The sequence below is a fragment of the Synechococcus sp. N26 genome, from assembly GCF_900473975.1.
Classification (GTDB): domain Bacteria; phylum Cyanobacteriota; class Cyanobacteriia; order PCC-6307; family Cyanobiaceae; genus Parasynechococcus.
The window spans coordinates 1-109,013 of the sequence record NZ_UCNM01000006.1; the positions used below are offsets into that span (position 1 = coordinate 1).

Genomic DNA, 109,013 nt, shown 5'->3' on the forward strand with positions numbered 1-109,013 from the left:
ATTACCATCACCACCCACGAAGAAGCCACCTCACCTTGAGGTGGCTTTTTTGTTGTAAGGTTTTAGTAGACTTTTGCGCTCATCTGTGCCAAGACGTTCACTAGTTCGACGTTTAAGTGGCCAGATTTGGAAGGCTTGTCAGCGTTGGAATAATGCTGAGTGTGTTGATTTAAGTGCTGCTTTTGCATATTTCGTTCTTCAGTCGTTCTTTCCGCTGCTTCTGATTGCGTTGTCTGTTGCCGCAAGGGTGTTTGGCAAAACGGATAGTGTGGATAATGTGTTGGCCTCGGTGACGCAGGTCTTGCCGCCGTCAGCAACCAGCCTTGTTGATTCGACCTTGCGTGGGTTGGTGGATCAAGGCTTTGGCGCTGGAATCCTCGGTGTTGTCGTTTTGCTTCTAACGGCCAGTAATGCTTATTTAACGCTCCAGCGTGGAGCTGATCGCTTGTGGTCTGAGATTCTGCCCGAGCCATCAATCGGTTTGTCTTGGTGGCAACAGGTTGGACAGTTTTGTAGAACACGTGTTGAAGCCTTCCTGACGGTTTTTGCCATATCTGTTTTAATCGTTTTTCAACAGTTGGTACTCAGTATTGGGCAGCTTCCTGAGGACATTCTTGGCTTATTGGATGGCGTCGTTCCTGGCTTAATGGGGATCGTGCGCTCCAGTCCCATTCTTCCTCTCGGGCGGATTCTTGTTCCCGCGTTGATCTTGTCTTTGATGGCTTGGTTGCTTCAGGTAGTGTTGCCCAGCCGTCGTGTTCCTGCAATTCCACTCATTCCTGGCGCGTTGTTGATTGGATTCGGTCTCGCCTTTCTCAATAAAATTCTGAGTTTGAGTATTGTTTCTCTGGGTAATCGCTATCAGGCCTATGGCGTGATTGGTGGCGTTTTGGTGTTAACGCTTTGGGTTTGGTTGGTGGGTGTGATTCTTTATTTTGGCCAGTGCTTGAGTGTTGAATTGGCTGCAGTTCGTTTTGCGAAACCCCGGCTCGGGGAACCGAACAGCGCGTCGCCTTGAACTTTGATTTAACTCTGCGAAGCTGATTCAACGGACCCTTTCCGTTGAAGCCCATGAATCGATCACCAGCAGTGTTGTGGATCGGAGTTGTGTTGCTCCTGCTGCTGCCAACCGCTGCCGGTCGTCTCTTGCTTGATCTCGCCGGTGGCGTACTGCTGGCTCTTTTGGCGCTTCCTTTTATCCTTTCAGGTCTTGGTTGGATTGGCTGGAAGCTTTTGCAGTCTCGGATGATCAGCTGTACCGCCTGCGGTGCTACGGGTCTGAAGGGGGCTGCAGTTTGTGCCGTATGCGGCACTCCCTACGCCAGTGCGGGAGGAGCCAGCCCGGCCAGTGCGGCGGCCCCGTCTGCACCTGCCAGTGATCTCACCATTGACGTGGTGGCTCAGGATGTGGATTCCGATTCCTGAGCCTGAAGCTGTCGTTCCCGCAGGAACAAGAAAAACGGAGCAGCGCAGGCAAAGGCCAGACCGAAGCTCAGGGGGATGGCCAGCCACCAGCCTTTGATCTTCTGACGTGGTCCTTCCACACAGATCCACAGCGTGACGGCACTGGCCCCCACCAGCAGGTCAGCGCTCAAGGAGCGTGACGCGGCTGTGCTGCTGGCATCGGCGATGAATCGCGCTAGATCAAAGGCTTGTCCACCGCTTTCGGCGATGAATTCCAGGTTGGCCTTCCAGGGCAGGATCGCTCCCAACACAGCAAGAAGCAGATAAATCCAAGGCAGGGCTTTACGCATCGGTTGTGGCTTTGAGAGTTGTGGGATCAAGCTCGACAATCGACTGCTCCACGCTGTCGAGCAGGCTCTGACACCGGTTCAGATACACCTCGCCATGGAGCACTTTTTGCTGCAAGTCCGCCAACGGAACACTGTCGTTCTGTAGTTCAGCAAGCAGCAGATCCAAAGCCTGTATGGCTTCCTCGTAGCTCAGTGTCTCGGCATCCTTCCGCCACGATTCGATGCTATCGCGTTGCTCTTTCTTGACTTGGCGCTTGCTCATCAGGAGGAGGTGGTGGGTGCACTGGGCTGGATCTGATCGACTCGAGCTTCAAGGCTTCCGTTGCTCATTTGAATGTTGAGCTGATCACCGATCTTGACGGATTCCAGGTCTGAAATGGGGTCGCCGGCGGTGTTGCTGATCAGAGCCAAGCCGCGTTTCAGCCAGCGTTCCGGTGAAAGTGCGTTGAGCAATTGCTGCCTTTGAGCCAGTGCCTGGCGTTGGCGTTTGATCTTTTCCAGTGGAGACTGTTGCTGAAGGGCTACGTCTCGATCCTGAAGACGCTGACGTTCGCGAAGGATTCTCCCCAGCAGCGCCTCTTTCAATCGGCTTTGCCGCTGCGCTAGTCCTTGGCGTTCCGCCTCGCTGTCAGGCAGCAAGGCCACGATCGCTGCCGTGGGCGTGGCTGCACGATGGTCTGCCACCAGATCGGCGACGGTGAGATCATCCTCATGTCCCAGGCCTGTCACCACCGGTATGGGGTAGTTCGCCAGGAGGCGGCAAAGCGCCTCGTTGTCGAACACTGCCAGGTCTTCCCGGCTGCCACCGCCGCGGGCGAGCACCAAAGCGTCCAGTCCCAACTCATCTGTGCGCTCGGCCAAGGCTTCCAGGGTGCTGATGATCGTCGGTGCCACGGAACCCTGCACTGGAATTGGCACCACGATCAGCTGCGTCATGGGCCAGCGTTCCGCCGCGGTGCGGAGCATGTCGGCCAGGGCGGAACTGGGCACGCTGGTGAGCACCGCGATCGAGGCGGGTTGTCTCGGAAGCGGCCTCTGATGGCTTGGGTCGATCACCCCCTCCTGTTCCAGCAGTTGCCGCACCCGTTCAAAGTCGCGCAGCACCGTACTGAGGCTTGGCCGGATATCCAGCGCCTGAACGGTGAGGCTGGCTCGTGCTGCCCAGAAATTGAGCTTGCCCACCACGGTGACGCCGTCACCGTCTTTGGGTTGATAGCTCAATTGAGCCAGCTTCGAAGCCCACACCACACCGGAAATGCTGGCGGAGCCGTCGGTGAGGGTGAGCCAGAGGTGGCCCTTTTTGAGTTGTGGCCGGGAGACCGTTGCTTCCAGTAAAAAACGCGGCGCAAAACCGCGTTCCAGCAGGCTGCCGATGGCTGTGTTCAGCTCAGCAACGGAATAGGTCGGAAGACGATCAACGCTCAAGGCGGCTGTAGGCGTAACCCCAGTAGATGCAGACAACGGCTGAGATGCTGGTCAACAGAACGCCCCAGTTTTGGTGGATCTGGGTGGCACCAATCGTGCAGATCACCAAGGCGCTGCTGAGCAGCCTTGATCCATCACGTCTGTTCTGAACGTAAAGCGGTGCCAACGACTGCCTCAGTGGAATCCTCCCCACTGTGCTGCATCAGCGGTGGCTGGTGGAGAGGCAACAAAAAACCCCCCGGCGAGCCGAGGGGTTCTGTGAATCCGCGGAGCGGAAATCAGCCGAGGCCGATCTGGGACAGGATGCCCTGGCCGGTCAGGAGCTCGGTGCCGAGGCCGATCACGATGCCCAGCATGGCCAGACGACCGTTCCAGGTTTCAGCGAAGTTGACGAAGCCGAAGCGTGCGTTGTCAGACATGGGTGGGAACCGGTTGGTTTGGGACAAATGTAACAAAGGTTGGAGTTTTGTTGAGTGTGTTTACGGCTACGCGCCGGGCTTTTCCTGGTCAGGGTTGCTGGCCGCTCAGCCGGCGTTTGGTTCGGGCCGTCGGCAGCGCCTGTCGGGGATCGTCGGGCCAGGGGTGCTTGGGGTAGCGCCCCCGCATCTCCCGGCGCACCTCCCTGTAACTGCCTTGCCAGAAGCCTTTGAGGTCACGGGTGCGCTGCAAGGGGCGTCCGGCTGGTGAGAGCAGTTCTAGCGTGACGGGAATGCGGCCATTCAGGACGTGTGGGCCGTCGTCAGATCCGAACATCTCCTGCAATTTCACGGCGAGGATCACTTCGTCGGCGGTGTAGAGCAGCGCGGCTTGCCGGCCGGAGGGGATCGGGATGCGGCGCGGCAGCAGAGCATCCAGCTGTTGCCTGAAGCTCCAGTCCAGATCGCCCCAGAGTGCTTCTTCCAAGGCTGTCGCGCTGATGTCGCTCCAGCCCAGGCAGCCCTCCAAGCATGGGCCAAGCCAGCTGTCAGTCTGCTCCAGCAGGGTTGTCAGATCGCGATCAGGCCAGGGGGCGCCCACCTGTTGGTGCATCCATGCCAGCCGTTGGCGCAGCTGATCGCTGTTGTCCGTCCAGGGCAGGGCATCAAGGTTGGCATCCTTCTTCAGCTGCTCGATCAGCAGGTTGCGGCACAGCGCTGCGGCTGGTGAAGGCTGTGGCGTTCGGCGCACCACCAAGGCCCCCAGTTTGAGCTGGCGTTCGGCACGGACCCGCTGTCGTTCGGGATCCCAGCTGGCTTCGTCCTGCCAGTGGCCGTCCCGCTCAGCGATGCTCTGCAGGGTGCTCCGGCTCAGGGCGACGGCCATCTGGATCCGCGTGTCCCGGCCGCCCATGTCGACCCTGGCGACGGCCAGGGCTGGACTGCCCTGGAGCGGATCCCAGGGCAGCAGGGTTGCTCCGCGGCCCTGACGCAGCTGATAGCGACCGACCTGACCTGGACGCTGTTGCGCCAGCCATTCCGGAAAGGCCGCCAGGATCAGCTCGCCCGCATTGACGGAAGCGTTTCGCTCCTGGGGTGAGGCACCCAGTCGCTTCAGTTGACGGTGAAGTTGCTGGCTGAGCGTTCGCAGGGATGGATGGCGCTGGATGCTCTTGAGCCTGGCCTCGAGATCGCTGCCGATCTGGCGGCGATCGAACGGATCCCGTTCGCTGAGGATGGCCGCCAGATCACAGCCCAGCTGGGGGGCGCCCCGTTCTTGGGCCTTCAGCAGCAGCATGCCGAGACGAGGGTGAACGCCGAGGCAGCCGATCAGCCGTCCCCGCTCGCTGATGCGGCCGTCGTGCTCCAGCAGGCCGAGTTGTTGAAGGCCGAGCTGTCCCTCCTTCATGGCTGCTGCGGGGGGAGGGTCCAGCCACGGCAGTTCTTCCCCCAGTCCAGCCCCCCATTGGGCCAGTTCCATCAGCACGGGCTGGGGATCTGCCAGCAGCAGTTCAGGGGGGTGAAAGGGGGGGCGCCGCTGTTGCTCTGCCGGTGACCAGAGGCGGATGCAGTGGCCCGGGCATTGCCGGCCTGCCCTGCCCCGGCGCTGTTCCGCACTGGCCAGGCTGGCGACGGTGGTCTCCAGACCCTCCATGCGGGTGTTGGGGTCGTAACGCAGTTGACGGCTGAGGCCGCTGTCAATCACCAGGCGCACCCCATCAATCGTGAGAGAGCTCTCTGCAATGGCGCTGGCCAGGATGATGCTGCCGTCTTGGTTGGGCTCGCAGCGCTGCAGGGCTGAACTCTGCTGCTGCAAGGGCAGCTGACCGTGCAGCGCCTGAATCTTCCAGTTCTGCAGGGACGGGGCGGCCGTCAGGGCCTGTCTGCAGCGTTCAATCTCCGCCAGCCCCGGCAGAAAGACCAGAACCCCGCTGCCCTGCGGTTGGTCAAGGGCGTGTTGCTCGATGGCGCGCAGCACCTGTTTCGGCAGGGGTTCGTCCGGCCGTGGTGGTTGGTGGTGGGTGTCCACCGGGTAACAGCGGCCCGGGCTTTCCAGCACCGTTGCTTCGGGCAGCCGTTCCCTCAGATCGGATAGATCCAGCGTGGCTGACATCAAGATCACGGCGAGATCTGGATTCAGCAGCGGCCTCGCCTCGCGCAGCAAGGCGAGGGATAGGTCCGCCTCCCGCCCCCGCTCATGAAATTCATCGAAGATCACGCACCCCACCCCATCGAGCGAGGGATCGCTCTGCAAGCGCCGCAGAAAGAGGCCGTCGGTGATCACTTCCACCTGGGTGCGATTGGATCGCTTCTGTTCCCCGCGCACGGCATAACCGATGCGCGCGCCGATGTCTTCTCCAAGGCTCTCGGCAAGACGGGCGGCGGCCGCTTTGGTGGCCAGTCGCCGCGGTTCGATCATCCAGATTTTCTGATGCTCTTCAAGAACGCTCTGGCCTTCCGTCAGGGCTCCAATCAGCGCCAGGGGGACCCGTGTGGTCTTGCCTGCCCCCGGCGGTGCCTGGAGCAGAACCGTTTCCCCTGGGCGGACCGCAGAACAGATCTGCTCCAACAGGGCGTCGATCGGGAACTGGCTCAACGCGGTGTTGCCGCTCGATTCACGGGATGAGATTCATCAGGCCGAACAGCACCAGGCTGCTGATGGCGCCGACGGCCGCCAAAAGCCGCACCAGCGGGCCGATGGAAACGACGAGGGAGGCCATGAAGACTTTCTTAAAGGCCGGATTAATTCCGGTCTAGCCCCCTTTTCAGTGGCATTGCTGCATTCATTCGCACGCCTTTACAGAAAACCCGTGCCGGATCAGCGCACGTGGCGGGTCCCATCCACGGGGTGGTACTCCTCGCCGGTGAGTTCTTCAAACACGATGGCCGGGAGACCGGTTTCGAACATGGTCTGCAGGGCTTCCTTGAGATAAGGATTCCAGCCTCCGGTGCTCACCTGGCCGTGGCGGACAGTCCAGTCCCAGGTGCCCTGAAGGTCGCGGGGGATCCGGCCTTCTCGGTCACGACGGGCCACCAGATCAAGAGATTCAACAAGTCCCACGGTGATGGGGTCCTTGCCGTAGGCCGGGGTCAGGCTCAATTCCAGGCGGACGGGGTCTTCCTTCATCAGCCGAAGCCGAAACCGTGGGGGCAGCTTGATGCCTTTGATGACCGCGGCAACGATGCGTGTTCTCTGATCCACTCAGGCGACCCCTGTCGACTTCAAGCGCCCAATTTATTCAGTGCCGGGTCCCGCGGCCGTCGAGGCTTCGTCATCGTCACCGCCGAAGCGCACCGTCAGCAGGGCCTCTTCCGTGATCCTTCCCTCGCTGTCCAGAAGTTCTGGGTGGACGGTGACCTGGCCTGTGCGGTCGTTTGGAGCGTTGCTGGGCGCGCTGTTGATCGGACCGCTGGCAGCGCGGAAACCCTTGCTCATCACGCGGAAGGCCTGCCACAACAGGGCCACGAACAACGCTCCGTAAATGAGGGGAAACAGCGAACCGAGCATGACCCTCCGACCCAGCTGAATATCTGCATTCTCACGCTATCGGGACCCCGGTCGCATGTGGTCACAGCTTTGACACGGAACTTGGCTGTTTTCGGATCTGCTCTGCGTAGCGTCGAGGCAGCCGATCGACCTGAAGCTGTGGTGAACTCCCCGTCCCGCTCGCTGGTCGCCTCTGCTCTGGCGGGGGGATTGCTGGTGGCCGGCGTGTCGTCGCTTCCCTTGATCGTTGGCTCTCAGCAAGCCGAGGCGCGCCCGGAGATCCGTCGCGGCTCGTTTGTGGCTGCCGCTGTGAAGCGCAGTGGGCCGGCAGTGGTCAGCTTGGAGACGGCGCGGACCGTCAATCAGTCCAGTGTTACGGGAGTGCCGCCGGCCCTGATGCAGGACCCTTTGTTTCGCCACTTCTTCGGCATCCCACGCGCCACAGCTCCGCGCTCCAGGGTGCAGCGTGGCCAAGGCAGTGGAGTGATCTTCGATGCCAAGGGCCTGTTGCTCACCAATGCCCATGTGGTGGAGGGGGCGGATCAACTCACCGTGGACCTCTCCGATGGCAGGAGGGTGCCTGCCCGAGTGGTGGGCAAAGACAGCCTCACCGATCTCGCGGTGGTGCGTCTGGAGGGCTCCGGGCCCTGGCCGGTTGCGGATCTGGGGGATTCCGACCGGCTCAGCGTGGGCGACTGGGCGATTGCCGTGGGCAATCCCTTTGGCCTGGAGAGCACGGTGACTCTGGGAATCATCAGCAACCTCAACCGCAACGTTGCTCAGTTGGGAATTTCCGGCAAACGTCTTGACCTGATTCAGACCGACGCGGCGATCAATCCTGGTAATTCGGGTGGGCCACTGCTCAATGCCGACGGTGAGGTGATCGGCATTAATACCTTGGTGCGATCAGGGCCTGGGGCGGGTCTGGGTTTTGCCATTCCGATCAATCGGGCTCGAACCATTGCCCAGCAGCTGGTGGCCAGCGGCAAGGCCCGTCATCCGGTGATCGGCATCCGTCTGTCGCCGGTGCCACGGCCCACTCCCACGTCCCCGGTGCCGCCAGGTGCGGTGATTCGCGCTGTTCAACCTGGGGGGCCGGCGGACCGCGCCGGGCTCAAGGTGGATGATGTGATCCTTCGCTTCGATGGCCAGGTGGTTGATGGCCCAGCTGCGGTGGTCAGTGCCATTGAACGCCGCGGTGTCGGTGCCATGGTTGTGCTCGAGGTGCAGCGAGCTCAGGAGCGGGTCTCGTTCAACGTCAAGCCCGTCGATTTATCGGCCTTGGCCCCTGGCTGAAGCTTTTGGCTCAGGCGTCGTCGGCGTCCCTCAGTTGTTCGACGCATTGGGTGATGCAGTCGCCATCGTCGAGCGAACAGGTGGTGATGCACTGGAAATAGGTTTCCACGGCGTCCCAGGTCTGCTCATGGGGGGCCGGACCGGGGGCTGTTGAACCGCCAACGGGTTCGCTGTTGCCGGGGCCGGGAACCATGCTCATCGGGGCTGGAAGGTCAGTTTTGTCAGCCTATGCAGATGAAAACAGCAGGTAAAGAGAAATAAGTCTTCCTGCCTAAACCTGTGTGAAGTTTTCGTTGCCGTCGTCTGATTCCAGTCAGGCCGCCTTTTTACGGCGGGCGTCGCGTGCCTTCTGCTTCTCCTTGTTGGCCTTCCGCTTGGCTTCCCGTTCTGCAGCCAGTTCTTTCTCCCTGGCGGCTGCCCTTTCCTCCTCTTTCTTCTCGAGGTAGTAGTTGTAATCCCCGCGATACATCACCAGCTCGCCGTCCCGCAGTTCCACGATGCGGTTGGCAACGCGGGAGATGAAATAGCGATCGTGGGAGACCAGCAGCGCGGCTCCCTCGTAGGCCATCAAGGCGTCCTCGAGCATCTGCTTGGCGGGGATGTCGAGGTGATTGGTGGGCTCATCCAGAACCAGCAGATTGCAGGGGGTGAGCAGCATCAGGGCCAGGGCCAGACGGGCTTTCTCTCCGCCGCTGAGCTTCCCGACTTCCTTGAACACCGTGTCGTTGCTGAAACAGAAACTGCCCAGCAGCGAACGAACCTGGGTCTGGGTCCAGTCGGGAACCGCTTCGTACATCGTGTCGATCACGGTCTTGGACAGATCCAGGGCTTCGGCCTGGTTCTGTTCGAAGTACCCCGCAATCACGTTGTGCTCCCCAAGTCGAGAACTGCCTTCATCAGGGGTCTCAACCCCCATCACCAGGCGCAGCAGGGTGGACTTGCCCGCACCATTGGGGCCCACGAAGGCAATGCGGTCACCCCGCTCCACCTCCAGTTCAGCCCCCAGGAACAGGATTTTGTCTCCATAGCTGTGGGTGACGTTGTGAATCAGGGCAACCTGGGCTCCGGAGCGCGGGGCAGGCGGGAACTGAAAACTCGGCCCGGCCACGGATTCGATCGGTGCCTCCACCCGTTCCACTTTGTCCAGCTGCTTCTCACGGCTTTTGGCCTGGGTGCTGCGGGTGGCACTGGCACGGAAGCGATCGATGTAGGCCTGTTGCGTGGCGATCTCCTTCTGCTGCCGTTCGAAGGCCGCCTGTGTGGCCTCCCGCTCCAGTTGTTTCTGCTCCAGGTGGGCGGTGTAGTTGCCGAGGTAGCTGCGGGACACCCCCCGTTCGGTGGAAACGATCTGATTGCAGACCCGGTCGAGGAAGGTGCGGTCATGGCTGATCACCACAAGGGCTGCGCTCTGCTCCAGCAGGTAGTTCTCCAGCCACTGGATGGTTTCGACATCTAGATGGTTGGTGGGTTCGTCGAGTAGCAGAAGATCCGGTTCCTGCAGCAGGATTTTTCCCAGGGCAATCCGCATCTGCCAGCCCCCGGAATAATCCTTCACCTGCAGCTCAGCGCCCTCCGGGGTGAAGCCGATCGTGGGCAGGAGCTTGTCGATGCGGGCATCGAGTTCGTAGCCATGCAGTGCTTCGAAACGGCTTTGCAGCTTTCCCAGTTCTTGGATCAGCTGGTCCAGATGGTCGGGATCCTCCGCAGCCCGTTCGGAGCCCATCGCCTCTTCCACCTGCTTCTGCTGGTTCATGACCTCGGCCGCTTCGCCGAAGGCTTGAAACAGTTCCTGGCGCACGGTGCGCTCCAGGTCCACGTCGAATTCCTGCTGGAGATAGGCGATGCGGGGCTCTCCCTGCCGAACCACCTGGCCGCTGGTGGGCTCTTCGTGTCCGGCGATCAAACGCATCTGGGTGGACTTGCCGGCGCCGTTCACCCCCACCAGGCCGATTCTGTCTCCGGGTTTCACCTCCCAGGTCACGGCCCGGAGCACTTCCCCCGTGGGGTAGATCTTGCTGACGTTTTCGAGTCGCAGCACCGGCGGAAGGCGTGATGCCCTCCATCATCCCTGTCGGCAAACTGGTGAAGGTTCCCGGAGGCTGGTCGCCATGCTGAAACTGGAGCAGCTGGCCGCGCTCGTGGTGGCCGCAGGATTGGCGATTGTGAGTTATCTGCTCTTCTTCAGTTGGGCCGGAGGTGGCGGCTACGAACGCCGTGAGCGCGCTGTGCCCCAGGCGCGTCTGATGCCCGAAGCCCCCGAGCTCAAAGACCGCCTCTCGCCTTGATCAGCCAGCGCTTGCTGTCGTCGTCGTCAAGGCTGGCCAGATGGTCGCGCACTTCTTGGGGCGTGACAGGTAGCCCCAGCTGGTCGCCCAGGCTGCAGATGCTGGCCATGGCGCCGTTGGGATCCTGGAGCGCCTGACGGAACAGGGCCTGGGTCTGTTCCGTATTGCTGCTGATTCGGGCGTACAGCGATGCGGCGTTGGAAGCCATCGCGATCTGAGCAACTGCTCAAACGCTATTCAGCACCGAGAGTCTTGTCAGGCAGCTTGTTCGAGGCCGTCATCGTGCTGTCCCAGGGCCGAGGCGTCCTTCATGCTGCGGGCGTCCATGCAGAGCACCTTGCGCAGTTGGGCGTAGTTGGCGGCCTGGGTGCTGCGCCCTTCCTGGGAAGCGCCGTATTCGGCCCGTTGCAACACGTGGTGCAGGTGGGTCAGCAGATAGGTGCTGATCACGGCTGACACCAGCACGTCGCTGTTTTCAGCGCTGCGACGGGGGCGTCGGGACCGAGCGCGGGTGCCGGCTGGGCTGCGACGGGAGCGAGGTGTGGCTTGGGTCATGGGGTACTCCGAGGAGGACCAATGCCCCCCACCATGGTCATGGATACTACCCTTGACCATCTCTGTACACTTTTTAGTAGCAGAGCCCCTCTCAGGGGATCCGGTCGTGCCCACCCGTCAGACCTCATCCAGCGGGAAGCCCAAGTCCCCGAGAATTCAGGTGGTTCTGCCTGAGGATCTCTGTGCGCGTCTCACGGCGATGGCGGAGCTGGAATCCCGCACGGTGAGCAATATGGCGAGGGTGCTGATCCAGCAGGGGGTTCAGCGCCATGAGCAGGAGTTGGAGGCGTCCGCACCGGCGCCGACCCGCGAGGAGCGCCTGCGGTCTGCCCTGGAATCACAGCAGCCCCGCCGTCTGCGGGGCGCCCCCCGGCGCCTGCGCCTGCACCGGCCCGGTTAGGCCGGCTCCACCCGCGTGCCGAGCACGGCCTCCCGAGAGGCTCCGGTGACAGCGGGCACATTGCCGGGATGCCCCCTGTGGTGCCACCAGGCCAGCAACGCGAAGACCAGCGCTTCTCGGGCTTCCGTCGGCACCCCCAGACTGCTGCTCGTATCGATTTGTGCTCCTCGGCAGCGCCGCCGCAGCTCATCGATCAACACCGGGTTTTGGCTGCCACCTCCGGCTGTGATCAGTTCGATCGGTGCGATCCCAACGCTCTGGCGCAGACGTGCCAGATCTTGGGCAACCACAGCGGCGGAAAAGGCCGTCAGGGTGGCGATGGCATCTGCCGCTGAGGCCCCACCGAGCTGACGTAGCCGCCGGTTGAGGTCGTCCTGCCCGAAACACTCCCGTCCCGTGGATTTCGGTGGTGCCAGCTGGAAGTACTCCTCCTGGAGCCACCGCTGGATCCAGCCCTCATCCGCATGGCCCTGAGCTGCCATCGCTCCACTCTTGTCGAAGCTTTGGGCGCCATTGGTGAACTGGCGCATGCCCAGGTCAATCAGGCTGTTGGCGGGGCCGCAGTCCCATCCCAAGATCGCGGCATGCCGATCTACTCCACCGCAGGGGGGGATAAGGGTGAGGTTGGCAATGCCGCCCAGGTTCAGCAGTGCCCGCCAGCCCTGCGTGTGCCCCAGCAGTGCCGCATCGGCCCGAGGCACGAGCGGTGCTCCCTGTCCCCCTAACGCCAGATCAGCGGCGCGGAAGTCATGCACCACCGGCCTTTGCAGCAGATGGGCCAGCAGCGGGGCCTGAAGAATCTGCCAACTGGCCCCCCGTGCCTCTTGGGCCGGCGGGCGGTGCCAGACGGTCTGGCCATGGCAACCGATCAGCTCAGCTGTTGCATCGGGGTCGCAGGCCTTCACTGCTTGGGCTTGAACCTCCGTGATGGCTTCCGCCAGCTCCAGCCATCGGGATGCCGGCATCGGTGCACCCTGGCCGGCTGCCACCACCTGCTGCTGCAGTTCGAGCGGATAGGGCTGATGGTGGTGGCGAAGCAAGGACCACTTCGGATGTTGAGGTGGGCCCTCGAAGTGCACCAGCACGGCTTCCACACCGTCAGCACTGGTTCCGCTCATCAGCCCGAGGCAGTGCATCGGCTCAGTTTTTGGGGAGCCGTTGCAGGTCGTCCACCAGTCCCATCACCACCAGCAGGTGCCCCTCCTCCAGCACGTGGGATGCCGGTGGGTTGACCATCAGGCTGCTTTGCGGTCCTGCCGCCAGCACGTTCACCCGGAAGTTCTTGCGCAGATTCAGATCCCGTAGCGACCGCCCCACAAAAGGTTCCGGAACCTTGATCTCCTCGATGCAGTGCTGTTCATCCAGGGCCAGCCGCTCCATCAGGTTGGGGCGGACCAGTTCAAGACCCAGGCGCTCACCCTGCATGCGCGAGGGAAAGATCACCCGGTCGGCCCCCACCCGCTTCAGCATTTTTTCGTGGAGGTCGCTCGTTGCCCTTGCGATCACCTGGCGCACGCGGCTGCCCTCGCTGTCTTTGGCGATCAAGGTGGCGGTGATGCTGGCCTCGATCGGTTCACTGATCGCCACCACGACGGTGCCCATTTCAAGCACGCCGGCTTCGCGCAGGGCCTCTTCATCGGTGCAGTCCACGACGCGGGCCTCCACGCTGGGCTCCACCTGACGCAGTTCATCCACCGCCCGCTCAGAGCGGTCCACGGCCAGCACATCCGCTCCGTTCTGAAGCAGTTCCCGGCAAACGGCGATGCCGAAACGGCCCACGCCGATGATCGCGAAGCCGAGTCTTTCGCTGCCCTGGGCCGGGCTCCACTGCCACCACTCCTTCATCGCTGCCTCCCCCGCTGATCGCGCTCAGACATACAGATCCTCGCTGGGGTAACCGACTCGATTCTGGCGATTCATCTGGATTTGTTCCTGCGTCATCGCTTCCCAGATCGCACTCAGCAGCAAGAGGATCCCCAGCCGTCCCACAAACATTCCCACCATCAGCACCGCCTGGCCGAAACGGGGGAGTTCGACGGTGACTCCCAGGTCCAGGCCCACCGTGGCAAAAGCGGAGATGCAGGTGAACAGCATTTCCATAAAGGTGAATGAATCCTTCCCGTTCAAATTGCTGGCGATGCTGATCAGCATCGCCATGGCCATCACGAACAGCAGGGAGCCCACCGTGATGCCGACGGCTCTCAGCACTACCTTGTCGCTGATGCTTCTGTTGCGGATCACTACCACCTCCCGGCCCCGCAGGGTGGAGCGGGTGGCCGCCATCAAGGCGGCCACGGTGGTGGTTTTTATCCCGCCACCGGTGCCGCCAGGGCTGGCCCCGATGAACATCAGCACCATCAGCAACAGCAGGCTTGATTCGGTAACGGTGTCGAGCGAGAGCGGAAGGGTGCTGAAGCCTGCTGTGCGTGCCGTGACGGATTTGAACAGGGCTGTGAGCCACCGCTCAGACCAGGGCATGCCCGCGAAGACCTCCCCCTGGTTCAACCATTCCGTCAGGGCCAGCCCCCCTGCCCCGAAGACGATCAACAGCAGGGTGGTGCGCAGCACCAGGCGGGAGTGCAGGCTCAGCCGCCGCCGGCTTCGCCGTCTGCGCAGCAGCTGTGTGGTCAGATCGCTGGTGACCCGCCACCCCAAGCCGCCGGCCACGATCAGCAGCATTACCACCGCATTCACAACCCCGTTGCTGCGGTAGCGCTCGAGGCTGTCGCTCCAGAGTCCGAATCCCGCATTGTTGTAGGCCGAGATGCTGTGGAACACCGCAGCCCAGAGGCGTTCGCCATGGTTGGGGATGTCATCGAAGCCGAAGTGATACAGGATCACAGCTCCCACCAGGATCACCAGCGTCGCCGTCAGGGCAATGCCACGAAACGTGCGCCCAACGCCCCCAACGCCAAATTCATCCAGGGCCTGCCCCCGATCCAACCGGCGACGCAGGGCTGTTCCCTGCACCACAAAGCCCTGGAGAAATGTGGTGATGGCCATCAAGCCAAGGCCCCCCGCCAGGATCATCAGGGCCAGCACCGCCTGGCCGAAGGTCGTGAGATCGCTGCCGATGTCGATGATCGACAGGCCCGTCACGGTGATGGCTGATGTCGCCGTGAATAGAGCTTCCCAAAGCCCCACGCGGCTAGAGGAGCACAGCGGAGTGGCCAACAGCAACGTGCCGATCAGCACCACCAGCAATCCAGTTACCACGGTGAACTGGGGAACCGTGAGCCGACGATGCCAGCCCTGGGTGCGTTCGATGGCTCTTCCGATCGGCACAGGAGCGGGCGAGATCTGACCAGTGTTGTTCAGGATCCGCCGTAATGCCAGAGAATCAAGGCCGGCACGATGATGGTCATGATCAGCGTCAGGCCAATTCCGTAGCGGGTGACGTCGAGAAACCGATAACGGCCTGGACCGAACACCATCAAATTGGTCTGGTACCCGACGGGCGTGAGAAACGACTGACTCGCACCGAACAGCACTGTGATCAGCAAGGCGGTGGGAGACAGCTGAAGTGATGGGGCCATTTGCACCGCGACAGGCGCCAGCAGGGCCACCGAGGCGGCATTGCTCATCACCTGGGTGAGCAGCGTGGTGCCGATGAAAACAACCATCAAAGCGGTATAGCTCGGCCAGCCCGCCAGCCCCTGCTGGAGCACTAGGGCGAGGGCATCGGCGAGGCCCGTGCTCTGCATGGCCACGCTGAAACTGGTGAGGGATCCCAGCAACAGGATCACGTCCAGCCGGATCGAGCGCTGCAGTTCACCAAGGCGAAGGCAACCGGTGGCGACCACGCTCACCATGGCCAACAGCACAGCCGCCACCAGGGGAATGGGGGTGAGCGTCGGCAGCATCAGCATCGCCAGAGCAATGCTGACGGCCACGGGCTTGCGCCGCACGGTGGGAAGGTCATCCTCCAGTCGATCCAGCACCAAGAGGTCGTTGCTGGCCTGCAGGCCGCGGATGGAGTCGATCGGTGCCTGCAACAGCAACACATCGCCCTCCCGCAGGATCACCTGGCCGAGGCGTTCCTGAACAGTCTCCTGGCCGCGGCGAAGCGCGAGCACTGTGGCGTTGTGGCGTTGCCGGAATCGCAATTCCCGCAGGCTGGCGCCGGCCAGAGTGGAACCAGCCGGCAGCAACACTTCCACGGTCTTCTGACCGCTTGATTCTTCGGAGTAGATGCTGAACCCGGCGTTCTGCCCCTGAGTTGTGAGCTGAACCGTGTGATCCTGCTGGAGACGCAGTAGATCGGGGCGGGTGACCCGCAGCAGGAGACGATCGCCGGCTTCAAGACGACGGTCCGCCAGGGGGGGCAGCAGCCGCTCTCCACCGCGTTGCAGCTCCAGAACGTCCACGTCGAAACGGCGCTGCAGCCGACTGTTCAGCAGTGAGCGCCCCACCAGCTCCGAGTCGGGGGGGATGCGCACTTCTGTGCAGTAGCTGCTCGTTTTGCTGGTGTTTCCCAGGTCATCCGTCGTGGCACCGCGGTCCGGTAACAGCACTCTCGGAGCTATCACCAGGTAGATGGCCCCGGCCAGCCAGACCGGCAGGCTGATCAGCGTAAAGCTGAACAAATCTAGGGAGCCGTAGCCAAGTTGCTCGCTGATGTCGCTCACCAACAGGTTCACCGAGCTGCCCAGTAGCGTCAGGGTGCCTCCCAGAACAGTTGAAAACGACAAGGGCAAGAGCACCCGAGATGGCGAGATGCCGCGCCGTTGGCACCAGCCCTCCACCACGGGCAGAAGCGAGGCCACCACGGGGGTGTTGGGAACAATCCCTGACACCGGGGCGATCACGAAGGCCATTAGTGCGATCAGACGCCGCGAAGACCGGATCCGCTCCGAGGCGATCAGATCTCTGAGTCGATCCAGGGCACCGCTCTTGAACAGTGCCGCGGAGACCGGGAACAGGCCTAACAGGGTGATCAGTGCAGGACTACCGAACCCCGCCAGAGCCTCCTGGGGATTGAGCACCCCGGTAGCGATCAGCAGGCTCAAACTCAGCAAGCCGGTGAGCTCCGGTGCAATCAACCCGGTGATAAACAGCACCACTGCCAGAGCCAACACGCCCAGGGTGATCAAGGCCTGAGGGTTTTGAAGAGCGCTGCTCAGCTCGGCCATGGCGGCGAGTCGCCAGTCATCAATTGTGGCGATTCTGCCCCGGGATCAAAAAATTGCTCCCGCAGCCACTGTTTCAGGCCCTGCAGCCCATCGCCCCGCACCGCCGACAGGAACAGGGCGTCGGGTTCCCGCTGATGAATGATCTCTATCTCAGTTGCTTCACAGCGGTCGATCTGATTGGCGATTACCCGTCGCAGGGCGGTGCTGCCAAGGTCGTCGAGCAGCCGATGCACCGTGTCCAGGTGGCCCTGCCAGTCGGGGTCAGCAAGGTCGACCACCAGCAGGAGCACATCGGCATCCAGCGCCTCCTCCAGCGTGGCGCGGAAGGCCTCTACTAGTGGGGCGGGGAGATCGCGGATGAAGCCAACCGTGTCGGTGAGCAGTAACCGTTCGGGACGTGCCCCAGGGCAGGGAAGGTCGAGTTTGCGGGTGGTGGGGTCAAGGGTCGCGAACAATTTGTTTTCCGCCAGAACGCGATCACTGGCTCGTTTGCCGCACAAGGCATTGAGCAGGCTGGATTTGCCCGCGTTGGTGTAGCCCACAAGCGCCACCCGCGGTAGATCACGCCGCTGATCCCGTAAGCGGCTGCGGTGGGATTGCAGTTGGCGTTGATCCCGAAGTAGCCGTTCGATGCGTCGGCTGATGGCCCGACGGTCTTTTTCCAGTTGTGTTTCCCCTGGGCCGCGGGTGCCGATGCCACCGCCCTGCCGCGACAGGCTGCTGCCCCGTCCCAGTAGGCGCGGCAGCCGGTAGCGCAGCTGAGCCAGTTCCACCTGAAGCCGCCCTGCAGCACTACCGGCCCGCTGGGCAAAGATGTCGAGGATCAGCTCACTGCGGTCGGAGACCGGACAGCTGAGCAGCCGTTCCAGATTGCGGGCCTGCACGGGGGTGAGCTCTCGGTCGGTGATCACCAGGGAGGCCTGGCAGCGGCGGATCTCGAGGGCGGCTTCCTGAAGTTTTCCAGAGCCCCATAGCGTTTGGGGATTGGTTTGGCCCCGGCGCTGGCTGGTCCGGGCCACCGGTTCGGCGCCGGCACTGCGTACCAGGCCTTCCAGCTCAGCCAGATCCCGCTGGTCGCGCTGTTCATCGCCACTGGTGAGCGTGAGCAGAAGCACCCGCTCGTCTCCGGTTGCGGCACTATTGCTTTCGGGATGGGGTTCGTCCGGTGTGAGGACGCAAAGATCCCTCAGGTCGCCCTGTTCAAACAATCTCCAGCCATCCGCTTGAGACGGGTCTGGAATCAACAGTTCGGCCGGGCGAGCTCCATCGCCCCCTGGGCAGGGTGCAAAGCGCAGCCAGTGCCGAGGAGCGATATCAAGGGCGACCACGGCGTCGCGGGGATCTGAATTCAGCCCTTTGCGGGCGAAAGGGCAGCTGATCAGTCGCCAACCCCCGCTGCTCCGCCGCGGCGTCCCCGGCAGATGCTGCTGCAGCGAATCGCTGCCGGTGAGAGGCCCCAGCCAGAGCAGGCGGCAGAGGCCACGGCCATCCAGCACCAGGTGCAATGCCATCTCCAGATCCAGCACCAGCTCGGCCAAGCGTTCGAGGCTCAGGAGATCGGCGCCGCAGTCTTCGGGATGACGGCGATGACTCAACCGCTCCAGCTGCCGTTGCTGGCTCGGGCGCAGACCACGGCAACGCCCGCCGAGGTGAGATTGCTTCACCGGTTCAAAAACCAGGCACCTGCAGAGCGCAGACCCAGAGAGATCCCTGGCAGACGCGTGAGATAGGTGGCCCGTCGCAACTGGAAGGCCAAGGGGCCGGCCAAGGTGAGCCCCATGCCGGTGAGGGTGGCCTCACCGACACCGAGGCTGAGCATTTCGCCTCGGTCCTCGAACTGGAAGGGTTGTGGCTCCTCCTCCATCCGCAGCTGCGCGATGGCTGCGGCCGTGGCATCGCCCTGTTGCATCGCCACCTGGGCGCTGGCGGGCCATGGGCTGCCAGGCCGGGCTGAGAGATCCCCGAGGGCGAACGTGTTGGTGCAGCCCAACAGGCGCAGGTCATCGTCAACGGCCAGGCGCCCCCGTTCCAGCACGGGTGTGGGTGAGATGGCGGGGATGGTGGGACTGCTTCCTGCGGTCCAGATCAGGCCTGAGTGAGGCAGAACAGCACCGTTGGCAAGAACAGCAGTGTTGGATTTCACTTCACTCACGCTGGTGTTGAGCTGGACCACCACCCCTTTGCGTTCCAGTGCTGCCTGGGCCCGCTCGCGATTGAATGCTGTGCTGCCGGGAAGGATTTCATCGCCCATCTCCACCAGGCGAACGCTGGCAGCACCGTCGATCAGATCCGCCAGCTTGCAGGCCAGTTCCACGCCGGTGGGTCCCGCGCCAACAATGATCAGCCCGGCCTCTCCATCCCGTTGCTGGTGCAGGGTGTTGAGCCATTGCTTGAGGCGGCTCACATCGCTGAGGTCACGGAAGCCGGAGCTGTGTTCCTTGACGCCTGGAATGCCGAAATCATTGGCTTTCGATCCCGTCGCCAGCACCAGTTGTGACCATCCCAAGCAGTCTCCGGAGGCCAGTTCGATGCTTTGGCTGGTTTGATCGATGCCAACAACGCTGTCTTTGATCCAGCAGATGCCGTTGTTCAGCAGTTGGTCGTAGCGGGGGGCCACCTCCCAGCTTTGAAGTTCATCGCTGAGCAGTTCGTACAGCAGCGGTTGAAAGAGGAAGCGATCCCGCGGTTCGACCAGAACAATGGGGCAGTTGGGCTGCCGTCGCTGAAGAGCAAGTGCTGTGAACAGGCCTCCGAATCCACCGCCAACGATCACCACGGCATCCGATGGGGACGAGGGTGAACGCATGAAGGAATCTGCCGGTTCTCAAACGATAGGAACCTCACCCGGTCCCGCGACAAGGGAAGATGGCGTGATGACGGAGGCTCCTGAGGCCATGGTGCCCATGGCGGTGCAAAACGAGTTGCTCGAAGGACGCAAGCTGCTGGAGTCGATGGAGCCGCAGGAGCGTCTGGCCTGGGGGTTGGAACAGTTCGGTGAGAATTTTGCTCTCACCACGAGTTTCGGGATCCAATCGGCTGTTCTCCTGCACATGCTGAGCACCCTCCCCGGCGGTGATGCTGTGCCGGTGATCTGGATCGATACCGGTTATCTGCCTCCAGAGACCTACACCTATGCCGATCAACTCACCCAGCAGCTCAGGATTCGTCTGGTGGTGAGTCAGAGCGAGATGTCCCCGGCTCGGATGGAGGCCCTGCACGGGCGGCTTTGGGAGTCCGGTCGTGTGGAAGACCTGGAGACCTATCACCGGATCCGCAAGGTTGAACCCCTGGAGCGATCCCTCAACGACCTGAACACACGCTGCTGGGCCAGCGGCGTGCGGCGTGGCCAGACCGATCACCGCCGCTCAATGACCGCTTTGGATCCGATTCGGGAGCGTTGGTCATTGCGCCCCCTGCTCGAGTGGACCAAGCGCGATGTGTACTACTACATGCAGGACAACGACCTTCCCCAGCATCCATTGTTTGAACAGGGTTATTCCACGGTCGGCGACTGGCATTCCAGTGGTCCTGATGTTGGCGATCTGAGTGGCCGCGACACCCGCTTCGGTGGATTGAAGCAGGAGTGTGGAATTCATCTGCCACAGGAGGTGAATGAAGGGCTGATGGGTGAAGGCATCTGAGTGACGGGGTCTGCACGGGAAGTCGACCGCGCCCTGCTGATCGGCAACAGCCGTTGGCATTGGGCGCAGCGGCAGGGCAACACTGTCCGCATTGAGCACGGTCCTCCTGACCCTGGTCGCATCGGGACTGACCCTCCGGTTTGGGCCGCGGTGGGGCTTGTGCCCGAGCCGCTCATGGCCCACCAGGATCTGCGCATTCGCCTGGAGGATGTGCCCTTGCCTCAGGCTCCTCCTTGGTTAGGGGTTGACCGAGCTCTCGGGGCTTGGATGGCCTGGCGTTGCAGTCAGCAGCAACAGCTCGACTGTTCCAGGGGGTTGCTTCTGGTGGATGCCGGCACCGTGTTGAGCCTCACCCGGGTGACGGCAGACGGCTGTTTTGGAGGCGGGCAGCTGATCCCGGGTTATCGGCTACAGCTCCAGGCCATGGCCGATGGAACCCTCGGTTTGCCATCAACCCCTGAGGATCTCGACAACGACGCTCTGCAAGAGCTCTTCCCACAGCAAACCGTTGCCGCCATGCAGCGCGGTGTTCTGGAGGCGATGTTGGCCTCCATTGCGGCGGCTCAGCAGCATTCCCAAGGCTTGCTGTGGATCTGCGGTGGGGACGCTGCCCTGTTGAAGCGTCATTGGTCCGGTGCAACGGAGTTGTTGCAGCTGGAGGGTGATCTTCAGTTGCAAGCACTGCTGAGCCTGGGGGCTGGGCTCAGCTCAGCCCAAGATCGCTGATCAGGGTGTCGGCCATGGTGGCCGCTTTCACCTTGAGATAAATCCGCTCGAGTTTTCCTTCTTCATTGATCAGGAAGGTGTGGCGCATCATGCCCATGTATTCGCGCCCCATGAACTTCTTCAGCCCATAGCTCTCATAGAGGCTGGCCACGGCACAGGGTTCCTCATCGGTGAGCAGGGTGAAGGGAAGTTCGTGCTTGTTGATGAATTTGTTGTGGGAGGCGGCTCCGTCCTTGCTGACACCCAGAACGGTGATGTTGTTGGCTTTCAGTTGCTCCCAGCGATCGCGGAAGTTGCAGGCTTCTTTGGTGCAGCCCGGGGTGTCGTCCTTGGGATAGAAATACAGAACAACCTTCTTCCCGCGCAGCGAAGCGAGGCTGATGGAATCACCGTTTTGATCGGGAAGGGTGAAGTCGGGGGCGGCGTCGCCGATTTGCAGGCTCACGAAAAGGGTTTGGTCAGTGGCGGCAGCGTACGGCCCTCAGGACAGGACTGTCCGTGCGGCCTACGTTGCAATCAACCTGCAGCTTTGGGCCATGGCGTCGCGGATCAGGCTCGAGCACATTGCAGGTTCCCTGGCATCTCTTGTTTTTTGTACGTACCTCGCGGTCATTCCTGGACCGTTTTCAAAAGCAGGTACTCAGCAACCGGTGCGCTGGAACACGGGTGGCTCAGTTAGCACCACCACTTACAGCGAGCTCGAATCCTTTCTTGTTGACGGCAAGGTCACAGACCGTGCTCTTCAGGACGCCATTCGGATGTCTGGCTGGACCGCTGAGGAGCTCAGTTTTGGTTTGAACAAGAGCTATGCAGTTGACCTCGCCGGTGTATCCCGGTTTCTTTATTCCCAAGCTGGTAAAGCCTTCCTGGATGATCAAACAAGGTCTTATGTCCCTTATTGGCGCCAAAAGGCGACGGCGGTAACGGCTCTACGGGCCGCCATCATCGCGGATGCCAAGGATGGGCTCATTAGCTCAATCGGCATCATTAAACAGCTGCCCGTCGCCTTCCGTTTATCAGATAACGGACCGAATGATGGTAAGCAGAGGGTTTGTGCTCCTGACAAGGTGAGCGGAGCCCAGTCCACTTCGCTGCTGTCCTGGTACGTCTTTCTGCCTGCTTGCATCAAAGCCAATTCAGAGCTCTGATCTCCTTATTTGAGCCCAGGTTTCGGCGTTTTTTTTGATGGCATGCTGCACTTGCCTTGGATCAATTGATGGCGCATCGGCAGTCGCAGGCCGACCTCGCCCAGGTCGTTCAACGATTGGCGCAACTGCGTCATCACCTCCTTGCTGATCTCCCCCATGGCCTGCCGGTAGGGCGACCCATCGATTAGCCATCGCTCAGCCAGTTCGGTGCCCCCTGGAAGCATGAGATGTTCCAGCCACTCCTCACAACGGAGCTGCCAGCCAGCCTTCGCTAACAACTTTTCCGGACGCTGCTGCAGCTCAAGCCACTGCTGTTCTTGAGCCACTAGATCGCTTAACAGCTCTGTTGGCTCGCCGTCTTGCAGCAATGCACCGGCGGGCCCCAGTTCGGCGCGGCTGATCAGCAGCCGTAAGCCTGTTGTCGGCTCGGCATGTTGGTTGATTGTCTTCAGCAGCGCCGTCCAGTTCTGCCCTTGCAGGTCGGCAGCGGCGAGCCGACCCCCGATCCAATCGAAGGCTTGGCTTTCGGGCAGAGCGTCGAGGTTGCCTGTTAACAGCTCTGGTTGATGCTCCGGCTCGAGCAAATCCATCTGCGCTTCCAGCCGGCTGCGGTCGGCATCGTTCTTGCACAGCACGGTCACTCCTCCTTCCGGGGTGGCCCTCAATGGATCGAGGGCCCAGATCAGCGAGCGCACCCCCAGCAGCAGCACTCGATCTCGACGGGTCCAGGGGATCTCCCGCCAGAGCCGCTCTCGCAGGCGCTGCAGTCGCTCCCCCTCCTGTCCTAGTTGGCGCTGGACCCAGCGGTCCACGCCAGGACGGTCGGGCCCGCTGCTCAAAAGCAAAGGCTGGTCGGCTGCCAGTTCCGCGGCCGCGGCGAGTTGGGCTGCCCGGCGTTCCGCCATCCGCTCGCGTCGTTCCCCCTCCCAACCGAGTTGTCCGGGCTGCCAGAACACCTCGCCTTGCAGGGGTGTGGGGAGGTATTGCTGCTCCACCCAGTGTTCTGCGTAGGCATGGGGGTAGCGGTAGCCCACGCCATCGCCGAAGGCGGCTCCATCCCGGTTGGCATCGCGCAAATGCCCGGGCACGTCCTGCTTTTGCGCATCGCGCACGGTTTTCAGGGCATCAAAGAAGCCCAGAACGCTGTTGCTCTTTTCGGTGCCGGCCAGGTACAACGCGGCCTGGGCCAAGGGATACAAGCCCTCTGGTAGCCCTACCCGTTCGAAGGCTGCGGCACAGGCTTCCACCACCACCATGGCCTGAGGGTCGGCCAGGCCGATGTCTTCCCCCGCCGCAATCAGCATCCTCCGGAAGATGAAACGTGGGTTCTCACCGGCCTCCACCATGCGGGCCAGCCAGAACATCGCCGCATCGGCATCCGAGCCCCGTAGCGATTTGATGAAGGCGCTGATGGTGTCGTAGTGGGCATCACCGTGCTTGTCGTAAAGCACCGCCCGCTGCTGGATGGATTCCTCGGCGATGGCCAGAGTGATTTGGATCACGCCGTGGCCATCGGGTTCGGAGCTCTCCACCGCTAGTTCAAGGGCATTGAGCAGGCTGCGGGCGTCTCCGCCCGCTACATCAACGAGGTGGTTGGCGGCATCGCTGCTGATGGCGATGGCGCGGTCGCCGTACCCCCGCTCATTGTCTGCAAGGGCGCGTCGCAGCAGCCGCTGTAAATCCTCTGGTTCTAGAGGCAGTAAACGAAACAGCCGCGAGCGGCTGACCAGTGCCTTGTTGACTTCGAAATAGGGGTTTTCTGTTGTGGCCCCGATCAAGGTGACGGTGCCGTTTTCCACCCATGGCAACAGCGCATCCTGCTGGGCACTGTTGAAGCGGTGCACTTCGTCGATGAACAGGATCGTGCGAAGGCCATGCCGTTCAAGGCGTTGGCGTGCAGCATCAACCTCGATTCGTAAGTCTTTGACGCCGGCCAGCACGGCGTTGAGGCTGCTGAAGTGGGCACGGGTGTGGTTGGCAATGATCCGCGCCAGGGTTGTTTTGCCGACCCCGGGCGGGCCATGCAGGATCAGGTTGCCGACCCGATCGGCCTTGATGGCACGGCGCAGGAGCCGTCCGTCAGCCAGGATTCCGCTCTGACCTTCAAATTCCTCCAGCGTGCGTGGACGCATGCGATCGGCCAGGGGGGCCAGCATCCTTCGTTGCTGCTCACCGTGAAAAGCGAAGAGGTCCTGAGCCAACAAACCATCGGCGATGCCCCAGTGTCCCTGAAGTTTTCAATCAGTGCTTGAGCTGGTCCAAATCGGACGCTTTTTGAGTCTGTCTGTTTCCAGGCTTGCAAATCTTCGCGGCCCGGTTCTTACCTTATGACCACCTCATAATCCATTTCAAAGCCTTTTTGCCGTGCCTCATCTGCAGCGCCTCCTGCTTACCGTCGCGGCTCTGATCACGGTTAGTTCCTGCAGGAGCGAAGCACCGAAGCTGCCGCCGCCGCCGAAGGTTCAGGCTGCTGCTGCTCGGCTGGTGGAATTCACCGAGGGGATCGACACCGTCAGCACGCTCGAGGCCAGCAACCTTGTGGAGTTGGCCGCTCAATCGGGTGGACGAATTGAGCAGCTGAAGATTCGCCAAGGTGATGAGGTGGAGGCCGGTCAGCTTCTGCTGGTCCTTGATCAAGACGAGGAAAAGGCCAACGCCGACAGGGCTAAAGCCAATTACGAGCGTTACGCCTACCTGGCTGAAGTGGGAGCAACGTCGCAGAAGGAGTTGGATCGCTACCGGACTCAGTACATCGAAGCGAAGGCCAAGCTCAGTTACAGCAATCTCACTTCACCCTCCGCCGGCACGGTCGCTGACGTGAAGGTGAAAGTGGGTGATGTGATCCAGCAGGACCAGGTCTTCACCAGCCTGGTCCAGAACAATGAGCTGGAAGCAAGGGTGGAAGTGCCAGCGATCTTCTCGGCCCGGCTGCAGGAGGGCCAGCCAGTTGTTCTGATGGCCCCTGGCAGCGAAGAAATACTGGCCACAGGTGCAGTGGAATCAATTGATCCACGCATCAACCCCAACACCCAAGGACTGTTGGTGACGGCGGTGTTCCCCAATAGCGACGGAACACTGCGGGATGGTTTGCGACTGCATACGCGTGTGCAGATCAAAGCTGAGGAACAGTTGGCTGTTCCTTTTGCCGCTGTTACCCAGACCTCGGGTCAGAGCTTTGTCTTCCGGCTCGGAAGTTTCGATGAGCTAAAGGAGAATCCTGGTAAGGCGGATTTAAAAAGGCTGGAGCTGAGAATTAAGGCCGGCAAGCTTCCCGCGAACTCGCAGTTCGCCTTGCAGACACCAGTCAAGGTGGGCGAACTGGAGAACAACCTGTATCCCATTACCAAGGGCCTGAAACTGAATCAGAGGGTGGCCACCACCAACCTGCTGAACCTCAGACACGGGATGCCTGTGCAGGTGCAACCCGCCAAGGCGAACTGAGGTTGAACGATGTCTGCTTCCAATAACTTCATCACCAAACCGGTTCTCAGCACGGTTTGCAGTCTTTCGATCACGGTCGTGGTCGCTGGGTGTTTATCCGCAGCAATCAAAAAGCCACCCAGAGGGGTGGCTTTGGCATGTCAGGAGTGATGGATCCGGATCAGGTGATCACGGTGGGTTGATCCATGCCTGTGCGTTGCTTGATCTCCGCCAGGTCATTGATAGCGCTGATCATCTCGGCCAGGGCGACCTGGGGATCCTGGTCGAGGTCGCCGCTGCTGGGCACATAGCTCTCCAGGTAGACGCGAATCGTTGCTCCCTTTGTGCCGGTGCCGGAGAGGCGAAGCACAACACGGCTGCCGTCGTCCAACAGGATCCGCAGACCTTGGCCTGACGTCACGGAACCATCGACGGGGTCGGTGTAGCTGAAGTTGTCTGCGGTGCTGATGGTGCGTCCGGCAAAGGCCTGGCCCACCAGGCTGGGCAGCATGGATTCGAGGCGGTCGTAGAGGCCATGGGCGGCGTCGCTGGCGACGGCCTCATAGTCGTGACGCGAGTAGTAATGGCGTCCGAAGCGCTTCCAGTGTTCGGCCATGATCTCGGCGACGCTGCAGCGACGCACGGCCAGGATCTGCAGCCAGAACAGCACGGCCCAGAGGCCATCTTTTTCGCGCACGTGGTTGCTACCGGTGCCGAAGCTCTCTTCACCGCAGAGGGTGATCTTGCCGGCGTCCAGCAGGTTGCCGAAGAACTTCCAGCCTGTGGGCGTTTCGAAGCAGTCAATCCCCAGCTCCTTGGCCACCACATCCACTGCAGCGCTGGTGGGCATTGAACGCGCCACCCCGGCCAGGCCTTCGGCGTAGGCCGGAGCCAGCGTGGCGTTAGCAGTGAGCACGGCGAGGCTGTCGCTGGGATTCACAAAGCAGCGCTGGCCTAGGATCATGTTGCGATCGCCATCGCCGTCGCAGGCAGCGCCGAAGCGATACTCATCTCCCTCGAGCAGCAGTTCAGCCAGATCGTGGGCGTAGGTGAGGTTGGGGTCGGGGTGACCATTGCCGAAGTCTTCCAGCGGTGTGCCGTTCCGCACGCTTCCCGCCGGTGCACCCAGCAGCCCCTCGAACAAGCGAGTGGCGTAGGGTCCGGTGACGGCATGCATTGCGTCAAAGGCCAGGGGGAAATCGCTGTGCATCAGATCGCGGATCTGATCGAAGTTGAACAGCTCCTGCATCAGGGCAACGAAATCATCGACGCCGTCGATAACCTCAACCTGCATCGCGCCGATGCTGTGAAGACCAGTGGCATCTAGGGGGATTTCTGGAGCCTCAACAATCGTGTACTGCTCCAGGGTCTTGGTGCACTCGAATACCGCATCTGTGAAGGAGGCGGGGGTGGGGCCACCATTGGCACCGTTGACCTTGACACCGAAGTCACCGTTCTCACCACCCGGGTTGTGGCTGGCGGAAAGGATGATGCCCCCGATGGCCTGACGTTGCCGGATCAGATTGGAGGCGGCAGGCGTCGAGAGGATCCCGCCGGTGGGGACAATCACCTTGCTGAGGCCGTGGGCGGCGCCCATCCGCAGGATCACGTCGATGGCACGGCGGTTGCCGTAACGGCCGTCGCCCCCCACCACAAGGGTGCCGCCCTGTACGCCTGGCAGCGTGCGAAGCGACGCTTCGATGAAACTTTCGAGGTAGTGGGGCTCCTCAAACTGGCGACTGCTCTTGCGCAGGCCGGAGGTCCCTGGCTTTTGGTCGGTGAAAGGGGTGGCCAGGCGCACCTGGCGTTGGGTCGGTTCCGCAGGGGCCGAGATGGTCATCACAACGGATGAGGGCTATATGCGGAACCTAAACATGGAAATCCATTTGTAATGCGTCGGTCGCGACCAGTTGATGTCGTTACCCCTGTGGCCCGCACCAAACCTGAGGACCATGCAACGCAGAGCTTGAAGCGAGCCATTCGCTTGGCGGTGCCTTTTTGGGAGACATTGACTGCCACAAGTTTTGGATCACTCTCAAGCCTGACGCGATTTGAGTTTCTCGTTTTTGGTCACCGGCTCTGCGCAGAACCTTGGGATACGACGGGCTGTGTTCGTAATGGTGTCTTTGCGCCTGAAGTCGTTGTTGTTGGCGACCTTGGCTTCGTCCATCAACATCCACAACACGTCTTTGCAGCGCTCGGGCAACCTGGAGTGATCCATCAAAGGATCAGCGAGTTGCCTTACTCGCTTGCAGGCCTCTGTTGAGTTGATTCGGGAACATGCGTAGGCGGCCTGTTCGATGCCTCGCAGTTGCTCTTTGCTGGGCCAAGCCACATAGGGCTCAGCAGCCATAGACGGGGCAATCATGGATAACACCATGAAGATGCGAATGAGTGCAGGGAAGTTCATGGCGCTCATTATCTTTCGTTTGATCTGGTTTTTCATTTATTAGATACTCCGACCTCTATGGACTTTTTGACGATCGAATTTCATTGGACATTTGCTGGGACCCCCAGCCCAGTGCTGTACCAGAGCCGCTCCATGTTCAGATGAAGAACTTGGCGTAATCAGAGTTCCCCGGTTTTCAGTGGGGCATCTCCGATGTCTTCAGCATCGCCACAAACCAAAGTCCACTCAGAACAAGGGCGACGCCCACACCGGCTCCGATGCCAACCCGGGCCATCACCAAAGGCACCACCAATGGAAAGACCATCGCCCCCGCGAGGGGGGTGATGGCCACGAACCAGCGCAGGGATGCTGGCGCTTTGGAATCGGAAGGGTTCAGAACCACTCGGCGCGGGCTTCGCTGGCAGGGTTGCTGTTGTCTTCAGGGGTCTCACGCTTGAAGTTGAGCGTGATGTTGCGCTTCTGCTCTCCATCGGAGGCAGTGGCTTCGATCGCATACATCTGCTCGCCATCCCGGAACGGCACTTGAATTCGGAAGGTGCCGTCGGTGGAGAGAGGCACTTCTTCGCCACCGATGGTGAGGCGAGCGGAAGGGTCGGTGGCGCCGTAGACGATCAGTTCGGCGTCAGCCACCAGCCAGAAGGAGCGTTGGCGGGGAGCCACGCCACCAAGGCCAGACTCGTTTCGTCCGCTGGCCCAGAGGCCAGCCCCCGAGTCGTTCAAGCCACTGCTGTCGCCGGAAACGTCAAAGCCCTCCTGGAATTCTTCCGAGCCAACCCGACGGCGGCGGAACTGAACCGTGGCGCTTTGGTAGAGCCGCTCGTGCAGGCCACTGTTGCTCGACTCGATCGGCGCGACGGGAGCTGGAGCGGATTCAGCCGGTGCTGCCTCAAGGCTGAAGGGGACGAACTGATCAAGGATCTGCTCGCTTGGGTGAAGAGCGGGCACGCGTGCCACGGAAGAGAAGGCCAGAGACATCCAGCTGGCGCCGATGCGATAGCCCAACTCCACCCGGTAATCCCTGTCACAGAGGGGTACGGGCAGATACCACTCGGTGCTGTGACTATCGACGGGGACTTCCTGGAGGGTGTGGGGATGGGCATTGCCGTCTTGCATGCCCGTCACGTCAGCCAGGCGCAGGCAAAGACGGCTGGCGCCATCCTTTTGGGCCACCTTGCGATCGGGGTCGGAGATCTCCCAGAACACGTAGGCCCACTGGGGGTCGCGAGGCAGGAACACCACGCGGGTGTCGCTGCTGCCCATGGCCGGCGCGTTGAGTTCCGCCTCGATGGCCTTCAGATCTCCACCACGCTTTTGCTGACGCTGGGCAACCTCGTCGACCAGGGTCTCCTTGCTTTTGCGGCTGTAGAGCGGCACCCCTAGGTCGCTGGCGATCTGACGCAGTTGACGAAGGGTGAGACGTGCCAGGGATGAAAGGGTTTGGGACACGTCCAAAAACTCCAGGTTTCGTTTGGGATCATTGTGATCTGAAAAATTCCTTTTCGAAGCGTGAAGCGGTCAAGGGTCAGTGGATGCTGACCACTGGGTGAACGTCGATCCCGGGGATCACAGTCAGAGACACAAAAAAAGCGGAGCCGAAGCCCCGCTTTTTTGAACATGGTCGAGGCCGGGATCAGCGGCCGATGCTGCGGTAGGGAACCTTCGACATGTAGTCCATGTCGGCGCCACCGCTGGGGGCAACTCCACGGGGGCCGCCCATTTCTGCCACCCAGGCCATGTAGTCCTGAGGTGAGCCACCCTTGCGGATTTTGGCGCGGGCAGGAACTTTCTTGGCGGGCCCGCCGGTGAAGACGATCTGGGGGAAGCCCAGGATTCCCCGGTAGTACTCGTCGTAGCGGGGGGTTGTGATGTTGAACGGCGTATCGCCCAGCTCCCGGCCGGGAAGCACGCGGTTGCGTTGGTAAGGAACCGTGTCGTAGCCGAAGGCGTCGAGGTACTCGGCGCTGTCGAGCAACACATCGACAAGCCCTTCCAGGCCTTTGGTCGCAATCACGATCGACCAGGAGAGCTCTTCGCCTTTGCCGTTCACCTTGCGGCCAAGGATCCGTTCGCAGAGGTGGCGAACAACCTTGTAGTTGCTGTTGAAGCCGTAGAAGGTGCGCTTGAAGGTGTCAGAGAGCACCAGGCCGCGAATGAAGTCGCGAACCGTGATCTGACCATCCTTCAGCTGGGACTCAAGGTTGACGTCCCGGTCTGTTTTGAAGGCGTGGAAGAAGATCTGCCGGTAGGCGGCTTCCACAACGGTGTCGAGGTTGTCCCGGTCGTCTGCAATTTCCAGGGAGTAAGCCCGTGATCCCTCGTCGGAGCCGACACGGAGGTTCGGAACGCCCGCTCTCAAGGAGTTCTGGGTGATCGGTGCGTACTCCAGAAGAGGAATGGCCACGCGAGCTACAGCATCCACTGCTGGCAATCGTAGAAGTGCTGGGTCTTGCCCCCTTCAGCTGCTGTTGCAGCGATTACATGCCGTAATACTTTCTCTAAGTACTTCTGCTTACCAGCCGAAGGGGGCGAGGGCGGCCCCACTTGTAGCTATGGCTGGGCTGGGCTGATCAACATCGTCCAGCTGCCGGGTCTCGATGCAGAAGGAGGCGTTGTTGGAGAGCCCCTGCACTGTGCTGGTGCGCAGCCGCACGTTCTCGCTGGCGAACCAGAAGCGCTCCAGGGAGCTCATCATTTCGTAGTCGGTCGTGAGGATCAGGCCGTTTTCGTCATCCATGCGGAACTGACCCGCCACCGGCGCTTTCTCGGCGTAACCACGATCCCGCAGCAGCAGTCCCCGTCGCCCCGTTTCGTCTTCGGGGATCAGTCCGAACATGGTCTGGTCTTCATGGGATTCACCGGCCCGATCCCAGGCCATCGATCCGCTCCAGCGCACCCAGCAGCCCCCCACGATCTGCTCAACACTGGCGTTGTTGCATTCGGCGATCTCCGCAAGGCGTTCGTCGCCCTTCAGCAGTTCCTCCACAACGATGAAGGAGGCGCCGGCTTCGGCGCGGCGATGCAGCAGGTGGTGCTGGCTGCGCTGTGAGGTCCAGCGGCCACAGCTCAGACGAAAGAAGCTGAGGGCGTCCGAGATCTCAAGCATCGCCGGCGTTGAGGAAGTGAGTCGATGATGGCAGCCCGACCAGGTCAGTCACGGCAGCCAGGCCACCCCCGACGGCCATTTCAGCAACGGCAGCGGGCTTCGGCGGCGCTGATCAGATCGTCGAGGGTCAGCGCCAGTGGAGGCTTGCCCAGTTCAAGCGCCAGTTGATCCAGTTGATCGGCGGCAGCATTGAGCTGCAGCAGCAAGGTGTCGAGGAATGCTGGATCGTCAGCGACCACGGGTTGCTGCTGGCACCAGCGGCGCCGTTGGTTTTCGTCGGGGATTGCACCAGTGCTCCCTGGAGCGGCCATGGATTGAAAACTATCCAGGCAGTGGCTCAGCAGCCGCAGGTGATGGCGATCGAGCTGGGGCAGCAGGGTGGAGTCGATGCGTTCAATCGCGGCTCGGTCGATGGCCATCAGCCCTGCGCCAACGGAGTGATGCGGAAGCCGCAGGCGTGGCCGCCCTCGAGCCGCCAATGCACCCGTTCCACCCGGCAGTCCGGCACGGTGCGCCGAATCAGCAGCAATTCCTGGTCGCAGACCGCGGGAAATTCCTCAGCAATGAGCTGCACCGAACAGTGGGCCTCCTCGAGCCGCCAACTCACGCCGTCGTCGTCCCGGCTGCAGACGGTCACATAGCCCTCGTCGCGTCGCAGCCGTGCCAGGTGTTCGAGGCGAGCTTCCAAGGAGGCTTCGCCAAGGCTTTGCCGGTACTGGCTGGCCTTCGACTCCGCCTGCTGATTGAGCAGCTGGCGCACCGTCGCTTCGGGGAGATGGCTGCGCATCGAATCCAGCAGGCCAAGGGCGAAGCGGCCGCTGCCATCGGGGAACTGGGCCCGTCCTTCGTCGGTGAGGCACCAGCGGTTGCTTGGTCGACCTGGGCCGCTGGCATTGCTGCTGGCGCAGACCAAGCCGCTGTCGGCGAGGGAGCGCAGGTGTCGCCGCATGGCCTGAACCGAAATGCCCACGGCATCGGCAAGGGCGCCAGCGTCTTCCTCCCCGCGCTCCAGCAGCAGGGAGAGCACGGCGTCGCGGGTGCTGGCGGGGGCCGAGGCGCTCATGAGGAGGGGAAACCTCCCCACACGATGCCATCGAATTGCCACGTCATGTCGGCCGTGTTGAGGGTCACAATGGGGAGCCCGCTGACCGGAGGCCTGTTGGCCTAGGCTTCCAGTAAGGAAACCGCGGGGTTTCGTAATTCGCCGCTCCCTCCACCTCCATGTCCGACGCCCCTCAAGAGCCGACAGCAGAAAGCCTGGAGGTCATCCGCAAGTTCGCTGAAACCTACGCCCAGCGCACCGGCACGTATTTCTGTGCTGACCCCAGCGTCACCGCCGTTGTTCTGAAGGGTCTGGCGCGTCACAAGGACGACCTTGGGGGAGCGCTGTGCCCTTGCCGCCATTACGAAGACAAAGAGGCCGAGGTCTCCCAGGCCTTCTGGAACTGCCCCTGCGTTCCGATGCGCGAGCGCAAGGAATGCCACTGCATGCTCTTCCTCACCGAGGACAACCCCTTCGCTTGCCCTGAGAAGACGCAGACCATCACCACCGAAACGATCAACGCCACCGCCGGCTGAGCTGAATGACCAGTACCTCCACACGGGATCTCGTCAGCCAGCCGTACAAGTACGGCTTCGTCACCGAGATCGAGACCGACAAGATCGCCAAGGGTCTCAGTGAAGAGGTCGTTCGCCTGATCTCGGCCAAGAAGGAAGAGCCGGATTTCCTGCTGCAGTTCCGGCTCAAGGCGTTTCGCCACTGGCTCACCCTCGAAGAGCCCGATTGGGCTGCCTTGGGTTATCCCGAGATCGATTACCAAGACATTGTTTATTACGCGGCTCCCAAGCAGCAGGAGAAGAAGGCCAGCCTCGATGAGGTGGATCCGAAGCTGCTGGAAACCTTCGACAAGCTCGGTATCCCGCTGAGCGAGCAGAAGCGCCTCAGCAACGTGGCGGTGGACGCTGTTTTCGACAGCGTTTCGATTGCCACCACCTATAAGGAGAAGCTGGCCGAACACGGGGTGGTGTTCTGCTCCTTCAGTGAGGCGGTCAAGGAGCATCCCGAGCTGATCGAGCGCTACCTCGGCACGGTTGTCTCCAGCAACGACAACTATTTCGCCGCCCTGAACTCAGCCGTATTCAGCGACGGATCCTTCGTCTTCATCCCGAAGGGCGTTGAGTGCCCGATGGAGCTCTCCACCTATTTCCGGATCAATTCCGGCGACACCGGACAGTTCGAGCGCACCTTGATCGTGGCCGAAGAGGGTGCCTCGGTGAGTTATCTCGAAGGCTGCACGGCACCGATGTTCGACACCAACCAGCTGCATGCGGCTGTGGTGGAACTGGTGGCTCTCGACGACGCCTCAATCAAATATTCCACGGTTCAGAACTGGTATGCCGGTGATGAAAATGGCGTCGGCGGGATCTACAACTTCGTGACCAAACGAGGCCAGTGCCGTGGTGATCGCAGCCGCATCAGCTGGACCCAGGTGGAGACCGGTTCTGCCATCACCTGGAAGTACCCCAGTTGCGTGCTCCAGGGTGCTGATTCGGTGGGTGAGTTCTATTCCGTTGCCCTCACCAACAACTGCCAGCAGGCCGACACCGGGACCAAGATGGTCCATGTCGGACCGCGCACCCGCTCCACGATTGTGAGCAAGGGCATCAGTGCAGGCCGCTCCAGCAACAGCTACCGCGGTCTTGTGCAGATGGGGCCCAATGCCAAGGCCGCCCGCAACTACAGCCAGTGCGATTCGATGCTGATCGGCGATCAAGCCGCCGCGAACACCTATCCCTACATCCGTTCTCAGCAGCCGCAGGCGGCCATCGAGCACGAGGCCAGCACCTGTCGCATCTCCGAAGATCAGCTCTTCTACCTGCAGAGCCGTGGCATCGGGTTTGAAGAGGCCGTCTCGATGATGGTCAGCGGCTTCTGCCGCGACGTCTTCAATCAGCTGCCGATGGAGTTTGCCGCTGAGGCCGACAAATTGCTGGCCCTCAAACTTGAGGGGTCCGTGGGCTGATCCCCTCCCCCACCTTGTCTTTGTTTTTTAACGACGCCTTCCGTGATTCGCCCTGACGCTGAGCTGCTGCTCGACATTCAAGACCTGCATGCCTCCGTAGAGGACAAGCCCATCCTCAAGGGCGTCAATCTGCAGGTGAAGGCTGGTGAAGTCCATGCCGTGATGGGTCGCAACGGCAGTGGCAAGAGCACGCTCTCCAAGGTGTTGGCCGGGCATCCGGCCTACCGGGTCACGGGCGGCAGCGTTCGTTATCGCGGCCAGGATCTGTTTGAGCTGGAGCCTGAAGAGCGTGCCCGTCTGGGGGTGTTCCTCGGATTTCAGTACCCCGTAGAAATCCCTGGTGTCAGCAACCTGGAATTCCTGCGGGTATCCACCAATGCCCGGCGGGAAAAACAGGGGGAAGAGGAGCTCGACACCTTTGCCTTCGAGGATCACGTGCACGACAAGCTCAAGGTGGTGCAGATGGACCCTGCCTTCCTTGAGCGCAGCGTGAATGAAGGCTTCTCCGGGGGCGAGAAAAAGCGCAACGAGATTCTCCAGATGGCGCTGCTGGAGCCCGTGGTGGCGATCCTGGACGAAACCGATTCCGGCCTTGATATCGATGCCCTGCGCATCGTGGCCGGTGGTGTGAACCAGCTGGCGACGGAAGACAACGCCACGCTGCTGATCACCCACTACCAACGTCTTCTCGACGAGATCACCCCGGACTATGTGCATGTGATGGCGGCAGGCCGGATCCTGCGCACCGGTGGACGGGAGCTGGCCCTTGAGCTGGAGCAGACGGGATACGACTGGGTGGATCAGGAGCTGGCCGCTCAAGGAGCCGCTTGACCATGGCGAGCAGTGTGCTGGCGCCAGTGCAGGAGCGCGGTCGAGCCGCGCTTGAACAGCTTGGTCTGCCCAATCGCCGCCAGGAGCCCTGGCGCCTCACCGACCTCAAACGGCTTGCGGCGGTCTCGGAATTGCCGGCCAGTGCCTCGCCACTGTCCACATCTTTGCCGGCCAGCCTGGACGGGGTGACCCGTCTGGTGCTCAATGGTTTTGATGATCCCCTGGCCGGCCAGGTGCTTCCGGAAGGAATCACGGCGCTGAATGCCGAAGAGCTGGAGCAAGCCCTTGGCCACACCCTGGATCGCTGCGGTTGTGCCCAGGTCTGGCCCGTGGAGTTCAACCATGCCAAAGCCCAACAGATCCTGGCCCTCAGGGTGCGGGGACGGATTGGCCCGTTGGAGCTGGTGCTGGCGGCGGGTGCGGGGTTGAACGCCACGCGGGTGCTGCTGCTGTTGGAGGAAAGAGCTGAGCTTGAGTTGATGCAGGTGCTGCTGGCTGAGGGGGCGTCGGCCCACAGCCATGTGCTGGAAGTGCATCTGGGGCAGGAGGCCCAACTGCGCCATGGCGTGCTGGCGACGGCGGATGGCGCGTCATCGCTGATGGCCCATTTGGCTGTGGAGCAGGAGCCCCGCAGCTCCTATGCCCTCACTTCGGTGGTTCAGGGCTGGAATCTGGGACGGGTGGAGCCCCGGGTGGTGCAGGTAGATGGCCAGGCAGAGACCGTGCTTAAAGGTCTGGCCGTCACCGGCGCCGAGCAGCAGCTGGCCACCCACACCGCGGTGCGCTTCGACGGGCCGGAGGGGGAGCTGGATCAGTTGCAGAAATGCCTGGCCGGCGGCCAGTCCCATGCAATTTTTAACGGCGCCATCAGTGTTCCCCGCGATGCTCAGCGCACCAACGCCGCCCAATTGAGCCGCAACCTGCTGCTGTCTGATCGGGCCCGGGTGGACACTAAGCCTGAGCTGGAGATCGTGGCGGACGATGTGCGCTGCGCCCACGGCGCCACCGTGTCGCAGCTTCAGGACGATGAGCTGTTCTATCTCCAGAGCCGGGGCATCGCTGCGGCGGATGCAACGGCGCTGCTGCTGCGCGGGGCCTGCCAGGAGGTGATCGCCCAGCTGCCTGCTGCCGCGCAGGCGTGGCGCCCCCTGGAGCGCGTGATGGAGAGCCTCGCCCCATGACGATCGCCGAAGCACGATCTAGTGCTGGTTTCGTGGATTTATCGTCTCGATATCGTGCTGATTTCCCGATTCTTGAGCAGCTGGCTCCGGATGGCCGCCCGCTGATCTATCTCGATCACGCTGCCACCAGCCAGAAGCCCCGTCAGGTGCTCGAAGCGCTACAGCAGTACTACAGCTGCGACAACGCCAACGTGCATCGCGGTGCGCACCAGCTCAGTGCCCGTGCCACCGATGCCTTTGAGGCGGCCCGCAGCACGACGGCGGCCTTCGTGGGTGCGGCCAGTTCCCGCGAGATTGTCTTCACCCGCAATGCCAGCGAAGCCATCAATGTGGTGGCGCGCACCTGGGGGGACGCCAGCCTCAAGGAGGGGGACGAAATTCTCCTCACGGTGATGGAGCACCACAGCAACCTGGTGCCCTGGCAGCTGTTGGCGCAGCGCACCGGCTGCGTGCTGCGCCATGTGGGCATCACCGAATCCGGTGAGCTGGATCTGGAGGATTTCCGGGCCCAGCTCAACGAGCGCACCCGACTGGTGAGCCTGGTGCACATCAGCAATTCCCTCGGTTGCTGCAATCCCCTGGATCAGGTGATCCCCGCAGCCCATGCCGTTGGCGCCTGCGTGCTCGTGGATGCCTGCCAGAGCCTGGCCCACAAGCCGATTGACGTGGCGGCTCTGGATGCCGACTTCCTCGTCGGCTCCTCCCACAAGCTCTGTGGCCCTACTGGCATGGGTTTCCTCTGGGCGCGGGAATCGCTGCTGGAGGCGATGCCTCCCTTTTTGGGCGGCGGAGAGATGATTCAGGACGTTTTCCTGGACCACAGCACCTGGGCGGTGTTGCCCCATAAGTTCGAAGCGGGCACCCCTGCCATTGGCGAGGCGGTGGGCATGGGAGCCGCGATTCGCTACCTGCAGGCGGTGGGTCTGGAGGCGATTCAGGCGTGGGAGGCTCAGCTCACCCGGCATCTGTTCACCCGGTTGCAGGCCATTGATGGTGTGAGGGTCCTGGGGCCGACGCCTGATCAGCAGCCCGAGCGAGGTGCTCTCGCCACATTCCTTGTGGATGGCGTGCATGCCAACGACATTGCCGCTCTGATCGATGCGTCCGGGATCTGCATCCGCAGTGGTCACCACTGCTGTCAGCCCCTGCACCGCATGTATGACGTGACGGCTTCAGCGCGGGCCAGCCTGAGCTTCACCAGCACCTTTGAAGAGATCGACCGCTTCAGCGAAGAGCTTGCTTCCACGGTCGCCTTTCTGCGCGAGCACAGCTGACCTGGCTCAGGCCGCCAGCTGATCGTTGCTTGCTGCGGCCTCGCGTTGACGCAGGGGAGCAACCTTGTTGGTGTCGATGGCGTACTTCACCCAGCGGTAGGAGCGTGCGCCGGGACGGGGAGCCGCGTTGATCGGTTCAGGGCTGGCATAGCTGTTGCCGCGATAACGCAGGATCCGCATCGGTGCTGTCGAAACAGCAACCACCTTTTCAGGCTTACCGCTTTTTCATGGGTTCCGTGGAGCACAGGTTGATGGTTCCTGCTGGTTGCTCGCTCAACCGATCACATCTGCTGAACGGGGTTGTGTGCTTTGTAACCGTCTGTTAGCCCCAATTCCCGCCTGAAAAAGGCCTCGGTTTGCTCGAGCACCTCGATCTGGGTGGCTTGGTTGCGGAAGCCGTGGCCTTCCTCCTCGAACAGCCGCACCTCCACCGGGATGCCGTTGCTGCGCAGGGCCTCGGCCATGCGTTCGGTCTGTTCCGGCGGCACCACTTTGTCTTGTAAACCCTGGAAGAACAGCACCGGACAGCGGATTTGATCGGCATGCAGCAGTGGCGACCGCTGCTCGTACAACGCACGCGCTGCGGGCCATTCCCCCACCAGGCCATCCACGTAGCGCGCCTCAAAACGGTGCGTGTCCTCAGCCATGGCTGTGAGATCACACACCGCATAGCGGCAGGCGCCGGCCCTGAACACTTCGGTGAAGCACAGCGCCGCCAGGGTGGTGAAGCCGCCGGCACTGCCACCTTCGATGGCGATCTGGCCGGGATCGGCGCGACCGGTCTCGATCAGGGCCTGTGCGGCGGCGGCGCAGTCGGCCACATCCACCAGGCCCCAGCCCCCGTTGAGGCGCTCCCGGTAGTCCCGGCCAAACCCCGTTGAGCCGCCGTAATTCACATCCACCACGCCCCAACCCCGGGAGGTCCAGTACTGAATCGCCAGGCTGAGGCCGCGGCGAGCCATGGCCGTTGGTCCGCTGTGGCTTTTCACCAGCAGCGGCGCAGGCCCTGGTGGTTTGCCGCTCGGGGGGTAGTACCAGGCATGGGTGCGTTCACCCTGATGACCGTTGAACCACAGCGGTTCGGCCACGCTGATCGCCTCAACCGACAAAGGTGACGTGATGGCGGGGCTGTGGCTCCAGATCGGGGTGGCCGGTCGCAAATCGATTTCCAGCAGCCCGGCCACGCTGGTGCTGTTGCTGGCCACGGCCACGGCGCGGCCGTTGCAGGCGCTTAATCCCGCAAGGTCGTCAAACGGTTGCGGCAACGGCTGCACCGCTCCATCCAGGCTGAGCCGTTGCAACGACCAGGCCCCGCGGCTGCAGACGGCGGCGATCAGCTGCTCGCCATCCCAGGCCGTGGTGCTCATCCCATAGATCCACTGGGGCATGGCCGTTTCGGCAGCCATCGGCCAGGGCTTCTCCCAGGCGGCATCGGCACTGGGCTGGAGCATCAGGTTCCACCAACCGGAGCTGTCCTCCGCCACAAGCAACTGCCCGTCGGGCAGCCATTGGGGTTGAAACACTGAGATGCCATCGCCTCCGGCCAGCTGACGGGTCTCGACCAGTTCCCCGGTGTCGCTGAACTCCGCGCACCAGAGACGGCTGCTGTCCCAGGGCATGGCAGGTTGCTGCCACTCCACCCAAGCGAAGCTCTGGCCATCGGGGCTCAAGCAGCCATAGCCGGCAAAGTCCGTCGGCTGGTGCAGCAGCAGCGGCGTCTGATCCGTTGCGTTCAGCGCCAGGCTCACCAGCTCGTCACGACCTTCGATTTCACGGATGCCGATCCAGCGCTGCCTGGGCAGATCGAGCACGCCATCCGCCAGCTCCCAGTCCCCTTCCCGGCTGAGCCGTTGGGGTGCAGCCAGGGGGGTGGGTTGCTGGGGGCCGGTTTGCGGCAGGCGCCAGTCCTGACGCCAGAGGCAGCCGCGCTCGATCCAGGCCAGGATCAGCCTGTCCTGCTCCACCGCGGTGGCGAGTACGCCGCCGCCGTAGTCATGCACGCGGCTGCGCAGATTGCTGGGGGCCGGCGTCAGCTCCTGTGGTTCTGCTTCGGAATCACCGAAACGCCTGATCAAGGCAGTGGTGCGGCCGCGCTCCTGGGGACGCTGTTCCAGCCAGATCAGCCACAGCGTTGCATCGGGGCCACTGACCAGGGCCGGTTCCTTGAGACCCGGCAAACGGCCGACGGCATGTTGCGCGGATAACGGAGCGGCTCCCATAACGGCTGATTCAGGCCGCTTACCATGCTGAATCAACGCGGCGTTGGTCTTGGCAGGAAGCTTTGCAGAGTTGGCCCGTCAGGCCGATAAGTCGCGGGACACGATGCTGGTGCCCAAGACGGCCCTGGAAACCCCGCCACTGGAGATTCACACCCTGGGCGATGAGGTGTTGCGGCAGCCTGCGCGCCGCATCGGCAAGGTGAATGAGCAGGTGCGGGAGCTGGCTCGCGACATGCTGCGTAGCATGTACACCGCCAAGGGCATTGGCCTGGCGGCTCCTCAGGTAGGGATTCACCAGCAGCTCCTGGTGATTGATCTCGACCTTGAAAATGCCGCCACGCCGCCCCTGGTGTTGATCAATCCGGAGATCACGGCGGCCAGCGCCGGGCTCGACACCTACGAGGAGGGCTGTCTCAGCATCCCCGGGGTGTATCTCGATGTGGTGCGCCCCACCGCGATTGAACTGAGCTTCCGCGATGAGATGGGTCGGCCCAGGAAGATGAAGGCCGATGGCCTGATGGCCCGTTGCATTCAGCACGAGATGGATCATCTCAATGGCGTGTTGTTTGTCGATCGCGTCACTGATGAAGACGGTCTGCAGAAGGAGCTCCAGGAGAAGGGCTTCGAGCGCCAAGATGTGCGGAGCGTCGCCTGAGTTATGCCGATGAAACCACTGGCCGGCGTTTTTCTGGCTCTCGCCTGTGTTCTAGGTATCGCCAGCACCGGATGTGTGTTTGAACTGGCCTACGGCGATCCCGACCTCGGGGTCAAAACCACAAGCTGGATCCTGGCCCTGGCGGCCCCTGGAACCGTGGGGACCCTTCTGTTCGCCATTCGCCTGAACAAACCGGCCTGATTGGGGGCGACCGATCCAGGCATCACTTTTACGATCCGCTCAGTTCCTCCATGGACGTGATGGCACGCTTTCGAACCGTGTCCGCTGCCGGCCTCGCTCTCGCAGCGACCTCTGCACCGGTGGCCCTGGCCCAGGGGTCGCTGTTCACGGCGGTGCCCGTGGAGTTGAGCAAGTTCGTCTTGGTGTCGGCCCCGATTGGGCAGGGCGAGCGTTCTCAGTTGAACATCTACGAGCAGCGCACCACAAAACGCCCCTGTTTCGCTGTGGCTGCGGGATCACCGGCCATGGTCGATCCCTTGTTGTCCACATTTGATTTCAGCGGGGTCTGCAACCGCTACATCGATGGCAATGGCTACTCCCTGCGGATCGGTGGTGACGACCTCGGCACCCGCTACCGGCTCAGCGTGGTGAACACCGGTCGGGATATTGAATTGCTGGCCACGCCCACCAAGAATCCCTCCCAACCGCCCATGCTCGTGGCTCGGGCCGGTGGTGCCGCCAGCGGATTCGTTCAGCTCAAGCTTGAGCCGGGCTGGACCTTGAAGCGACGGGCCTACGGCAAGAAGAGCCTCGGCCATCTCTATGTGTATCGGGACAGTGCGCCAGTGGCCGGATCCAGCCCAGACAGCGAGCCGGTTGAGACTGAACAGAGTGAGAGTTCCGTAGCTCCGTCCTACTGAGCTGGCCCAGAACCGGTGAAAACACCTGTTGTCGTCCTCTGTCAGTGATTTCACACTGAAGACAGACCCCGGAGGACGTGATGAAAACAACGGTTGTTCAGTGGTTCCAGTGGTTCGGTGAAGCGATGACCCATGCCCTGGGTTCGTTCAACGACCGCCATCTCCAGCCCCCGCCGATCGGCACCCAGCCCTACCGGGACACGCCCGACAAGCGAGCCCGCGACTACTGAGCACCAGGCTGCTTGAGCAGATCAGTGCAGCGGAAGCAACTCGCTTCCGCCACGGCGTTTCGATCGACGCTGGCCCGGTCGTTGAGATCGGCAATGGTGCGCGCCACGCGCAACAGTTGAAGGCCGCTGCGCGTGCTCAGCCCACGCTGGTTGATCAGCTGTTCCCAGAGCTTGAGTGCCGCCGCCTCGATGGCTCCGGTCCGCTGCAGCGCTGCTGCCGACAGCCGCCCGTTGCTGTCTCCACCCGGATTGCGCCTCTGCATCCGCTGCCGGGCTCGTTCAATTTGTGCGGGGGTGCACCAAGACGCTGCAGCTTGCGTTGGGCTGGGCTGCTTCAGCACCGCTGCCACCTCCTTGGCGGAGCGCCGTTCTAGCCGCAGTTGCAGATCGAGCCGATCCAAGAGCGGGCCGGAGAGCCGCTGCCAGTAGCGCTGGCGCTGGCTGATGCTGCAGCGACAGCCATGGTCGCGGTCGCCATGCCAGCCGCAGGGGCAGGGATTGGTGGTGGCCACCAGGGTGACCAGGGCCGGGAACACCGTGCTCTGCTGGGAGCGGCTGATCTGCACGGCGCCGTCCTCCAGGGGCTACCGCAATTGATCCAGGACCGCCCGCGGAAATTCCGCCAGCTCATCAAGGAAGAGCACGCCACCGTGGGCCAGGCTCACCTCCCCAGGACGGGGTGAGCGTCCGCCGCCGAGCAAGGCGGCTGCTGAGCAGTAGATGGTGGCCGCCGGCTGCCGAGAGGGCCAGGGCGCGGGAGGCGAGGCTGCTGTCCAGGCAGGGCCAAGACGCCAGCTTGGTTGGCTGGGTTGAGGATCGGGTGCTGCTGCCGGTCGCCGGCCAGGGGCGCTCGCCTTTCAGCTGCTCCACCAGCGTGCGCAGGTTGGCTGCGGTGCGGATGGTGAGCCCCTCAATCAGGCTGGCCTCCTGGGCGTTCTCAGGAGGAACCACCAGGGCTTGGGCCTTGTGCTGCTGGGCCTTTGCAGCAAGGGCAATCACCCCGCGACAGGGCCTGAGGCTGCCGTCGAGCCCCAATTCGCCCGCACACCAGAGGCCCTCCAGCTGAGGGCGGGCGAGTTGCCCGCTAGCCACCAACAGGGCCAGGGCGATGGGGAGGTCAAAGGAAGGACAATCCTTGCGCAGATCGGCCGGAGCCAGGTTGATTACCACGCGCACCAGGGGGCCGCGGAAGCCGCTGTTGCGCAGGGCGGATCGGACCCGCTCCCGTGATTCCTGAATGGCCTTGTCCGGCAGACCCACCAGCTGAACGCCCGGTAGGCCCGGGGCAAGATCCACTTCCACCACCACTGGTCTGGCCTCCAGACCTTGCAGGGATGCACTGAGACAACGTGCCAGCATTCTGTGGAGGGTGACGCAGGAGATTCATGCCCCTGCTGTCACACCGGTCCGGCTGTTCCCTCTTTTCAAGGCCCATGGCAGACGACACGATCTTCGGGAAGATCCTTCGTGGCGAGATCCCGTGCGATGAGGTCTACAGCGATGAGCAGTGTCTGGCCTTTCGCGATGTCGCGCCCCAGGCACCCGTTCATGTGCTGGTGATTCCGCGCAAGCCGATCGAGAGCTTGCGCTCCGGTGCTGCTGAGGATGCGGCCCTGCTGGGCCACCTCTTGCTGGTGGCTGCCCGCGTGGCCAAACAGGAGGGTCTGGACGATTTCCGCACGGTGATCAACAGTGGCGCCGGTGCTGGCCAGACGGTGTTTCACCTCCATGTGCATGTGATCGGTGGACGTCCTCTGGCGTGGCCTCCCGGTTGAGGTCAGCGACGAAGCGGCGCGGCGACAGCCAGACTGAGCACAGTTCAGCAGTGGCATGACCCACCAGCTTCAGAACCTGCGCAATCAGGCCGCCAAGCTGCGTCGGCTTTCGCAGCCCTACTTTTTCCCCTACACCGAAGACAACGGCTGGCAGTTCCTTGGACTGCTGGTGAGCCTGCTCTTCTGTGTGGCCGGGATCGTGCTGTTCCTGGTCACCGGCTTGATGAACGGCCTGTCGTGGCTGTTTCCGGAGTTGTCCGGCCAGTACCTCGGTGGCGTCCAGTCGTCCCTGGCCATGCTCTGGTCCCGTGGATGGGGGGCGGGCATCAGTGCCCTGTTCGTGCTGGGGGCTGTGGTGTTTGCCTCTGTGCGGGGCCAACTCAGGCATCGCCGCTGGTTGCCTTGGCTGTTTCTCGGCCTGATCATCCTGATGCTGTTGAGCGTGAACGGCATCAACGCCGGCATCACATTCCTCGCCAGGGATCTGACCAATGCGTTGATCGCCAGGGATGGCGATGCGTCGTATCGCAACCTCTGGATCTACGGCGCCTGTTTTGCTGTGGCACTGCCAATTCGCAGCCTGCAGTTTTATTTCACCCAGAAACTTGGGCTGTTCTGGCGCGAATGGTTGTCGCTGAGCCTAGTGGACGATTACCTGCGGGATCGGGCTTATTATGTGCTCAATCCCAATGATGAAGCGGCCACCAATGTTGATAACCCCGATCAACGTATTTCCGAGGATGTGCGTGATTTCACGGCACAGGCCCTTGGTTTTGCGCTGAATATTTTTGATTCGATCCTCACCTTTTCCCTCAACATCCTCATCCTTTATTCGGTGAGTGAGGGGCTCACCTTTGCCCTTCTGGCCTATGCATCCGGGGTGTCTGTCCTGATGATTGTGGCTGGCCGCAAGTTGGTGCGGTTGAACAATTTCCAACTGCGTTTTGAAGCGGATTACCGCTATGGCCTCGTACGGGTGCGTGACAACGCTGAGTCGATTGCCTTCTATGCCGGTGAGCAGCAAGAAGCCAAGGAGGTGACGCGTCGCCTGGCCACCGTCGTTGAAAACTTCAATCTGCTGATTGTCTGGGAAGTGCTGCTGCGGGTGCTGCAGCGCTCCAGCATTTACGCCAGCAATTTCATCCCCTATCTGATCCTTGCGGCACCGATTCTCGCCGGTGAGATGGATTACGGCGGCTTCGCCCAGGCGAACGTCGCCTACAACCTGGTTGAGGGATCGTTGTTTTTCATCATTTACAACATCGAAGCCCTGGCCCGGTTCTCGGCATCGATCAACCGGCTGGAAGGCTTTCAATCCAACATCTCCAACCTCGATCCAGAGGAGTGGAGTGATTACGTGCCGCGGATCGTGCCCTCTGAGCGCCTGGCGCTGCAGGGGGTGACGGTCAAAACACCGCGTACCGACAACGTGCTGGTGCGCGACCTCAGTTTTTCCCTGGGCAATGCTGAGGGGCTGTTGGTGGTGGGACCCTCCGGCTGTGGCAAGACGTCTCTGCTGCGGGTGGTGAGTGGCCTGTGGGGCTCGCCGACGGGCACCGTTTATTCCCCGGGGCAGGGCGATCTTCTTTTCATCCCCCAGAAGCCCTACATGGCACTGGGATCTCTGCGCGAACAGCTTTGTTATCCCCTTGATCAGGCCCGTTTCAGCGATGAACAGCTACGGGCTGTTTTGGATCAGGTGATGTTGGGCAAACTCCTGCAGCGCTATCCCGACCTCGACATCAAGCAGGACTGGCCGCGGTTGCTCTCTCTGGGTGAACAGCAGCGACTGGCCTTTGCGCGGCTGCTGCTCAATTCGCCCAAGGTCGTGGTGCTGGATGAAGCCACCAGTGCCCTGGATGTCGAGACCGAATCCCGCCTTTATTCCCTGTTGCGGGATCGTGAGGTGGCGTTCATCAGCGTGGGCCACCGGCCAACCCTGAAGGACTTCCATGACACCGTTCTGGAGCTCAGCGGTGATCACGACTGGCGGCTGATCCCGGCGACCAGCTATGACTTCGGGCGTTCTTGAACCGGCCGGATGACCTCCACCAGCGAGACCCTTGACACCACGTCCGTTCCGGAGACGTCCGCCACCACCAACGATGTGCCTGCTTTCGGCTGGAGTGGCTATGCCGAGCGGGTGAATGGACGCTTCGCCATGGTGGGCTTTGTGGCGGTGCTGCTGATCGAGGTGCTCAGCGGTGACACCTTTCTGCACTGGGCAGGGCTGCTGCCCTAATCAGGGCAGGCGGATCAGATCCACATCCCAGCGTCCGTTGCGGCTCACCTGCACCGCCAGCCGCCGGCCCGAGCCATCCAGGCTGACGCTGCGGGGTACACCCGGTGGGTCCAGGGGCAGCCGTTGCGTCGCCCCGACGTTGCGCCGGTAGAGCACCAGTTCCGTGCGGTCCTCCCGTTGCTGGACCACGGCCAGGCGTTGTCCATCAGCACTGACGCTGACGCTGATCGGTTGGGCATCAGCACGGTTGAGGCCCGGCAACGGGACGGGGCTGCGGCTGCGCAGGTCGATCAGTTCGACCCGCTCCCGCCCATTGCGTTGGCCCAGGCTGGCCAGCCAGCGTCCCCCCAGGGAGGGACCCCGCCGGCTGTTCACGGATTGACGCAGCAGGCCGTTGAGGTCGGGCCGGGGAGTGGGCCTGGGGCTGCTGCACCCGCTCACCAACACCAGGCTGAAAAGCAGAGCGACGCGGATCATGGCTCTGACGACAGCGCCGGTGTGGAGAGGCTCTGTCCCGGAGGACGGTCCGGCTCGAGCAGATCACTCAGATCCAGCAGTTCCACGCGCCACCTCCCCTGATCCGTCACCTGCAGGGCGATCTGCTGGGCATCCGGCGCCAGACTGAGCTGCACCGGGTCTCTCCCCCCCGGCAGCGGCAGGGGATGCATGCGTCCGTTCAGGCGGTCGGTCACCACCGCGAGTCGGCGGCGCCCCCGCTGGGTGATCGCTGCCAGGTAACGGCCGTTCCAGCTCAGGGAGGGCGAGCTGTGGGGCTGATGTCGGCTCAGCTGGGGAACGGAGACAACCGATCCGTCGCTCAGGCGGCGCAGCTGCACCGTGGGTCGGCCGCCGCGATCGCTGACGACCGCCAGCCACTCACCACTGCCACTCAGGGCTGGGGCCTCCTGACTGGTGGCGAGCAAGCCACCACCGGCCCGTTCACTACGACCGTTGCAGCCAATCAGCGCCAGGCTGGCGAGCAGGATCAGCAGCGGACGAGGCAACTCGCTCAGTCGTCGAAGCGGGAGCTGTTGTCCCGTGGTCTGCCGGACGAAGGCCGTGAGCTGCGGGGGGGTTGGCGGTTGCTGCTGGGCCGGTTCGACGCCAGGGGCGGCTCAGGGGATCGCCTGGAGTCGCTCGCGGCGTTCGGGTTGGCGCTGGGGCGTCCCCGGTTCGGGGCCGAACTGCTCGGCGCTGAACTGCGGCTGGGGGCAAAAGCGGCATCCTCGGCTCCTGAAGGAGCGCGTTCGCCGGAAGGACGCTCAGGCCGCCCCATGGGACGGCTGCCACGGCGTTGTTCCTCTCGATCCGTCCGTCTGGAGCCAAAGTCGGGACGTCGCTCATCCCGGGCTTCGCCGGCACGGAAGCGAGCCATGCGGCGGGAGCGCTCGTCGTTTTGGTCCCAGCCGGAATCGCCTTGATCACGGTCTGCGGAGCGACGGCTGGCGGCTTCCTCAGGAATGGCGGCACGGCTGGCGCGGCGAGGCCTGTAGAACTCCTCTTCAGGCCGTTCTTCGGCGTCATCTTCACGGCCTGAGAAGCGCCGCCGCACCGGCTGGGGCTCATCAAAACGGTCGTAACCGCCGTCATCCCAGCCGCCCCGTAGGCCCCCCGGGCTTCCGCCCCGGGCCGGTGTTGGTTCGTCATCGAAATAGGCGGAACGCCGGGCCTGCTCCGTGGCCACGCCGCGCAGCCGCACGCTTTCGTAGGCGAAGAAAACGGTGGTTCCCGCCAGCAGGAACTGGCCGAACTGAAGAATCGGGTCGAGGCGCCATCCCTGGAAGAACAGGATGCCGCCGCATAGCAGCCCGATGGCTGCAAAGAACACGTCGTAGTCCCGCGCCAGGGCGGGCTTGAACGACCGCATGAAATAGAGCAGAGCGCCGCCGACGGCCAAAACGATGCCGACGATGCTGGCCCAATTGAGACTGGCGTTAACCAAAGCTCTGCTCCCGCTTGGGAGTCAGTCTAAGAGGGGCGCCAGGGGCGGATCAGAGCTTGCGGTCGACCTGGTCGGTCTGGCTCAGCAGGAACAGGGCGATGGAGGCAGGAATCACGACGATCACACCTCCCCAAAGGAGGCTGCTCAGGAAGTTCGAGAGGGAGGGGGTCATGGGGTTGCTGCCGTCTGCTTCAAAGCCGCGCCGATCTTAAGAAGCGATGCCGTCTTTCTACGATGACGGGACGATTTGCTTTGAGCTTTGTGACGCCGCTGCTGCTGCAGGCCCTGCCAGTCCTCCATTTGCTTCTGGGCTTGCTGCTAGCGGCCTGGACCCTGGCGTTTCTGCTGCGCATCGTGCTCACCTGGTACCCCCAGGTCGATCTGAGCAAGGGCGCCTGGCCCCTGGTGGCATGGCCAACGGAACCTGTGCTCTCGGTGAGCCGTCGCGTGATCGCACCGATCGGTGGAGTCGACGTCACTCCAGTGATCTGGGTGGGCTTGATCAGCCTCGTGCGTGAGTTGCTGGTTGGCCAGCAGGGGCTGCTTTCTCAAATCCTGATGCACGCCCAGGCAGTGGCCTGAGCTCAGGGGAGCATCTCCTGCTCCACGAATTTGGTGTGCACGTCGCCGTTGATGAACTCCGGCCGATCCAGCATCTCCAGATGGAATTCCACCGTGGTTGGAATCCCGGTGACGGCACATTCATTCAGGGCCCGCTTCATCCGGGTCATGGCGTGGTCGCGGTCCTTGCCCCACACGATCAGCTTGCCGATCAGGGAGTCGTAGAAGGGCGGGATGTCGTAGCCCGTGTAGACGTGGCTGTCGACGCGCACACCCGGTCCGCCGGGGGGCAGCCATCCGGTGATGCGTCCGGGTGCGGGACGGAAGTTGTGCCGGGCATCCTCAGCGTTGATCCGGCATTCGATCGCATGGCCGGTGAGCTGGATGTCTTCCTGGCGCACGCTGATGGGTTCGCCACCGGCGATGCGCAACTGCTCAGCGATCAGATCCACACCCGTCACCATCTCAGTCACCGGATGCTCCACCTGGATCCGGGTGTTCATCTCCATGAAGTAGAAGCCGCCGCTGCGATCCAGAAGGAATTCCACCGTTCCGGCGCCCTCGTAATTGATGCTTCGGGCGGCAGCAACGGCGGCTTCGCCCATGCGGCGGCGCAGGTCGGGATCCAGGGCCGGGCTGGGGGCCTCCTCCAGCAGTTTCTGGTGACGGCGCTGAATCGAGCAGTCCCGTTCACCCAGGTGAACCACGTTGCCGTGGCGGTCGGCCAGCACCTGCACTTCCACGTGGCGGGGCCGATCGATGAATTTCTCCATGTAGAGGCCGGGGTTGCCGAAGGCGGCTTCCGCCTCCCCCTGGGCCGCTTTGTACAGGCTCTCCAGCTGGCTGGCGTCCGGTACGAGGCGCATTCCGCGACCACCACCGCCAGCGGTGGCTTTGATCATCACGGGATAGCCCATTTCCTCGGCCAGGGCGGCCGCCTGGCTGGTGCTGCTGAGCAGACCCTCGCTGCCGGGCACCGTGGGGACACCCACCGATTGCATGGTCGATTTGGCGGTCGACTTGTCCCCCATCGAGCGAATCGCGTGGGGGGACGGCCCAACGAAGGTGAGGCCGTGATCACGGCACATCTCGGCGAACTTGTCGTTCTCCGCCAGGAAGCCGTAGCCGGGGTGGATGGCGTCAGCACCGCGGGAGGTGGCGGCCGCCAGGATGTTGGGAATGTTGAGGTAGCTCTTGCTGCTCAGGGCTTCGCCCACGCAGACCGCTTCATCGGCGAGCTGCACGTGCAGAGCGTCCTTATCAACGGAGCTGTACACCGCCACGGTGGCGATGCCGAGCTCGCGGCAGCTGCGAATGATCCGGAGGGCAATCTCGCCGCGGTTGGCGATCAGCACTTTGCCGATGGGCATCCCTCAGCATGTTCAGGCCTGACGCCGGATCGTATCAGCGCCGACCGAAGTTGCCGAGGAGCGAAGCCCCCGCCCGGTATGATCTGATCTCGACAGCACCCGAGCGGTGAAGTCGACCACGCGGATGTGGTGGAATTGGTAGACACGCACGTTTGAGGGGCGTGTGGCTTCGGCCTTGCGAGTTCAAGTCTCGCCATCCGCATTTTTTTCTTTGGCCCGTCCCCGCGCAACAGAACCAGGACCGGCTGTTGTTCTCGTTTCGAACGGTCCCGGTGAACTGACCACCTGGGTTCGACCTCTGGCCGAACGGCTGCACGCCAGCCTTCGCCTGCGTCCCCGGTCTCAGAGCGCGCCAGCTTCGTTGCACTTGGTGTTGGTGCCCTGCCCCAATTCCACCGGCCAAGAGCGTGCGGCTGCGGAGCCCTGGGGTTTGTTCGAGCGCATCGTGCCGGCAGGCCGCTTCTGGTCGCTGCTGCTGCGTCCACAGCGCTACGGCCCATGGCCGCAGAAGGGTGTGGTGGTGTTCCTGGGCGGTGATCAGTTCTGGACCGTTCTGCTTTCGGCTCGTCTCGGCTACCGCCACATCACCTATGCCGAGTGGGTGGCGCGTTGGCCGGGCTGGAACGATCGGATTGCGGCGATGTCGGACGCGGTGCGGCGTCAGCTGCCGGTCCGTTACCAGCCCCGGTGCCGCGTGGTCGGTGATCTGATGGCGGATCTGTCATCCTTCGCTCGTCGCGAGGAGCCTCTCCCCCAGGGTCAGTGGGTGGCCCTGTTGCCGGGATCGAAGCCGGCCAAGTTGAGCGTCGGCATGCCGTTTCTGCTCGATACCGCAGATCGTTTGGCCCGATTGCAACCCGGATGCCGTTTTTTGCTGCCGCTGGCTCCCACCACCAGCGTTGATGAACTGCTGCGTTTCGCCGGCGCATCCAACCCGATTGCTGCCCGCTACATCGCCACCGTTGCTTCGGTGGAGCAGGGGGAGTCGGTGACGGAGTTGGTGACGGGTGCGGGCACACGGATTCGTCTGCTGGAGCAGCATCCGGCCCATGGCCCCCTGAGCCAGTGCGCCCTGGCCCTGACCACGGTCGGCGCCAACACGGCCGAACTCGGCGCCCTTGCGGTGCCGATGATCGTGATTGTTCCCACCCAGCACCTGGAGGTGATGCAGGCCTGGGACGGCGGGCTGGGGCTGCTGGCGCGTCTGCCGGGTCTGCGGCGTCTGATCGGGGTTCTGCTGACCCTCTGGCGTTTGCGCAACAACGGGTTGATGGCCTGGCCCAACATCAGTGCAGGCCGTGCTGTGGTGCCGGAGCGGGTGGGGGCGATCACCCCTGAGGAGATTGCGAAGGAGGCCTGCGATTGGCTGAACGCCCCCGAGCGGCTTGAGGGCCAGCGCCAGGACCTCCTGGCGTTGCGGGGAAAACCCGGGGCGGTGGCCGCACTGGCCGCCGAGGTGAGGGGTTTGCTTCCCCGAGAGCTCAACGCTTCCTAGGCTGCGCCCCACTCTGGTTCCGACGACCATGTCCCCGTCCAATCCGGTCGAACGCAGTGCCGAGGAGTGGAAGCAATCCCTGACGCCGGAGCAGTTCCAGGTGGCCCGCTGCGGCGGCACGGAGCGGGCGTTCACCGGGGCTTACTGGAACAACAAGGCCACGGGGATGTACCACTGCGTCTGCTGTGGTGCGCCGCTGTTCAGCTCTGAGACCAAGTTCGATTCGGGCACGGGTTGGCCCAGTTTCTGGGACGGTGTGAGTGCCGGGGCGATCACCACCAAAGAGGATCTGACCCACGGGATGGTGCGCACCGAAATCAACTGCGCTCAATGTGATGCCCACCTCGGGCACGTCTTCCCTGATGGTCCCGCCCCCACGGGCCAGCGTTACTGCGTCAACAGCGCATCGTTGAACTTCAAGGCGTCCTGAACACCGTTCAGCGCCTCAGGCCAGATCACCAGGGATCGTCGAGATCCTGGCTCCGGCGCTGGGGCGCTGCATCCTCCATCGGTTCCACATCCAGGGGTTCGCCCGACTGCTGAATCGCGCGGCGGGAGGCTGGCATCGCACGCCGCGGAGGCTGTTCCTCGTAGGCGGGCTGTTCCTCATAGGCAGGCTGCTGCTCGTAGGGTGCGGGCTCGTTGTAGGTCTGTGCTCGCTCAGCCGGCCGCTCGTCGTAGCGGGCAGGTTCGGCGTAGCGCTGCTCGTCGTACCTCTGGGGCTCATCGAGGTAGCGGCGCTGCTGCATGGAATCCTGCCGCCGGTCCTCCAGCTCCACATATTCCAGTTCTGCATCAGCCTCAAACCGCTCGGCTTCTGAAGCCTGGAGACGCCGTTGCTCCTGCTCCTGGGATTGTCCGGAGGTGAGCTGATTTTCCACGGGCACCAGGTTGACCCGGTAGCGCTCCCGCTCTTGCTCTTCCCAGCTGGGGCCACCGACGCCCAGTTTTTCCAGAACGCCGCTGTTCAGCTGTTTGAGCTTGTCTTCGGCTCCCTCGTAAACAATGATCCGGTCCGGCCCGCTGCTGACGATCTCCTCCACCGGCATTTCCCAGGTGCTCAGCACCCCTTCCCCCAGCAGGGGCACGCCAAGGGCGCCCATCACCAGGGTGGTGAGCTCGCCGGTCTCGATGTCGAAGGCAAAGCCGAGCACCCGCCCCAGCTGTTCACCGGACTCGGTGATCACCTGGCAGTTGATCACCCGGCTGTAGCGCTCAGGGTTGAAGTTTTCGCTGAGGGAGTCGGCCGAATCCACCAGGATCACGTCGCCCACCTGACGGATCCGGTCCAGCGGCATCCAGCGCGGCAGGCCGGGCAGGAAACGGGTCAGGGGGTTGTCCCGCAGCCCCACAGCCACCACTTCACGGCGGTCGATATCGACGATCACTTCACCCACCACCCCAAGACGGCGGCCGGTGTCACGGGTGATCACCTGGGTGCCCATCAGTTCGGAGCGCAACCAGAGGCGATCGCTGGGTACGCCAGTAGTGATGGCGTCGTTTGGGGTAGGGGTCGGGGTCAAGCGCGGGCCCTCGGCCATGGACATTCAGACCATTGTGGCGCAGGGGTTCCGCCTGTCACGTTCAGATTGCACAGCGAAAACTCCGATCGTTCAGGCGGCATCCGGTAAACCCACCACCTGGGTGTGGGCGCCGCGGGCCTGGGTCACCCCGATAGTGCGCTGGGCTGCGCCGATCATCGGGCGGCGGTGGCTGACCACCATGAACTGGGCTGCCTCGGCCTGACGGGCGATCAGAGCCGCCAGGCGCTCCACATTGACGCCGTCGAGAAAGCTGTCCACCTCGTCGAGGGCATAGAACGGCGACGGCCGGAAGCGCTGCAGGGCGAACAGGAAGCTCAAGGCGGTGAGTGATTTCTCTCCCCCCGACATCGAGGCCAGGCGCCGCACGGTTTTGCCCTTGGGATGGGCCACCAGGGTGAGGCCACCTTCCAACGGCTCCTCCGGGTTCTCCAGTTGCAGGTGGCCATCACCATCGGAGAGCGAGGCAAAGATCTCGCGGAAATGGCCATCCACGGCGGTGAAGGCTTCCATGAAGGCGTCCTGGCGCAGGGTGGCCACGGTTTCGATCCGCAGCAGCAGTTCCTCCCGCTCGCTGTTGAGTACGTCGAGCCGTTCGTTGAGTTCGTTGAGCCGCTCTTCGAGGGCCTCGAGTTCCTCCAGCGCCAGCATGTTCACGGGTTCCAGCGCTTCCATGCGTTGCTGGATGGCCTGCAGATCGGTCTGCAAGGCTTCCAAGCCCGCCAGCCGCAGGGCTTCCGGGATCTCCGGCCTCGGGTCCGGGAGGGCCTGTTCCATCTCCTGCAGGCGCACCGCACCGCTGCGCTGTTCTTCGATCAATCCTTCGCGGTCTTCCTTGAGCCGCTCCAGATTCCATTCGGCCTGCTGCAGGGCCTGACGCTGGCGGCCCACCTCGGCTTCCGCGGCGTCCCGGGCCCGGCGCTGGCTGCCGAAGCGCTCCTGAAGGTCGGTCTGCTGTTGCTCGAGCTCTTTGCGCTTCCCCTGGAGGTCGCTCTGCTGCTGGCGCCAGGCCCCATGGGCACTGGCGAGGGCCTTCACCGCCTCCTGCAAGCGGGTTTCTTCGGCGGCCAGAGCCTTCTCCTGGTCACCCAGGCGTTCAATCGCCAGCTGCCGCTCGCGGCGGGCATTCAGCAGCTGGTCGCGCTCGCGGCGGGCCGCCTCCAGCCGTTGGTCGGCGGCTTCCTGTTCCGTCTGAAGTTGGGCCCAGGCGGCGGCATCGTCGTTGTTGCCGCTGTTGCGCTCCGCCTCATCCAAGGCCTGCAGTTCCGCGGTAAGTGGTGTGAGCGCAGTGCTGATGGCTTCGAGCCGCTGCTGTTGCTCGGTCTGGTCCTGCTGCAATTTGCTGAGCCGTTCGGCCCGCTGGCGGCTGCGCTCGAGCAGGGGGGCGTGGTTGCGCCGGGCGGCATTGCGCTCTGCGATCAAGGCCGCCTGTTGCTTTTCCAGTTCGCGCAGCTGGGGTTTCTGCTGTTCGATCAGTTGGGCCAGCTTCGACTCCTCCCGCCGGCAGGCCACCAGGGATTCCCCCAGTTCCAGCAGGCGCCGCCGCAGGGGTTCAGCTTCGTCCTGATCGCTGCTGCGGCCGAAGCTGAGGCTGCTGCTGCGCTGGGAGAAGCTGCCGCCGGTCATGGCGCCGCTCTTCTCCAGCAGCTCCCCATCCAGTGTCACCGCCCTGGAGCGGCCCAGTTGTTGACGGGCGCTGGCCAGGTCGGAGAACACAAGGGTGTCGCCGAAGACGTAAGCAAACACCTGGTCATAGACCGGTTCGAAGCGCACAAGTTCCACGGCCCGGCCGATCAGGCCGGCACCGCTGTCTCCACCGGGGCGTGCACCCCGGGCAAAGGCGGCTGAAGAGCCCCCGCCCCCTGGCGCGCGGATCTTGTTCAGGGGCAGGAAGGTGAGCCGGCCAGCACGGCGGCTCTTGAGCAGTTCGATGGCGCGGGCGGCGATGCGGTCGTCGTCGACCACCACCTGGCCGAGACGGGCCCCCGCGGCCACTTCCAGGGCGAGGCGATGGCGATCCTCCACCTCTCCCAGCTGGGCCACAGGGCCGTGGATGCCATCGAGGCCGGCCTCCAGCAGCAGGCGCAGGGCTCCGGTGCCGCGGCTTTCCTGAAGGGCATCCCGCCGGCTCTCCAGCCGAGCGATCTCCCGTTCCAAGCGGGTCTGCTCCTGCTCCAGCCGGCTGCGGGTGCGCTGTTGGATGGCCAGTGATTCGGCGGTCTGCTGGAGCTCCTGCTTGCCGTCGGCAATGGCTTGCAGCAGGGTTTGCCAGGTCTCCTCCAGGGTTGCGAGCTGTTGCTGCACGGCGTCGCAGTCGGCGCCGTCCTGGTGCTGCTCCTGGGTGAGCTCTTCCAGCCGTTCCCGTTCCTGGCGCAGTCGTTCCTGCAACTGCTGCTGCTCCTCGAGTAAGGGAGCGACGCTGCTTTGCAACTCCTGCCGGCGACCGCTGCGGCGCTTCTGTTCCTCCACCCAGGCGCCGGAGCGGCCCGCCACATCTGCCAGCCGGCGGCGGGACATGTCCACCGCGGCTTCAGCGGTTTTGCAGTTCTCGTCTGCGGCGCTGAGGGCGTCCTGATGGGGATCGCGTTCCAGTTCCCGTGATTGCAGCTGCCACTGCTGGCGACGGGTGGAGAGGTCCTGACGCTGCGCCTGCAGTTTCTGGCCTTCGTCCTGGTGGAGGCTGGCCTGGCGCTCTAGTTCACGGCTGCTGGTGTCGAGGCCAGCCAGTTCCGCCTGAACCGCCAGCAGTTGGTCTTCCCCAAGAGCCTTCACCTGCTCCTGGAGCAAGTCCAGTTCGGCCACGGCCTTGTTCAGCTGCTCTCGGCCGCTGGCAATGGCCGCGGCGTCCCTCTGTTCCTGGGCTTCCAGCGCCTGTTGGCGCGTGGCCAGATCCTTGAGGGCCTGCTGGGCGGCTTCGTAGGCCAGCACCATCTCCTGGCGGCGTCCCAGTTGCAGCCGTTCCCGCAAGTCCTGGTATTGCCGGGCCTTGGCGCAGTCCTTCTCCAACCGTTGGCGGCTGGCCAGCAGTTCCTGCTCAATGATCCCGCAGCGCTCCTGGCGCTCCTGCACGTCATCGAGCTTGCGGCGGGTCTGTTCGATCCGGGTGTCGAACAGGGCAACACCGGCCAGTTCATCGATCAGGCCGCGGCGGTCGCGGTTGCTCATCGAGACGATGCGGGTGACGTCCCCCTGCATCACCACGTTGCTGCCCTCAGGATCAATCCGAAGGCGGCGCAGCTGGGTCTGCAGCTGCTGCAGGTTGCAGGGCACCCCGTCCGCGCTGTAGCTGGAGCTGTAGGAGCCCCCCGGCATCACCCGCAGTTTGCGGGTCACCGTCCATTCCGTTTGTCCCGGTTGAATCCATGGCCCCTCCGCTGGTGCCTCCAGGCCTTCCTCGGCGGCATCGGGTGTCCAGTCGCTCAGGTCAAAGCGGACGCTGACGGTTGTTTCAGCGGCCTTGCCGGCCTTGAGCATGCCGCTGTTGACCAGGTCCGGCAGGCGGTCAGCCCGCATGCCACGGCTGGTGGCCAGGCCCAGGCAGAACAGAACGCCATCAAGAATGTTGCTCTTGCCGGAGCCATTGGGTCCCGTCACGACGGTGAATCCCTCTTCAAGAGGGATGGTCATCGCTCCGCCGAACGACTTGAAGTGCGTCAGCCCAACCTGATTGATATGAACCAACAGGATCTGGGGCTGTCAGCGAGTCGAAACTAGCGGAACCCACGAAAAGCTCAAGGGTGCGATAGCGAGCAGTGCCCGGATGTGATGCGCAGGCAGCCGTGGAGGTCGCCCTCGAGCTGCAGGGTGACGTCTGCATCCGTGGCGTTGGGGAGCACGCCGCAGTAGCTGCCGGCATGGATGCGTTCGGCCCAGCCCCGATTGCCCGAAACGGCAGCACTGCGGGGTTCCAGCCAGATCTTTCGATGGGCAGGCAGGGGAACCGCTGGTTGGGCTGCTGCATTGAGCTGCGGCACTGTGGCCAGTCGCCAGGTTCGGCAGCTGTCTCCGTCCTCAAGCAGCAGATCGATGTGGCATCCGCTGGGGTCGTCCGGTGCTCCGGTGTGACGCAGCAGGGCGTATCGCGGCAAAGACTTTCCCTCAGCCTTCAGTCTCCCTACCCTTCTAAAGCGTCCTGCCAACGGTCTTCATGGCCTCGCCATCGCCGCAGTCCAACGGCAGATTCGAGCACCACTTCCGTGAGCGCTTTGAAAGTCTGCTGCCGACGATCCAGGAGCGCTGGCCGGATCTGGCTGAGCACACGCTTGAAGCCACACGGGGGAGTGTGGATGAGTTGGTTCGTTTGATTGAACAGAACACAGGCCTGACGCCCCAAGGGGTTCGGGATCAACTGGAGGAGCTTCTCCATAGCGCCGGTGATCGCAGCCGCGACTGGGCCGACAGCCTGGATCCCCTCGAAGAGCAACTGGAACAGTTGCTGGATGAGTTGAACAGCACCCTGCGGCCGAAGATCGAGGCGCCTGTGCGTCAGCGGCCACTGCTGGCTGTGGGCGTTGCCCTTGGTGTTGGGTTGCTGCTGGGCAGCATGCTTCGCGGGGGGCGGCGTTCCTGATGGCCGATCAGAACTCTCCCCGCGGATTTGGAGCGGCAGCTCGGGTGACCGCACTGGCGGCGTCAGTGATGGATCTGCACGTGCGGATTGCCCTGCAGGAGGTGGATCGGGAAAAACGCCGACTGATAAGCGGTGGCCTGTTCCTCGCCATCGGAGGCACGGCCATGTTCCTGGCCTTGCTGGCAGGCGAAGCGTCGTTGCTGCTTTGGATTCAGGCCCAGTGGGCTCTGGATTGGATGCGCGCACTGTTGAGTCTCGCTGTGGCCAACCTTGTGCTGGCGGGCATCAGCTTGCGTATTGGCGGCCAGGTGCTCAAGGGCCCGTTCCTGCCTCAGACGTTGGAGGGACTGATGAAAACGGTGCGGGCGGTGATGGGACGGGTGTGATCAGCGGATGTCGTAGTGCAGCCAGCGGCAGTCAATGCCGCCGTTGCTCACGGGAATCCGTTGCTCGGCCTTCAGACGCAGGGCTCCCGTCAGGTTGCGATTTCCACTGAGCAACCAGAGCTTCCAACCCTTGGCCTGGCCTTTGGCGTAGTTGCCAAGTTCTCGATACAACGCCTCCAGCTCCCCTTCATCGCCGATCCGTTGGCCGTAAGGGGGATTGCACACCAACACCCCCGGCCCCTCCGGGAGGGGGTGATCGCTGAAAGTGCCCGTGCAGATGCGGATGACTCCACTCAGCCCAGCGGCTTCCACATTGGCCCGGGCCTGATCAGCAATGGCGGGATCCGCTTCAATCCCCAGGAGCGGCGGGAGGGTGAGGTCCCCCCTGCGCCGTTGCCGGGCGCGATCAGCTTCTCTGTCCCAGAGCTCCGGCTGGAAATCGGCCCATCCTTCGAGTGCAAAGTGGCGCTCCAACCCCGGGGCCTGCTGCAAGGCGGCCAGGGCCGCTTCGATCAGGAGCACTCCGGATCCACAGCACGGATCAACAAGGGGTTGGCTTCCATCCCAGCCCGTCAGGCGGATCAGCCCGGCGGCCAGATTTTCTTTCAGCGGTGCTGCTCCCATGGCGGCCCTGTAGCCACGACGGTGCAGGCTGCCCCCACTGCCATCGAGACTTAGCTGGGCTTCCCCGCGGCCGAGGTGTAGGTGCAGGGAGAGATCGGGGTCATCCAGATCAATCGAGGATCGCTCGCCCCAGAGATCCCGTTGTGCGTCAACAAGGGCATTTTTCACCTGCAACGCCGTGAAATGGCTGTGGTTCAGTCCTGGTGCTGTTCCAGTCACATCCACCCGGAAGGTCATCGAGGGATGCAGCCAGCGCTCCCAGTCGAGCCCTTCGCGGATGCCGTCATAGAGGTCGTCCCGGCCTTGGCAGGGGAAGCGCGCCACCTGGCGCAACAGCCGGAAGGGCAGTCGAGCCTGCAGGTGCAGCCGGTAGAGGCAGGCCATGTCTGCCTGGAAGCCCACGGCACGCCTGCCGGGCCTTACGGCATGGGCTCCAAGGGTGCTGAGTTCGTCGCCAGCGGCTGCTTCCAGGCCTTGTGGCACAACGGCCACGGCGGATAGCCGGTTGATTCGACCCAAGGGCGTTGTGCTCCAGGTCACCACTCCTGTCAGAATGACAGGGTCCGGCTTCTTCGGACTAGGTGATCCACACCAGTGTTTCGGACAGCGGTTCGATTCCGCTCAGCTCCATTCCCCCTCACGGGGCTGCAATGGTTTCGACGGGGCATGAGGAGGGTGACTGAAGCCTGCTCGGTGAGAGCAAACCCGTAACTGCGAACAACATCGTTCGTTTCTCCCGTCAAGCAGCCCCTGTTGCTGCCTGACCCATTTAGGGAGATGGGGTGAAGTCAGCCTTATCACCCAAATGACTGCTTGGGGGTGGAAGCCCCCCTCAACTATTCCACCGCAACCGATCTCGGTTTTGAGACGGAGGCCCAAAACGTGGCCATTCGCAAAACCGTTCGCAAAAATCTGCCGCCTGTTTTGGACGGCATGGATAAGGCGGAGGCGCTTGCTTATGTCTCCCTTCTTTTTGATGCAGCCCAGGCTGGTGCTGCTGTGTGGGGCGATGCCCTGCTGATCAAGCGGTTCATCAGCCAGTGCAGTCGCACCGGCAGCAAGGCGACACAAGACGGCTATCGCTTCGAGATCCGTGAGTTCTGTCGCTGGCGAGAGCGCAACCACCCACACCTGCATCTGCGGGAGATCAACCCTGCTTTCTGTCAGGACTGGGTGTCCCTCCTGCGGGAACAAGTAGACGCCGGTCTCATCAAGCCCCGGACGTTTAACCGCAGGATCGCTGCCATCAGCTCCCTGTACCGATGGGCGGCTGAACCAAGCCGCTCAGCGGTTACAGGGGTGCCGCGTAATCCAATGCCACCACGTGCACTTCTCCACGCTGACAAGAGCACCAGGCCACTGACCGATGAACAGATGGGGCTGTTGATGGCGACGATCGCCAAGGCTGCTCATCACGATCGCAACGCCATTCGTGATTACGCCCTTGTCAGGGGTTCGTATCTATTGGGTTGCAGAGTTTCTGAGATCGCAGTTATCAAATGGAAGGACATCGAAGTTCTCTCCGATGGCGGTCAAATTCATCTCTTTGGAAAAGGATCCAAAGCAAGGACTGTTCGAGTGTCCAGTGACACGCTCCAGCTTTTTCACGCGCTTGGCCGCGGCGAAGCTGACAGCTATGTATTTCCGAGCCCCCGTGGCAAGGGACATCTCACTCGACAAGCGATTGGAGATGTTTGCCGAAAGTGGGGACGAGCCGCCGGTTTTCACGTTCACCCACACCAGCTGAGGCACAGCCATGCCACACACGCTGTGCAGAGGGGCGTGGACGTATTCACGCTTCAAGCCACCCTCGGGCATTCATCGAGCGCGACCACTGGTCATTACGTGGCTGCTAACCCTCGGGACAGCAGTTCTCTGCGTCTTGGTTAGTGAATTGATCTCTTGACGGTCACGCTTTATTAGGTCTGTTATTTCAATCTTCTTGCGATGCTCAAGGCTCTTGGGTTGTTGTTGAAGTGGCTATTCCTCAAAAAGCCTGATCAGTTAAGAGGACCAACTCTCAAAGAGCGTGCTCATCAGACAGTTCGTGCTGATCAAGAGTCCGAGATTCACAGAGGCCCAAAGGGTGGCTTGTATCGAATCGATGCCAAGGGGAGAAAGGTTTATCTCAAGGCTTCCGAGCAGCCCAAGCAAGGCAAGCCACGTCGGGCGAAACGGCGTCGCACCAAAACTGCTTAATTGCTCTTACGTCTACTTAGAAGCGTCCATAGAAGGAACGGCGTGTCCTCTTGCGGTAGATGCGCTTAAAGCGGCCACCGCTCTTGCCACGAACGATTGGAAGGATGGGCTTCTTTGTCCACCAATCCAGTGCCTGACGCCGGGAAATAAATCCCCAGAGTGCTCTTAGGGGTTTCCACAAAGCCCCGACACCAAACGCCAAAAGGGCAACAAGCAGAAGAAAGCCGATTACGTCCAAGAACATGGCTAGACGAGCGGTTGGCCCTCAGGCAGATAAACGCTGTCGGCGATGGTCCGCAGCACCATGGAGCATGCATAGTCATCCGCGCCGTATTCGTCTTTCCAGGTCTTCACCAAGAGCTTCAGGTCGTAGTCGGCTTGGTTCAGAAATTCGTCGGTTGGTTCCCAGAACGTGGATTCATCCATAGGGGGGTGGTGTCAGTCCTTAGGTTGTAGCCATGTTCAAGGAAGATTCTCGCTATGAGGACAGTCCCGCCAAGTCTGGCGGTGAGGGGTGGCTGTATTCCGAGCAGCAGCAGAAGCTTTGTCACTTCAAGCCAGATACTGAGACCGTGCATGCGCAGTGGGTAGCCATCAGGATCTACAACTACGTACCACCCCTCCCGCCTGAGCCAATGACACGGCGGCGGTTGCTGCGGCACAACGCGATAGAGGCTTGGGAGACGATGCGCAAGACAGGCCGGAGGCGCTGCCCCCCGCCTGTCAGATGAGGTCCTCAGTCTGACTGCTGAGGTGTCTTCCCATAGATGATTTGAGCCACGTCAAGAAATAGGCCAGCGATTGGCAACACCAAAGGATCCATGACAAGAGATCTGTCAGCAGGTTGAGAAGTGGAAGAACGCTGATCTGACTCCCCGCATCGCCTCAGGGAGTCAGTGCAGTGATCAGCGCCCAACGGTCACTGGAGAAACCATTGGATGGAGGCTGCAGGAACCCTCCGAAGACAACATTGCCCCTGTCGTGGGCTTCGCTCCTCTCAGATGAAGCGATGGCAGCGACCAAATGAGCAGCAACTACTGCTGCATTTGCTGCTGACTGAGCGATTTGGGCTGCTTGGACTGGTGCACTATCGCCTTCATGTGGATTGAAGTAGGGCCCCGCCCAATGCACGACAGGGTGATCCGGCCAGCCGTCGGACAGATCACCCGAGCCAAGACCGCCATTCCCTCGGCTGTCTCGTCTCACTTCCACCCCTAGCCACGCAAAGCAATGAGCAGCAACTGGGTCACTGGCAGCTATACAAAAGGACAACAACGGCCGAGCCTTTACGAGCCAACGGATGAGCATTGGCTTGAGCTTCAGCGTCGACTCTGTCGCTGGGGCAACGATGGCCATACCTGGCGGCGCCTTGAGCACCTGGGCGCCATCGCCAAGACCGACTAGCCGTCAGTCCTGGAACCTCTGCAGTTTTGCCTTCATCGCAGCGAGGCCCTCTTCCAACTTCGAATAGTTGTCCGGGTCTGCCTCCCAGCTTTCGACCAACTTCTGAGCTGTCTCGATGAAGCTCTTCATCTCGTCACAAGCCTGGAGGAGGTCCATGCGCCGCGAATCGATCAGGAGAGCAAAGGTACTTCTGAACCCAAGATCATGCGCGTCCTTCGCAACCCCTCGCTTTGCCTAGGCAAAGCCATGCCATACACGCTGTGCAGAGGGGCGTGGACGTATTCACGCTTCAAGCCACCCTCGGTCACTCGTCGAGCGCGACAACTGGTCATTACGTCGCTAGCAACCCTCGGGATAGTTCTTCTCTTCGGGTTGGTTAGCTAAAAGTTTGCAGTTATCGATTCAGTTCCGCATGTGGGTTGAATCTTTCTTAAATGGAATGATGGCAAGAAAGGCTTCTGGGCATCACTCGAGAGAAACATCACTTACAAGATAACGACGTTCTATGTTTCTCAAGTTCTGATGTTTCATTAGCAACCATGCTTATAGCACGTCTTGTAAGGTACTTGTAATCTTCTTTTACTTCGTAAACTGAGGCGTGTCTAGGTAAATCTAGTTTTTTTGTGCATCTGTCTGGATCTCCTGCAAAATCAGAGTGATTGCTGAAGTTTCTTCTATTAAAAAAACAATAATATGATCCAGTCCAGCAGGCATTTGACATGACAAGCTCTTCTTGGCCGAGATCAATATGCCAGTAGCAAACTCCGTTTGTAAGGATATTTGCGCTGACTCTAACAATATTGATCCCATTGACCAAGCATCCAGCAGCTATGAGTTTCCCATTTATATAGAGATAATGCCCTTCAGACACGTATAGCGTTTTCGTAGGAATATTTTCGCCTAAAGAGCCTGGCAGAAAGGCGATTGGGCAATCTCTCTTTTTTGATTTTAAATCATTTTGGCTGAAGTATTTTTTACCAATCCAAAGCACCTCTCTCACTCCACGGTGAGTCATAACTCTATCCCCTTGTATAAGGTTTTGAACTAATTTCTGGGTGCCATCTTCTAGGAGAATGTTCGTATTGGATGCAAAGCACGGCGCTTCTGCTGGTTGATTTAATGTCGTCGAAAGTAAGATTTTTGCAGTGTTAGATGTGTTTCCAGAGCTGTCTTTTATGACGTAATCAAAGCTATCTATCGATGACGTAGAAAGTGATTGGGAAGTATTAATGCTTTCACTATTACTAGATCCTGAGGCTATCAGAGCCGTCGTAAAAAGTTTGACACTGCTGCCTAGTCTTAAATTTGTTGGTGAAGAAGATCTAAGGCTTGTGCTAGATGTCTTTATGTAATAAGCAGTGCCATTTTTTTTAATGTAAAGTGTTCCGCTAGTTCCACTTATTTGCTTGTATTCATTAGATGAATCGTAAGTGGTGTGCTCTGAATCGTCTAAGTCTTCGAATAAAGTTCCACCTACTGAGTAAATCTCAAGAGAACTAGGCGAATCAATATTGTCAGAATCGTTGCTTAATATTGTCATGTCTCCTGCAATGTTACTGCCAGATAAAGTCTCAGAATTATCGTTGGCTACCGGAGCAACTTCGTCTATATCTCCGACATTTATGGTGATAGATTGACTCGATGTATTGCTATCAGAATCTGTTGCCGTAACTTGCACAATAAAATCATTATTCGAGTCGGCGTCGCCGGGAGATTCATAGTCTTGTGCCGAATTGAAAGATAATTCTCCAGTTGTGCTGTTAATTGAAAAAAGTGCTGAATCTGCTCCGCCCGAAATAGACCAACTAACAGATTCATTTGCTCCGAGAGTACCTATCTCAGTTGTATTTTCATTTATAGTTATCGAAGAAGAGGCATCGCCAGGATTCCCAGAAAATCCTTGAATAGAGGGTGCTGCTGCAGGATCAACAAATTCCCCTTGAAATTTAGTTCCATCTCCTACGGCAAAGTAGCTGAACTCTTCATATTTGTGCCAAGTCTCATTGTCTCTAGAACGATCCTCTTGGATATATACATCGAATTGGTCACTAGATAATGAAGATAAGCGTGTTTTGGAAGGATCCCCACCATTTCTGGACGAATTTTGTGTGATTAAGACAGGACTTTGCTGATAACTTGTAGTTAAAAATGAGAATGTCTCGCCGGTATGATCTATTTTTTCTGATGAGGAATCAAGGATTCTTCCTTCAAGAAGGCTGTTACCGTCAGTTGTCGAAAATCCATCATCAAAGGCAAGATATGCCAATGATTCGATTTTGTGAGATTTGTCACCGTGTTTATTGTAGTATTCATCCTCTTGATGTGCAATACTAAAACCGTTTTCATTAATATTTTTTTGTCTCAGGGTAATCCATTGATCGCCAATGTATGTTTGAACCTGGGATATAACCCCAGGCTTATTACTGAAGGAGGAGTTAAAGACGACAGACTGAAATTTATTGTTTTTCAGATGTTTTCTGTCAAAAACTCCTACTTCCAATCTTGAGCCATCGACTAAATCCCAAGTACCAGATGAAATAGCAAGGTATGAAACTGTTTCATTGGGGTGAGTAGTTGAATAGCCATATGGCCTTTGAATTTTTATATCAAACGACGCTGGCGTAGCCCCTGAGCCCTTGGAGATATTTTGCAGCCTAATCTCTACAGGTGCAAGTGTATTTCTTGCACGGTTACTACTTGGATCACCATCATTAAAGCTGTTTACTTCAGCAAAAATCGCTATGTCTCTGGTATACGCTTTCGAAAGCGTGATTGATGTCCAATCGCTATTTACGGTGTATTGGCCATACTCTGCGAAATCTTCGAAAGCCATTTCGAGACTGAACAGATACCTTGGCAAGATACTGGACTAGTCAGCAATGACAAGCCCATTTGAGCATCATGCTCACGAATCAGCATCAAAGGCTTCCTGCTGTCTATTCGTGATTCTCAGGTATACTTGTGATGCATTCAGTGTTTCGAGATAATATGCCAAATGAAAAGCATTGACTCTCAGTATTTAATAGACCCAAGGTTTACATCGGTTACTGATCAGGCCTTGAGCGAAGATCAAGTAATAGACATTTACCTACATAATTCCAAGGGACCAACTTCCGTCTCCGGCGGTCCGTATGGATCGCAAATTATTGATGCATTGGCTTGGAATGATGACGATATTGACTTTGTACAATCTTTGATTAATGACCTCGACCATCGCTTGGGCATTGATTTTGCCTTAACCTCCGACAGTTCGAGCTCAGATATCAATATTTATATTGATAAGGAAATTGATTTGGGTGGTGATGGGCAAACTCTCGGCCTAGCGGTTACCAATTTTTCAGATGAGACAGGTTATTTTTGGGAAATATTCTTGGACAGAGATAATTTTGGAAATCAAAGATATTTTCGCTATGGCCTTATCCACGAGATAGCCCATTCTCTGGGCATGGAGCATCCATTCTCGTCTGACGACGGAGATTTATATGGTGATAATAATGATGCTTGGACTAGCACTTATCCAGAGGAAACAATAATGTCTTATCGTTCGCCTCTTGGTGGCATATGGCCCAATAGTCTAACTGATAATGACTGGCAGGCACTTGAAAGTCATTGGGGGCAGCAGAATGACTGGTCCTCTGGAAATCCTGCACCAAAAAAATTAAATTATTGGTCAATTTCAAGTGTAGACTATATTGCTGATTCGTGGATTAGTACAGGCTTGAATGAAGCCTCCGGGAAATTTGATCCGGCATCAAACGAATTGTTTATAAACACTGCCAGTAATACTTGGATGCAGGAGGTTTCAGTGAATCGCATCAATAAGCTAGGCCATGACTCGACTGACAGTTTTCTTCAGGCAAGGCAGCTTTCTTTTGACTCCACGGGTCTTCCTTCGTCTCAGGATATTTCGATTGACACGTCAATTCTTGTAGGGAATGAGGATGGAAATACCCTTCGCGGTCTCGCTGGTTGGGATATTTTAGAGAGCGGGGGTGGGGCTGATTTGATTCATGGTGGCAATGGAAGAGACATTATTGATGGTGGAGCTGGTTCAGACGAATTACATGGTGATTTTGGCTGGAACACTTTCAAGGATCAGCAGGATGGCTCAAAGGATCTCATAGCTATTAAGTCAGATCAGCACTTGAGTAATTGGTGGTATGGAAAGGCTGGTAACAGCCCTAACGGAGAGAAGGCTGACTTCATTGAAGGCTTAGATGCTATTGATGAAATCAAGATTATTGGTGTCTTTACTCCCGATATCTCAGTTGTCGATAACGTCACAGCACGCGGCGTCACCGGCATCGGCATCTACGCCAAAGGCACCCTGGAAGCGGTCTACACCGGAGGCAACCTGAGCACCAGTCAGATCCAAAACATGACGACTGGAGATGGTTCAACTACAGCCATGAACAATCAGATGTGGAGCTACTGGGGAGACAACACTGTTCCCCCTCTACAGACTTGAATTATTGGTAAATTACCAATAAGGATTTTTGGGCTTGGTTGATAGTGGCGAACGTCCTTGATGGCATCTGTCCCGATGTTCCGCTGCTGGACTTCATCGGCCAAGAAAATCATTGGCCCCGGTCAGCGTCGCGAAAGGAGCGGTGCGAAGCGGTAGGGAGGCTTTCGGTAATTCCTCTTACGTCAAACGATCGGATCGACTCCCTAGCGTTGATCAGGGATGCAGGAACGAGAGAGGCGATGACATGAGCCAAACATCAAGGCTAGCCAGGCAGGTGACGCTTGACGAAGCGTGGTCGTCTTCAGAACACAGTGAAATTTGCTGTCTGATCTATGCCACCCAAAACGGCTGGAAGCTCCCAATCCTTTATGAAGAAATGGGTGTGCCTTATGACTGGGCACTAGTGGACTTTGAGAAGAGTGAACAGCGCAGTGAAGGTTTTCTTTCCATCAACCCAAACGGTCGGATTCCGGCACTGATTGATCGTGCGCACGGAGTAACAGTCGCCGAGTCGGCAGCCATCCTGGAGTACAGCGCGGCTCGCTTCGCCAGCCCTTTGCTGCCCCCTGCCGATGAGGACCTGCAGCTGCACCTATTGACGAAGCAATGGCTCCATTGGCAGGTAAGCGCCCTCGGACCTTCGATGGGGCAAGCCATGTACTTTCAGCGAATCGCCAAGGTTCGCGGCCAAAACGATCCCTTCGCCATTGGTCGCTTCATTGCAGAAGCGGAACGCTGTTTGCACATGCTCAACGACCAGCTCGCGTCATCGAGCGGCCCGTTTGTGCTTGGTCAGCGTTGCACACTCGTGGATATCGCCTGCTTCCCTTACTGCGCTAGTGCTTATTGGGCAAATGTCGATATCTCGGCGATGAGCCATCTGCTCGCTTGGATCGAGATGCTCCACCAGCGTCCCTCCTTTAGTACCGGTCTCACCGTGCCTTTCTCTCGGCCTGCTTTCTTTGGCCCTCCGTATGCAACACCGGAGGAAATCGAGGTGGAGATTGCGCGTAACGCCGGTCAGTTCACTGTGATTTCTAAATCTCCCAGTTGAGCTGCCAGGCGTCTCGGCTCCATGAATCCTGGCCGGTTGACGTAATGCCTATTACTTCCCATCAGAAGCTGCGGATGCTGCTGGGCAAATCAGCGATTGGAGAGCTTTCGGTGTGCCTTGTCTGCCTTCCTCAAAATTTTCTGCGCCTCTTCCCGTGTCAAGCACTCTTGAGCACGGCAAGCAAGCTTGCGCAGTTTCTTGTGCTGCTTGTCCGGATTCACTGGTAAGAAAATTCTCTTAACTTGAACTTAACCATAATTGCACCGTTCAAGTGCCATCCAGTGAGGGCTCACTGACCTGTTGATCCACAACCGGCTGCGGTCTTCAGCATTGCCAACAGGGTTGGATCGCCCCGTCACAAGGCGATTTTTTTATAGATGAGGTGGATGCTGCTTCTGGTGCTGGTGGTGATTGGCGTCGGGACCCTGATGGGGACGACGGCGCCGCCGGTTCTGTGAAGCCGAAGGGGCCAGGCATGGCTAAGCCAGCGACAGGGAGCACCAAACAATGGAAGTCATCTACCTGATCTTTTTCTTCGTTACTAGGGGGGCTGCTTTTACCGATCAGGTGCCCCAGGCATCGATGGAGCAGTGCGAAGAAAACGGCGCTGCGCTCCAAAAGCTTTACCGCGAGATCAAGTTCAAATGCATCCCCGGGCTCGCGGAGGGGTCGGGCACACCGATCTCCACCGAGGAACTCATGAATCGCTACGGCTTCAAGGATTCCACCTACTAAGTGGACGTAATTCCGTTTGTGCAGTCGCTCAGCAGTAGGTCTTCCGGCCTCTGGAGTTGATGTAGTAGACCCCGCCTCGTGGTCCGACGTAATAGGAGCAGTGGTCATAACGGGATGCTCCGCACTGACTGAGGCGCTTCTTGTGTAGCTCCCAGTCCTGAGTGTTCAGCTCTGGATCATCGAAGAACCGTTGCCTTTGAAGCCGATCAGCCTCCTCGCACTGCCTCCGGCGCTCAGCATCAAGCTTTTTGACTTCGGCTCTCAGGCTCGTTTTCCCATTCTCGAAACTTCTTCCTCTGCGACTTGAGGCCGAGCACCCGACAGATGAAGCCGAGCACTGCGTAGATGTTGGCCAGTAGCTCCAAGGGGCCCAAAAAGCTGCCCCATTTTTAGCCGCTTCGCAAACAGGCGGACGGCTGCGAACGCCCCGCTATGTCTGGACAAACCAGTTGCAGCGCAGTGCGTCTGCTGACGGCGGACAGAAAAACACCTCGTCTCCGAAACAGGCTGTTTTCGGAGACGAGGCTGTGAGTGATGTCTGTGTGTCCGTGGCACCGCAATAGCAGTGCCTGACTGGGCTCTAGGCGGACATCTTGCGATGTCCGTCAACGTCCGTATGTCTGCGGAAAGTGAGCGGTTTCGACTTGGTTACCTCGCCGATACCTGCATCACGCATCGCAGTGACGACGTTTGTCCACAGCTTCGAACCCTCTTTGCGGATGGGGTCTTTGCATTTGGCCTTGAACTTGTCCCAAGTCCATTCGACTGGGGGCAGTTCTTTGAACCTGGCAATCGCCTGAGCTTCTAAGTCGTCGGTGTTGGCGTGGAATCGCTCAGCTTCGACGACCAGGCAATCGATGATCGCCAGCGCAAGCCGTATTACCGACAGCGGGATCGTCTTGCTCGGATGCCACTGATCGCTGTTGTCAGGGTCGTACTCGTTGACCAAGTGCAGAGTCCCGCTGAGCTTCGTTGCGTGGTCAGGGAGCTTGTTGTAGAGCGCCGCCAGCAACGGTTTCGTAGTGGGTTGATCAGCCTTTTCCCAGTAAGCCTCTGCCCAGTCGCAGAAGGCGTCCTGAGCACCGTCTTCAACGCTCAGCGAATAGGTCTTTGGCGGCAGCTTGTGCATCGCCCAGGCGAGGTCTGAAAGCACCTTGCGGTGCTTCTTCTCGACGCTGTCGTTCGCGGAATCCATAGGGCCGCGTCGACATCGCAAAACGCCCCTAGGCACTCCGATCTGTAGGAACCGGGCATGACGACCATCGTCGTCTTCACCGCCGATTCGCTTGCGGAGCTTGCTCGGTTGGATGAAGCCGCAGATAGCGAAATGCGCTCGCCTGAAGCAGCGGTCGCCTTTTTTCAGTTTTCAGACACTTAGGGGGTTCATGGTCAGCCACCCTTGCAATACCTGATTCTCTCCGGAGACAACGGTGGGTCCCAGCCAGCCCTGGGGGTCAACACGCAGATCGCTGAAGGGATGGTCTGAAACAGCAAGCAAAACGCAATGACCAGCAACGCGAAGCCTGTGCCGGGGGCGTGGATGTTGGCTTGGAACCAGGGTTTAGGAGCCATGCCATCAGTGTGACGCTTATATGGAACCTCGTCCCGCCAGATGCGCGCCAGAAAGAGACATTCCTGATGGTGTCATCGGTTGGGCGACAGAGGATCAGCTGAGGTTGGCTTCTTGCTGAAAGCTCGGTTTATTGGGGCAGCAGCTGACGCAACGTGGTCCGCGCCCTCAAAGATCAATGGTTCGCTTTGGCCTTGGGAGCCGCTGCGCTTACTGCATTGTTCTGGCTTGAGTTGATGGCCTACTAGCAAAGATTGCTGAACCCTGATGTTTTCCTTGCGCCGCTCCGCTTGGTTGATTGCTGTTGGGGTGCTGCTGGCTTGTGCTCCGGCTGCTCGTTCTGACGCGTGGGTGAGTTGCAAGCGCGTTGCTTCCACAGGGCAGCTGCTTTGGCTGCGGGGTAAGTCAACTGAGCTTCTGAAGAATGTTGAATACCGGCCTGGTGCCATCAACCCTGATCTGGGCACTTGATTGGTGAGCAATGACCAGCTCCATCGAGCTCACGGTTTGAGATTTTGATTGCCGCATGGCTTGGCTGCTGATCCATGCCAGTTGATTGATGTGCATGAACCTCTGTTGAGATCTGGCTCGACAGATCAGCGATCCCAGCGACGCCTCAGCGGTGGGATCACCAGAAAATCCATCACCGCATAGGTGATGAGGCAGGGCAAAAACCCTTTTTCCACCAAATGGCAAATCTGCCGTTCAGGGGCCCATTTGCAGAACGCCAATTCGAGCAGCCAGAACAGGGCCACCTTCACCGCAAATGACGTGAGGGCAAACCGCCATTCCGATGCGCTCAGACGCAGTTTGAACGGCACGGCACCCTTGAAGCTGCTGAAAGCCTGAAGGCGGAGCCGCACGCACGCGTAGGCGCAGCTTACGTCTGAATGTTTATCAGCAGGATCCGTACAGTTAGTTCTTGATTCCTAGAGCAAGTTTGGGTAGGCATTGAGGAGTCCCCAGATCACCAGTGCGGTGATCGAGGCAAAGATCACGGCCGTCCATGCCGCCAGATCGGCGTTGTTGCTGGACCCTTGCAAAAGCTGAAGAAGGCGTGCCATCAGAAGGAATGCAAGCCCTTCGGTTCTGGCTCAGCTTGAGGGCAAATTCCAGTCTTGTATGCGAGTCCTCATACGTTTCGGGGAGCTCGACAGATACGAACGCTGTGCTCCAGACCCTTTAGTGATATTCCCCGGGGTGCTGAATCTTGGTGACGCTGACGCCGGAGGAACTCTTGCCGGAGAACCGCAGCAGTTCATCGCCGGAGACTTCATAACCCAGTTCTTGGGCAATCAGGGCCGCAGCATCGGCGCTCACGGCCTGCAGCACTTGCTCCCTGAGCGAAGGATCTCTGGAGATGTGAGCAAAAAATTGCCGGAGTTGGTCCGTGCTCATGCGGTTGGGGATGTCGTGCCGATTCTGCCCGGTCTGGTGTTTCCTTTTGCCTGTTGACTGGTGCGCAGATCAGGTCTGATGGGATGACGCAACTCGCGGTGTCTGGCGCCTCCGGCAAAACCGGATGGCGCGTGGTGGAGGAGGGGCTAAAGCGTGGTCGATCGGTCCGAGCCATTGTTCGGCCTGCTTCCGTGCTGCCCTCTGCCCTGGCCCAGGCCGAGCAGGAGGGGCGCTTGGAGGTGCGTCGCCTGGAGCTGGACTCGGCGGAAGCGTTGCTCCATGCGCTGCAGGGCTGCATGGAACTGGTCATCGCCACGGGTGCTCGCCCTTCGATCAACCTGGCCGGTCCCTTGCAGGTGGACGCCTGGGGCGTGCAGGCTCAGGTGCAGGCCTGCCGCTCTCTGGGGCTGAAGCGCGTGGTGCTGGTGAGCTCCCTCTGCGCTGGCCGTTGGCTGCATCCCCTCAATCTGTTCGGCCTGATCCTGGTTTGGAAGCGGGTGGGGGAGCACTGCCTGGAGCGCAGCGGTCTTGATTGGACTGTGATCCGGCCTGGTGGCCTGAGTGAGGACGACAGCCGCAGCACCAAGGAAGGTGTGCTGGTGACCGACGCCGATCAACAACAGAGCAACAGCATTCCTCGCCGCCTTGTGGCTCAGGTCTGCCTGGATGCTCTGGAGCAGCCTCAGGCCTGTGGTCGCATCCTCGAAATCACCAGCTCCCCGGCCCAGCCCCAGCAGACCCTGGGCCAGTGCCTGGATCAGATTCCCAGCCTCTCCCAGATCACGCCCAGGTTCTCCTGATGCAATGCGGTGCTGAAGCAGTCCGCCAGCTCCTCCGCGGAGAGGCGGCTGGTGACATCCCCATCCGCTTCGAGGTTGGCGCGGAAGTCGCCGCCGGCGGTGTTCCAGGCGGTGTGGGCATTGCGTTGGACGACCCGGTATGCCTCCTCTCGGCTCATGCCAGTGCCCACAAGAGCCAGCAGCACCCGCTGGCTGAACACCACGCCGCCATACACATTCATGTTGCGGCGCATGTTCTCGGGGTAGATCCCAAGACCCTTCACCACGCTAGTCATTTCCCGCAGCATGAAGTGCAGGGTCACTGAGCAATCGGGAAGCATCATTCGCTCCGTGGAGCTGTGGCTGATGTCGCGCTCATGCCAGAGGGCCACGTTCTCAAGGGCAGCAATGGTGTAGCTGCGCAGCACCCGGGCCAGACCGCTGATCCGCTCGCTGCGGATCGGGTTGCGTTTGTGGGGCATGGCGGAGCTTCCCTTCTGCCCCTTGGCGAAGTTCTCCTCCACTTCCAGCACGTCGGTGCGCTGCAGGTTGCGAATTTCGGTGGAGAAGCGCTCCAGGGAGGCGCCCACCAGGGCGAGGGTCTGCACGTAGTCGGCATGGCGATCCCGGGAGATCACCTGGGTGCTGGCAGTGTCGGGAGTGAGCCCGAGGATCTCGCAGGCGATCGCTTCCACCTGGGGATCGGTGTTGGCGTAGGTGCCCATGGCGCCGCTCACCTGGCCCACGGCCACATCCTGCTCAAGCCGTTCCAGCCGGATGCGGTTGCGTTCAGTTTCCGCCAGCCAGCCGGCCACCTTGAACCCGAAGGTGATCGGTTCGCCGTGGATGGCATGGGAGCGGCCGATCATTTCGGTGCCCTTGTGGGCCTGGGCCAGTTCGCGCAGGGCGTCGGCCAGGGCATCGAGTTCGGTGCGCAGCAGGGCCACGGAACGTTTCAGCTGCAGGGCCACGCCCGTGTCCAGCACGTCGCTGCTGGTCATGCCCACATGGATGTGTCGTCCGGCATCACCAACGTGCTCATTCACGTTGGTGAGGAAGGCGATCACGTCGTGGCGCACCTCAGCTTCGATTTCGAGGATGCGCTCGACCTCGAAGCTGGCTTTGGCTTTGATTGTGTCGAGGGCCTCTTGGGGCACACGGCCGAGCCTGCAGTTCGCTTCTGTGGCAGCGATCTCCACATCAAGCCAGCTCTGGAATTTCGCCTGCTCACTCCAGACGGCTCCCATCTCAGGAAGGGTGTAACGCTCAATCACCGGCGCGCTCGGTTGAACAACACGACAAATCTATGGGGCCGCCTCCGCGCGACTTGCTCTCAGCGCTGGGCCTCAATGAGTCGCGTTCCTCTCGGGATCTGCCTTGTCTTGGAACCCGCTCCTGGATGTTCAGTGTTGAGCTCTCAAAAATGCTCCTAAGAATTCACTGGCCCGGAACCGATGGGGACCGGGCCAATCCTGAACAGTGATCTGGCGTTCTGAGCTCAGAGAGCCGTGCTGTCGCGGTCGCCGGTGCGGATGCGAACCACTGATTCCACAGGGCTGATGAAGATCTTGCCGTCACCGATTTCACCGGTACGGGCGGCATCGGCGATCGACTTGACCACCTCTTCGACGCGGTCGTCCTCGACCACCACTTCGATCTTCAGTTTCTGTAGAAACTCAACGGTGAATTCCGAGCCGCGGTAGCGCTCCACCTGACCTTTCTGGCGGCCGAAGCCCCGCACCTCGCTCACAGTCATGCCGATGATGCCGGCCTCAACCAGCGCCACCTTGACGTCTTCCAGCTTGAAAGGACGAATGATTGCTTCGACCTTTTTCATGGGGGGAATACGGATCTGATTTCAAGGATGCCGCGGTTCTCAGAGCCGTGCGTGGCCGCTGTTACAGAACGCTGCCGAAGCTTGACTTCCTAGGGTCGCTGATCAGAACTGGCCCCTACAGCCCTTTGACCCAGACCCCCCTCTACGGCGAACGCGCCATCGCCGAAGCCGAGCTGATCTGCTTCGACAACCCCCGGCCTGGGCGCCCCTACGAGGTTTCGATCGAACTGCCGGAATTCACCTGCAAATGCCCCTTCTCCGGCTATCCCGATTTCGCGGTGCTGCGCCTGATCTATCAACCCGGGCCGCGGGTGGTGGAGCTGAAGGCGATCAAGCTGTATGTGAACAGCTACCGCGACCAGTCGATCTCCCATGAGGAGGTCACCAACCGCATCCTTGATGATCTGGTGGCGGCCACTGATCCGGTGTGGATGCAGCTGGAAGCCGATTTCAACCCCCGCGGCAACGTGCACACCGTGGTGCGGGTGAGTCACGGCACCCGTCAGCCCTGCTGATCGACCACCCCCTGCTGCACCAACTGAGGCAATTCAGTGGCGAAGGCGGCGAGATTGCGGTTGCAGAGGCCACCCACGCTGAGGGTTCCATCGGCTGAGATGGCCCACAGCTGCCGGGTGGCCACGAGGCTCAACCCACCGCCCACCAACAGCACCGCGAAGCCCAGATACACCAGCGGTACGCCTGGATCCCGCTTGAGCAAAAGTCCGCTGGCCGGCAGCACCGCGTCCACCCGCATCGGCAAGCCCTTCACCTCAGCGGCGGGACCACCCGGTCGCAGTCGGGCGAGCTGTTGACCGTCCGCATCGAACACCGTGGCAGGTCCCTGTTCGCTCTCCAGGCTCAGAAACACCGGTTCGGTTCCATCGGGGCGTGTCGGCAGCACCAGGCCCCAGATCTGATCACCCAGCTCCGGATAGGTCTGTAGCGGCAGCTCCAGCACGGGGCTACGCCCGATCTGCAAGCTGATCGTCGCCAGTGACCAATCGGCCTGGTAAATGGTGATGCCCCGGTGCCGCAGCGGGTGATTCACGCTGATCTCTGCATCCAAGCTTTGGTAGGGGCCCCGCAGCTGAAGAGCGGAGCGAAATTGTTCCGTGCGGCCCGCCGGATCTCGATCAATGGCAAAGCGGTCCAGGGTGATGGTCAGTTGGGTTGCGCCATCGCGATCCAGGAGATCGAGGCTGCGGCCGGGGGCCAGGAAGCGCTCCAAGCGGTTCCCCGCCAGTGCCCCCCAGGCTGCGCCAAGCATCAGCAGCACCAGGCCGGTGTGCACGAGCAAGGGCCCCACCCGGCCAATGGCGCCGCGTCGGGCCGCCAGCCGTTGTGGCTTGCGTTGCACCTCCCATCCGCTGGCCCGCAGCACCGTCTCCAGCTGCGTCAGAGCCCGGCTGGGGTCAGCGCAGGGCTGGCTTTCGGCGATGGCCAATTTGCTCAGCTGGCGTGTGGTGCGGTAGTCGATCCAGCGCCGGGCCGCCATCAGCGCTGGCCACTGACGGCGCCAACTGCAGAGGATCAGGGCGAGACCCAGCCAGGCCAACAGGGCCAGAAACCAGCCGCTGGAATACACATGATCGAGCTGCAACTGCAGCACCTGTTCGCCGTGGAGCAGCCCCAGCCAGGGGGTATCGGCGTAGGCATCGATGTAGCTGGAGGGCGGATCCCCCTGGGGGATGCCGGTGCCCACGGCACTGGCCAGGGCAATCAGCAGCAGCAGCACGATCGCCAGCCGCAGATCGCTGAGCCAGGCGGCCAGGCGTTTCAGTGGGCCTATCCCGTTCGTCATTCCCATCAGCTCCAGCGGGCCAGCAGGGTGAGCAGGCCGCTGGTGAGCAGCACCACTCCACTGGCTGGCGGCACCCAGCGACTGATGCCCCGCAGGGCGAGCAGTTTGGGGATGGCTGCTGCAAAGGTGCCCGCCAGCAGCAGGGGCAGCACCTGGCCGAAGCCGAAGCTGCTGAGCAGGGCCACCCCTGCCAGGGGACGTCCGCTCTGGGCAATCCAGCCCAGCAGCACCGCCAACACGGGGGTGGTGCAGGGTGAGGCCGCCAGCCCGAAGGCCAGTCCTGCTGCAACCGGCGCCAGCGGGGCCGGCACCTTCTGACGCCATTGCTCCGGGTCTGGACCGCTGGGCAGTGGAATCCGAAGCACCCCCAGCAGGTTGAGCCCCATCGCTACCGCCAGGATCGCCACCAATGTGGGGATCAGTGCCGGCACCTGGCCGTAGATCCGGCCCAGCAGTCCGCTGATGCTTCCCAGCACCACCAGGGCACCGACGATGCCGCCGCAAAAGGCGAGGCTGCGCTGCCAGGCCGGTTGGCCATCGTCAAAGCCCGCCAGGTAGGCCAGCGTCACCGGCAGCAAGGACAGGGAACACGGCCCAAGACTGGTGAGGGCGCCGCCACTGAACACCAGTGCCAGCGTCAGTGGGCCTGGATCCGCCAGGGCGCGCTGCAGCAGCTGCTCGCTGCTCTGGGCCAAATCGGAGAGCAGCAGCAGATCCACAGGTGCCCTTGAGTGTGCAAAGCCTATCCAGGCAAGCCTCTCAACAGACCAGGCTCAGCGTTGACGCAACGACCGTTGGCGTCCGTTGGATCGTCCCCCGATCAAGCCGGTGGATTCCAGTGAACAGCGGATCAGCAGACCCAGGATCACCAGGCTCGACATCAGCGAGTTGCCGCCATAGCTGATCAAGGGCAGTGGCAGACCTGTGGTGGGCATTGCCCCAGAGGCCACTGCGATGTTCAGGATCGACTGGCCCACCAGGATCGTCGTGCAGCCGATGGCCACGAGCCGGGCCTGGTTGCTTCGGCAGCGCAGGGCCACCCGCAGCCCCACCCAGGCCACCAGCATCAGGAACAGCAGCAGCAGCACTGAACCCACGAATCCAAATTCCTCGGCGAACACCGCGTAGATGAAGTCGGTGCTCTGGATCGGCAGGTATTGGAGCTTCTGGGTGGAGAGGCCATAGCCCTGCCCCATCCAACCGCCCGATCCGATCGCCAGCAGGCTCTGCACCAGCTGATAGCCATCTCCCATCGGGTCGTTCCAGGGATCCAGAAACGACACCACCCGGATCCGCTGGTATTCATTGATCAGAATGCTTGCTGTGCCAAGCAGCGATCCCGCCAGGGCGGTGCCCAACAGGCTGCGCCAGCGAAGGCCGGCCCCTAGGGCCACCATCCAGAGGGTGAGTCCCATCAGGGCCGCTGTGGAGAGGTTGGGTTGCTTGAGGATCAGCAGCAGCAGCCCTCCGAAGCTCCCCAGCCAGAGGAGCTTCTGGTCGAGGCTCATACGGCTCCAGGGGGCGAACAGGTTGGCGGCCTGCAGCACCACGAAGGGTTTCACCAGCTCCGAGGGCTGCATCTGCAGCGGACCCAGCACCAGCCAGCGGCTGGCGCCGTTCACCGTGGTGCCCATCACAAGGGTGGCGGCGATCAGCAGGCAGCCCATCCACAACCCTGGGCCTGACCAGCGCAGCCATCGCCGCAGGTTGGTGGAGATCGTGATGCCCAGCAAACTCCAGCTGGCCAAGAGCCAGATCGCCTGCCGTTTCAGATAGAAACCGCCATCGCCCATTTCCCGCAGGGCCACCCACCAACTGGCGGACGCCAACACCACCAGCCCTGCCACACTCCAGAATCCCGCCAGCCCCATCAAGAGGCGAGCTTCTGCTGGCCAGAGCTGCCACGGCAAGGGCAGCAGCCGCTGAATCAGAGCCAACGTCTGAGTTTCTTGCTTACCCCGTCGTCTCGAAGCTCTTTGTAGGGCTGTCGCCTGACCCAAACGTTTGCTCAACCAGCATCAATGCACCATTGAGCCGTGAAATGCTTGCCTTGCCAAGGCACTGATTGAAGAGAATTGTTGGCTGGGAGTCTTTGCAGGGCTTGGTGAGCAGCGGTTTCGCTTATGCAACGTTCAACCGCTCATGCTCAACTTCCCATTGCACGTGGGATCCCCAGGATTGCTGGCGCACCCAGCAGCGTCCGCCGCGGCAGTGAAGCACCTGGAAGGGCGGCAGGTCGCAGGGCTGGTTGTCGATTCGCACAAAGCTGCCCGGCTGCAACAGCGGCACCACCTTGGCGGGTTGGGGGCGGTGGTTGGACACGTCCCTCGACGCGAATTGGGGCAATCCTCCTGGCAGAACAGGCTCCAGCCGCTGGATCGCCGGTTTTCTTCGGGATCGGTCTGCTTTTATGTCGCAATGGCGTCCAAACAGCGTCTTGATCTGGAACTCCTGACCCGTGGATTGGTCAGTTCACGCCAACAGGCGCAGCAATTGATTCGTGCTGGAAAGGTGCGGGATGGCGCCGGCACCCTGTTGGACAAGCCTGGAACGGAGGTGACGCCGCAGCGAGAACTGCGGGTGGAGCAGCCCCCCCGCTTTGTCTCTCGAGGGGGTGAAAAACTGTTGGCGGGCTTGAAGGCTTTCCCTGTACTGGTGGAGGGGCGCGTCTGCCTGGATGGCGGCATCTCCACCGGCGGCTTCACCGATTGCCTGCTGCAGCACGGCGCTACCCGTGTTTATGGCGTTGATGTGGGCTATGGCCAAACGGCCTGGAGCCTGCGAACCGACGAACGGGTTGTGTTGCGGGAACGCACCAACCTGCGCCATCTGCAGCCCGACGATCTCTATGGGGCCGACGACCCCTGGCCCAGTTTGGCGGTCACCGATGTGTCGTTCATTTCCCTGCGGCTGATTCTTCCGGCGTTGCGCCGGTTGTTGCGGGGTCCCGACACCGATGCTCTGGTGCTGGTGAAGCCGCAGTTTGAGGTGGGCAAGAGTCGCGTCGGCAAGGGCGGCGTCGTGCGTGACCCAGCTGCCCACCGGGATGCCATTGAATCCGTGATTGCAGCGGCAGCAGAATCGGGGTGGCAGCCCCAGGGCTTGGTGGCTTCGCCGATCACTGGACCTGCCGGTAACCACGAGTACGTGCTTTGGTTGGGGGAGGGAGATGCCGCTGTTCTTCCGGATCTCGATGCTTTGGTGGAGCAGACCCTCAACGGTTGATGGCCAATGAAAAAGCCCGGTGTTGAACCGGGCTTGGAATTCGCTTTGGAGCGGGGTTCAGTTGCCGACGTTGACTTGCTGCCCCCCGGTGCAGAGCTCCACCTTGATGATGCGGCCACCCTGCTTTTGGATGCGCTGCTGTTCAGCGAACCAGCTGTCGTAGGGCACCCACTTGGTGAAGAAGGTGTTCTGCAATTCGCGCTGCGTCCGAACCTTTTCAGGGCTGGGAATGCAGGCGGTGACTTTGAACAACCGCATGGGGCTCAGTTGCCGAGGCCGGAGCAGATGTAGTCGAAGTAGACACCCATTTCCTTGCCGGCATCAGGGCCGACCAGGCCTGCGGTGACTTCCTTCATGGCCTGGATTGCCTGAACAGTGGCGCCGATGGGCACACCCAGGGAGTTGTAGGTCTCCTTAAGGCCGTTCAGAACACGCTCATCGAGGATTGAGGTGTCGCCAGCCAGCATGGCGTACGTGGAATAACGCAGGTAGTAATCCAGGTCGCGGATGCAGGCTGCGTAGCGGCGGGTGGTGTACATGTTGCCGCCGGGACGGGTGATGTCCGAGTACAGCAGGGCCTTGGCTACGGCATCGCGGATGATGGCCGAAGCATTGGCGCTGATGGTGGCGGCAGCACGCACGCGCAGTTCACCACTGGCGAAATACGACTCGAGGCTGCTCATCGAAGCCGTGTCCAGGTAGAGGCCCTGGACGTCCGACTTGTTGATGACGTTGGTGATGGCGTCTTGCATGGATCCGTGAGGAGACGAGAGGGAAATTCAGCGAGCGGTTCAGGCGAGGGCGCCAACCACGTAATCGAAATAGGTGCCGGCTTCCTCTGCGTCGGCTCCGGTGAGAAGGCCCATGGCGACGATCTTCATCTCGCGCACGGCTTCTGCCATGGCTTCCAGGGGAGTGCCCAAGGAGCGGTAGAGCTCTTTCGCGCCAATCACACCGATCTCTTCGATCGGTGTGACGTCACCGGCGACGATGCCGTAGGTGACGAGGCGGAGGTAGTAGTCCATGTCACGCAGACATGTGGCGGTCATCTCTTCGCCGTAGGCGTTGCCGCCGGGGGAGATGACGTCGGGACGCTTCTGGAACAGCTGACCACCAGCCTGCTTGACGATGCGCTCGCGGCTCTCGCACAGGACCTGGGCCACGCGCAGACGGCGTTGACCGCCGGTGACGAAGGCTTTGATCTGGTCGAGTTCGCCAGGGCTGAGGTAGCGGGCTTCGGCGTCCGCGTTGATGATCGAGTTGGAGACGATGCTCATGCAGTTCTGCCTCGAAACAAGCGGCCGCCCGTAGGAGACCGATATCCGGTGAATAAGGGGTGATCCCGAGGGATCGCGTCTCAGACTAAAGGCTGAGATAGGGGGTCGAAGCGTCGGGAGTGAGACTTGTTCACAACGGTCAACACTGATCGTTGTGGCCCCGCTCCGTTGGGATCGGCTGAGGCATTCTGCGCTGGCGACGGCCTGGGATTTTTGCCCGGGTAACAGTTCTTCACGGCATCGTTCGTGCCGGGAAAGCCTTTGCCATGACTGCGATTTGCGTCATGGTTCGAGAGGCTCCCAAGACGCACAAAATGATCCCGATGAAGCGGCACTTCACCGGGATCCAATGAGAACAACCGCTGGCAATTGGGGCGGTTGTTTGTCAGGAAAATGGACGTTTGGCTCAGATCGCGTCGCCCGTGGGGGGATTCAGGCCGGCATTGCCGCGGTAGAGCGAGGCCGTGCGCTGGATGGTGGCCTGGCTGACCCCTGAGGCTGTCGACATGCCGTCGATGCGCGGCACGGTTGTGCTGATCCGTTCCGCCAACAGTTCGGTGACAGCTGCACCCTGACCTGCTTGAGCGCGGGTGATCAAGAAGCGACTGGTCTCTGCTGGGGTGGTGGCCCGTCCCAGAAGAGCTAGGCCTGCGGCGGATGCGGCCCGAAGCGGAGCCATGGAGGCGATGCGGTTCTGGAACGCTTCGCTCATGGCCACTTCAGCGATGAAATCAGGCAGGTCGATGTCCTGATTGCGCAGTCGGGACTCGGCGGAGACCAGGCGCTCGCTTTCCGTTGGGACACGGTTCAGCAGTTGCCGATACGTCGCATCGAGCACGGTGCGAAGTTCAGACTCGCTGCAGGGCTGTTTCAGCTCCAGCATGGCCGGGAGCCCTTCCCGCAGCTGGAATCCAGAGGCATCGGCGTTGGCCAGTGCCTGCCCCATGGTCGAGAGGGCCTGGGTCTTGCCGGACGCCACGGAGCGGCTCTTGACGGTCCATGAGGGGCCATCAAGCTTGCTGGGCTCGGATCCGCTGGCCCGACGCATCGGGAAGCCGGTTTGCTTCGAGGCCAGGCTTTGCTGGCGCACCACCGACAGCCAACGGGAGTCGGCACCGCTGGCGCCACTGGTGGGCGTCCAGGCTCCTTGCGATGCCGACTTGGTGTCGACCAGGTTGCGGGGTGTGATGGTGCCACTGCTGCGGAAGCCTTCCGATGGCCGTGCTTCCGGGCGGTTGCTCTGTGTGAGATCGGCCACGGCGGCGAGATTGAGCGGGCGGGCCCAGCCGGGGGCACGACGGGCGTTCACATCGCCTGGTGTGATGAATCGCTCAAAGGGGACCGTGTCGGATCCGAATGCTTCGCTGTATTCACGGCTGTCGATCAGGGCGTCCACCACCCCGTAGAAGCCGTGGCGGGCAGCGGTGTCAAACAGGGCATCAATTTCCCAGCGTCCGAAGGTGGGACGTCCCAACAGACGGCGGTGCATCACTTCGATCGCCTTCACGATGTAAAGGCCACTCCAGTAGCGGCGACGGAAGGCATCAGAGCGGGCGACTGCGCGCACGAAATCCTTCAGGGAGATGTCACCGTTCTCGAGCCGAGCTTCGGCTGAACCCATGCGCTCTCCTGCATAGCCACCGTTGCCCAGCACCTGTACATACACCGCTTTGATCACGGCTTGGGTGCTGGCTTCAGTGGTACGAACGCTGGGGTTTCCGCCGCGACGGGGATTGACGGTTCCCCCTGTTGCGATCTGCTGAAGCCGAACCACCCGTGGTCCCACCTTGCGGGGGCGGCTGCCGCGGAAGCTGGCGCTGTCCAGCTGTCCGGGGCTGTTGAGACCGTTGCTCACCAGCAGGCGGCGGCTGTCGTAGCCGTATGGCGCCGGCCGTGTGGCCACCGAAGCGGTTCCGCTGGGGAAGATGGCGCCGTACTGGTTGGCCACCGGATCATTGCCGCCGCCGTAGACGTGCTGATCAGCAAAGGGTTGGCGGTAGGAGGCGTAGAGGGTGACGTATTGCGGCGCGCCATCGAAGGGGGCGCTGAATTTGAACAGCTTGCGATTGGAGCCCCAACCGGCGCTCTCCTGAGCTTCAGTGCCGAGATCCCGCAGGTAGGGAACGGTTTCCTCACCAAAGGCCTGGGCGTATTCCGAGGAATTCACCAGCACATCCACCAGACCGTTGAGGCCCTGGTCGCTGAGGATCGCGAACGACTTGCGGAATTCCTCGAGGGAGCTGATGCCCCGGCCGAGGAAGTGGCGGTAAGCCAGTTCCACCACGCGGCTGTTGACGAAACCGTCGTGGAACTGCTGGCGATATTCCTTGCTGCGGCCGAGGGCGCGAACGAATTCACGCATGGAGATCTGTCCCTGGGCGACGGCACTGGCTTTGTCCGCACAGGGGGTCTGGGAGTAGCCCTTGGCGATGTCGCGCTCAAACACCTGGCGATAGGCGGCGCGGATGATTTCAGCTTTCTCGGCTCCGGACAGACCGGGACGCATTTCAAACAGCTGGCGTCCCTCTGAGGCCAGGGCATAGATCGCCGGCAGCTGCAGGCCCTGCTGCACTGCACTCCCCTGGCGCTGCTTAGTGCTGGGGGTGGGGATGGCCAGCTCCTGCAACAGCACGTTGAAGCAGTCGATGGTCATCTGACGGGCTTCAGGACGATCCCGCAGCAGTTCCGCTGAAGCAGCCCGCATCTCCTGAAGAGCCACGTTGGTGGCCGCCAGAGAGCAGTTCTCCAGAAGGATGTCCCGCAGGCCGCGGGTGTTCACCGCAAGAATGCTGGGGTCACCTGCCACCAGGGCATAGCCCACATAGCGCAGGAACCAACCCATGTCGCGCACCGACTTGCGCATGAAGGCCGGGCCGTACTTGGCCACGCTGATGGCGTTGAAACCGGTGGGGAGCACAACCCGCACGTCGGCATCGCCACCAGCTCCTTCCAGCAGGCGGGTGAGGAAGTTGCCCCGCTTGGTGGTGTTGCTGTCACCGGTGAAGGTGCGCACCGACTGCTCAAACGCGGCTTGGTCAGCAGCCAGCGGAGTGCCTTCCTGACCTGTTGAACGTGCGATTTCGCCCGTTGTTAGAGGCGCCTCAAGGAAGGAGAGGGGAGTTCCTCCCACAAAAATTCTGTTGGCGGCGCGGGCCACGATGGCCTCGGCGTTGGCCGCAATGATCCGGGACGCTTCGATCCGGTCCTGACCGGTTCGGAAGAAGGTCACAAGACTGTCCAGTTCCCCGTTGTCAGGGAAACGGTCCTGCTGCTCTGCCTGACGGACGCTGGAGAGCGGCAGCGTGTCGAACAGTTGGGGAGACACGCGCGGGCTGCCGCTGCTGGCGGTCACTGTCATCGACGAAAGCAAGCCGGATCGCGCCACGTTACGGCCGCTGGGATGGCCCTCCGTGGCCCCATGAACAAATGTTTGCAGGCCTTGCGGTGCTGCAGGGGATCCACGGGTCTGACGTGAAAAGCTCGCAGGCGCGAAATCAGCGCTGCATGACCCACCCCAAGCCCAGTGATGCTGCGACTCCCGTGGTGAGTGCGTTTTATGACCGCTTCCCCTTCCCGGGGGATCCACTGCAGGACGGCCCACCACCTGGATACAACTGGCGTTGGTGTCATCGCAGCGTTCTGGCCGCTGTGCACGGCTCAATCCCTGCGGGGATGGAGGCGCCGCGGATCCTCGATGCCGGTTGCGGAACCGGGGTGAGCACCGATTACCTCTGCCATCTCAATCCGGGTGCTGACGTGCTCGGGGTGGACATCAGTGATGGGGCTCTGGCGGTGGCGCGGGAACGCTGCCAGCGCTCCGGGGCGCCTGAGCAAGTGACCTCCCTGCGTCAGGAGCGGCGCAGTCTTCTTGATCTGGCCGACGAAGGGGCCTTCGACTACATCAACTCGGTGGGGGTGTTGCATCACCTGGATCAGCCGGAAGCGGGGCTGCGCTCCCTGGCGGATCGCCTGGCTCCGTCGGGTCTGCTGCATCTGTTTCTTTATGCCGATGCCGGTCGCTGGGAGATCCACCGCACCCAGAAAGCGCTGAGTCTTCTGAACGCCGGCACAGGCTCGGAGGGCCTGCATCTGGGGCGGGAGCTGTTCGAGACCCTGCCTGAGGGCAACCGCCTTGCCCGTCATCACCGGGAACGCTGGGCCGTGGACTGCGCACCTGACGCAAATTTCGCGGACATGTACCTGCACCCGCAGGAAACCAGTTACAACCTCGAGCGTCTCTTCGCGTTCATCGAAACGGCGGGTCTGCATTTCGCCGGCTTCTCGAATCCGGAGGTTTGGGATCCATCCCGCCTTCTGCAGGGAGAACTGCTGGAGCGAGCCCAGGCCTTGCCACCGCGTCAGCAGTGGGAGCTTGTGGAGCAGCTGGATCCCGACATCAGCCACTTCGAGTTCTTTCTCTCTGCGGCACCAGTGGAGCGAGCCCGCTGGAGTGATGAGGCCCTTGGCCTGGCCAGGGGTTTGGTTCAGCCCTGCCTCTGGGGAGAACCCGATCCGATTCTTGGTCGCAACATGGAGCCCATTCAGCTCACGGATGCCGACCGCTCCCTGCTGCGGACTGTCGCTGAGCAGCCGGAACAGAGGCTGGGGGCCCTTGCGTCTCCGGATCAGATCCGCGATCTTGTGGATCGCCAGCTGCTTCTGTTGCAGGAATAACAGCAGCGAACGCGTGATAGATTCCGCGCGCCATTTCAGGCAGCGCTTGGAAGATTTTTACCGTCTTCAACGTCGCCTGCTGTTGGCCACCGTTCTGGTGTCACTCGTCACGGTTCCGATCGTGGCTCTCACCATGAATCTCTCGGTGGCCGGCAGTGTTCTTGTGGGCTCCTGCGCCGGACTTCTGTACGTGCGCTTGTTGGCTCGCAGTGTGGCCCGGCTCAGTGACCAGTCCCGTGGACTGGGGCGTTTTCAGCTCATCGTTCCAACACTGCTTGTGGTTGGTTCGGCCAAGCTGCCTCAGCTCGATCTGCTGCCGGCCTTCCTGGGATTCCTTCTCTACAAGCCCGCCCTGATTCTTCAGCACGTCTTCGACGACCGCTGTGTCTGAGCACTTTTCTCTGCACCCATGGCTTTGTTGCCCTTACCACTCCCGTTCGCTGAACTGGAAGTGGGTCACCACCTGTACTGGCAGATCGGCGATCTGTATCTGCACGGTCAGGTGTTCCTGAGCTCCTGGATCCTGATCGGCATCCTCCTGGCTGTGGTGCTTGTCGGCACCCGCGGGATGAAGCGTGATCCGATCGGTCTGCAGAACCTGCTCGAATTCCTCTGGAATTTCATTCGCGACATCGCCCGCGACAACATCGGCGAGAAGTACTACCGCGACTGGCTGCCGTTCATCGGCACCCTGTTCCTGTTCATCTTCGTGAGCAACTGGGGCGGAGCCCTGATCCCCTGGAAGATCTTCGAACTCCCTGAGGGTGAGCTCGGCGCTCCCACCGCAGACATAAACACCACCGTGGCGATGGCTCTGCTGGTGTCACTGGCGTACTTCTATGCCGGCCTGAGCCGTAAGGGTCTGCGCTTCTTCGAGCTGTACGTGGAGCCGACCCCGATCATGCTCCCGTTCAAGATCATCGAGGAATTCACCAAGCCTCTTTCCCTCTCCTTCCGTCTGTTCGGAAACATCCTTGCCGACGAATTGGCTGTGGGCGTGCTGGTGTACCTGGTTCCGCTGATCGTGCCCCTGCCTGTGATGCTTCTGGGTCTGTTCACCAGTGCCATTCAGGCTCTGATCTTCGCGACCCTGGCGTCCTTCTACATCGGTGAAGGCCTCCACGAGGCCCACTAAAAGCCGACCTCCTCTACCGCCTGAGAACGGCGATCTGCTAAACACATCCGCGCGCAGGTCCGGCATTGCACCCGGGCCCGTTCCTTCGGGAATGTCCCTGCGCGGGGGGAACCGATCCCCAAGTCCATTCCGTACAGCGCTTCCCAGCGCTTCCCCTTACACCACCCAACATGGATTCCATCACCTCCGCCGCTTCCGTTGTGGCTGCTGGCCTGGCAGTCGGCCTCGCCGCCATCGGCCCTGGTATCGGTCAGGGCACCGCGTCTGGCGGCGCTGTTGAGGGCATTGCCCGTCAGCCCGAAGCCGAAGGCAAGATCCGCGGCACCCTGCTGCTGTCCCTGGCATTCATGGAATCGCTGACCATCTACGGCCTGGTGGTGGCTCTGGTGCTTCTGTTCGCCAACCCCTTCGCCGGCTGATCAGTGCAGGGGGATCGCAGATCCCCCTTCTGAGCTTCTTGTTTCGATTCCTTCCCAGCGCACCTTTCCATGACCTGGCTTCTGCTCGCTGAAGCAGGTGTTCCGGAGGGAGGTCTTTTTGACCTCGATGCCACTCTTCCGCTGATGGCGGTTCAGGTGGTTCTCCTCACCTTCCTGCTCAATGTCCTCTTCTTCCGTCCGGTCGGCAAGGTCGTGGAAGATCGCGAGGGCTACATCTCCACCAGTCGTGCTGATGCCAAGCAGAAGCTCGCCCAGGTTGAACGCCTGGAGGCTGATCTGGCTGAACAGCTGAAAGGTGCCCGTCAGGCCGCTCAGACCGTGATCATCGAGGCGGAACAAGAAGTTGACCGGCTTTACCGCGAAGCACTGGCCCAGGCGGAAGCTGAAGCCAACCGCACCAAAGAGGAAAGCCGTCGTGCCATCGAGGCCGAGCGTGAGTCCGCCCGAACCCAACTCAAGGGCCAGGTGGATCAGCTGAGCACCACGATCATCAACCGTTTGCTGGCCGCGTGATGTCTCTCAATTTCAATCCGCTCGAAACCAATCTGGTCAACCTGGTCATTGTGATCAGTCTCCTGGTTTGGTTCCTGCGCGGTTTCCTGGGAGGAATCCTGGAACGCCGCCGCGCCGCCATCCTTCAGGACCTGCAGGACGCAGAGTCCCGCCTGAAGACCGCCACCGAAAACCTGAGCCAGGCTCAGTCCGAGTTGGCTGCTGCCCAGCAGAAAGCCGAGAAGATTCGTGCTGATGGTCAGGCCCGCGCCGCAGGCATTCGTGCCGAAGGCGAGAAGCGCACCATCTTTGCGATGGCTGCCGTCAAGGCCGGTGCCGATGCTGATGCAGAGGCCGATGCTGCCCGGATCAAGGACAGTCTCCGTCGTGAAGCTGCTCTGGCGGCAATCGACAATGTTCTTGCCCAGCTTCCGGGTCGTCTCGACGCCAGTGCTCAGGCCAAGTTGATCGATTCCACCATCAAAAATCTGGAGAACGCCTGATGCCTCTCCTCAACTCTCTGGCCACCCCCTACGCCGAAGCATTGCTTCAGGTCACCGAAGCCCGAGGTGAGTCTGAAACCGTTGCCGATCAATGCAAGCAACTGCTTGAGATCTGGAACGATTCCGAAGACTTCCGCGACGCCATGGTGTCTCCGGTTCTTGAGCCGGATGCCAAAAAGCAGGCTCTTAAGGCCATCGTGGGTGAGCAGGTCACGCCGTCCGTTCTCAACCTTCTCAAGGTCTTGGCGGATCGGCAGCGACTCCTTGCCTTTGATGCGGTGATGCTTCGCTACCTCGAGCTTTATCGCGAGCAGCAGGGCATCACCCTGGCTCAGGTCCGCTCAGCCCAGGCTCTCAGCGAAGAGCAGCAAGCGGCCCTCTCCAAGAAGGTGCAGGCCATGGCCGGCACCAACAAGGTCGACATCGACCTCAGTGTGGATCCGTCCCTAATCGGCGGTTTCGTCGTGAGTCTCGGATCTCAGGTGATCGACGCCAGCCTGTCTGGCCAGGTTCGTCGCCTCGGTCTGGCACTCGCCAAGGCGAGCTGACCTCACTTCTTCCTCCACCGCTTCTTCCCCCCCCACTCCCAGCTGGGATCACACGCCATGGTTTCCATCCGTCCCGACGAGATCAGCGCCATCCTCAAGCAGCAAATTGAGGACTACGACAAGTCGGTTTCCGTCAGCAATGTCGGTACCGTTCTCACCGTGGGCGACGGCATCGCCCGCGTTTACGGCCTGCAGCAAGCCATGGCCGGTGAGCTCCTCGAATTCGAGGACGGCACCGAAGGCATCGCCCTGAACCTCGAAGACGACAACGTCGGCGCGGTGCTCATGGGTGAGGGATATGGCATCCAGGAAGGCAGCACGGTGAAGGCCACCGGCAAGATTGCTGCTGTGCCCGTGGGTGAGGCCATGCTGGGCCGGGTGGTGAACTCCCTGGGCCGTGCCATCGACGGCAAGGGTGAAATCGCCACCAGCGAGACGCGCCTGATCGAATCCATGGCGCCCGGCATCATTCAGCGCAAGTCGGTGCATGAGCCGATGCAGACCGGCATCACTGCCATCGACGCGATGATCCCCGTCGGCCGTGGCCAGCGCGAGCTGATCATTGGTGACCGCCAGACCGGCAAGACCGCCATCGCGATCGACACGATCCTGAACCAGGCGGATCAGGACATGATCTGCGTCTACGTCGCCGTGGGTCAGAAGGCTGCTTCCGTGGCCAACGTCGTTGAAGTGCTGCGTGAGCGCGGCGCCCTCGACTACACCGTGATCGTGGCGGCCAACGCGTCCGAGCCCGCTGCGCTGCAGTACCTGGCTCCTTATACGGGTGCCTCCATTGCCGAGTACTTCATGTACAAGGGCAAGGCCACCCTTGTGATCTACGACGATCTCTCCAAGCAGGCTGCTGCCTACCGCCAGATGTCGCTCCTGCTGCGTCGTCCGCCCGGTCGTGAGGCCTACCCCGGCGACGTCTTCTACTGCCACAGCCGTCTGCTCGAGCGTGCAGCCAAGTTGTCTGACGCCATGGGCAAGGGTTCCATGACTGCCCTGCCGATCATTGAGACCCAGGCCGGTGACGTTTCGGCCTACATCCCCACCAACGTGATTTCGATCACGGATGGTCAGATCTTCCTCAGCTCCGACCTGTTCAACTCCGGTCTGCGTCCTGCGATCAACGTGGGTATCTCCGTGAGCCGGGTGGGCGGTGCTGCCCAGACCAAGGCCATCAAGAAGATTGCCGGCACCCTCAAGCTGGAGCTGGCCCAGTTCGACGAGCTGGCCGCCTTCTCCCAGTTCGCCTCTGACCTGGATGCCTCCACCCAGCAGCAGCTGGAGCGCGGCAAGCGTCTGCGTGAACTGCTCAAGCAGCCTCAGTTCAGCCCCCTGATCCTGGCTGAGCAGGTCGCCATCGTTTACGCCGGCGTGAAGGGCCTGATCGACGACGTCCCCGTCGACAAGGTTGTTGATTTCTCCCGCGAACTGCGTGAGTACCTCAAGTCCAACAAGGCTGAGTTCATCACCGAAATCCAGGAAAAGAAAGTGATGAGCCCTGAGGCTGAGGCGATCCTCAAGGACGCCATCACCGAAGTCGTGTCCACCATGGTCGCCTCCGCGGCCTGAAGGAGCTGCCGACATGGCGAATCTCAAGGAAATCCGAGACCGAATTAAGTCGGTCAAAAACACCCGCAAGATCACCGAGGCCATGCGCCTGGTGGCTGCGGCCAAGGTGCGCCGCGCCCAGGAGCAAGTGCTCCGCAGCCGTCCCTTCGCGGATCGGCTGGCCCGGATCCTGGAAAACCTCCAGTCCCGCATGGGTTTCGAAGATGCGGCATCTCCCCTGATGCAGCAGCGCAATGTGGAGACCATCACCCTGGTGGCGGTCACCGGCGATCGCGGCCTGTGTGGTGGCTACAACGCCAACATCATCAAGCGCACGGAACAGCGTTTTGCTGAGCTGAAGGGAAAGGGCTTCGACGTGAAGCTGCTGCTGATCGGCACCAAAGCCATCGGCTACTTCACCCGTCGGGACTACCCGATCCAGGCCACCTTCTCCGGTCTGGAACAGGTGCCCACCGCCAATGAGGCCAACACGATCTCCACGGATCTGCTGGCTGAGTTCCTGGCCGAAAGCACCGACCGCGTTGAGCTGATCTTCACCAAGTTCATCAACCTGGTGAGCTGCAAGCCCGTGGTTCAGACCCTCCTGCCCTTGGATCCTCAGGACATCGCTGATCCCGAGGATGAGATCTTTCGTCTCACCACCAAGGACGGCCTTCTGACGGTGGAGCCTGGTGCAGGCCCTGCCAACACCGAGCCGAAGCTTCCTTCGGACATCGTGTTTGAGCAGACCCCTGAACAGTTGCTGAATGCACTGCTTCCGCTGTATCTGCAGAACCAGATGCTGCGTTCCCTGCAGGAATCGGCAGCCTCCGAGCTGGCTAGCCGGATGACGGCCATGAACAACGCCAGCGACAACGCCAAGGAATTGGCCAAGAGCCTCACCCTTGACTACAACAAGGCCCGTCAGGCTGCGATTACCCAGGAGATCCTGGAAGTTGCAGGCGGTGCGGCCGCTGTTGGCTAACCATTTCGGCTGATCTTTTCGGTCGATCGATTCATAGACAGCCGGTCCTTCGGGGCCGGCTTTTTTGTGCTGTTTTTACGATGCGGTTTGAGGGCGTGGGCGTGCTTCAGCTTCATCAGCTCTTCCCCACCGTCGTGGCAACGACGCAACTTCCTCTCGACCCTCTGGCAGCAGGCGTCCTGCATGCATGCTCTGCTGGAGCTTCGCGGCGAGGCCGAGGGCAACCCCAATGAAGGCTGCGCCTGGACGGGGGACCTGCATGGGGTGTGGCAGCTGCATCAACAGCAGCCCTTTCAGGCCTTGGCTCAGTTGGTGGTTTAGCAGGCCTGGAGTTATCTCGATTCGCTTGGGTTGCGCGAAGCCAAGTGGCCCTGCATCTGCAGCGTTGCTGGCCGGTGATCAGTGATTGGGATCAAGCGGTTGGCCGCCACCATCACCCCAATGCCCATCTCAGTGCTGTTCTGTACCTCACGGGTAACGGCTCGGGAGAAGAAGGCATGTTGCGGCTGCATGCGTCTGATCAACCCAATGAGTTGGTGGCGGGTTTGGCGGTGGGTTACGGCGGCCCGATTGCTGAAGGCCACCCGTTCAATCAGGCCCACTGGGATCTGGCCCCACGCCCCGGTTTACTGGTGCTGCTTCCGTCGAGCCTGCACCACAGCGTTCTGCCCAACGACGCCCCAGACGAGCTGCGCTGTTCCATCAGTTTTGATTTCGTGCTGACAGCACCGTGCAGGGTGGTTCGCCGGAATATCTGGCGCCTCACCCTCGCCATTGGGACTCGCTGGACGAGCCCATTGCCTGAGAGAATGCTGCGTCTTCCTTGTTGAGCCCGGCATGTCCGACGTGGCCACCTACACCGTCCGCGCCGAGTTCGAAGGCGAAACCCACAGCTTTCCCTGCCGCGCTGACCAGACGGTGCTGAATGCTGCTGAGGCTGCTGGCATCACCCTCCCCAGCTCATGCTGCTCCGGGGTATGCACCACTTGTGCTGCGGTAATCAGCGAGGGCAGTGTTGAGCAGCCCGATGCCATGGGCGTGAAGGGTGAGCTTCAGCAGCAGGGCTACAGCCTGCTCTGTGTGGCTTTCCCGCGGGCCGATCTCACCCTCAAGGCGGGGCAAGAGGATGCGCTCTACGAAGCCCAGTTCGGTCAATACCAGAAGTGAGGCTCATCAGCCTGCAACGGCAGTTTCCTTGGCCTGCTGATGTGCCATTGGTTGAGTTGCGCAGCTGGATCCGTCAGCAGTTGGCTCAGGATGGTGATCTGCTGCGTTGGGCTCTTACCGCAGTGCACTCCAGTGCCGATGGTGGCCGAATGATCCAGGTGGAGGCGGTGATCAGCGCATGAGCTCGGCCCCGATGCCAACGCTGATGCTGGTGCCCACGGGCATCGGTTGTGACATCGGTGGCTTTGCCGGTGACGCCTTGCCGTCAGCCCGCTTGCTTGCTGCAGCGAGCGGCTGCCTGATCACCCATCCCAATGTGATGAACGGGGCTTCGCTGTATTGGAGCGATTCCCGCGTGCTCTACGTAGAGGGCTATGGCCTCGATCGGTTTGCCGTGGGTGACTGGGCCCTGCGGCCGGTGCGAAGGCAACGGATCGGCTTGCTGCTGGATGCCGGCATCGAGCCCGAGCTGGCCCAGCGCCAGATTCAGGTGGCTGAGGGCTGCCGAGCCAGCCTGGGTTTGGAGATCGGCCCGGTGGTTTCAACGGATGCGCCGCTTGAGGTGACCCTTGAGTGTGGTGCTAGTGGCGCCAGCTGGGGGCGATTGGGGTGTCCTGATGCCTTGTTGCGAGCCGGTGAACGCTTGAAGCAGGCCGGGGCGACGGCGATTGCGGTGGTGGCCCGCTTCCCGGAGGATCCGGAGAGTGACGCGTTGGCGGCGTATCGCCAGGGCAGTGGCGTGGATGCTCTGGCCGGTGCTGAAGCGGTGATCAGCCACCTGCTGGTCCAGCACCTGCAGATCCCCTGTGCCCACGCTCCAGCCTTGGACCCCTTGCCCCTGGATCCGCAGCTGGATCCAAGGGCGGCGGGTGAGGAGCTCGGCTACACCTTCCTGGCCTGCGTGCTGGTGGGGCTGAGCCGGACACCGGATCTGGTGAGCGCCCCCCGGCAGCCTGGCGATCTTGATGCGACGCAATTGGGGGCGGTTGTGGTGCCCGCAGGCGCCCTGGGGGGTGAAGCGGTGCTGGCTTGTTTGGAACGGAATATTCCGCTGATCACAGTGGAGAACCCCGCGGTGTTGTCGGTCACGGCCGATGCCCTTGGCTTGAGCCAGGGCGTTCTTCAGGCCAGCAGTTACAGCGAGGCAGCAGGGTTGGTGCTGGCGCTGCGGGAGGGCTTGAGTCCGGCGTCCCTGGGCCGGCCACTACCAGCGCTGCAACGGTTGGATTGATGCCTGGCGGTTTTGGTGGAGCCCTCGATCAGAGCCCTTGCCCCTGTGGGGGTGGTGTTTATCGCAGCTGCTGCGGGCCCCTGCATCGCGGCGATCAGCGTGCCGAAACGGCTGAACAGCTGATGCGCTCCAGATATTCAGCGTTTGCGCGTGGCGAGATCGCCTATCTGCTGGCCACCCATCCCGAGCCGGATGTTCCAGCACAGCAGCGGCGTCGTTCCCTGGAGCGGAGTTGCCGGCAGACCCGTTGGCTCGGCTTGACGGTGCTGGCTGTCAGCGCCGGCGGCCCGCGGGATCTGGAGGGAACGGTGCAGTTTGAAGCCCGTTACCGCGGTGGGGTGCTGAAGGAAACCTCCCTGTTTCAGCGGCGCGACGGCGCGGGGGATGGTCCTTGGTTCTATGTGGGTGCACTCCACTTGGAGGGCTAACGCAGGCAGGCCATCGGATGCCGCGGCGGCACCCCAAGTGCTTTGGCCACGCCGGGGTGGCAGACCGATCCCTGCACAGTGTTCAGGCCGGAGATGAGTTCCGGTCGTTCCGTCACCGCTTCCTCCAGGCCCCGCCCGGCGATGCCCAGGATGTACGGGAGGGTCACGCTCACCAGGGCTTCGGTGGACGTGAACGGCACCGCACCAGGCATGTTGCCCACGGCGTAGTGCTGCACGCCGTGGATGGTCACGGTGGGATCGCGGTGGGTTGTCTCCTGGCTGGTGGCGATGCAGCCGCCTTGGTCGATGGCCACATCCACGATCACCGAACCGGGCCGCATCTGCTTCACCATCTGCTCGTCCACCAGGGTGGGGGCGCGCCCACCGGGGGTAAGCACGGCTCCGATCACCAGATCCGCCGTTGGCACCAACCGTTCCAGAAGCCCGCGGCTGCTCACCACACTCATCAGTCGGCCGCGCCGGTCGGCCTCCAGGCTGCGCAACCGCTGGGGTGAGCGGTCGAGCAGCAACACCTCGGCATCCATGGCGGCGGCCGTTCGTGCGGCATTCCATCCCACGGTGCCGGCGCCAAGCACCACCACCCGGGCCGGTTGCACGCCGGTGCAGCCCCCCATCAGCACGCCGCGGCCGCCGTGGGGTTTCTCCAGCAGGTGAGCTCCAACCTGGGCCGCCAAGCGCCCCGCGATTTCGCTCATCGGTGCCAGCAACGGCAGGCTGCCGTTCTCCAGCTGCACGGTTTCGTAGGCGATGGCAGCGGTGCCTGCCTCCAGCAGAGCCTCGCCAACGCTGGGATAGGCGGCCAGGTGCAGGTAGGTGAACAGCACCATGTCCTTCCGCAGATAGACAAATTCCTCCGCCTGCGGTTCCTTCACCTTCACCACCAAATGGGCGCCCCAGGCCTCGTCGCGGCTCACCATTTGGGCACCGGCGGCGGCGAAGGCGTCGTCACCGATTCCCGCTCCAGCCCCGGCTCCGGTTTCGATGCGCACCTCCAAGCCTTGGCTCACCAGTTCCCGCACCGCATCGGGAGTCAGCGCCACGCGCTGCTCATCGAGCTTGATCTCCTTCGGCACACCGATGCTGGCCATCGGGGCCGAGAGAACGGAGGCTGCCATGGCGGCTTCAAGGAGATCCCTTCAATCTGGCTCCGCTGCGCACAACCCGCCACATCACCAGGGTGGGATGTTTAGGTCGCTGCAATGGGCAACCGCCAGCCGCTGCCGAAGGCCTGGGGGCTCACCTTGAGCAACGGTGCCGCCTGGCGTCGCTTGAACTCGGCCCGTTTCAGCAGGCGTTCCACCCGCTCCACCAGGGCGGGATCATGGCCGGCCGCCACCAGGGTTGGTCCAGACTGGCGCTCCTGGATTAGGGCTTTGAGCAGGGCGTCCAGAGCGTCGTAGTCGGGCAGGGAGTCGCTGTCTTTCTGGTTGGGCCTTAGCTCGGCGCTCGGTGGTTTGCGTCGAATCGCCTCCCCCACCAGCTCCCCGTGGATCGGGAGTCCCAGCGCCTGGCGGCAGCCCCGGGCTGCGTCGCTGTCGAGCCAGTCGCACAGGGCAAACACGCTGGTTTTGTAGAGATCGCCAATCACTGCAAGCCCGCCGTTCATGTCGCCATAGAGGGTGCAGTACCCCACGGCCAGCTCGGATTTGTTGCCGGTGGTGAGCAGCAGTTGGCCCTGCTGGTTGGCCACGGCCATCAGCAGGGTGCCGCGAATGCGTGATTGCAGATTTTCCGCCGTCACGCCCTGGGGCGTTTCCCCCAGCGGTGCGGTGAGGGCCTGGTCGTAGCCCTCCATCAGGCCGGCGATCGGCACTGTGTTGGTCTGCAGTCCCAACCGTTCGGCCAAGGCCAAGGCGTCGTCGATGGATCCAGCCGAGCTCCAGGGGGAGGGCATCAACAGCGCTGAGACCGCCTCGTTCCCAAGGGCTGCGCTGGCGATCACGGCCACCAGCGCTGAGTCGATGCCGCCGCTCAACCCCAGCAATGCCTTGTTGAACCCGCATTTCCGGGCGTAGTCACGCACCCCAAGCACCAGGGCGCGGAACAGCCGCTCCAGGGGATCCATGGGTTGAATCTGGCCGTGGGACTGCACAGGGGTGGGATGACCGCTGTCCCAGACCGCCAGGTGCTCCTCACAGACGGGGAGCTCCAGCTGCACGGCGCCATCGGCTTCCACTACAAAACTGGCCCCGTCGAACACCAGCTCGTCGTTGCCCCCCACTTGATTGAGGTAGATCAGTGGGCAATTGAGGCGTTGCGCCGCCGCCGCCGCCAGCTGTTGGCGCAAGGCTGGCTTGGAGGCATCGAAGGGGGAAGCCGCCAGATTGATCACCAGATCCGGCTGTTCGGGGATCAGTTGATCGATGGGATCCGGTCCGTCCAGGCGCTCGCGCTGCAGGCCGTCATCCACCCAGAGGTCTTCGCAGATGGTGAGGCCCAGTCGCTTCCCGTTGGGCAGGCTGAGCAGGCAGGGGCCATCACCGGGGCGGAAGTAGCGCCGCTCATCAAAGACGTCGTAACTGGGCAGCAGTTGTTTCTGGGCAATCGGCCGCCAGCCCAGGCGATTCACCAGCACCACACCGTTGTGCAGCCGTGGACTGCGGGCATCTGATGCGGGCAGCGCAGCTCCCACCAACAGGGTGACGCTGCTGTTCAGTTCGTTCACCAGCCACTGCAGCACCGTGTTCTGTTGCTGGATGCGGCTGGGCTCGAGCAACTGGTCCCGAGGGGGATACCCCCAGAGGGAGAGTTCAGGGGTGAGCACCAGATCAACAGCCTGCTCTTCTGCCCTGCGCACGGCCTCCAGAATCCGCTTCGCGTTGCCCTCGAAGTCGCCGACCACGGGGTTGAGTTGCGCTAGAGCGATGCGCATCAGCAGAGGCTCCCCGAAAGGCCGTACAGATTGTGCTGGAGCAACAGCGGCCACACCGCTTCAGGGATCTGAGCTTGATTCGGTTGGTGGCGCAGTTGCGAACTGGCGGTGGCGGGAACCTCCAGATCCAGCAGCTCCACCTGTCCGCCCAGATCGCGCAGGGCCTGCAGCGTCGCCTCCTCGAGGGGCCAACCCTTGCGGGGGGCGATGGCCAGGCGGCACTGCGGCAGCCAGCAATCGCTCTGTTTCCAGCGGGGAATCTGGCCAGCGAGATCGCTGCCCACCACAAACACAAGGTTGCGATCAGGCCAATGCTGGGCGGCCCGTTGCAAGGTGATCAAGGTGTAAGGGCTGCTCAGATGCTGGGCCAGTTCGAGACGTTCATCCTGCAGTTGCTGCACCAGCTGGCCGAGCAGCATCGCTCGCAACTCCAGGGGGGCATCGTGCTGTTTCAGGGGATTGTCGCTGGCCCATGTAGCCACCTGGCCGTAGCGGTTCAACAGCCCCTCCAGCAGCACCTGATGGCCGCGGGTGGGTGGATCGGCGCTGGTGCCCAGCAAAGCGATGGCAGCAGCGGTCATCTCAGGGCAGCAGTGGTTGCAGATCCTGCTCCAGGGCTTTGGGCCAGCGCAACAGCCAGTGGTGCACCACGGGATCTCGTTCGGCCAGGCGGCGTAACAGCGCACCGGGTTGTCCACCGCGCCGTCGCAGCAACTGCTGCGCCACCAGACGCCCCGTTCGGCGGCTGGCATGCACCGCCAGGGCGGCCTGGGCCACGGCCACCGGGGCTGCAGGGGCCATGCTGGCGCCGCCGCTCACCGGCACCAGCAGCAGCAGGGCCTGCTTGAGGGCCGCCAGCCCCAGCTGCACCCCGCCCAACAAGGCGTTGTGGCTGGAGAGTCGGGTGAGCAGCAGCCGTGCCGCCGCTGGCGTCATCGGCAGGTTGTAGAGACGGCTGAGCTGCAGCACCAGGGCGGTGTCGCAGGCCATGCCTCCGGCCATGTCCAATGCCATTACAGGGTTGACGGCCACGCCGGTGGCTTTGGCGGCTGCATAACGACCGATCAGGCTCTGGGCCGTGCGGCGGTGCTGTTGCAGCCGCAGTGCTTGGCAGGCCCTCTGGAAGCGGTCGGCCTGGCGCAGCGACTGAATCGCCAACAGCAGGGTGCCTTCGTTCTCCAGCTGCCGGCAGAGCTGGTTCTGCAGATCCTCCACCTGCGGCGTCGTGATCGTGCTGCGCACCAGCCCATCGGCCTGGATTTGGGGGCTGCGGGGCGCTGCCGCTGCCGCGGTGATCGGCAGATCCACCGGCAGCCGGGCGCGAATGCTGCGCAGCAGTTCGGCACGTTCCTGCTCTGGCCAGCGGTCGCTCCGGTTCAGCACCAGCTGCAGGGGCTTGCCGCTCTCCAGCAGCGTTTGTAAGGCCTCCAGGTCGGCCCGGGTCAGGTCGCTGTCCACCACCAGCAGCACCAGATCAGCCCCCATGGCCACGCGGGAGGCCAAGCGAGCCCGCCCGGCGGCATCGATTTCATCAATGCCGGGGGTGTCCACCAGTTCCACCCTGGTCAGCCCGGCAATCTTCACGGGCCAGTCCACCGCCTGCTGATGGCGGGTGCTGCCGTGGGCGACATCCGTTGCCAGCAGTGGCCGGCGGATCAAGGCATTGATCAGGCTGGATTTGCCGACCCCCACCCGACCAAACAGAGCAATGCGCAGGCGTCGTTGCTGCAGCCGTTGCAGCTGACGATCCAGCAGCCGCAATTCACCCCCCAGCAGTCCCTGGTCCCGTGGGCTCAGCTGAAGCTGACTGCGCCAGTGCTCCAGCAGCAGCTGGCAGCGCTCAACGGTATGGGGCGGGGTGGGTTGCATCCAGCTCATGCTGCCGGCTTGCGCCACCAGCCGGCCAGCACTGCCAGCACCGATTCGGCACCGATCACGCCGACAAAGCCACCGAATTCATCCACCACAACGCGCACACCACCGCTGTCGCGCCGGAAGCCCGTCAGCAGCCGATCAGCCCGGATCATCTCAGGCACGTATTCCACCGGTTCGCAGAGGTCAACGGGTGTTAGCAGGCCGCGGTTCTCCAACAGGGCGGTGAGCACCCGCTCGCGGCTGGCCACGCCAAGCACCTTGTCCACTTGATCGCCCAGCACCACCCACCAGGGGTCGTTCGTGCTCATCAGCTTGGCCCGCTGGGCTTCGATGCTGAGGCTCCCATCCAGGGTGGGCGCCGCCACCCGCGGCGTCATCAGGTCGCGGGCGGTGAGGTCGTTGAGCTGAAACACCTTGCCGATCATCGCGGCTTCATCGGCTTCGATCTCTCCCTTCTGGGAGCCCAGGCGAGCCAGCAGACGGATCTCCTCTTCATTGGTGCTGAGTTCCGCTTCGGCGGTGATGGCCGGCAGCATCCGTTCCAGCAGCAGCACCAGCGGCCTGAGTACCAGGCCGAGCCAATGCAACAGGGGTGCGCTGGCCAGGGCCACCGGCAGGGCCAGACGGCTTCCGAGGGCTTTGGGCAGGATTTCACCCAGCAGGATCACCAAGACAGTCAGACCCACCGAGAACACCGGCAGTGCCACACCGCTGATGTTGCGCTGCTCGAACACCCAGGCGGCATAACCTCCCAGCATCAGGCTGCCGAAAATGTTGAAGCCGTTGTTGGCGATCACCAGAGCCGACAGGGTGCGCCCCAGCCGTTGACGCAACTGCGCCAGCCGCCGGGCCCCGGCCACGGGACGTTCCCGGGCCGCCAGCTCGTGCACTCGGATTGGACTCACGGTCAACAGGGCGGCTTCCACTCCGGAACAGAGGGCCGAACCCAGCAGCACCACCAAAACCAGCAGCAACAGCACCAGGAGATCGGAGCTCATTGCCGTCTGAAACTCCTTGCATCGTAGAGGCCCTGGCCAGTTCGGCCTTGCCAACTGCCATCCTGTTCCCCTGAACGCTCTGCTGCTGTGAACGGTTTCGACTCCGGCATCCACGCGCGTCGTCGCGCCCTGTTCATGGAGCAACTCGGCGCTGCCGCTGCGGTGATTCCGGCCGCGGCATTGGCGACCCATCACGCCGACTGCGAATGGCCCTTCCGGCAGGACAGCGATTTCTTCTATCTCACCGGTTTTGATGAACCGGATGCGGTGGCTCTGCTGCTGCCGCATCGACCGGAAGGGGAGCGCTACGTGCTGTTTGTGCAGCCCAAGGACCCGGCGGCTGAGGTGTGGACCGGCTTCCGCTGGGGCACCGAAGGCGCGGTGGAGCGCTATGGCGCGGACCTGGCCCATCCGTTGGATCAGCTGAGCGAAAAACTGCCCGAGTACCTCGCCGGTGCCGAAGCCATCGCCTTCCGGGTGGGCCGAAACACGTCGGTGGAATCGATGGTGCTTTCGGCCTGGGGGCGGCAACTGGACACCTATGCCCGCACGGGGACGGCGGCCCTGGGCCTGGTGGCACCAACGCCGATCCTGCATCGCCTGCGGCTGCGCAAGGAGCCCCATGAGTTGGAGCGTTTGCGGGAGGCCTGCCGCATCTCCTCAGAAGCCCACGAGCTGGCCCGATCGATCACCCGCCCGGGCATGAACGAAGCCGAGGTGCAGGCGGCGATGGAGGCCCACTTCCGCAGCAACGGGGCCCGCGGTCCTGCCTACGGATCCATTGTCGCTGGCGGTGATAACGCCTGCGTGCTGCACTACACCGCCAACACGGCCCCGCTTCAGGATGGCGACCTGCTGCTGATCGATGCCGGTTGTTCGCTGGAGGATTACTACAACGGTGACATAACCCGTACCTTCCCGGTGAATGGCCGCTTCACGGCGGAACAGCGGGAGCTCTACAGCCTGGTGCTGGAGGCTCAGGAAGCTGCGGTTGCCGTTGTGACTCCCGGCGGCACGGCGGAGGCGGTGCACTACACCGCCCTGCGAATTCTGGTGGAGGGCCTGGTGGACCTGGGCCTCCTGATCGGGGATGTGGACGGCATCATCGAGCGAGGCGACTACCGCCACCTGTATATGCACCGCACCGGCCATTGGCTGGGTCTGGATGTGCATGACGTGGGGGCCTACAGGCTCGGTGAGCAACCTGCGCTGCTGGAGCCAGGCATGGTGCTCACCGTTGAGCCCGGTCTTTACGTCAGCGATCGCCTCAGCGTCCCGGAAGGACAGCCTGAGATTGACGATCGCTGGAAAGGCATCGGCATCCGCATCGAAGACGACGTTGCCGTCACCGAGATCGGCCATGAGGTGCTCACTGCCGGCGCCCTCAAGAGCGTTGCTGCAATGGAGCGCTGATCGCCTCGATCAGCGGGGAGTTTCGTGGACCGCAGTTGCCCTTATCCCGCAGCTCCTTCCCAATGCAAGACCGCTTCAGTGGTCGTCAGCACTTGATCGGCGCCCGCCTCCCGCAGCCGTTGCTCATAGATGTCGCGCGCCGCAGCCTGCTTTGGGGTTTGCAGGTGAGGCGGTGCCACCGCCAGGCTTACGAATGGTTGTTCCGGCCAGCGTTCCCGGGCCTTGATCACGGTGTGCACATCGGCCACGGTGTCGCCGAGATAGGCCACCTGAACTCCCTCGGCACTGGCCCCCAGTGCTTTGGCCAGGCGGATCAAGCCTGTGGGGTCCGGTTTGTCGGGGGCATCTCCCATCGCGATCAGGGGCGGGTCCTGGAGCCCCAGGCGCTGCTGAAGCACGAAGCGGGCTGAGGGTGGTTCCGCTCCACTCACAAATCCCCAGCTCAACTTGCGCTTCGAAAGCGTGGCGAAAAAGCTGGCGTCCACCAGAAGAGGCTCATCACCGATGAAGCCCGTCCATTGGCTGGGGTCTCCGTCCGGATCTCCGCCGAAGTAGAAGCCGCTGAACACATCGATCAGCGCGGCGCGATCCGGCAGCTCAGCACCATGGCGCCGCAGCAGTTCAAGGCTGGCGTCCCAGTCGTTGTTCCAGGCTCCTTCAGCCTTCAACGCATCGATGACATCAGCGCTGGGCTGCCAACCGCAGTAGTGCTGCACAGTGCATTGAAGGGCCCGTCGATAGCTGCCCGCGACATCGCGGATCACACCATCGATGTCGAACAGCAGGATGGTTGGGGATCCCAGAACGTCCAATGGGGAGCGGCTGGTAGGTTAGTTGTTTGTATTTCTGTCTTGAGCGCTGACACCATGACGGTCACCGAAGGCGCTGCCCCTACCGACCAGGAGGTCGCGACTCCGTCCGCCGACGCGGCTGAAGGCGCCACCCAGGCAGCTGAAACCACTGAAAAGCCTGCAGCCAGCGAAGGCGAAGGCCGTCCTGTGCTGAAGGGCGCCGCCGCGGCTCTGGCCACGGCCACCATTGATGCTGATGGTGTTCCTTCCGGTTACACCCCCAAGGCTGATGAGGGCCGGTTCCTGCTGAAGATCCTCTGGCTGCCCGACAACGTGGCCCTTGCGGTTGATCAGATCGTTGGCGGTGGCCCTAGCCCCCTCACCTCCTACTTCTTCTGGCCCCGTGAGGATGCCTGGGAAAGCCTGAAGACCGAGCTGGAAGGCAAGAGCTGGATCACCGACAACGAGCGGGTTGAAGTGCTCAACCAGGCCACTGAGGTGATCAACTACTGGCAGGAAGAGGGCAAAGGCAAGAGCCTCGACGAGGCCAAGGCCAAGTTCCCCGACGTCACCTTCTGCGGTACCGCCTGATTCCGCTTTTCAAGTTGATGATGCAAACCTGCCTTCGGGCAGGTTTTTTTATGCCTTCCCGTGGCTTGCCTGGTGTTGGGATGACGAACGGACAAACCACACCACGAAAAAGGCCAGGGGCTGTAACCCCTGGCCTTTGGCGACGTCATCCTTGAAATTGGGGGATGAATCAGTCGGCGGTTTTGCTGGCCTGAAGGCGAGCGCGGGCTTCATTCAGCTGTTGCTGCGCCTTGAGTTTTTCCGGCGAAGCAGGTTGGCCTTCCATGCCAGCCACCACGGTGGAGGCCTTCTGGAAAGCGGCTTCGGCGGCAGAGGCATCGATGGAGCTGCCAAGTTCGGCCTTGTTCACCAGAACGGTGACTTCATCAGCATCCACTTCGGCGAAACCACCCATCAGAGCGATGGAGTTCCATGCACCGTTGGCACGCACCCGCAGTACACCGATGTCGATGGCGGTGAGCAGGGAGATGTGGCCGGGCAGGATGCCGAGTTGACCGGTGGTACTGGGCAGGATCACCTCGTCGGCGCTGCCATCAAAGACGTTCTGGTCTGTTGCCAGCACGCGGAGGGTGAGGGACATGAACCTTGGTTCGAAAAGAGAACGGACTGTCGAGAAACACGTGATCGGGGGTGTGAATCACATCCCCGCAGGGATCACTTGGTTTCGGCGGCGATCTTCTCGGCCTTGGCTTTCACTTCCTCGATGTTGCCCACAAGATAGAAGGCGGCTTCGGGGAGGCTGTCCAGCTCACCGGAAAGGATCTGGTTGAAACCAGCAATGGTCTCCTCCAGCTTCACGTACTTGCCGGGCATGCCGGTGAAGATTTCAGCCACGAAGAAAGGCTGGGAGAGGAACTTCTCAACCTTGCGGGCACGGTCCACGGTGCGACGGTCGTCTTCCGACAGTTCGTCGAGACCCAGAATCGCGATGATGTCCTGCAGTTCCTTGTAGCGCTGCAGGGTGGACTGCACGGCGCGGGCGGTGCGGTAGTGCTCGTCACCCACCACAGCTGGCTGGAGCATGGTGCTGGTGGAATCCAGAGGATCCACAGCGGGGTAGATGCCCTTGGAAGCCAGGGCACGGTTCAGCACCGTGGTGGCGTCGAGGTGAGCGAAGGTGGTGGCCGGGGCGGGGTCGGTCAGATCGTCAGCAGGCACGTAAACGGCCTGAATCGAGGTGATCGAACCTTCAACGGTGGATGCAACACGCTCCTGCAGGGCACCCACGTCGGTGCCCAGGGTGGGCTGGTAGCCCACAGCGGAAGGCATGCGGCCCAGCAGTGCGGACACCTCGGAACCGGCCTGCACGAAGCGGAAGATGTTGTCCACGAACAGCAGCACGTCCTGCTTGTTCACGTCGCGGAAGTGCTCAGCCATGGTCAGAGCGGAGAGGCCCACGCGCATCCGGGCGCCGGGGGGCTCGTTCATCTGGCCGTAGCAGAGGGCCACCTTCGACTTGGACAGGTCGTCGGCGTTGATCACGCCGGATTCCTTGAATTCCTCGTAGAGGTCGTTGCCCTCACGGGTGCGCTCACCCACACCACCGAACACAGACACACCGCCGTGCTCCTTGGCGATGTTGTTGATCAGCTCCTGAATCAGCACGGTCTTGCCCACGCCGGCGCCGCCGAACAGGCCGACTTTGCCGCCCTGGCGATAGGGAGCCAGGAGGTCGATCACCTTGATACCGGTCTCGAACACCTTCGGCTTGGTCTCAAGCTCGGTGATGTTGGGGGCATCCCGGTGGATGGGAGCGGTGGCCGTGGTGTTGACGGGGCCCTGCTCGTCGACGGGCTCGCCCAGCACGTTGAAGATGCGGCCGAGGGTGCCTTCACCCACGGGCACGGAGATCGGTGCACCGGTGTCAACGGCTTCCATGCCACGCACTAAACCGTCGGTGCCACTCATGGCAACGGCACGAACCCTGTGATCACCCAGAAGCTGTTGAACCTCAGCGGTCAGGGCGACGTCGTCACCTGCGGGGTTTTTCCCCTCGATGCGCAGGGCGTTATAGATCTTGGGCAGTTTCCCGGCGGGAAATTCCACGTCCAGAACCGGGCCGATCACCTGACGGATCACACCCTTGGTGCCAGCAGATGCAGGAGCAGAAGCGACCATAGGAAGGAGAGTTGCGGGAACAGGCGCTGCGCGCTCGGACCCATTCAGAGCGGCGCAACCATACCACCGCTGTGGTTGCACCCCCTCCGGTTCGGTCACCCGCACAGCTTGAGGTATGGCCCGAGGGGTGGTCGCTTGCATACGTTGGCACTCATCGGCATCGAGTGCCAACTCGCGTCGATGCGTGGCGCATTGCGCCCTGTCCCTGCTCCTGCAAGTACCCATGGCTGCTGTTTCTCTCAGCGTCTCGACCGTTAAACCCCTCGGCGACCGCGTGTTCGTCAAGGTCTCTGAATCCGAAGAGAAGACTGCCGGCGGCATCCTTCTGCCTGACACCGCCAAAGAAAAGCCCCAGGTGGGTGAAGTGGTTCAGGTGGGCCCCGGCAAGCGCAACGACGACGGCAGCCGTCAGGCTCCCGAAGTTGGTGTGGGCGACAAGGTTCTCTACAGCAAGTACGCCGGCACCGACATCAAGCTCGGCAGCGATGAATACGTGCTGCTGTCCGAGAAGGACATCCTGGCTGTCGTCAACTGAGATCAGCCCTGCTGCATTGCGGCTTGAGTCTCAACTCAGCCTCCCTTAACCATCCTCTTCATTAGGAACCGCCTTCCATGGCAAAGCGCATCATCTACAACGAGAACGCCCGTCGCGCTCTCGAAAAAGGCATCGACATCCTCTGCGAAGCCGTTGCCGTCACCCTGGGTCCCAAGGGCCGCAACGTGGTGCTCGAGAAGAAGTTCGGTGCACCCCAGATCATCAATGACGGCGTCACTATCGCCAAGGAGATCGAGCTCGAAGACCACATCGAGAACACCGGTGTTGCTCTGATCCGTCAGGCCGCCTCCAAAACCAACGACGCTGCCGGTGACGGCACCACCACGGCCACCGTTCTGGCCCACGCCATGGTCAAGGCTGGTCTGCGCAACGTGGCTGCCGGTGCCAACGCCATCACCCTGAAGAAGGGCATCGACAAGGCGTCCGATTTCCTGGTCAGCAAGATCAAGGAAATGGCCAAGCCCATCGCTGACAGCAATGCCATCGCTCAGGTCGGCACCATCTCCGCTGGCAACGATGAAGAAGTCGGCAAGATGATTGCCGATGCCATGGACAAGGTTGGCAAGGAAGGTGTGATTTCCCTCGAAGAGGGCAAGTCCATGGAGACCGAACTCGAGGTCACCGAGGGCATGCGCTTCGATAAGGGCTACATCTCCCCTTATTTCGCCACCGACACCGAGCGGATGGAAGCCGTCCTCGACGAGCCTTACATCCTTCTCACCGACAAGAAGATCGGTCTGGTGCAGGATCTGGTGCCCGTGCTGGAGCAAATCGCCCGCACCGGCAAGCCTCTGCTGATCATTGCTGAGGACATCGAGAAGGAAGCCCTGGCCACTCTGGTGGTGAACCGTCTGCGTGGTGTGCTGAACGTGGCCGCTGTGAAGGCTCCTGGTTTTGGTGATCGCCGCAAGGCCATGTTGGAAGACATGGCTGTGCTGACCAACGGTCAGCTGATCACCGAAGATGCCGGTCTCAAGCTGGAGAACGCCAAGCTCGAGATGCTGGGCACCGCCCGTCGCATCACCATCAACAAGGACACCACCACCATCGTTGCCGAGGGCAACGAGGTGGCTGTCGGCGCCCGCTGCGAACAGATCAAGAAGCAGATGGACGAGACCGACTCCACCTACGACAAGGAGAAGCTGCAGGAACGCCTGGCCAAGCTGGCCGGTGGCGTGGCTGTGGTGAAGGTGGGTGCAGCCACCGAAACCGAGATGAAGGACAAGAAACTCCGTCTCGAGGACGCCATCAACGCCACCAAGGCGGCTGTTGAGGAAGGCATCGTTCCTGGCGGCGGCACAACCCTGGCTCACCTGGCTCCGGCCCTGGAGCAGTGGGCAGCCTCCAGCCTGTCCGGCGAGGAACTGATCGGCGCCAACATCGTGGCTGCTGCTCTTACCGCTCCGCTGATGCGCATCGCTGAAAACGCAGGTGCCAACGGCGCTGTTGTGGCTGAGAACGTCAAGGCTCGCGCTGGTGCCGAAGGCTTCAACGCTGCCTCCGGCGAGTACGTCGACATGCTGGCTGCCGGCATCGTCGATCCCGCCAAGGTGACCCGCTCCGGTCTGCAAAATGCCGCATCCATCGCTGGCATGGTGCTCACCACCGAGTGCATCGTGGCTGATCTGCCCGAGAAGAAGGAAGCAGCTCCTGCCGGCGGCGGCATGGGCGGCGGCGACTTCGACTACTGATCGACTTCGGGTGGTCGGGAGACCACCCGATCACCCCAACTCAAGTCATGCCAAGAGGTCCTGCGGGGCCTCTTTTTTATGTTCGGATACTGTCTTGTAAGAACTAGTTTTTACAAGACATGTGGCGCCTGGGGCCGGCGTTGGTTGCCGGTCATGAAGGATTGGGGAGTGCGGAGAGGTGCCGGCTAATGTCTTGCTGTGTATCGATGTGTCGGGACAAATGCCCCAGCGCCCCGGAGCTTTCGCCGCCCAGTTCGCTCCAGAGACGCTGCAGCGTTTCAAAGCCCTTTGCCGACAACAAGACAAGGCCTACTCCAAGGTGTTGGAGCGTCTTGCCTTGTTGTACGTCGAAACGGATGGAGGCATTCTTTCCCCGGCCAGCACGGCTTCTGCTCCCTCAAAAGGCGTGCAAAAAAGGCAAGTTCAGGTTGAATCTTTGCAAAACAAGTTGTTGGAGGATCTGTTGAAGCGGGTTGAAATCCTTGAAAAGAAGGAAACAAAAACGTTGTACGAGCTTGATCGGGTCTACAGGGAAATTGCTTTTCTGAAATCAGGGTTGCAAAGCCCTGAGTAATGTTTCTGGAATCTGAACTCTCACGGCTTAAGTTCAAGGCCGCTAGGGATCTCATTAATTCAGGCTGCTAGAAGAATTCTTTGTTTGTTGATCTTGCAATACCGCCTCAGTTGTACCTCAGTGTTCTTGATTCGTGCTCTATGTGCTTTCTTGTGTAACTTCTGTTCGCAAAATTGATTGGAACAGAGCGGCAAGTTGATGAGCAGCATTCCAGCCATCAGCTTGAAGCTGCCTTCAAAATATGTGTGCTGGAAATTGAGTTTGTGAGCGGGTTGGTTTAGTTCAACCAGCCAGCACTCAGGATCACAGCCAAGGACAAAAACAACGCCAGGCATGTCCATGTCAGACGGTTCAACGTTGCTTCGGCGCTGCTGGCGCTGCTGAACATGGAGCTGCCGCTTGCTGCCAAGCCACCCATGCCATCACCTTTGGGGCTATGCAGCAGCACCAAGACGATCAAAAGAAGGCCGGTGCCGATCCAGCTCCAGGACAAAATTGAGGTGAGCATCAAACGGAAAGAGGAAGGCGAGCGGTCTTGGGTGTGGGGTCCATGTTGGACATGGGGGCAATCAGGCTTTGGCCAGTCATGGCAGCCGGTTGCGGAAGGTCAAGAATTTGCAGCAACGTCGGAGCGATATCGGCCAGCCCCCCGTTATCGCGCAGTGTGATGGCGTTGCCATGGCCAGGCAGTTTGCGCCGCTCTCCTTCGATCAGGATCGCAGGCACAGGATTGGTGGTGTGGGCTGTCCAGGCTTGGCCATCCGGACCCTTCATCAATTCGGCATTGCCGTGATCAGCCGTGATCAGCATGGTTCCGCCTTGGCGTCCCACCGCATCCAACAACCTGCCAATGCAGGCATCCACGGTTTGGATGGCTTCCTTGGCGGCCTCCATCACACCGGTGTGCCCCACCATGTCGGGGTTGGCGTAGTTGATCACAATCAGCGAATAGTCCAGCTTCTCAATGGCAGAAATACAGCTGTCGGTGAGTTGCTCCGCCGACATCGCCGGTGAGAGGTCGTAGGTGGCGACCCTCGGCGATGGCACCAAGTGACGGTCTTCTCCCGCCAGTGGCTGTTCGATGCCACCGTTCATGAAGTACGTGACGTGGGGGTACTTCTCCGTTTCAGCGGTGCGGTACTGCTTCAGCCCGGCGTCTGCCACCACCTGCCCCAACAGTTGGTCGAGCGGCTCGGGGGGGAAGGCCACTTGAACGGGAAGGTCTTGTTCCACCTGGGTGAAGGTGACCACATCCAATTCCGGCGTGTGGCTGCGCTCGAAGCCCTCGAAATCGGGGAGGCAGAGCGCTTGCACGATCTGGCGGGCGCGATCGGGTCGGAAGTTGAACACCAGAACGCTGTCACCGTCTTTGATGACGCTGTTCTGAAGCCGCACCGGTTCGAGGAATTCATCGGTGATGTCCTCGGCATAACTCTCCGCCAGCACATGCTCTGCCGTCCGGCTGTCGACGGCGATGTTGGGATCGGTGTAGAGGTTGTATGCCTTTTCGATCCGCTCCCAGCGCTGGTCCCGGTCCATGGCCCAGTACCGGCCACAGAGGCTGGCGAGCTGGCCAACGCCGCTTCGGCTCAGGGCCGCTTCCACCTGGCTGATGTATCCCGGTGCGCTCTGGGTCGGTGTGTCGCGACCATCGGTGATGGCATGCACGGCGACATCAGAGATGCCGCTGTCCGCTGCCCACTGGATCAGTCCACAGAGATGGTCCACGTGGCTGTGGACGCCCCCATCGGAGCAGAGGCCGAGCAGGTGCAAGGTGCCGCCCCGCCCTTGGGTGCGCTCTGCCAATTCCTTGAGTGCCTGCGTGTCGCCCAGTTGGTTGCTGCGCACCGTGTCGCTGATTCGCACCAACTCCTGGCGAATGATGCGGCCGGCTCCGATGGTGAGGTGGCCCACCTCAGAGTTACCCATCTGTTGATCGGGGAGGCCCACATGGGAGCCACTGGCCTCAATCAAGGTGTGTGGATAGGCATGCCAAAGGGCATCCATCACAGGAGTGCCGCCTTGCTGAATCGCGTTGTGCTCGCTTGCGTTCCTGTAACCCCAGCCATCAAGAATGGCGAGAACGACCGGTGCCACTGTCCCGGAGCGTCCTGAACCGTTGGTAGTGCTTTTCCCCACGTTCACCCGCGACCGACGGTTCTTAAGGACTCTTGCAGAATCAACTTAACGCCACGCCAGCCCTCAAGCTGCAGTTTCAGCCAATTCCCACACCCCGCAGCGCTCAATCCTCCATGGCCGACCCTGAACGGATCGAAATTCTCTCGGAGCGTGAGCTTGGTCTAACGCTGTCGCGTTTGGCGTCGCAGGTGTTGGAGAGCGCCGAAGACAGCCGTCGGTTGATGCTGTTGGGGATCCCCACCCGCGGCGTTCAGTTGTCCAGGGTTTTGGCGCGGGAATTGGAGCGGTTGACAGGTCATGCCATCTCCCAGGGGGCCATTGATCCCACGTTCCATCGCGATGATCTGGAGCGCATCGGCACCCGTCTGCCCCAGCTCACGACTCTCCCCACAAGCATTGAGGACCGCCAGGTGATTCTGGTGGACGATGTGATCTTCACGGGGCGGACGGTGCGTGCCGCCCTGGAGGC

General features: G+C 61.6%; 124 protein-coding genes, 1 tRNA gene and 2 pseudogenes (1 of these 127 running past the window's edge). 58 read left to right on the plus strand and 69 right to left on the minus strand.

What is annotated here, in order from left to right; all coding sequences use genetic code 11:
- The first annotated feature begins 85 nt into the window (after positions 1-85).
- Positions 86-1,018 (plus strand): YihY/virulence factor BrkB family protein, encoded by a 933-nt coding sequence (locus DXY33_RS03225; protein WP_115131738.1) that lies wholly within the window; start codon positions 86-88, stop codon positions 1,016-1,018.
- Between the two features lie 53 nt (positions 1,019-1,071).
- Complete coding sequence (locus tag DXY33_RS03230) at positions 1,072-1,425, plus strand: hypothetical protein (RefSeq protein WP_115131739.1); 354 nt, start codon at positions 1,072-1,074, stop codon at positions 1,423-1,425.
- Here DXY33_RS03230 and DXY33_RS03235 read toward each other — a convergent pair.
- The 8 genes from DXY33_RS03235 to DXY33_RS03265 all read right to left on the minus strand — a co-directional run bounded on the left by DXY33_RS03235 (position 1,401) and on the right by DXY33_RS03265 (position 7,103).
- Complete coding sequence (locus DXY33_RS03235) at positions 1,401-1,754, minus strand: DUF2834 domain-containing protein (protein WP_115131740.1); 354 nt, start codon at positions 1,752-1,754, stop codon at positions 1,401-1,403. The two genes, DXY33_RS03230 and DXY33_RS03235, sit on opposite strands and share 25 nt — an antisense overlap.
- Positions 1,747-2,016, minus strand: coding sequence for an exodeoxyribonuclease VII small subunit (xseB, locus tag DXY33_RS03240; RefSeq protein WP_115131741.1), 270 nt, complete (start codon positions 2,014-2,016; stop codon positions 1,747-1,749). The genes DXY33_RS03235 and xseB overlap by 8 nt, the downstream gene beginning before the upstream one ends.
- Positions 2,016-3,179: an exodeoxyribonuclease VII large subunit gene (gene xseA, locus DXY33_RS03245; protein WP_115131742.1), complete on the minus strand. Its 1,164-nt coding sequence runs from the start codon at positions 3,177-3,179 to the stop codon at positions 2,016-2,018. Before xseA ends, xseB begins: the two co-directional genes overlap by 1 nt.
- The gene (locus DXY33_RS12175; protein WP_170950925.1) at positions 3,169-3,345 is read right to left on the minus strand and encodes a hypothetical protein; all 177 of its coding nucleotides are present in this window, start codon (positions 3,343-3,345) and stop codon (positions 3,169-3,171) included. The genes xseA and DXY33_RS12175 overlap by 11 nt, the downstream gene beginning before the upstream one ends.
- A gap of 112 nt (positions 3,346-3,457) precedes the next feature.
- The gene (locus DXY33_RS03250; protein WP_011365253.1) at positions 3,458-3,598 is read right to left on the minus strand and encodes a chlorophyll a/b-binding protein; all 141 of its coding nucleotides are present in this window, start codon (positions 3,596-3,598) and stop codon (positions 3,458-3,460) included.
- 88 nt (positions 3,599-3,686) lie between these two features.
- On the minus strand, positions 3,687-6,191 hold the full coding sequence (gene hrpB, locus DXY33_RS03255) for an ATP-dependent helicase HrpB (protein ID WP_115131743.1): 2,505 nt from the start codon (positions 6,189-6,191) through the stop codon (positions 3,687-3,689).
- Between the two features lie 222 nt (positions 6,192-6,413).
- Complete coding sequence (locus DXY33_RS03260; protein ID WP_115022581.1) at positions 6,414-6,797, minus strand: hypothetical protein; 384 nt, start codon at positions 6,795-6,797, stop codon at positions 6,414-6,416.
- Positions 6,798-6,830: 33 nt separating this feature from the next.
- Positions 6,831-7,103, minus strand: a complete 273-nt coding sequence (locus DXY33_RS03265; protein WP_114988711.1) for a DUF2973 domain-containing protein — start codon at positions 7,101-7,103, stop codon at positions 6,831-6,833.
- Between the two features lie 141 nt (positions 7,104-7,244).
- On the opposite strand from DXY33_RS03265, the gene DXY33_RS03270 reads away from it, so the two are divergent.
- On the plus strand, positions 7,245-8,378 hold the full coding sequence (locus tag DXY33_RS03270; protein ID WP_244275841.1) for a trypsin-like peptidase domain-containing protein: 1,134 nt from the start codon (positions 7,245-7,247) through the stop codon (positions 8,376-8,378).
- A gap of 10 nt (positions 8,379-8,388) precedes the next feature.
- Here the strand turns inward: DXY33_RS03270 and DXY33_RS03275 are convergent, their stop codons facing one another.
- Both DXY33_RS03275 and DXY33_RS03280 read right to left on the minus strand, forming a co-directional pair.
- On the minus strand, positions 8,389-8,577 hold the full coding sequence (locus DXY33_RS03275; protein ID WP_006849805.1) for a hypothetical protein: 189 nt from the start codon (positions 8,575-8,577) through the stop codon (positions 8,389-8,391).
- 114 nt (positions 8,578-8,691) lie between these two features.
- Entirely contained in the window at positions 8,692-10,416 is a 1,725-nt protein-coding gene (locus tag DXY33_RS03280) for an ATP-binding cassette domain-containing protein (protein ID WP_115131745.1), read from the minus strand.
- 70 nt (positions 10,417-10,486) lie between these two features.
- Between DXY33_RS03280 and DXY33_RS12180 the strand changes: the two genes are divergently transcribed.
- The gene (locus tag DXY33_RS12180; protein WP_170950926.1) at positions 10,487-10,663 is read left to right on the plus strand and encodes a hypothetical protein; all 177 of its coding nucleotides are present in this window, start codon (positions 10,487-10,489) and stop codon (positions 10,661-10,663) included.
- On the opposite strand, the gene DXY33_RS03285 is transcribed toward DXY33_RS12180, so the two are convergent.
- Both DXY33_RS03285 and DXY33_RS03290 read right to left on the minus strand, forming a co-directional pair.
- Positions 10,641-10,871: a hypothetical protein gene (locus DXY33_RS03285; protein ID WP_115131746.1), complete on the minus strand. Its 231-nt coding sequence runs from the start codon at positions 10,869-10,871 to the stop codon at positions 10,641-10,643. The two genes, DXY33_RS12180 and DXY33_RS03285, sit on opposite strands and share 23 nt — an antisense overlap.
- Before the next feature lie 47 nt (positions 10,872-10,918).
- Positions 10,919-11,218, minus strand: a complete 300-nt coding sequence (locus DXY33_RS03290; RefSeq protein WP_170950927.1) for a hypothetical protein — start codon at positions 11,216-11,218, stop codon at positions 10,919-10,921.
- Between the two features lie 106 nt (positions 11,219-11,324).
- On the opposite strand from DXY33_RS03290, the gene DXY33_RS03295 reads away from it, so the two are divergent.
- A complete protein-coding gene (locus tag DXY33_RS03295) occupies positions 11,325-11,618 on the plus strand; it encodes a hypothetical protein (RefSeq protein WP_011365246.1) in 294 nt (97 codons plus the stop codon).
- Here the strand turns inward: DXY33_RS03295 and DXY33_RS03300 are convergent.
- From DXY33_RS03300 to DXY33_RS03325, 6 genes are read right to left on the minus strand one after another with little or no spacing between them, the layout of a single operon-like run.
- Positions 11,615-12,754 carry an anhydro-N-acetylmuramic acid kinase gene (locus DXY33_RS03300; RefSeq protein ID WP_115131748.1) on the minus strand — a complete coding sequence of 380 codons (1,140 nt, stop codon included), beginning with the start codon at positions 12,752-12,754 and terminating at the stop codon, positions 11,615-11,617. The two genes, DXY33_RS03295 and DXY33_RS03300, sit on opposite strands and share 4 nt — an antisense overlap.
- A gap of 4 nt (positions 12,755-12,758) precedes the next feature.
- Positions 12,759-13,463: a TrkA family potassium uptake protein gene (locus DXY33_RS03305; protein ID WP_115131749.1), complete on the minus strand. Its 705-nt coding sequence runs from the start codon at positions 13,461-13,463 to the stop codon at positions 12,759-12,761.
- Positions 13,464-13,487: 24 nt separating this feature from the next.
- The gene (locus tag DXY33_RS03310; RefSeq protein ID WP_115131750.1) at positions 13,488-14,903 is read right to left on the minus strand and encodes a TrkH family potassium uptake protein; all 1,416 of its coding nucleotides are present in this window, start codon (positions 14,901-14,903) and stop codon (positions 13,488-13,490) included.
- 29 nt (positions 14,904-14,932) lie between these two features.
- Entirely contained in the window at positions 14,933-16,750 is a 1,818-nt protein-coding gene (locus DXY33_RS03315) for an SLC13 family permease (protein WP_115131751.1), read from the minus strand.
- Complete coding sequence (gene hflX, locus DXY33_RS03320; protein ID WP_115131752.1) at positions 16,738-18,414, minus strand: GTPase HflX; 1,677 nt, start codon at positions 18,412-18,414, stop codon at positions 16,738-16,740. The genes DXY33_RS03315 and hflX overlap by 13 nt, the downstream gene beginning before the upstream one ends.
- Positions 18,411-19,556, minus strand: coding sequence for an NAD(P)/FAD-dependent oxidoreductase (locus DXY33_RS03325; RefSeq protein ID WP_115131753.1), 1,146 nt, complete (start codon positions 19,554-19,556; stop codon positions 18,411-18,413). The genes hflX and DXY33_RS03325 overlap by 4 nt, the downstream gene beginning before the upstream one ends.
- A gap of 67 nt (positions 19,557-19,623) precedes the next feature.
- On the opposite strand from DXY33_RS03325, the gene DXY33_RS03330 reads away from it, so the two are divergent.
- Positions 19,624-20,391 carry a phosphoadenylyl-sulfate reductase gene (locus DXY33_RS03330; protein WP_115131754.1) on the plus strand — a complete coding sequence of 256 codons (768 nt, stop codon included), beginning with the start codon at positions 19,624-19,626 and terminating at the stop codon, positions 20,389-20,391.
- Positions 20,392-21,117, plus strand: coding sequence for a type III pantothenate kinase (locus DXY33_RS03335; RefSeq protein ID WP_115131755.1), 726 nt, complete (start codon positions 20,392-20,394; stop codon positions 21,115-21,117).
- Here DXY33_RS03335 and bcp read toward each other — a convergent pair.
- The gene (gene bcp, locus DXY33_RS03340; RefSeq protein WP_115131756.1) at positions 21,095-21,562 is read right to left on the minus strand and encodes a thioredoxin-dependent thiol peroxidase; all 468 of its coding nucleotides are present in this window, start codon (positions 21,560-21,562) and stop codon (positions 21,095-21,097) included. The two genes, DXY33_RS03335 and bcp, sit on opposite strands and share 23 nt — an antisense overlap.
- A gap of 91 nt (positions 21,563-21,653) precedes the next feature.
- Here bcp and DXY33_RS03345 point away from each other — a divergent pair, with 91 nt between their 5' ends.
- Complete coding sequence (locus DXY33_RS03345) at positions 21,654-22,265, plus strand: alpha/beta hydrolase (RefSeq protein ID WP_115131902.1); 612 nt, start codon at positions 21,654-21,656, stop codon at positions 22,263-22,265.
- A 5-nt stretch (positions 22,266-22,270) separates the two neighbouring features.
- Here DXY33_RS03345 and DXY33_RS03350 read toward each other — a convergent pair whose 3' ends face one another.
- Entirely contained in the window at positions 22,271-24,469 is a 2,199-nt protein-coding gene (locus DXY33_RS03350) for an AAA family ATPase (protein ID WP_371634546.1), read from the minus strand.
- A 160-nt stretch (positions 24,470-24,629) separates the two neighbouring features.
- Between DXY33_RS03350 and DXY33_RS03355 the strand changes: the two genes are divergently transcribed.
- On the plus strand, positions 24,630-25,706 hold the full coding sequence (locus DXY33_RS03355) for an efflux RND transporter periplasmic adaptor subunit (RefSeq protein WP_115131757.1): 1,077 nt from the start codon (positions 24,630-24,632) through the stop codon (positions 25,704-25,706).
- A 160-nt stretch (positions 25,707-25,866) separates the two neighbouring features.
- On the opposite strand, the gene DXY33_RS03360 is transcribed toward DXY33_RS03355, so the two are convergent.
- The 8 genes from DXY33_RS03360 to DXY33_RS03395 all read right to left on the minus strand — a co-directional run bounded on the left by DXY33_RS03360 (position 25,867) and on the right by DXY33_RS03395 (position 32,261).
- Positions 25,867-27,525 carry an alpha-D-glucose phosphate-specific phosphoglucomutase gene (locus DXY33_RS03360; RefSeq protein ID WP_115131758.1) on the minus strand — a complete coding sequence of 553 codons (1,659 nt, stop codon included), beginning with the start codon at positions 27,523-27,525 and terminating at the stop codon, positions 25,867-25,869.
- A 195-nt stretch (positions 27,526-27,720) separates the two neighbouring features.
- The gene (locus DXY33_RS03365; protein WP_244275842.1) at positions 27,721-28,131 is read right to left on the minus strand and encodes a hypothetical protein; all 411 of its coding nucleotides are present in this window, start codon (positions 28,129-28,131) and stop codon (positions 27,721-27,723) included.
- Positions 28,132-28,270: 139 nt separating this feature from the next.
- Positions 28,271-28,477: a hypothetical protein gene (locus tag DXY33_RS03370; RefSeq protein WP_006850065.1), complete on the minus strand. Its 207-nt coding sequence runs from the start codon at positions 28,475-28,477 to the stop codon at positions 28,271-28,273.
- Entirely contained in the window at positions 28,468-29,541 is a 1,074-nt protein-coding gene (locus DXY33_RS03375; RefSeq protein WP_115131905.1) for a DUF4912 domain-containing protein, read from the minus strand. Before DXY33_RS03375 ends, DXY33_RS03370 begins: the two co-directional genes overlap by 10 nt.
- Positions 29,542-29,725: 184 nt before the next feature.
- Positions 29,726-30,496: a phycobilisome rod-core linker polypeptide gene (locus DXY33_RS03380; protein ID WP_370593062.1), complete on the minus strand. Its 771-nt coding sequence runs from the start codon at positions 30,494-30,496 to the stop codon at positions 29,726-29,728.
- Positions 30,497-30,604: 108 nt separating this feature from the next.
- Positions 30,605-31,198, minus strand: a complete 594-nt coding sequence (locus DXY33_RS03385) for a phycobiliprotein lyase (RefSeq protein ID WP_115131760.1) — start codon at positions 31,196-31,198, stop codon at positions 30,605-30,607.
- An 80-nt stretch (positions 31,199-31,278) separates the two neighbouring features.
- The gene (locus tag DXY33_RS03390) at positions 31,279-31,617 is read right to left on the minus strand and encodes a hypothetical protein (RefSeq protein WP_115131761.1); all 339 of its coding nucleotides are present in this window, start codon (positions 31,615-31,617) and stop codon (positions 31,279-31,281) included.
- Positions 31,617-32,261 (minus strand): metalloregulator ArsR/SmtB family transcription factor, encoded by a 645-nt coding sequence (locus DXY33_RS03395; protein WP_115131762.1) that lies wholly within the window; start codon positions 32,259-32,261, stop codon positions 31,617-31,619. Before DXY33_RS03395 ends, DXY33_RS03390 begins: the two co-directional genes overlap by 1 nt.
- Positions 32,262-32,419: 158 nt before the next feature.
- Here DXY33_RS03395 and DXY33_RS03400 point away from each other — a divergent pair, with 158 nt between their 5' ends.
- Genes DXY33_RS03400 through DXY33_RS03420 form a run of 5 tightly spaced genes read left to right on the plus strand, consistent with a single transcriptional unit; the run spans position 32,420 to position 37,507 of the window.
- On the plus strand, positions 32,420-32,776 hold the full coding sequence (locus DXY33_RS03400) for a ferredoxin-thioredoxin reductase catalytic domain-containing protein (RefSeq protein WP_038553034.1): 357 nt from the start codon (positions 32,420-32,422) through the stop codon (positions 32,774-32,776).
- Between the two features lie 5 nt (positions 32,777-32,781).
- A complete protein-coding gene (gene sufB / locus DXY33_RS03405; protein ID WP_115131763.1) occupies positions 32,782-34,221 on the plus strand; it encodes a Fe-S cluster assembly protein SufB in 1,440 nt (479 codons plus the stop codon).
- A gap of 42 nt (positions 34,222-34,263) precedes the next feature.
- Positions 34,264-35,052 carry a Fe-S cluster assembly ATPase SufC gene (gene sufC / locus DXY33_RS03410; RefSeq protein ID WP_115131764.1) on the plus strand — a complete coding sequence of 263 codons (789 nt, stop codon included), beginning with the start codon at positions 34,264-34,266 and terminating at the stop codon, positions 35,050-35,052.
- A gap of 2 nt (positions 35,053-35,054) precedes the next feature.
- Positions 35,055-36,233, plus strand: a complete 1,179-nt coding sequence (gene sufD, locus DXY33_RS03415) for a Fe-S cluster assembly protein SufD (RefSeq protein ID WP_115131765.1) — start codon at positions 35,055-35,057, stop codon at positions 36,231-36,233.
- Positions 36,230-37,507, plus strand: a complete 1,278-nt coding sequence (locus DXY33_RS03420; protein WP_115131766.1) for a SufS family cysteine desulfurase — start codon at positions 36,230-36,232, stop codon at positions 37,505-37,507. Before sufD ends, DXY33_RS03420 begins: the two co-directional genes overlap by 4 nt.
- A gap of 6 nt (positions 37,508-37,513) precedes the next feature.
- On the opposite strand, the gene DXY33_RS12185 is transcribed toward DXY33_RS03420, so the two are convergent.
- Together DXY33_RS12185 and DXY33_RS03425 are read right to left on the minus strand one after the other, a co-directional pair.
- Entirely contained in the window at positions 37,514-37,711 is a 198-nt protein-coding gene (locus tag DXY33_RS12185) for a hypothetical protein (protein WP_170950924.1), read from the minus strand.
- Positions 37,712-37,788: 77 nt separating this feature from the next.
- On the minus strand, positions 37,789-39,726 hold the full coding sequence (locus tag DXY33_RS03425; RefSeq protein WP_115131767.1) for a prolyl oligopeptidase family serine peptidase: 1,938 nt from the start codon (positions 39,724-39,726) through the stop codon (positions 37,789-37,791).
- 49 nt (positions 39,727-39,775) lie between these two features.
- Here DXY33_RS03425 and def point away from each other — a divergent pair, with 49 nt between their 5' ends.
- The 4 genes from def to DXY33_RS12190 all read left to right on the plus strand — a co-directional run bounded on the left by def (position 39,776) and on the right by DXY33_RS12190 (position 41,492).
- Complete coding sequence (gene def, locus DXY33_RS03430; RefSeq protein WP_115131768.1) at positions 39,776-40,381, plus strand: peptide deformylase; 606 nt, start codon at positions 39,776-39,778, stop codon at positions 40,379-40,381.
- A gap of 3 nt (positions 40,382-40,384) precedes the next feature.
- The gene (locus DXY33_RS03435) at positions 40,385-40,582 is read left to right on the plus strand and encodes a hypothetical protein (RefSeq protein ID WP_006850702.1); all 198 of its coding nucleotides are present in this window, start codon (positions 40,385-40,387) and stop codon (positions 40,580-40,582) included.
- A gap of 50 nt (positions 40,583-40,632) precedes the next feature.
- Positions 40,633-41,262 (plus strand): DUF3747 domain-containing protein, encoded by a 630-nt coding sequence (locus tag DXY33_RS03440; RefSeq protein WP_115131769.1) that lies wholly within the window; start codon positions 40,633-40,635, stop codon positions 41,260-41,262.
- An 80-nt stretch (positions 41,263-41,342) separates the two neighbouring features.
- Entirely contained in the window at positions 41,343-41,492 is a 150-nt protein-coding gene (locus DXY33_RS12190) for a hypothetical protein (protein WP_006851286.1), read from the plus strand.
- Here the strand turns inward: DXY33_RS12190 and DXY33_RS12920 are convergent.
- From DXY33_RS12920 to DXY33_RS12930, 3 genes and pseudogenes are all read right to left on the minus strand, one after another.
- A complete protein-coding gene (locus tag DXY33_RS12920) occupies positions 41,486-41,755 on the minus strand; it encodes a hypothetical protein (protein ID WP_371634565.1) in 270 nt (89 codons plus the stop codon). The genes DXY33_RS12190 and DXY33_RS12920 overlap by 7 nt on opposite strands.
- Positions 41,756-41,902: 147 nt before the next feature.
- Positions 41,903-42,193: pseudogene (locus DXY33_RS12925) on the minus strand (ATP-binding protein); the annotation flags it as partial.
- Positions 42,123-42,851: a magnesium chelatase domain-containing protein gene (locus tag DXY33_RS12930; RefSeq protein ID WP_371634547.1), complete on the minus strand. Its 729-nt coding sequence runs from the start codon at positions 42,849-42,851 to the stop codon at positions 42,123-42,125. The pseudogene DXY33_RS12925 and the gene DXY33_RS12930, both read right to left, overlap by 71 nt.
- Before the next feature lie 74 nt (positions 42,852-42,925).
- Here DXY33_RS12930 and DXY33_RS03450 point away from each other — a divergent pair, with 74 nt between their 5' ends.
- The 3 genes from DXY33_RS03450 to DXY33_RS03460 are packed head-to-tail and all read left to right on the plus strand — an operon-like array spanning position 42,926 to position 45,509.
- The gene (locus DXY33_RS03450) at positions 42,926-43,267 is read left to right on the plus strand and encodes a histidine triad nucleotide-binding protein (protein ID WP_115131770.1); all 342 of its coding nucleotides are present in this window, start codon (positions 42,926-42,928) and stop codon (positions 43,265-43,267) included.
- A 55-nt stretch (positions 43,268-43,322) separates the two neighbouring features.
- Positions 43,323-45,299, plus strand: coding sequence for an ABC transporter ATP-binding protein/permease (locus DXY33_RS03455; protein ID WP_115131771.1), 1,977 nt, complete (start codon positions 43,323-43,325; stop codon positions 45,297-45,299).
- Between the two features lie 9 nt (positions 45,300-45,308).
- The gene (locus DXY33_RS03460) at positions 45,309-45,509 is read left to right on the plus strand and encodes a chlorophyll a/b-binding protein (protein ID WP_115131772.1); all 201 of its coding nucleotides are present in this window, start codon (positions 45,309-45,311) and stop codon (positions 45,507-45,509) included.
- On the opposite strand, the gene DXY33_RS03465 is transcribed toward DXY33_RS03460, so the two are convergent.
- From DXY33_RS03465 to psbX, 4 genes are read right to left on the minus strand one after another with little or no spacing between them, the layout of a single operon-like run.
- On the minus strand, positions 45,510-45,986 hold the full coding sequence (locus DXY33_RS03465; RefSeq protein WP_115131773.1) for a hypothetical protein: 477 nt from the start codon (positions 45,984-45,986) through the stop codon (positions 45,510-45,512). It abuts the gene before it with no gap.
- Positions 45,983-46,513: a hypothetical protein gene (locus DXY33_RS03470; protein WP_115131774.1), complete on the minus strand. Its 531-nt coding sequence runs from the start codon at positions 46,511-46,513 to the stop codon at positions 45,983-45,985. The genes DXY33_RS03465 and DXY33_RS03470 overlap by 4 nt, the downstream gene beginning before the upstream one ends.
- Before the next feature lie 5 nt (positions 46,514-46,518).
- Entirely contained in the window at positions 46,519-47,451 is a 933-nt protein-coding gene (locus DXY33_RS03475) for a Ycf66 family protein (protein WP_115131775.1), read from the minus strand.
- Between the two features lie 49 nt (positions 47,452-47,500).
- Entirely contained in the window at positions 47,501-47,623 is a 123-nt protein-coding gene (gene psbX / locus DXY33_RS03480; protein ID WP_006851281.1) for a photosystem II reaction center X protein, read from the minus strand.
- A gap of 89 nt (positions 47,624-47,712) precedes the next feature.
- Here psbX and DXY33_RS03485 point away from each other — a divergent pair, with 89 nt between their 5' ends.
- A complete protein-coding gene (locus tag DXY33_RS03485) occupies positions 47,713-48,033 on the plus strand; it encodes a YggT family protein (protein ID WP_244275843.1) in 321 nt (106 codons plus the stop codon).
- 2 nt (positions 48,034-48,035) lie between these two features.
- On the opposite strand, the gene accC is transcribed toward DXY33_RS03485, so the two are convergent.
- The gene (gene accC / locus DXY33_RS03490) at positions 48,036-49,382 is read right to left on the minus strand and encodes an acetyl-CoA carboxylase biotin carboxylase subunit (RefSeq protein WP_115131776.1); all 1,347 of its coding nucleotides are present in this window, start codon (positions 49,380-49,382) and stop codon (positions 48,036-48,038) included.
- Between the two features lie 120 nt (positions 49,383-49,502).
- On the opposite strand from accC, the gene DXY33_RS03495 reads away from it, so the two are divergent.
- The 3 genes from DXY33_RS03495 (at position 49,503) to msrB (ending at position 51,307) form a co-directional block, all read left to right on the plus strand.
- A tRNA-Leu gene (locus DXY33_RS03495) sits at positions 49,503-49,584 on the plus strand.
- 9 nt (positions 49,585-49,593) lie between these two features.
- Positions 49,594-50,877 (plus strand): glycosyl transferase, encoded by a 1,284-nt coding sequence (locus DXY33_RS03500; RefSeq protein ID WP_115131777.1) that lies wholly within the window; start codon positions 49,594-49,596, stop codon positions 50,875-50,877.
- Positions 50,878-50,905: 28 nt separating this feature from the next.
- Positions 50,906-51,307 (plus strand): peptide-methionine (R)-S-oxide reductase MsrB, encoded by a 402-nt coding sequence (msrB, locus tag DXY33_RS03505; protein WP_115131778.1) that lies wholly within the window; start codon positions 50,906-50,908, stop codon positions 51,305-51,307.
- A gap of 25 nt (positions 51,308-51,332) precedes the next feature.
- Here msrB and DXY33_RS03510 read toward each other — a convergent pair whose 3' ends face one another.
- The 3 genes from DXY33_RS03510 to DXY33_RS03520 all read right to left on the minus strand — a co-directional run bounded on the left by DXY33_RS03510 (position 51,333) and on the right by DXY33_RS03520 (position 56,506).
- Positions 51,333-52,400: a PRC-barrel domain-containing protein gene (locus DXY33_RS03510; protein ID WP_371634548.1), complete on the minus strand. Its 1,068-nt coding sequence runs from the start codon at positions 52,398-52,400 to the stop codon at positions 51,333-51,335.
- 90 nt (positions 52,401-52,490) lie between these two features.
- Positions 52,491-56,099, minus strand: a complete 3,609-nt coding sequence (gene smc / locus DXY33_RS03515) for a chromosome segregation protein SMC (RefSeq protein WP_115131780.1) — start codon at positions 56,097-56,099, stop codon at positions 52,491-52,493.
- Between the two features lie 50 nt (positions 56,100-56,149).
- Complete coding sequence (locus tag DXY33_RS03520) at positions 56,150-56,506, minus strand: hypothetical protein (protein ID WP_115131781.1); 357 nt, start codon at positions 56,504-56,506, stop codon at positions 56,150-56,152.
- Positions 56,507-56,565: 59 nt separating this feature from the next.
- On the opposite strand from DXY33_RS03520, the gene DXY33_RS03525 reads away from it, so the two are divergent.
- Together DXY33_RS03525 and DXY33_RS03530 are read left to right on the plus strand one after the other, a co-directional pair.
- On the plus strand, positions 56,566-56,988 hold the full coding sequence (locus DXY33_RS03525; protein WP_115131782.1) for a YqjD family protein: 423 nt from the start codon (positions 56,566-56,568) through the stop codon (positions 56,986-56,988).
- Entirely contained in the window at positions 56,988-57,374 is a 387-nt protein-coding gene (locus tag DXY33_RS03530; protein ID WP_115131783.1) for a phage holin family protein, read from the plus strand. The genes DXY33_RS03525 and DXY33_RS03530 overlap by 1 nt, the downstream gene beginning before the upstream one ends.
- On the opposite strand, the gene DXY33_RS03535 is transcribed toward DXY33_RS03530, so the two are convergent.
- Entirely contained in the window at positions 57,375-58,517 is a 1,143-nt protein-coding gene (locus tag DXY33_RS03535; protein ID WP_115131906.1) for a class I SAM-dependent RNA methyltransferase, read from the minus strand.
- 300 nt (positions 58,518-58,817) lie between these two features.
- On the opposite strand from DXY33_RS03535, the gene DXY33_RS03545 reads away from it, so the two are divergent.
- Positions 58,818-59,888 (plus strand): tyrosine-type recombinase/integrase, encoded by a 1,071-nt coding sequence (locus DXY33_RS03545; RefSeq protein WP_244275844.1) that lies wholly within the window; start codon positions 58,818-58,820, stop codon positions 59,886-59,888.
- A 57-nt stretch (positions 59,889-59,945) separates the two neighbouring features.
- The gene (locus DXY33_RS03550) at positions 59,946-60,197 is read left to right on the plus strand and encodes a hypothetical protein (protein WP_244275845.1); all 252 of its coding nucleotides are present in this window, start codon (positions 59,946-59,948) and stop codon (positions 60,195-60,197) included.
- A 246-nt stretch (positions 60,198-60,443) separates the two neighbouring features.
- On the opposite strand, the gene DXY33_RS03560 is transcribed toward DXY33_RS03550, so the two are convergent.
- Complete coding sequence (locus DXY33_RS03560; RefSeq protein WP_115131785.1) at positions 60,444-60,623, minus strand: hypothetical protein; 180 nt, start codon at positions 60,621-60,623, stop codon at positions 60,444-60,446.
- Between the two features lie 32 nt (positions 60,624-60,655).
- Between DXY33_RS03560 and DXY33_RS03565 the strand changes: the two genes are divergently transcribed.
- Both DXY33_RS03565 and DXY33_RS12195 read left to right on the plus strand, forming a co-directional pair.
- Complete coding sequence (locus tag DXY33_RS03565; RefSeq protein WP_115131786.1) at positions 60,656-60,928, plus strand: DUF1651 domain-containing protein; 273 nt, start codon at positions 60,656-60,658, stop codon at positions 60,926-60,928.
- 499 nt (positions 60,929-61,427) lie between these two features.
- Positions 61,428-61,601, plus strand: coding sequence for a hypothetical protein (locus tag DXY33_RS12195; protein WP_170950929.1), 174 nt, complete (start codon positions 61,428-61,430; stop codon positions 61,599-61,601).
- A 3-nt stretch (positions 61,602-61,604) separates the two neighbouring features.
- Here the strand turns inward: DXY33_RS12195 and DXY33_RS12200 are convergent, their stop codons facing one another.
- On the minus strand, positions 61,605-61,757 hold the full coding sequence (locus DXY33_RS12200; protein ID WP_170950930.1) for a hypothetical protein: 153 nt from the start codon (positions 61,755-61,757) through the stop codon (positions 61,605-61,607).
- 325 nt (positions 61,758-62,082) lie between these two features.
- Positions 62,083-64,434, minus strand: coding sequence for a Hint domain-containing protein (locus DXY33_RS03575; protein WP_115131787.1), 2,352 nt, complete (start codon positions 64,432-64,434; stop codon positions 62,083-62,085).
- Positions 64,435-64,659: 225 nt separating this feature from the next.
- Between DXY33_RS03575 and DXY33_RS11965 the strand changes: the two genes are divergently transcribed.
- The 3 genes from DXY33_RS11965 (at position 64,660) to DXY33_RS03590 (ending at position 67,858) form a co-directional block, all read left to right on the plus strand.
- A complete protein-coding gene (locus tag DXY33_RS11965) occupies positions 64,660-66,069 on the plus strand; it encodes a hypothetical protein (RefSeq protein WP_136975420.1) in 1,410 nt (469 codons plus the stop codon).
- A gap of 274 nt (positions 66,070-66,343) precedes the next feature.
- The gene (locus DXY33_RS03585; protein WP_170950931.1) at positions 66,344-67,123 is read left to right on the plus strand and encodes a glutathione S-transferase family protein; all 780 of its coding nucleotides are present in this window, start codon (positions 66,344-66,346) and stop codon (positions 67,121-67,123) included.
- Between the two features lie 567 nt (positions 67,124-67,690).
- A complete protein-coding gene (locus DXY33_RS03590; protein ID WP_170950932.1) occupies positions 67,691-67,858 on the plus strand; it encodes a hypothetical protein in 168 nt (55 codons plus the stop codon).
- A gap of 580 nt (positions 67,859-68,438) precedes the next feature.
- On the opposite strand, the gene DXY33_RS03595 is transcribed toward DXY33_RS03590, so the two are convergent.
- Positions 68,439-69,167, minus strand: coding sequence for a DUF3987 domain-containing protein (locus tag DXY33_RS03595; protein WP_244275859.1), 729 nt, complete (start codon positions 69,165-69,167; stop codon positions 68,439-68,441).
- Here DXY33_RS03595 and DXY33_RS12805 point away from each other — a divergent pair.
- Positions 69,111-69,236: a hypothetical protein gene (locus DXY33_RS12805; protein WP_256377188.1), complete on the plus strand. Its 126-nt coding sequence runs from the start codon at positions 69,111-69,113 to the stop codon at positions 69,234-69,236. The two genes, DXY33_RS03595 and DXY33_RS12805, sit on opposite strands and share 57 nt — an antisense overlap.
- A gap of 788 nt (positions 69,237-70,024) precedes the next feature.
- Here DXY33_RS12805 and DXY33_RS03600 read toward each other — a convergent pair.
- The 3 genes from DXY33_RS03600 to DXY33_RS03605 form a co-directional block, all read right to left on the minus strand.
- Positions 70,025-70,291 (minus strand): hypothetical protein, encoded by a 267-nt coding sequence (locus DXY33_RS03600; RefSeq protein WP_244275847.1) that lies wholly within the window; start codon positions 70,289-70,291, stop codon positions 70,025-70,027.
- Positions 70,292-70,357: 66 nt separating this feature from the next.
- Positions 70,358-70,492: a hypothetical protein gene (locus tag DXY33_RS12810; protein WP_255441776.1), complete on the minus strand. Its 135-nt coding sequence runs from the start codon at positions 70,490-70,492 to the stop codon at positions 70,358-70,360.
- Between the two features lie 118 nt (positions 70,493-70,610).
- Positions 70,611-70,826 carry a Nif11-like leader peptide family natural product precursor gene (locus DXY33_RS03605; RefSeq protein WP_115081034.1) on the minus strand — a complete coding sequence of 72 codons (216 nt, stop codon included), beginning with the start codon at positions 70,824-70,826 and terminating at the stop codon, positions 70,611-70,613.
- An 83-nt stretch (positions 70,827-70,909) separates the two neighbouring features.
- Between DXY33_RS03605 and DXY33_RS03610 the strand changes: the two genes are divergently transcribed.
- Positions 70,910-71,626, plus strand: coding sequence for an SDR family oxidoreductase (locus DXY33_RS03610; RefSeq protein WP_115131792.1), 717 nt, complete (start codon positions 70,910-70,912; stop codon positions 71,624-71,626).
- Here the strand turns inward: DXY33_RS03610 and purB are convergent.
- A complete protein-coding gene (gene purB / locus DXY33_RS03615; protein WP_115131793.1) occupies positions 71,584-72,879 on the minus strand; it encodes an adenylosuccinate lyase in 1,296 nt (431 codons plus the stop codon). The genes DXY33_RS03610 and purB overlap by 43 nt on opposite strands.
- 224 nt (positions 72,880-73,103) lie before the next feature.
- On the minus strand, positions 73,104-73,442 hold the full coding sequence (locus DXY33_RS03620) for a P-II family nitrogen regulator (protein WP_006851285.1): 339 nt from the start codon (positions 73,440-73,442) through the stop codon (positions 73,104-73,106).
- A 125-nt stretch (positions 73,443-73,567) separates the two neighbouring features.
- Between DXY33_RS03620 and queF the strand changes: the two genes are divergently transcribed.
- Complete coding sequence (queF, locus tag DXY33_RS03625) at positions 73,568-73,957, plus strand: preQ(1) synthase (protein WP_006851779.1); 390 nt, start codon at positions 73,568-73,570, stop codon at positions 73,955-73,957.
- On the opposite strand, the gene DXY33_RS03630 is transcribed toward queF, so the two are convergent.
- The 4 genes from DXY33_RS03630 to DXY33_RS03645 form a co-directional block, all read right to left on the minus strand.
- Positions 73,945-75,243: a cytochrome c biogenesis protein ResB gene (locus DXY33_RS03630; RefSeq protein WP_115131910.1), complete on the minus strand. Its 1,299-nt coding sequence runs from the start codon at positions 75,241-75,243 to the stop codon at positions 73,945-73,947. The genes queF and DXY33_RS03630 overlap by 13 nt on opposite strands.
- 5 nt (positions 75,244-75,248) lie before the next feature.
- Entirely contained in the window at positions 75,249-75,962 is a 714-nt protein-coding gene (locus DXY33_RS03635) for a cytochrome c biogenesis CcdA family protein (RefSeq protein WP_115131794.1), read from the minus strand.
- Positions 75,963-76,016: 54 nt separating this feature from the next.
- Entirely contained in the window at positions 76,017-77,180 is a 1,164-nt protein-coding gene (locus DXY33_RS03640) for an FtsW/RodA/SpoVE family cell cycle protein (protein WP_371634549.1), read from the minus strand.
- A 184-nt stretch (positions 77,181-77,364) separates the two neighbouring features.
- The gene (locus DXY33_RS03645) at positions 77,365-77,565 is read right to left on the minus strand and encodes a hypothetical protein (RefSeq protein WP_115131795.1); all 201 of its coding nucleotides are present in this window, start codon (positions 77,563-77,565) and stop codon (positions 77,365-77,367) included.
- A gap of 96 nt (positions 77,566-77,661) precedes the next feature.
- On the opposite strand from DXY33_RS03645, the gene DXY33_RS03650 reads away from it, so the two are divergent.
- Complete coding sequence (locus tag DXY33_RS03650; RefSeq protein ID WP_115131796.1) at positions 77,662-78,468, plus strand: TlyA family RNA methyltransferase; 807 nt, start codon at positions 77,662-77,664, stop codon at positions 78,466-78,468.
- Positions 78,469-78,525: 57 nt separating this feature from the next.
- On the opposite strand, the gene DXY33_RS03655 is transcribed toward DXY33_RS03650, so the two are convergent.
- The 4 genes from DXY33_RS03655 to DXY33_RS03670 form a co-directional block, all read right to left on the minus strand.
- A complete protein-coding gene (locus DXY33_RS03655) occupies positions 78,526-78,726 on the minus strand; it encodes a phycobilisome linker polypeptide (RefSeq protein ID WP_006851140.1) in 201 nt (66 codons plus the stop codon).
- 5 nt (positions 78,727-78,731) lie between these two features.
- A complete protein-coding gene (gene apcB, locus DXY33_RS03660; protein WP_114989511.1) occupies positions 78,732-79,220 on the minus strand; it encodes an allophycocyanin subunit beta in 489 nt (162 codons plus the stop codon).
- Positions 79,221-79,259: 39 nt separating this feature from the next.
- Positions 79,260-79,745 carry an allophycocyanin gene (locus DXY33_RS03665; RefSeq protein WP_114989510.1) on the minus strand — a complete coding sequence of 162 codons (486 nt, stop codon included), beginning with the start codon at positions 79,743-79,745 and terminating at the stop codon, positions 79,260-79,262.
- 406 nt (positions 79,746-80,151) lie between these two features.
- The gene (locus tag DXY33_RS03670; protein ID WP_115131797.1) at positions 80,152-83,103 is read right to left on the minus strand and encodes a phycobilisome rod-core linker polypeptide; all 2,952 of its coding nucleotides are present in this window, start codon (positions 83,101-83,103) and stop codon (positions 80,152-80,154) included.
- Positions 83,104-83,249: 146 nt separating this feature from the next.
- On the opposite strand from DXY33_RS03670, the gene DXY33_RS03675 reads away from it, so the two are divergent.
- From DXY33_RS03675 to DXY33_RS03740, 14 genes and pseudogenes are all read left to right on the plus strand, one after another.
- Entirely contained in the window at positions 83,250-84,419 is a 1,170-nt protein-coding gene (locus tag DXY33_RS03675; RefSeq protein WP_115010144.1) for a class I SAM-dependent methyltransferase, read from the plus strand.
- Between the two features lie 46 nt (positions 84,420-84,465).
- On the plus strand, positions 84,466-84,810 hold the full coding sequence (locus tag DXY33_RS03680; protein ID WP_115131798.1) for a hypothetical protein: 345 nt from the start codon (positions 84,466-84,468) through the stop codon (positions 84,808-84,810).
- A gap of 18 nt (positions 84,811-84,828) precedes the next feature.
- Positions 84,829-85,554, plus strand: coding sequence for a F0F1 ATP synthase subunit A (atpB, locus tag DXY33_RS03685; protein ID WP_006852023.1), 726 nt, complete (start codon positions 84,829-84,831; stop codon positions 85,552-85,554).
- A 170-nt stretch (positions 85,555-85,724) separates the two neighbouring features.
- Positions 85,725-85,973: an ATP synthase F0 subunit C gene (gene atpE, locus DXY33_RS03690; protein ID WP_006851467.1), complete on the plus strand. Its 249-nt coding sequence runs from the start codon at positions 85,725-85,727 to the stop codon at positions 85,971-85,973.
- A gap of 69 nt (positions 85,974-86,042) precedes the next feature.
- Entirely contained in the window at positions 86,043-86,507 is a 465-nt protein-coding gene (locus DXY33_RS03695; protein WP_115131799.1) for a F0F1 ATP synthase subunit B', read from the plus strand.
- Positions 86,507-86,989, plus strand: a complete 483-nt coding sequence (locus DXY33_RS03700; protein ID WP_115131800.1) for a F0F1 ATP synthase subunit B — start codon at positions 86,507-86,509, stop codon at positions 86,987-86,989. The genes DXY33_RS03695 and DXY33_RS03700 overlap by 1 nt, the downstream gene beginning before the upstream one ends.
- On the plus strand, positions 86,989-87,537 hold the full coding sequence (atpH, locus tag DXY33_RS03705) for an ATP synthase F1 subunit delta (protein WP_115131801.1): 549 nt from the start codon (positions 86,989-86,991) through the stop codon (positions 87,535-87,537). Before DXY33_RS03700 ends, atpH begins: the two co-directional genes overlap by 1 nt.
- 57 nt (positions 87,538-87,594) lie before the next feature.
- The gene (gene atpA, locus DXY33_RS03710; RefSeq protein WP_114989504.1) at positions 87,595-89,115 is read left to right on the plus strand and encodes a F0F1 ATP synthase subunit alpha; all 1,521 of its coding nucleotides are present in this window, start codon (positions 87,595-87,597) and stop codon (positions 89,113-89,115) included.
- A gap of 13 nt (positions 89,116-89,128) precedes the next feature.
- Complete coding sequence (locus tag DXY33_RS03715) at positions 89,129-90,079, plus strand: F0F1 ATP synthase subunit gamma (protein ID WP_115131802.1); 951 nt, start codon at positions 89,129-89,131, stop codon at positions 90,077-90,079.
- A gap of 80 nt (positions 90,080-90,159) precedes the next feature.
- Positions 90,160-90,884 (plus strand): annotated as a pseudogene (locus tag DXY33_RS03720) (putative 2OG-Fe(II) oxygenase).
- Between the two features lie 32 nt (positions 90,885-90,916).
- Complete coding sequence (locus DXY33_RS03725) at positions 90,917-91,246, plus strand: 2Fe-2S iron-sulfur cluster-binding protein (protein WP_114989502.1); 330 nt, start codon at positions 90,917-90,919, stop codon at positions 91,244-91,246.
- A 41-nt stretch (positions 91,247-91,287) separates the two neighbouring features.
- Complete coding sequence (locus DXY33_RS03730) at positions 91,288-91,428, plus strand: hypothetical protein (RefSeq protein WP_244275848.1); 141 nt, start codon at positions 91,288-91,290, stop codon at positions 91,426-91,428.
- Positions 91,425-92,477: a DUF3326 domain-containing protein gene (locus tag DXY33_RS03735; RefSeq protein ID WP_115131803.1), complete on the plus strand. Its 1,053-nt coding sequence runs from the start codon at positions 91,425-91,427 to the stop codon at positions 92,475-92,477. The genes DXY33_RS03730 and DXY33_RS03735 overlap by 4 nt, the downstream gene beginning before the upstream one ends.
- Positions 92,477-92,905 carry a YchJ family protein gene (locus DXY33_RS03740; protein WP_115131804.1) on the plus strand — a complete coding sequence of 143 codons (429 nt, stop codon included), beginning with the start codon at positions 92,477-92,479 and terminating at the stop codon, positions 92,903-92,905. Before DXY33_RS03735 ends, DXY33_RS03740 begins: the two co-directional genes overlap by 1 nt.
- On the opposite strand, the gene ald is transcribed toward DXY33_RS03740, so the two are convergent.
- The 5 genes from ald to DXY33_RS03765 all read right to left on the minus strand — a co-directional run bounded on the left by ald (position 92,902) and on the right by DXY33_RS03765 (position 98,671).
- On the minus strand, positions 92,902-94,041 hold the full coding sequence (gene ald, locus DXY33_RS03745; RefSeq protein ID WP_114989499.1) for an alanine dehydrogenase: 1,140 nt from the start codon (positions 94,039-94,041) through the stop codon (positions 92,902-92,904). The two genes, DXY33_RS03740 and ald, sit on opposite strands and share 4 nt — an antisense overlap.
- 71 nt (positions 94,042-94,112) lie before the next feature.
- Entirely contained in the window at positions 94,113-95,798 is a 1,686-nt protein-coding gene (locus tag DXY33_RS03750) for an NAD+ synthase (RefSeq protein WP_115131805.1), read from the minus strand.
- Complete coding sequence (locus DXY33_RS03755) at positions 95,798-96,379, minus strand: nicotinate-nucleotide adenylyltransferase (protein WP_115131806.1); 582 nt, start codon at positions 96,377-96,379, stop codon at positions 95,798-95,800. The genes DXY33_RS03750 and DXY33_RS03755 overlap by 1 nt, the downstream gene beginning before the upstream one ends.
- A gap of 1 nt (position 96,380) precedes the next feature.
- Positions 96,381-97,676, minus strand: a complete 1,296-nt coding sequence (locus DXY33_RS03760) for a GTP-binding protein (protein WP_115131911.1) — start codon at positions 97,674-97,676, stop codon at positions 96,381-96,383.
- A complete protein-coding gene (locus tag DXY33_RS03765; protein WP_114989496.1) occupies positions 97,673-98,671 on the minus strand; it encodes a CNNM domain-containing protein in 999 nt (332 codons plus the stop codon). Before DXY33_RS03765 ends, DXY33_RS03760 begins: the two co-directional genes overlap by 4 nt.
- A gap of 87 nt (positions 98,672-98,758) precedes the next feature.
- Here DXY33_RS03765 and DXY33_RS03770 point away from each other — a divergent pair, with 87 nt between their 5' ends.
- Positions 98,759-100,084, plus strand: a complete 1,326-nt coding sequence (locus DXY33_RS03770; protein WP_115131807.1) for an aminopeptidase P N-terminal domain-containing protein — start codon at positions 98,759-98,761, stop codon at positions 100,082-100,084.
- A gap of 41 nt (positions 100,085-100,125) precedes the next feature.
- On the opposite strand, the gene DXY33_RS03775 is transcribed toward DXY33_RS03770, so the two are convergent.
- Complete coding sequence (locus DXY33_RS03775; protein WP_115131808.1) at positions 100,126-100,896, minus strand: TIGR01548 family HAD-type hydrolase; 771 nt, start codon at positions 100,894-100,896, stop codon at positions 100,126-100,128.
- 54 nt (positions 100,897-100,950) lie between these two features.
- Here DXY33_RS03775 and DXY33_RS03780 point away from each other — a divergent pair, with 54 nt between their 5' ends.
- On the plus strand, positions 100,951-101,466 hold the full coding sequence (locus DXY33_RS03780; protein ID WP_115010092.1) for a 30S ribosomal protein PSRP-3: 516 nt from the start codon (positions 100,951-100,953) through the stop codon (positions 101,464-101,466).
- 169 nt (positions 101,467-101,635) lie between these two features.
- Here DXY33_RS03780 and atpC read toward each other — a convergent pair whose 3' ends face one another.
- Together atpC and atpD are read right to left on the minus strand one after the other, a co-directional pair.
- Positions 101,636-102,046 carry an ATP synthase F1 subunit epsilon gene (gene atpC / locus DXY33_RS03785; RefSeq protein ID WP_115131809.1) on the minus strand — a complete coding sequence of 137 codons (411 nt, stop codon included), beginning with the start codon at positions 102,044-102,046 and terminating at the stop codon, positions 101,636-101,638.
- Positions 102,047-102,120: 74 nt separating this feature from the next.
- Positions 102,121-103,584, minus strand: a complete 1,464-nt coding sequence (gene atpD / locus DXY33_RS03790) for a F0F1 ATP synthase subunit beta (protein WP_115010090.1) — start codon at positions 103,582-103,584, stop codon at positions 102,121-102,123.
- Positions 103,585-103,807: 223 nt separating this feature from the next.
- Between atpD and groES the strand changes: the two genes are divergently transcribed.
- The 3 genes from groES to DXY33_RS03805 all read left to right on the plus strand — a co-directional run bounded on the left by groES (position 103,808) and on the right by DXY33_RS03805 (position 106,405).
- Positions 103,808-104,119: a co-chaperone GroES gene (gene groES, locus DXY33_RS03795; RefSeq protein ID WP_006850452.1), complete on the plus strand. Its 312-nt coding sequence runs from the start codon at positions 103,808-103,810 to the stop codon at positions 104,117-104,119.
- A 77-nt stretch (positions 104,120-104,196) separates the two neighbouring features.
- A complete protein-coding gene (groL, locus tag DXY33_RS03800) occupies positions 104,197-105,831 on the plus strand; it encodes a chaperonin GroEL (protein ID WP_115131810.1) in 1,635 nt (544 codons plus the stop codon).
- Between the two features lie 220 nt (positions 105,832-106,051).
- On the plus strand, positions 106,052-106,405 hold the full coding sequence (locus DXY33_RS03805) for a hypothetical protein (protein ID WP_115131811.1): 354 nt from the start codon (positions 106,052-106,054) through the stop codon (positions 106,403-106,405).
- A gap of 277 nt (positions 106,406-106,682) precedes the next feature.
- On the opposite strand, the gene secG is transcribed toward DXY33_RS03805, so the two are convergent.
- On the minus strand, positions 106,683-106,913 hold the full coding sequence (gene secG / locus DXY33_RS03810; RefSeq protein WP_006849683.1) for a preprotein translocase subunit SecG: 231 nt from the start codon (positions 106,911-106,913) through the stop codon (positions 106,683-106,685).
- Positions 106,913-108,550 (minus strand): 2,3-bisphosphoglycerate-independent phosphoglycerate mutase, encoded by a 1,638-nt coding sequence (gene gpmI, locus DXY33_RS03815; RefSeq protein WP_115131812.1) that lies wholly within the window; start codon positions 108,548-108,550, stop codon positions 106,913-106,915. Before gpmI ends, secG begins: the two co-directional genes overlap by 1 nt.
- A gap of 107 nt (positions 108,551-108,657) precedes the next feature.
- Between gpmI and pyrR the strand changes: the two genes are divergently transcribed.
- On the plus strand, positions 108,658-109,013 hold the 5' portion of the coding sequence (gene pyrR, locus DXY33_RS03820) for a bifunctional pyr operon transcriptional regulator/uracil phosphoribosyltransferase PyrR (RefSeq protein WP_115131912.1). 196 nt of this gene lie beyond the right edge of the window; only the first 356 of its 552 coding nucleotides appear in the window; its start codon is at positions 108,658-108,660; the stop codon falls past the right edge of the window.

Excerpts from the sequence above, each read along its gene's own strand:
- DXY33_RS03230 (WP_115131739.1), top strand. The coding sequence starts at position 1,072 with ATGAATCGATCACCAGCAGTGTTGTGGATCGGAGTTGTGTTGCTCCTG.
- DXY33_RS03235 (WP_115131740.1), bottom strand. The coding sequence starts at position 1,754 with ATGCGTAAAGCCCTGCCTTGGATTTATCTGCTTCTTGCTGTGTTGGGA.
- xseB (WP_115131741.1), bottom strand. The coding sequence starts at position 2,016 with ATGAGCAAGCGCCAAGTCAAGAAAGAGCAACGCGATAGCATCGAATCG.
- DXY33_RS03250 (WP_011365253.1), bottom strand. The coding sequence starts at position 3,598 with ATGTCTGACAACGCACGCTTCGGCTTCGTCAACTTCGCTGAAACCTGG.
- DXY33_RS03265 (WP_114988711.1), bottom strand. The coding sequence starts at position 7,103 with ATGCTCGGTTCGCTGTTTCCCCTCATTTACGGAGCGTTGTTCGTGGCC.
- DXY33_RS03275 (WP_006849805.1), bottom strand. The coding sequence starts at position 8,577 with ATGAGCATGGTTCCCGGCCCCGGCAACAGCGAACCCGTTGGCGGTTCA.
- DXY33_RS12180 (WP_170950926.1), top strand. The coding sequence starts at position 10,487 with ATGCTGAAACTGGAGCAGCTGGCCGCGCTCGTGGTGGCCGCAGGATTG.
- DXY33_RS03285 (WP_115131746.1), bottom strand. The coding sequence starts at position 10,871 with ATGGCTTCCAACGCCGCATCGCTGTACGCCCGAATCAGCAGCAATACG.
- DXY33_RS03290 (WP_170950927.1), bottom strand. The coding sequence starts at position 11,218 with ATGACCCAAGCCACACCTCGCTCCCGTCGCAGCCCAGCCGGCACCCGC.
- DXY33_RS03300 (WP_115131748.1), bottom strand. The coding sequence starts at position 12,754 with ATGCACTGCCTCGGGCTGATGAGCGGAACCAGTGCTGACGGTGTGGAA.
- DXY33_RS03305 (WP_115131749.1), bottom strand. The coding sequence starts at position 13,463 with ATGAAGGAGTGGTGGCAGTGGAGCCCGGCCCAGGGCAGCGAAAGACTC.
- DXY33_RS03315 (WP_115131751.1), bottom strand. The coding sequence starts at position 16,750 with ATGGCCGAGCTGAGCAGCGCTCTTCAAAACCCTCAGGCCTTGATCACC.
- DXY33_RS03325 (WP_115131753.1), bottom strand. The coding sequence starts at position 19,556 with ATGCGTTCACCCTCGTCCCCATCGGATGCCGTGGTGATCGTTGGCGGT.
- DXY33_RS03330 (WP_115131754.1), top strand. The coding sequence starts at position 19,624 with ATGACGGAGGCTCCTGAGGCCATGGTGCCCATGGCGGTGCAAAACGAG.
- DXY33_RS03345 (WP_115131902.1), top strand. The coding sequence starts at position 21,654 with ATGGCGTCGCGGATCAGGCTCGAGCACATTGCAGGTTCCCTGGCATCT.
- DXY33_RS03360 (WP_115131758.1), bottom strand. The coding sequence starts at position 27,525 with ATGACCATCTCGGCCCCTGCGGAACCGACCCAACGCCAGGTGCGCCTG.
- DXY33_RS03365 (WP_244275842.1), bottom strand. The coding sequence starts at position 28,131 with ATGAAAAACCAGATCAAACGAAAGATAATGAGCGCCATGAACTTCCCT.
- DXY33_RS03385 (WP_115131760.1), bottom strand. The coding sequence starts at position 31,198 with ATGCTTGAGATCTCGGACGCCCTCAGCTTCTTTCGTCTGAGCTGTGGC.
- DXY33_RS03390 (WP_115131761.1), bottom strand. The coding sequence starts at position 31,617 with ATGGCCATCGACCGAGCCGCGATTGAACGCATCGACTCCACCCTGCTG.
- DXY33_RS03395 (WP_115131762.1), bottom strand. The coding sequence starts at position 32,261 with ATGAGCGCCTCGGCCCCCGCCAGCACCCGCGACGCCGTGCTCTCCCTG.
- DXY33_RS03400 (WP_038553034.1), top strand. The coding sequence starts at position 32,420 with ATGTCCGACGCCCCTCAAGAGCCGACAGCAGAAAGCCTGGAGGTCATC.
- sufB (WP_115131763.1), top strand. The coding sequence starts at position 32,782 with ATGACCAGTACCTCCACACGGGATCTCGTCAGCCAGCCGTACAAGTAC.
- sufD (WP_115131765.1), top strand. The coding sequence starts at position 35,055 with ATGGCGAGCAGTGTGCTGGCGCCAGTGCAGGAGCGCGGTCGAGCCGCG.
- DXY33_RS03420 (WP_115131766.1), top strand. The coding sequence starts at position 36,230 with ATGACGATCGCCGAAGCACGATCTAGTGCTGGTTTCGTGGATTTATCG.
- DXY33_RS03425 (WP_115131767.1), bottom strand. The coding sequence starts at position 39,726 with ATGGGAGCCGCTCCGTTATCCGCGCAACATGCCGTCGGCCGTTTGCCG.
- DXY33_RS03435 (WP_006850702.1), top strand. The coding sequence starts at position 40,385 with ATGCCGATGAAACCACTGGCCGGCGTTTTTCTGGCTCTCGCCTGTGTT.
- DXY33_RS03440 (WP_115131769.1), top strand. The coding sequence starts at position 40,633 with ATGGACGTGATGGCACGCTTTCGAACCGTGTCCGCTGCCGGCCTCGCT.
- DXY33_RS12190 (WP_006851286.1), top strand. The coding sequence starts at position 41,343 with ATGAAAACAACGGTTGTTCAGTGGTTCCAGTGGTTCGGTGAAGCGATG.
- DXY33_RS12920 (WP_371634565.1), bottom strand. The coding sequence starts at position 41,755 with ATGCAGAGGCGCAATCCGGGTGGAGACAGCAACGGGCGGCTGTCGGCA.
- DXY33_RS12930 (WP_371634547.1), bottom strand. The coding sequence starts at position 42,851 with ATGCTGGCACGTTGTCTCAGTGCATCCCTGCAAGGTCTGGAGGCCAGA.
- DXY33_RS03450 (WP_115131770.1), top strand. The coding sequence starts at position 42,926 with ATGGCAGACGACACGATCTTCGGGAAGATCCTTCGTGGCGAGATCCCG.
- DXY33_RS03455 (WP_115131771.1), top strand. The coding sequence starts at position 43,323 with ATGACCCACCAGCTTCAGAACCTGCGCAATCAGGCCGCCAAGCTGCGT.
- DXY33_RS03460 (WP_115131772.1), top strand. The coding sequence starts at position 45,309 with ATGACCTCCACCAGCGAGACCCTTGACACCACGTCCGTTCCGGAGACG.
- DXY33_RS03465 (WP_115131773.1), bottom strand. The coding sequence starts at position 45,986 with ATGATCCGCGTCGCTCTGCTTTTCAGCCTGGTGTTGGTGAGCGGGTGC.
- psbX (WP_006851281.1), bottom strand. The coding sequence starts at position 47,623 with ATGACCCCCTCCCTCTCGAACTTCCTGAGCAGCCTCCTTTGGGGAGGT.
- accC (WP_115131776.1), bottom strand. The coding sequence starts at position 49,382 with ATGCCCATCGGCAAAGTGCTGATCGCCAACCGCGGCGAGATTGCCCTC.
- msrB (WP_115131778.1), top strand. The coding sequence starts at position 50,906 with ATGTCCCCGTCCAATCCGGTCGAACGCAGTGCCGAGGAGTGGAAGCAA.
- DXY33_RS03525 (WP_115131782.1), top strand. The coding sequence starts at position 56,566 with ATGGCCTCGCCATCGCCGCAGTCCAACGGCAGATTCGAGCACCACTTC.
- DXY33_RS03530 (WP_115131783.1), top strand. The coding sequence starts at position 56,988 with ATGGCCGATCAGAACTCTCCCCGCGGATTTGGAGCGGCAGCTCGGGTG.
- DXY33_RS03550 (WP_244275845.1), top strand. The coding sequence starts at position 59,946 with ATGCTCAAGGCTCTTGGGTTGTTGTTGAAGTGGCTATTCCTCAAAAAG.
- DXY33_RS03560 (WP_115131785.1), bottom strand. The coding sequence starts at position 60,623 with ATGGATGAATCCACGTTCTGGGAACCAACCGACGAATTTCTGAACCAA.
- DXY33_RS03565 (WP_115131786.1), top strand. The coding sequence starts at position 60,656 with ATGTTCAAGGAAGATTCTCGCTATGAGGACAGTCCCGCCAAGTCTGGC.
- DXY33_RS12195 (WP_170950929.1), top strand. The coding sequence starts at position 61,428 with ATGAGCAGCAACTGGGTCACTGGCAGCTATACAAAAGGACAACAACGG.
- DXY33_RS12200 (WP_170950930.1), bottom strand. The coding sequence starts at position 61,757 with ATGGACCTCCTCCAGGCTTGTGACGAGATGAAGAGCTTCATCGAGACA.
- DXY33_RS03575 (WP_115131787.1), bottom strand. The coding sequence starts at position 64,434 with ATGGCTTTCGAAGATTTCGCAGAGTATGGCCAATACACCGTAAATAGC.
- DXY33_RS12805 (WP_256377188.1), top strand. The coding sequence starts at position 69,111 with ATGACGACCATCGTCGTCTTCACCGCCGATTCGCTTGCGGAGCTTGCT.
- DXY33_RS12810 (WP_255441776.1), bottom strand. The coding sequence starts at position 70,492 with ATGGCACGCCTTCTTCAGCTTTTGCAAGGGTCCAGCAACAACGCCGAT.
- DXY33_RS03605 (WP_115081034.1), bottom strand. The coding sequence starts at position 70,826 with ATGAGCACGGACCAACTCCGGCAATTTTTTGCTCACATCTCCAGAGAT.
- DXY33_RS03610 (WP_115131792.1), top strand. The coding sequence starts at position 70,910 with ATGACGCAACTCGCGGTGTCTGGCGCCTCCGGCAAAACCGGATGGCGC.
- DXY33_RS03620 (WP_006851285.1), bottom strand. The coding sequence starts at position 73,442 with ATGAAAAAGGTCGAAGCAATCATTCGTCCTTTCAAGCTGGAAGACGTC.
- DXY33_RS03630 (WP_115131910.1), bottom strand. The coding sequence starts at position 75,243 with ATGACGAACGGGATAGGCCCACTGAAACGCCTGGCCGCCTGGCTCAGC.
- DXY33_RS03650 (WP_115131796.1), top strand. The coding sequence starts at position 77,662 with ATGGCGTCCAAACAGCGTCTTGATCTGGAACTCCTGACCCGTGGATTG.
- DXY33_RS03655 (WP_006851140.1), bottom strand. The coding sequence starts at position 78,726 with ATGCGGTTGTTCAAAGTCACCGCCTGCATTCCCAGCCCTGAAAAGGTT.
- apcB (WP_114989511.1), bottom strand. The coding sequence starts at position 79,220 with ATGCAAGACGCCATCACCAACGTCATCAACAAGTCGGACGTCCAGGGC.
- DXY33_RS03665 (WP_114989510.1), bottom strand. The coding sequence starts at position 79,745 with ATGAGCATCGTCTCCAACTCGATCATCAACGCGGACGCCGAAGCCCGC.
- DXY33_RS03670 (WP_115131797.1), bottom strand. The coding sequence starts at position 83,103 with ATGACAGTGACCGCCAGCAGCGGCAGCCCGCGCGTGTCTCCCCAACTG.
- DXY33_RS03675 (WP_115010144.1), top strand. The coding sequence starts at position 83,250 with ATGACCCACCCCAAGCCCAGTGATGCTGCGACTCCCGTGGTGAGTGCG.
- atpB (WP_006852023.1), top strand. The coding sequence starts at position 84,829 with ATGGCTTTGTTGCCCTTACCACTCCCGTTCGCTGAACTGGAAGTGGGT.
- atpE (WP_006851467.1), top strand. The coding sequence starts at position 85,725 with ATGGATTCCATCACCTCCGCCGCTTCCGTTGTGGCTGCTGGCCTGGCA.
- DXY33_RS03695 (WP_115131799.1), top strand. The coding sequence starts at position 86,043 with ATGACCTGGCTTCTGCTCGCTGAAGCAGGTGTTCCGGAGGGAGGTCTT.
- DXY33_RS03700 (WP_115131800.1), top strand. The coding sequence starts at position 86,507 with ATGTCTCTCAATTTCAATCCGCTCGAAACCAATCTGGTCAACCTGGTC.
- atpH (WP_115131801.1), top strand. The coding sequence starts at position 86,989 with ATGCCTCTCCTCAACTCTCTGGCCACCCCCTACGCCGAAGCATTGCTT.
- atpA (WP_114989504.1), top strand. The coding sequence starts at position 87,595 with ATGGTTTCCATCCGTCCCGACGAGATCAGCGCCATCCTCAAGCAGCAA.
- DXY33_RS03715 (WP_115131802.1), top strand. The coding sequence starts at position 89,129 with ATGGCGAATCTCAAGGAAATCCGAGACCGAATTAAGTCGGTCAAAAAC.
- DXY33_RS03725 (WP_114989502.1), top strand. The coding sequence starts at position 90,917 with ATGTCCGACGTGGCCACCTACACCGTCCGCGCCGAGTTCGAAGGCGAA.
- DXY33_RS03735 (WP_115131803.1), top strand. The coding sequence starts at position 91,425 with ATGAGCTCGGCCCCGATGCCAACGCTGATGCTGGTGCCCACGGGCATC.
- DXY33_RS03740 (WP_115131804.1), top strand. The coding sequence starts at position 92,477 with ATGCCTGGCGGTTTTGGTGGAGCCCTCGATCAGAGCCCTTGCCCCTGT.
- ald (WP_114989499.1), bottom strand. The coding sequence starts at position 94,041 with ATGGCAGCCTCCGTTCTCTCGGCCCCGATGGCCAGCATCGGTGTGCCG.
- DXY33_RS03750 (WP_115131805.1), bottom strand. The coding sequence starts at position 95,798 with ATGCGCATCGCTCTAGCGCAACTCAACCCCGTGGTCGGCGACTTCGAG.
- DXY33_RS03755 (WP_115131806.1), bottom strand. The coding sequence starts at position 96,379 with ATGACCGCTGCTGCCATCGCTTTGCTGGGCACCAGCGCCGATCCACCC.
- DXY33_RS03760 (WP_115131911.1), bottom strand. The coding sequence starts at position 97,676 with ATGAGCTGGATGCAACCCACCCCGCCCCATACCGTTGAGCGCTGCCAG.
- DXY33_RS03765 (WP_114989496.1), bottom strand. The coding sequence starts at position 98,671 with ATGAGCTCCGATCTCCTGGTGCTGTTGCTGCTGGTTTTGGTGGTGCTG.
- DXY33_RS03780 (WP_115010092.1), top strand. The coding sequence starts at position 100,951 with ATGACGGTCACCGAAGGCGCTGCCCCTACCGACCAGGAGGTCGCGACT.
- atpC (WP_115131809.1), bottom strand. The coding sequence starts at position 102,046 with ATGTCCCTCACCCTCCGCGTGCTGGCAACAGACCAGAACGTCTTTGAT.
- atpD (WP_115010090.1), bottom strand. The coding sequence starts at position 103,584 with ATGGTCGCTTCTGCTCCTGCATCTGCTGGCACCAAGGGTGTGATCCGT.
- groES (WP_006850452.1), top strand. The coding sequence starts at position 103,808 with ATGGCTGCTGTTTCTCTCAGCGTCTCGACCGTTAAACCCCTCGGCGAC.
- groL (WP_115131810.1), top strand. The coding sequence starts at position 104,197 with ATGGCAAAGCGCATCATCTACAACGAGAACGCCCGTCGCGCTCTCGAA.
- DXY33_RS03805 (WP_115131811.1), top strand. The coding sequence starts at position 106,052 with ATGCCCCAGCGCCCCGGAGCTTTCGCCGCCCAGTTCGCTCCAGAGACG.
- secG (WP_006849683.1), bottom strand. The coding sequence starts at position 106,913 with ATGCTCACCTCAATTTTGTCCTGGAGCTGGATCGGCACCGGCCTTCTT.